The sequence below is a fragment of the Oligosphaera ethanolica genome, from assembly GCF_030814695.1.
In the GTDB taxonomy this organism is placed as follows: domain Bacteria; phylum Verrucomicrobiota; class Lentisphaeria; order Oligosphaerales; family Oligosphaeraceae; genus Oligosphaera; species Oligosphaera ethanolica.
The window spans coordinates 1,440,891-1,556,233 of the sequence record NZ_JAUSVL010000001.1; the positions used below are offsets into that span (position 1 = coordinate 1,440,891).

Sequence of the window (115,343 nt, forward strand, 5' to 3'; positions counted from 1 at the left end):
TCGTCCGCAGCGGCGAAACTCATGACAGTCAGCCGCGGCGTGCGGATGCGCTCGCCGGGCCGCAGAACGCAGGCCAGCTCGCCCTGCCCGGCGCGCCACTGCACGCCGTCAGCGCCGATGTCGTAGTGGCATTGCCACTGGCCGGGCCAGCCGATGGCCAGCGCATAGCCGCCGTCATCGCCCAACAGCCGGAAGTAGGGAAAGGCGCCATCGCTGGGTCGGCCGCCGCGATTGGCGAAATGAAGGTCGTCGCCTTGAGCCAGGGCGGTCGTGCTGAAGGAGTAATTCTTGTCGTCGTGGGATTCGGCAACGCCGCTCCACAGCCGCCAGGGCGCACCGCCGGCGGCCATGGGCAGGGTCAGGTCCGCGCCCATGAGTTCGCTGATGGGCGCGGTGTCGTCGCTGCCGGCATTTTCCAGCCACAGAACCCACTCACAGACGGGGTGGTCACGATAAATCGTAAGCTCGAAGCACAGGCGCAGGCCGCTGGCGGGATCGCCGCCGCTCAAGGTGACGCGTTGCCGGCAGCTGTCGATGGTCTCAAGCCGCCGTTGCGGCCGCCAGCTCGCGGGAATACCGTGAAGCAGCTGGCCGCCATAGCGAAACGACAGGGGCAATGCGCCTGGATCGGCTGTCAATTGCTGTGCGAAGTGCCCATTGCGAAGCAACGCATCCTGCATAATCCGTCCTTTGTTTGCGAAGCGTTGGGTGCCACGCAGGGCACGCCGCGCCCGACGCGCCTCATGGTCCTTATTTGAGATAAAGCACGAAATCGTGGGTCGATGGTGGCAAGGCCAAGCCAGCGGCCGTCCTGGTCAGGGTCACGATTTTGTCCTCATTGAGATCGTATGCCTGCCAGCTCGTGTAAGGGAACGCGTCAAAGGCCAGCGCCGGCCGCGCTTCGCGGACTTCGCGCACATACACCGTCGGGAGCTTGGGATCCGGATTGACGATGGCGGCGGCATTGCGCAGGTAGATCAACGCCTGACCGTCCTTAGCGACCAGCGCCGTCGCCTGATAGCCGTCAGCGGGCCGGGCGAAAGACGGCACTGCCGGCAGCTGATCGAGGTCGAGCGTGGCGAGGTCCAGCACCGCCGGGTAACCGGCGGCCTCGTCGGCGGGCACGGTATCGAAATCCGCACCGAGAGCCATGAGTTTCCCCACCAGTGCGAAGCAGTCGTTGTTTTTAGAAGCGTCAGCGGGCATGGCCAGCGCCAGGGGCGGGCGGCGACGCTGGAAACTGCGCAGGTCAGCGCCGAGAGCGGCGAGCACGCGGGTGGGCTTGCCGAGTTCGTCGGCCTTGCTGTCCAGATCAACGGTCCAATACATGACGCCGACATAGCCGGCGGTGAGGGATAGCCACACCTGATCGCGGGCAAAACGGGTGCCATGGGGAACGATGACACTGTCGTAGTCCACGCCCGCCCGTGACCAGTAGGTCGCCGGGAAGACGCCGCCTTCGCCGGTGAGCGACGGCTTGCCCGACGCCATGCACCACTTGGCCCGCGTGAACATCAGCGCGCCGCGATCAGCATCGGGCCGACCGGTGTTATAGGGATGATCGCAGAACAAGTCGATGTTCGATTCGCGCCATTGCACCGGCGCCGGCCACAGGATGGGATGGGGATTGGCCAAGATCAGCGTGTGGGGATCAATGGAGCGGATGAAGTCCGAGATGTCATTGCACCACGACATGGGCGGCCGAATCATCTCGTTCTCGAATTCATAGCAGAAGATCTCCTCGCGATCCGCGAGGATGGGAATCAGCTCGCGCAGGTAGTCCTTCTGGCAGGCGATCACGTCTTCGTCGAGGTAGCGGTCGTAGGGATTGACCAGGAGGCGTTTTTCCACCAGGAAGCGCCGACGGTGTGGCGGCAATGCCGCCAATTCGTCTTCGCTGTAATGCTGCATGACGACCTTCTCCAGCACTTGGCTGTTGCCGTAGGGCGGTTTGACGTAGTCTTCGCAAAGCGCGACATTGAATTTGATGCCCAGCGGCCGCGCCAGGTCGAACATGCGCAGCACGGCCTGCAGCTGGGTGTGGTCCACTTTGCCGACCAGGTCCATATTGCGCAGCATCAGCCGCAGCGCCGTCAGGCCGCGCGACGCGCAATGCTCCAGGTAGTCCTTGACCTTCTGCTCCACGTCCGGCGCCCACGGATAGCCGTACTGGTAGTTGCTAGGCCCGCAGGGAAAGAGGTCCAGCGAGCGCTGCAGGCGGCCATTTTCCTGCGGCTTGCCATGCGGCCAGTTGGCGTACAGGCCGCCAAAGGGCGTGAAAAGTGCGCCATCCGGATGTTGCAGATAGCCACTGGGGCCAATGCTGATGGTGTCCTGCCGTTGCTTGGGCATGGGCGCGATCACGCTGCACCAGGTCTGGCCACGGCGACCCTCGGCGTCCTCAAGCGAAATCACGTAGTTGCGTTGCGGCGTCGCCGGCACCGCGATGCCCACCGTCGCCGGATTGCCCCGCAACGGTCCCTGAGCGATTTCGGCGCCCTGCCAGCGCGGCGCGGCGATGTCCACCGCCTGGCGGTTGCCGAATTCGTCCAGCCCCCACACCGACAGCGTCTGCGTCGTCGCCGTGCTGAGGACAAAGGAGCGCTCCAACTGCAGATCGTAGGACACGATCGCCGCCGGTGTCACCGCGATGTCAGCCTTGGCCGCCTTGCTTTGTCGGCCATAGTCGTCCGCGAGGCCAACACTGAGGGCGATGGTCCCGGTGCGCTTAGGCGCGGTCAACGGCAGCGTGAAGGCACCAGCAGCGTCCGTGCGGGCTTGGCCGTGGCGCGTTTCAGCATCGCCCTTGGCCGTTTGGCAGTGCATGACCCAACACAATGGCCGGTCGGCCAGCACGCCGCCGGCAGCGGCGCGGACGACAACCCGCTGCGCGTGCTCAGCTCCCGCCGTGAGGGCCGTCGGCAGAGCCGTGAATTCGCAGCCGGCGGCGGCCGCTGTCGTGGCCAGGTCGTCCTGGCGGAGCACTGGCAGTTGCAGTACCTGCGGCTGCCGGGGCAGCACGCGCACATAGTCCACCCAGACGGTGACGCCGGCCTGCTTGGGCAAGTCTATGCGCAGCGCCCGGAACAAGCGGCCATCCCAGAAATCCGGCAGGCTGCGCGGCAGATAGATGCGGGCAGTATGGGGCCCCACACCCGGCACCCGGAACTGCCCCTTGCGGTAGGTGCCCGTCGCGTCAGTGACGAAATAGCCCCACTGCAGGTCGGGCTGGCTCTGCCGCACCCGCAATTCGAGAATGGTGAAGAGCGACGAGTCGAGCTTGAAGGGGTCGTCCGCCGGCGGCGTGCCAAACATCGTCCCCCAGATGAAATAAGGGTCGCTGCCCGTCACCGGCACTTTCATCCAGCCGTCCTCAATCGTCACCGGGCCAATGTGTTCCGGGCGGTCGCCCCAGGCCTGAATGCCGCACTGGTCCTCGGCAAAATCCCATTCGTGGCCGAGGACGATGCGCGCGAAGTCGTCCTGGGGCTCCGGCACTTCCGCCAGCCGCGGCGACGGCTGCCAAGCCGCCGCGTCGGACCAGTACACCAACACGCACGCCGGCCGCTCCGGCCCAATTTCGCCCGGTAGTACAAAGCTCACCACGTCGCCATCCACATGACAGGCCAAAGGCGCGCCGGCCTTTTCCGACAATACCAGCCGGCAGCGCTCCGCGTCAGCCAGCTTGACCGTCACTGGCGGCTCCACGCGGCGAACGCTGCTGCTTATCTCCAGGCACTGCCGCCGGGACGCCTCAGGAAAATGCCACGGGAGTTCTTGCGCCACACAGGCCAGCGCCAGCGAACTAAGTACGACCATCGGTAGTTTCATGGGTGCCCTCATGTTGATGATGATGCAAAATGACGGGGTAAGGCCGCGGGACACAGCCGCGCGACATCAATTCGCCGCTACGCTCCAGCCGTATAAACAAACGGACGCAAATCCGTTCGATTTGCGCCCGCGCTGTTCTCATGTTCACTATATTCGCCAGTCAACGCCAGCTGGGCGACGGCACCGCCGCCGGCGGCCGTTAGTTGTTTCTGAACATCTTGACTACACTTGCGGCCATATTCTGGTGGCTCAAGCCATCCACGTGACCATCACAGAAAAGGTAGTGCGCGCCGCCATTATGCCGGGGACGATAGGTCGCATTGCCCACGGGACCGGCAGTCGACGTCGTCAGGGGATTGGCTTGGAAACCACCCGTATCATGCACGTTGGTGTACCACGACCCCGAATCCACACCAGGCTCCTTCGAATCCATGATCACGGCAAGCTCCGATGGCCGCTTGATATCTGCCAGGCACACGGCTGCCTCCGTACCGCCATTGTCAAAATTTCTGATGATATTCCGGTTGCAGCCATAATCCGCAATGTTGTGATGTTTTGCCTCCGACGGACAGTAGAAACAGGGGTTGCGCCCAAGATTGCCGGTCGTGCCCGGCAGCACCTCGTTAAGTTTGTCCTGCCAGAAGGGCGTCTTCCAGTTGCCCATGGGCGGATAATACTCTTTGTAGCTATCCGTATAGAGCATCACCGCCGTGCCAATCTGCTTCAAGTTATTGCGGCAGGCAATGCTTCGGGCTTTGTCCCGCGCTTTGCTCAAGGCCGGCAACAGCATCGCCGCTAGAATAGCAATAATCGCAATCACCACCAATAACTCAATCAAGGTGAAAAAACGCCGCATGCACTGTCTCCTGTTTCTGTTCTTTTTAGGGGCTTCTTGGGGGCTTGTTTGGGGGCATTTTAGACAAAAAGACTCCGGTGTTGACGACCTACTCTCTCGCCGTCAACACCGGAGCGTTTCGGCCAAAACATTGTAAAACTTACAGCGCGTCGATCCCGAACAGTTTACGGCAGTTCGCGGCCATGACATTCTGGTTGATGCCCTCGACATGGCCGTCACAGAATAGATAGTTCATTTCGTTGCCATGGCGCGGCAGGTTGCCGCAGCCCGGGCCGGCCGTGGTCGCAGTCAGTGGCGCGTTATAAAACGTGGATGAGTGCACATTGGTGTACCAAGATGCGACGTAGCTACTCGACGACGTAATGTACTCTTTCGACTCCATAATCACGGAAATCTCCGACGGCCGCGTGATCTGGCTCTGCGCTACCGACGCCGCTGGGTTCGTCCTGCAATTCGAGATGATCCGCTGATTGTTGCCGTAGTCCGAAATGTTGTGGTGCTTGTCCTCGGAGGGGCAGTAAAAACACTTGTTGCGCCCAAGATTGCCCGTGGTACCGGGCAGGACCGAATTAAACATGTCCTGCCAAAATGGCGGCGCCCAGTTACCTACCATCATGGGCACGTAAGTGCCGTTGTTTTCATCCACATAGAGAATCAAGGCCAAGCCGATCTGCTTGAGGTTGTTGCGACAGCTGATCGCACGGGACTTCTCTCGCGCCTTGCTCAGCGCCGGCAGCAACATCGCCGCCAAAATCGCAATGATTGCAATCACAACCAGCAACTCAATCAGCGTAAACCTCGCCAGAGCCCTCATGTGTGTTTCTCCTTGCTGCTATGCGCCATTAACAAGCAAACCCAATTCATGCTTTACACAAAAACTTTACGCAGTTGTTCTCTTATATGCCCGTTTTCTTCCACCAGCGGTAGTTACCGGGCGAAACCAGCGTCGCCCATTTGTTCCAGGAAGCATGGCCGTCAATGTGGCCGACATTGCAGCCGTCATTGTGGTGTTTGGGGACAAAACTCGTAGTGACTACGGGGCCGATATACGGGCCGGGACTGCTCTGCCGGCAATCGCCCATCATGATCATCTCGCTGGGATGGGGAATACTCAGACGTTTCACCGGACCGCCGCGGGGATCAGCAGGATGCTTAAAGCCCAAGGCGCCATTGGCGGCATAATCGGCTGACCCATTGTAGGAATGGTAATTCCAGCCGTACTCGTTGGCCATGGTCGATACGTAGGACGGGCAATTGAAGATCTTGATGTCACCCACGTAGGCATTGAGCAGCGTCGACCACTCAATCGTGTCGTTCATCCAGGCGCAGGGCAGAAAGTCCTTGTAGTCGTCCGAATACATATTCGCACCCAACGTAATCTGCTTCACATTCGACGTGCAGGAAATGCTCCTGGCTTTCTCCCGCGCTTTGCTCAACGCCGGCAGCAGCATTGCGGCCAAAATGGCAATGATCGCAATAACCACCAACAACTCAATAAGAGTGAATAATTTGCGCATAGCTGGCGTCCCTTCTGTAGTCTGGATGGAAGAAAAATCCCTCCAAGTCGTAAATGCCTCTTGCCATTGTCTGCTAGTGATTATAACAATAATGCATTAACAACGCAAGAGAAGTGCAGACGATTTATAGCTACAGCGCAAAGTTTTTCACACTATTCTCTTTATCAGCAACTTGCAACTTTCCTTGCAGTTATTTCCGGGCAGTTATTGCCCCCACAACGGCAAAAAAATACCGCCGCCAACAGCATGATGCGGTTGGCGGCGGTGTGTAATGTCTACGCTTACTGGCGGAGGCTATGCCTGTCACCAGAACGGCGAGTTATTTGCCAGTCTTTTTCCACCAGCGGGCGTTGCCGGGAGAGATCAGCGCGGCGTGCTTGTACCAGGCCACATGGCCGTCCACCAGGCCGATATTGCAGCCGTCATTGTGGTGATTGGATACAAAGGTCGATGTCGAAGCCGGCCCGATTACTGGTGCAGGGCTGCTTTGCCGACTATCGCCCATCATGATCATCTCGCTGGGATGGGGGATGCTACCCCGCGTCACCGGACCGCCGCGAGTGTCACTGCCAGGATACACATAGCCCAACGCGCCATAGGTGGCATAATCGGAAGAGTAGTTATAGGAGTGGTAATTCCAGCCGTATTCGTTATACCAGTCCTTGTCCGTATCGGGAATCAACAAGGCCGCAAGAGCAGTCGCTGACGGCACATACGACGGGCAGTTGAAGACTTTGATGTCGCCCACATAGGCAAGAAGCAGCTTGCCCCAGAAGACGTCACTCATCTTGTAGCAGGGCAGGAAGTCCGCATAGTCGTCCGAATACATGTTGGCGCCCAGCGCAATCTGTTTGATGTTCGACGTGCAGGAAATGCTTCGCGCTTTCTCCCGCGCCTTGCTCAACGCCGGCAACAGCATCGCTGCCAAAATCGCAATGATCGCAATCACCACCAGCAGTTCGATCAGGGTAAAGACTTTTCGCATCGCCATCCATCCCTTCTTTTGCTTCTACATAACAACCATCGCCTCGGCAAAAAAATCTGCGCCTGGGCGACCGTAAAGACACGTACCTAGGCATTCTAGCAAAATTATCATGTCGGCGCAAGGCTTTTATTGCCACTTCGGCAAAATCAAGACATAGTGGCCAGTCATAGATCCCGGATCTGCAAGCTGGGCGGCCAGCCGGCGCGAGTAGCGACGGCTAAGGCGGCCTCATCCTGAACCTAACAACACCGCTGCGAACAGCGCTTTGTCTCCTGTGCGTGTAGTGGGCAGACTTACTTGCCGGTCTTTTTCCACATACGCTGATTGCCAGGAGAAGTCAGGGTGAGGCGCTTGTACCAGGTCGCACGGCCGTCGACATGACCAATAGTGCAGCCGTCATTGTGGTGGTTGGGAACCCACCCCAAGTTGCTGGGCGGGCCGAGGTAGGGCCCTGCATTGGTCTGACGGCTATCGCCCATCATGATCATCTCGCTGGGATGGGGTATGCTCGCACGGGTCACCGGGCCGCCACGGGGATCGCTGGGATGCTTGAAACCCAAACCGCCCTTATTGTCGTAATCCGTGGTTGAAGCGTCATAGCTGTGATAATTCCAGCCGTATTCATTCAGCCAGTCGCCATCAACTTTCAAGTCGGCATGCGTGCCCACATAGGACGGGCAGTCAAAAACCTTCTTGTCACCAACGTAGGCGTAAAGAACCTTCGCCCAAATCTCGGTGTTGTTCATCCAAGCACAGGGCAGGAAGTCCGCATAGTCATCCGAATACATGTTGGCGCCCAGCGCAATCTGCTTCACGTTCGACGTGCAGGAAATGCTCCGCGCTTTCTCACGCGCCTTGCTCAACGCCGGCAGCAGCATCGCCGCCAAAATGGCGATGATCGCAATGACAACCAAAAGCTCGATCAGTGTAAAACGCCTTTGCATTATGAACCTTTCTAATGTACCCGTGCGACTATATAAGAATTACTACTAGTAAGCACAGCCATTCTAAAATACCATTTTTCATGCAGGAAACAAGCACCACGCGCGCTTTTTGGCAAAAAAAGTACAGCGTTGTCGGGTTTGGAAAGAAAACAATGATGGGACGTAGAGGACGTATGCGACGTATGGGCAGATAGTCATCTTGTTCTGTCCCCCACGTCCCCTACGTCCCATATGTCCCATACGTCTCCTCCGTGCCACCCCTATCCGTCTGCAACCGCGTCCTAGCAGCGCCCCAAAAAAGCGGCCCGGCCGCGGCGCTGTCTTAGCGTCTCGGCTGGGCCGTGTACCTGAATGTCGTTTTTCTTATATTCTTACGGGCAGAGCACGTCGCGCACGCGCTGCAGTTCCAGCTCGGTGCCGTTGACCAGGTCCATGATGATATCGTGTACGCTTTCGCTCTTATCGACCAGGCCGACGGACTGCCCGGCCATAAGCGAACCGCGTTGGACATCGCCGTCAATGACGGCCTTGCGCAGTGCGCCCATCCAGAAAGTCTCCACCTGCAGTTGTGCGGCTTCGCGGGTGACTTCGCCGCGTTCGAGCTTGCCGAGGAGGTCCAGCTGCAGATGTCCGAACTCGTCGGTGCCCTTGTTTTTGAGAGCGCGGACTGAGACGACGGGCAGCCGGCTGTCGAACTGCGGGGTGGCGGCAGCATCGCGGGCATTGGCGCGGATGATGGCGTCCTTGAAATTATCGTGGGCAATGCTTTCGTGGGCCACGGCGAAGCGCGTTGCCAGCTGCACACCAGCGGCGCCCATCATGAAGAGGTGCGCGCACATGCGGCCCTGGGTAATACCGCCGGCGACGAATACCGGCACGTCGTCCGTGGTGAAAAGCACCTGCTGCAACAGCACAGTGAGGGTAATCTGGCCGATGTGGCCGCCGGCCTCCGTGCCTTCGAGGATGATGGCGTCGGCGCCCCAGCGAATCATACGGGCAGCAATGGAGTGCGTGGAAGCGAAGCACATGACTTTCGCACCCGTGTCTTTCATCATCGTGATATCATGATCTTTGGGAAAGCCGCCGGCGAAAATCACGTAGGGGACCGGCTTGCGCTTCAGGAGTTCGAGGTGCTCGCGGTAGGCCGGCGCCAGCGTGACCAGGTTCACCGCGAAGGGCTTGTCTGTCAACGTGCGCATCTGGTCAATCTGCTGTTCGAGGATGGCTACCGGCGAATTGCCGCCGGCCAGACAGCCAAAACCGCCCTCGTTGCACACGGCCGACACCAGGCGGGGCTCGCTCACCCAGGTCATCGCGCCACACATGAAGGGATACTTGCAGCCGAGGAAATCCCGGCCGCGGGCAAAATAACGGTCACTCAAGGTCGTTGTCATACGCATAGTCTTTCATTCGTCACGTGGTTGCTTGCACGCGGAGGATGCTGAGCGACGGCATTGCATGGTGCCCCTGCTTCTTCCGCAACGGAAACGGGCTTCGTTTCTCAATAATACATCCGGACTTAGCTCATCACTCCTTTTTCGTACTCAATGACATCACGCAGAATGGCATCCAGCGACCGGGCCGGCCGGTAGCCGATCAATGCCCCCGCGCGCTCCAACGAAGGCACTCGACGCTGCATGTCGTCAAAACCTTCACCATAGGCCTCGGCATACGGAATGTATCGAATCTCCGATGCACTGGCCGTCAGCTCTTTGACGCGCTTCGCCAATCCCTCGATGCTGATCTCTTCGTTGTTGCCGATATTAACGACGTGCCCCCGCGCCGCCGGGCTGTCCTGCAAACGGACCAGCGCCCCGACGACGTCCTCAACATGGGCGAAGCAACGGCTCTGCTGGCCGTCGCCAAAAACGGTAATCGGCTCGCCACGGAGGGCTTGCCGCACAAATGCGGGCACGACCATGCCGTACTGGCCGGTCTGACGAGGCCCGACGGTATTGAATAGGCGCGCGATCACCACCGGCAGCCGCGCTTCGACCCAGTAGGCCAGGGCCAGAAATTCGTCCAGCCCCTTGGCGCAGGCGTAGCTCCAGCGGCGTTTACTGGTCGGCCCCATCACGGTGTCGTCGTCTTCGCAAAAAGGCACCTTGCTGCCTTTGCCGTAGACTTCGGACGTCGAGGTCAGCAAGAAGGGGCGCCGATAACGCGAACAGGACTTCAGGACGTTCTCGGTGCCGCCGACGATGCTCTCGATGGTCCGCACCGGTTGGTCAATGATCAGCCGCACGCCCACTGCCGATGCGAGATGGTACACACAATCCACCTCGCGCACGCACTGGTCAACCAGCGCGGCGTTATTGACGCTGTCCACGATCAATCGCAGGCGCCGGCCGTCTTCCAGCCCTTCGAGGTTCTCGTAGCGCCCCGTGGAGAGATCGTCCAGCACCAGCACGTCATGGCCCTGAGATAGCAAAAGGCGGCATAAATGGGAGCCGATAAAGCCGGAACCGCCGGTAACCAAGATGTTCATGCGCGTTCTCCTGATGGGCCCCGCAAAAAGGCCGTTGTCGTTGTCAGCGCCGGTAATATACTTCCTCAAATCAGCTTTTTTCCTGCCCTTTCCGTGGTATGTTATGGGTTTCCCGTATTAACCACCGTTGAAAGACCTTTCACCCCAGGACGCCTTTTGAGGAAATCATGAGCAACATTGCTGACAACGACACCATGACCAAACTCGTCGCCCTCTGCAAACGGCGCGGCATCATCTTTCAGAGCTCCGAAATGTACGGCGGCATCAACGGCTTCTGGGACTACGGCCCCAGCGGCGTGCCGCTGCGACGCGCCGTCGAGCAGCTGTGGTGGCGCTATATGGTCGAAGAACGCGACAATGTCGAAGGCCTCGACTCCACCATCATCTGCCATCCCGAAGTGTGGCGCGCATCCGGCCACCTGGCGCAGTTCTCCGACTCCATGACCGACTGCCTCGAATGCAAAAAACGCTACCGCGTCGACCAGCTGGAAAATCCCGGCGTCTGCCCAAACTGCGGGTCGACCAAGATGACCGAACCGCGTGAATTCAACCTGATGATGAAGACCTTCGTCGGCCCCGTCTTTGATGAAGAACATGCCGCTTGGCTGCGCGCCGAGACCTGCCAGCCCATCTTCGTCGATTTCAATACCGTGCGCATCGCCACCCGCCAAAAGCTGCCCTTCGGCATCGCCCAGACCGGCAAGGCCTTCCGCAACGAGATCAACCCGCGCTTCTTCACCTTCCGCAGCCGCGAGTTCATGCAGATGGAAATGGAATTCTTCTGCCGCGACGAAGACTCCATGCAGTGGTTCGACTACTGGCACAAAGAACGCTGGAACTTCTACACGAAGGTCCTCGGCATTCCCGAAAACAAGTTGCGCATCCACTGGCATGACAAGCTGGCGCATTACGCCAAGGCCGCCCTCGACATCGAATTCGAATTCCCCTTCGGCTGGGGCGAGATCGAAGGCGTGCATCACCGCGGCACCTGGGACATGTCCCGCCACTGCGAATTCTCCAAGCAGGAAAAAGACTGCAAGTACTACGACCAGGATACGAAGGACAGCTTCTTCCCCACCGTCGTCGAGACGTCCTGCGGCCTCGACCGCATCTGCCTGATGCTGCTCTGCAATGGCTATGACGAAGACAAGGCTGACACCCAGAAGGAAGGCATGGACGAGGACGTCCGCGTCGTCCTCCGGCTCCCGGCCAAAGTCGCGCCCGTGCAGATCGCCGTGCTGCCCCTGAGCAAGAAGCTCGACGAAAGCGCCTCGGCGCTCTTCCGCAACCTGCGCAAGCAATACCGCGCCAATTACGACGACAGCGGCAGCATCGGCAAACGCTACCGCCGTCAGGATGAAATCGGCACGCCCTTCTGCGTCACGGTCGATTTCGACACCGCCAATGACCAAGCCGTCACGGTCCGCGACCGCGATACCATGACCCAGGAGCGCATCGCCATCGCCGCCCTGCCCGCATACCTGCAAAGCAAAATCTACCCCGACGCCTGAGCGCGCCAGCCTCCCGGCCGCGCCGCCCCACGGCGTGGCCGGCCCTCCAACCACGGGTGCCCATCATGCAACGAAGCAAAGCCTGCCTGACCATCCTCTCGCTCGTTCTGGCCATCAACGCCTGCATCGGTTACCGGGTCTTCAGCAACGAGGCGGAAAAAACCGGCGCGGACGAGGTCTTCCAGCATATCGACACCCTTATGGAGGTCATGCAGATCATCCGTAAAAACTATGTCGATATCGACAAAGTGGACTACCAGGAGCTCATCCGCGGCGCCATGGAAGGCATGACCAGCAAGCTCGATCCCTACAGCGCTTTCCTGCCACCGACCGACTTTCAGTCGCTCATGGAGGACACCGAGGGCGAATTCGGCGGCATCGGCGTGACCATCAGCGTCAAAGACAGCGTGCTCACCGTAGTCTCGCCCATCGCCGGCACGCCTGGCGCCAAGGCCGGCATCATCAACGGCGACCAGATCATCAAGATCGACCAGGAGCCCCTGGAAGACGTCGCCGTTGACAAAGCCGTGGCCCGCCTGCGCGGCAAGCCCGGCACCACCGTGGCCATCACCATCTACCGCCCAGCCACCGACGAAACCATCGACCTGACCCTCGAACGGGCGCTCATTCCCCTTGTCAGCGTCGCCGACGCCACCGTCCTCAACGGCACCCGCATCGGCCATGTCCGCATCACGCAATTCATGGAACCCACCGCCGGACAGCTCCAGGCGGTCCTCGAAGATTTCGTCAAGAAGGACGTCGCCGGGCTTATCATCGACCTGCGCAACAACCCCGGTGGCCTGCTGGACTCCGCTGTGGACATCTGCAGCTTCTTCCTGCCGCCGGGGCAGCTCGTGGTCTCTGTCGAAGGCCGCGAAAACAAGAAGATTGAGCGCAGCCACGAAGACGGTTTCAAGTTCCCCGCCGACAAGCCCGTGCTGCTGCTTATCAACGGCGGCAGCGCCAGCGCGGCGGAAATCACCGCCGGCTGCCTGAGCGACACCGGCCGGGCCATCCTGCTCGGCGAAAAGACCTTCGGCAAGGGCTCCGTCCAAAATGTCGTTCAGCTCCAGGACGGCAGCGCCCTCAAACTCACCATCGCCAAATACTACACGCCCAGCCGCCGCGTCATCCATGAACACGGCATCGAACCTGATATCGAAGACAAGCTCAGCCCACAGGACATCATTGCCATCATCAAAAATGAAGGCGACATGGACAAGCTGCTGGCGATCGACAAGCAGCTGAAACGCGCAGTCGAGGTTCTCAACAGCTACCTGGCCTTCGATAGCGGCAAGGGCACCAACTTCAAGAACCTGCGCAGCCAAGCCGTGCCAGCAAAAGCAGCCACGCCTTGACCCGCTGCGCCGACCGCAGAGAGAACCCACCGCCATGACCGAGATTCATTCGTTCACCGTCGGACTCTTGTCCGTCAACTGCTATCTGCTCTATCATCCGGAAAGCCGCGAGTGCTTGATCGTTGATCCCGGCGATCACGGGGACAGCATCCAGGCCGAGGTCCGCAATCTGTCATTGCAGCCCCGCGGCATCCTGCTCACCCACGGCCACGTGGACCACATTTCGGCGGTGCCCGCCATCGCCAAGGCCTACGGCATCCCGGTGTGGATTCATGAGGCCGACCGCGGGCTCTACAGCAGCCCCGCCAATGCCATTCTGCCATGGATTCCCGCCGCCAAAGACCTGCCCGAGCCCTGCGACACAGCGCCGCAGATCGCCGGCAGCAGCTACGAGATCATCCACACGCCCGGCCATACCCCCGGTTGCGTCTGCTTTTACTTCCCCGCCGAGCAGTTCCTGCTCAGCGGCGACACGCTCTTCCGCGGTACCGTCGGCCGTACGGATTTCCCCGGTGGCAACGCCGCGCACCTCATGGCGTCCATCAAGAATAAGTTGCTCGCCCTGCCGGACCGGACCACCGTCTACCCCGGCCACGAAGCGCCAACGACCATCGCCCGCGAACGACCCAATTTCATCAACTGACGACGCGCCACGGCGCCCCGACCAATACCCAATAACATTTTCTTTACAGCTGCCGGCCGGCGCCTCCCCGCGCTACGCCCGGCGGCATATTCGACCTGAGCAGCAGAAGGACCTAACATGGCTGGCAAACGCATTCTCTCCGGCGTACAATCATCCGGCACGCTCCACATCGGCAACTACTTCGGCATGATGCGCCCGTCGCTGTCCCTCCAGGAGGGCAATGACTGTTACTACTTCATCGCCAATTACCACGCGCTGACTCAGCTGCCCGATCCGGCACTGCTCCGCCAACGCACTTTCGATGTCGCCGTGGACTTTCTGGCCTGCGGGCTCAACCCCGATACCACCGTGTTCTTCCGCCAGTCGGACGTGACCGAAGTGCAGGAGCTCACCTGGATTCTGTCCTGCCTGACCCCCGTCGGCCTCCTCGAACGTTGCCACAGCTACAAGGACAAACTCGCCCGCGGCATGGAAGCCAACCACGGCCTCTTCGCTTACCCCGTGCTCATGGCGGCGGACATCCTCCTCTATAACTCACAGCTCGTCCCCGTCGGCAAAGACCAAAAACAGCACCTCGAAGTCACCCGCGATATCGCCATCCGCTTCAATAACCGCTACGGCGATATCCTCACCGTCCCCGAAGCCATGATCCAGGAAGACGTCGCCGTTATCCCCGGCCTCGACGGCCAGAAAATGTCCAAGAGCTACGACAATACCATCGAGATCTTCGGCGAGGGCAAGCCCATCCGTCAGAAATTCATGAAGATCATCACTGACTCCACCCCCATGGAAGAGCCTAAAAATCCCGATACCTGCAATGTCTTCGCCCTCTACAAACTCATGGCGACGCCCGAAGAACAGGCCGAACTCCGCCAACGCTACCTCGCCGGCAATATGGGCTACGGTCACGCCAAACAGGCACTCTTCGATAAATACAGCGAGTTCTTCGCACCCATGCGCGAACGCCGGAAACAACTCCTCGAAAAACCACAGCTCGTCGAGGACGTCCTCCAGGACGGCGCCGCCCGCGCCCGTAAGGTCGCGCAACAGACCCTCCAACGCGTCCGCCAAGCCGTCGGCCTGGCCTGAAGGAAGACACCCGCCACTCGTGTGCGCTGAATGCCCACGGCAAGCCGTGGGCCACGGAACGCCCGAGCCTTCGCGCCCTCACGTAAGGGGCCCCTGCCTTCTTCGCGCCTTCCCGTCTTCGCGTGAGGCAAAAAAAGCCCCACAGCAAGCCGTGGGGCCACGGTACCTTCGCGCCTTCCCACCGGCGGCGTGACTTGCCGCGCCAGCGGCAAGACACGCCGCCAAAATCTGCGTTAATCTGCGGAATCTGCGGATAACAAAGTCTTCTTCGCGCCTTCGCGTCTTCGCGTGAGGCAAAAAAAGCCCCACAGCAAGCCGTGGGGCCACGGTACCTTCGCGCCTTCCCACCGGCGGCGTGACTTGCCGCGCCAGCGGCAAGACACGCCGCCAAAATCTGCGTTAATCTGCGGAATCTGCGGATAACAAAGTCTTCTCCGCGCCTTCGCGCCTTCGCGTGAGGCCCCCTGCGCCTTCGCGCCTTCGCACCGGCGGCGTGACTTGCCGCGCCAGCGGCAAGACGCGCCGCCATCTTCCCTGTCTTCTTCGCGCCTTCGCGCCTTCGCGTGAGGCAAAAAAAGCCCCGCAGCAAGCCGTGGGGCCACGGTACCTTCGCGCCTTCCCACCGGCGGCGTGACTTGCCGCGCCAGCGGCAAGACACGCCGCCAAAATCTGCGTTAATCTGCGGAATCTGCGGATAACAAAGTCTTCTTCGCGCCTTCGCGTCTTCGCGTGAGGCAAAAAAAGCCCCACAGCAAGCCGTGGGGCCACGGTACCTTCGCGCCTTCCCACCGGCGGCGTGACTTGCCGCGCCAGCGGCAAGACACGCCGCCAAAATCTGCGTTAATCTGCGGAATCTGCGGATAAAAAGACGCCTGGAAAGTTATCCGACTTTGGCGCCGGGAGCGATATCGCCATCGACGCCGAGCAGTCGCAGCTCCTTGCCTCTCTTAGCGGCCAGGAGCATCCCCTGTGATTCCACGCCGCAGAGCGTCGCCGGTTGCAGGTTCGCCACCATGACGATGGTCTTACCCACGACATCCGCCGGCTGATAGAATTTGGCGATGCCGGCGACAATCTGGCGCTTCTCGCCACAGTCCACCTGCAGCTTCAGCAGCTTATCGGTGTTTGGCACCGGCTCGGCGGCCAGCACTAGCGCCGTGCGCAACTGCAGCCGGGCAAAGTCCTCAATACCGATCAGGGCGACATTTTCCGGCGCCTTCTCCGGCGCGGCCCCGGCCTTCTCTCCGCCCTTCACGGGCGCGGCTGGCGCCGGTGCGGCCGGCGCGTTGTTTTTCTGGTCCTGCTTTTCGATTTTGGCCCAGCTGTCCTTCAGTCCGACCGTCCGGTTAAACACGGGCTTCTCGGGCTTGTAGTCATAGCGGTCGGCGCAGAAATAGCCCACGCGTTCAAACTGCACGCGGTCCTCGGGCTTAAGCGTCGCCAAGGCCGGCTCGATCTTGCAGCCGGGCAGAACCTGCAGCGCGTCGGGATTGAGATTTTCCACGAAGTCGTGGCCGTCCTCGACGTCCTCCGGGGCTTCTTTGGCGAAGAGCCGGTCGTAGAGGCGCAGTTCGGCATCGATGGCGTGGCTGGCCTCGACCCAGTGGATCGTACCCTTGATCTTGCGGCCGTCGACCGGGTTGCCGCCCTTGCTGTCGGGATCGTAGGTACAATGCACTTCGGCGATGCTGCCGTCGGCATTCTTCACCACCTTTTCGCAGGCGATGATGTAGCCCCAGCGCAAGCGCACTTCCTGTCCGGGCGTCAGCCGGAAATACTTGGGCGGGGCAACCTCGCGGAAGTCGTCCTGATCAATGTACAGCTCGCGACCGAAGGGGATTTTGCGCGTGCCGGCCGCGGCATCTTCGGGGTTATTCACGGCTTCCAGCCATTCGACCTGACCGGCCGGGTAGTTACTGATCACCAGCTTCAGCGGCTTCAGCACCGCCATGTAGCGCGATGAACTCTGGTTGAGCTCGTCACGCAAACAGCTCTCCAGCAGCGCCACGTCCGTAATGCCATTGAACTTGGTGATGCCAGCGCGCTGCAAAAACGCATGAATGGCGCTCGGCGTATAGCCACGGCGGCGCAGGCCGCAGAGCGTCGGCATGCGCGGATCGTCCCACCCGTGAACGTATTTCTCCTGCACCAGCCGCAGAAGTTTGCGCTTGCTCATCACGGTGTAATTGAGATTCAAACGCGAAAACTCGATCTGCCGTGGCTTGTGCACGGGCAGCGGCTGCAGAAACCAGTCGTAAAGCGGCCGGTGGATCTCGAACTCCAGCGAGCACAGCGAGTGCGTGATGCCCTCAATGGAGTCCTCCAGGCCGTGCGCCCAGTCGTACATCGGATAGATGCACCACGTGTCGCCGCTGCGGTGGTGCGACGTGTGCTGGATGCGGTACATCACCGGGTCACGCAAATTGATGTTCGGCGCCGCCATGTCGATCTTCGCCCGCAGCACCTTCGCGCCATTGGGAAACTCGCCGGCGCGCATCCGCCGAAAGAGATCGAGGTTCTCGGCCACCGGGCGGTTCCGCCAGGGGCTTTCCTTGCCGGCCTCAGTCAGCGTGCCGCGCGTCTCGCGGATCTCCTCCGCGCTCTGCTCGTCCACGTAGGCCAGGCCCTTCTCGATCATCATCTCAGCGTATTCGTACATCTTCGCGAAATAATCCGACGCGTAGCGGACCTCGCCTTCCCACTGGTAGCCCAACCAGCGCACGTCCTCCTTGATGGCATCGACGTATTCGACATCTTCCTTGCTCGGGTTGGTGTCATCCATGCGCAGCATGCACTTGCCCTGGTAGTCACGGGCAATGCCGAAATCGATGCACAGCGCCTTCGCATGACCTATGTGCAAATAGCCGTTAGGCTCCGGTGGAAAACGCGTGCGGATGTCGCCAAGCTGGTACTTGCCGGAACGAATGTCCTCGTTGATGATTTCCCGGATAAAATCGGTCGCGGCCGGCAATGCCGGCTCGGCGGGCTTGGCGTGGTCACTCATCGGTCACTTCCTCGCGTTCGTCGTTCACTCGTTCGTGCTTGCACATCCGCCTGCGGCGGAGCAAGTGGCTAATATAATGGCCACAGACACCCTGACAATGCGACAGCGGCACATGCGCGGGTATATTAAGCGACACTGTGGCAGGCGCCACGGCACTATCGTCCATAACTTTAGCGAAAGAACTTCCCCAGCCAAAAACAAACGCATGAAATTACTCCAAAACAGCAACAAACCGGCATTGATCTTCAAGAATGACCAGGTCTCCTTCGACCAGCTCATCGGCGTCACCGCCGTCTATGCCCGCCTCGTTGCCGCCGCGTCGGGGGATCGCGTGGCAATCTTTTCGGAAAACCGTCCCGAGTGGGTCTACGCGTTCTACGCCGCCTGGCGCAAGCACGCCATACCCGTGCCGATTGACGCCATGGCCAGTGTCGATGAAATCGCCTACATCCTCAAAGATAGCACGCCCGTCGCCGTCTTCGTGTCGCCAAAAAATGTCGAGACCATGGAGAAGGCCATTGCCATGGCCGAATGCCAGACGAAACTCATCGTCTTCACCGACATCGCCATACCCGCCACCATTCCCGACGAGGACAAAGTCTTCCCCGAAGCCGCAGACGACGACACCGCCGTAATCATCTACACGTCCGGCACCACCGGCAGCCCCAAGGGCGTCATGCTCAGTTACGAGAATCTCCGCGCCAATCTCATCGCGGTATCCGAGCAGGTGCCCATCTACAAAGCCACCGACCGGGTGATGATCCTCCTGCCGCTGCATCACGTCCTGCCCCTCCAAGGCACCCTGATCATGCCGCTATCTATCAACGCCACCTGCGTCATGTCACCCTCCATGGTCGCCGCCGATATCCTCCAAACCCTCGCCGACCATCACGTGACCCTCTTCGTTGGCGTGCCCAGACTCTATATCCTCCTCCGTGACAGCATGAAGAGCCGCATCCGCCAGAGCAAGGTCGCCTCGGCACTCTTCGCCCTCGCCGCCGCCGTCAACTCCCTGGCATTCTCCCGCGTGATCTTCAAATCCGTGCAGAAGAAATTTGGCGGCGCCATGCGCCACATGCCCTGCGGTGGCGCCTCGCTGGACCCGCAGGTGGTCAAGGACTTCCGTACCCTCGGCTTCGAGATCCTCATGGGCTACGGCATGACCGAAACCGCGCCAATGATCTCTTTCACCAAGCCCAACGCCCCACGCGCCGGCTCGTCTGGACAAGTCATACCCTGCAATGAAGTCCGCGTCGTCGATGGCGAAATCACCGTCCGCGGCAAAAATGTCATGAAGGGCTACTACAAACGCCCCGAGGAAACCGCCGCGATCATCAAGGACGGCTGGCTCCATACCGGCGACCTCGGCTACGTCGACGACGATGGCTTCATCTTCATCACCGGCCGCAAGAAGGAAATCATCGTCCTCCCCAACGGCAAGAATATCAATCCCGACGAGGTCGAGCAGAAGATCATCAAGATGTCCGACTGGATCGCGGAAATCGCCGTGCTGGGCTCGGGCGACTCGCTCCAGGCGCTGATCCTGCCGCACTTCCAGAATCTCCAGGCGCAAGGCGTGCTCAATATCGAAGAGTCCATCCGCCAGCAAGTCATCGCCCACTACAACCAGCAGGCATCAAGCTACAAACGCGTCTTCAAATGCACCTTCGTCACTGACGCCCTGCCCCGCACCCGCCTCGGCAAGCTCAAACGCCATGAGCTCGAAACAATCGCCAAAGCCGGCAACGCCCGCCAAAAAGAGGCCGTCGCCGAACCCGACAGCGAGGCATACCGCGTCATCAAGGAGTACCTCGTCGGCCAGCTCGGACAAGATATCCATCCCAACGACCATTTTGAAATGGACCTCAGCCTGGACTCCCTCGGCAAAGTCAGTTTCCAAGTCTTCCTCAGCGGCACCTTCAGCGTGGAAATTCCCGAGCAGATGCTGCTCGAACACCCCACGCCCGCCAAGCTCGCCGCCAAAATTCACGATCTCGGCCACGACACCATCGCCGCCAGCAGCGGCTTCAAATGGGGCAAGATCCTCCGTGAAAAAATCGCCGTGAAACTACCCCGGAGCTGGTTCACCCACCAGTGGCTCAATCTCTTCTCCAAGAGCATCCTCCACAGTGTCTTCAAACTGCGTGGCGAGGGCGTGGAGAATATCCCCGACGGCCCCTGCGTCTTCGCCCCCAACCACCAGAGCTACCTCGACGCCTTCTTCATCTCGGCGTTCATGAAAAAAGGCGTTCTCAAACAGACCTTCTTCTACGCCAAGGCCGAACACCTCCGCCGCGGCTGGCAGCGCTTCATGGCTAACCGCCATAATGTCATCATCATGGACGTCAACAGCGACCTCAAGCTGTCCCTACAAAAGCTGGCCAGCGCACTAGCGCAAGGCAAGAAGGTCATTATCTTCCCCGAAGGCACCCGCACCGTCGACGGCCAGCTGGGCACCTTCAAACAAACCTTCGCCATCCTCGGCCGCGAACTCAATGTGCCCATCGTACCCATCGCCATCGCCGGCGCCTACCAGGCGCTGCCACGAAATCGCTTCTTCCCCAAACTCTTCAAGCCGGTCGCCGTGTCCTTCCTCCCACCCATCGTCCCACAGGCAGGCGACGACTATGGCTCGCTGGTGGACAAGGCCGTCAGCCAGATCCGCGCCAAACTGGCCAGCAAGCAGCCACCGGAGCAGCCCTCTGTATGAGTGAACAGACCGGAACAGGTCTTGCGCAACCCCGCCACTACGCCGTCCTCGGCGGCGGTGGCTTCCTCGGCCGAGCCATCGTCCGCATGCTCCGGGCTCGCGGTGACGCCGTCCGGGTCTTCGGCCGCCACCGCTACCCCGAGGTCGAAGCCCTGGGCGCCGAATGCGTGGTCGGTGATGTCCGCGATCCCGCCGCCGTCATGCGCGCCTGCCAGGGCTGCCACACCGTGTTCCACACCATCGCCATCTGCGACATCATCCGCGACAAACGCCTGTACTACGAGGTCAATGTCCGCGGCAGCGCCAATGTCCTACGGGCCTGCCTCGAAAACAAGGTCCGCTGCCTGGTCTACACCAGCACCCCCAGCGTCGTCATCGCACCGCACCATATCATTCTCGGCGATGAATCCCTGCCCTACCTCGACCACTACCTGGCGCCCTACCCGAAAACCAAGGCCATCGCTGAAAAAATGATCCTTGACGCCGACAACTGGGAGATGGTCCCGAACTCGCCCGCGGACGACCGCCGCGAGCTCGGCGAACACAATGTCACTCGCCTCCGCACTTGCGCCATCCGCCCCCATCTCATCTGGGGGCCGGATGACCCGCATATCCTCCCGCAACTCTTCGCCTTCACTCTGGAAAAACGCCTGCGCATCATCGGCGACGGCCTGAACCAAGTCAGCATCACCTACGTGGACAACGCCGCCCACGCCCACATCCTGGCCGCCGACGAACTCGCCGGCCAGGCGCGCTGCGCCGGCAAGGCCTACTTCGTCCACGACACCGAGCCCGTCGTGCTCTGGGATTGGATCAACAGTCTCCTGGCCAGCCTGCACTTGCCCACCGTGACCCGCCGTGTCGACTACCGCAGCGCCTACATCGTCGCCGCACTTTGCGAATGGCTCACGGCCGGGCTGCCCTTCCTCGGCCCCGCCAAAATGACCCGCTTCGTCACCAACGAACTGGCATTCTCCCACTCCTTCAGCCACGAACGCGCCAGCAGAGACTTCGGCTACCAGCCCATCGTCTCACCACAACAGGCCCTTGACAACGTCATCGCCTGGGCTAACCAACAAAAACTCTACCAGTCGTAAAAAACAGCCAGTTTTCCTCAAAAACCGAAGGTCAGCTGCCGGCCGCCGCTCGCAGCCGGCGCAGCCGGTGCAGCGGCCTTGGCCGGCGCGGCTTTCTCACCGTCGTCATCGCTGTCACCCAATAGCGCGGCCAGCGCGGCCTCGTCCAGTTCCTCAACCACGCCGTCACGCGTGATGGCCCGCAGCATCCGCACAAAAATGCGCCCGCGGGATTTCTTGGCCAAAAACTCGGCATCGCCGACCACGATCATCTCGCGGCGGCTGCGGGTATGCGTCACGTTCACGCGGTTCGGATCGTCCACAAAACCCACGCTGCGCCCACCAGAGCGCACGTAGGAGATAATCACCACGTCGCTCTCGCCGCCCTGAAAACTGTCCACCGTCGAAATACGCTGGTGCACAAACTGCTCCCACTCCGCCGCAGCAATGCCCGCCGGTGGCGCCGACAGCATTTTGCGCAGCAAGCGCAGCTGCCGACGATAGGGCGTAATCACCGTGATTTCATTGAGCGGATAGCACCCGCTGTACTCGCGCACCAGCGCCGCGCAAATCTCGGCCTCCAAGCGGTTCTCAATGCCCGGTTGGCCTGCGGTCACGACCTGTTCGCGCCGGCGTGCGACAGGCAGCTGCGACGTGCTGACAAAGCGCAGCGTCGATGCCGGATAGCGCAGCAGCCGTTCTTTGTAGCCCAGCTGGTAGTACTCCGCCGTCGGTGCCGCCTGCACCTGCGCGTTGTAAAACAAATGCGATGCAAAGCGCATCAGCCGGGGATTTTGGCAGCGGTAACTGTTGCGCAACAACAGCGTCGGAAAATGGCGGAACTCCTGCAGCCAGCCCAAAAAACTCCCGCCGATGAAAGCGCGCTCGTCACGCGTCAGCGCCCGGCCGGCCGTGGCAAACTCCGACCATATCTCCCGCGGCAACGGAAAGGGCGGCAGCTGTTGCGGATCACCAAAGAACAGCGCCCGCCGCGCCATACACAGGCACAGCAGTGTTTCGGCGGCGCCGCCCATGCCCGCTTCGTCAAAGACAATCACGTCAAACAGCCCGTTGCGGCTGATTTCCTCCGCGAGCGACGGCGAGCGCAACAAGCCGATCGGCGTCCCGGCGTGCAGCGCGCAGCCCGTCGCGGCGTTGCGGGCCGCAAACGCCGCCTGGACCGCCTCGTCGCCATGCCAACACTGATCGGCGACGTCGTCCTGCACGGCCTCCCGGGAACTGCCATGGCGCAGCAACGGCATGTCCAGGAGCCGCCGACAAAGGTTGTCCAGCGCCGCGTTCGACGGCGCGGTAATCAGTACCCGCTGTGGCTGCCGACAAAGCTCCCGCAGCATCTTCTCGACCACGCAGGTCTTGCCGGTACCCGGCGGACCCTGAATCAGCACCACGCTGTGCAACGGATCAAGACAAGCTCCCACCGCGCGACTCTGCCAGCTGTCCAGGGTACCCAGCTGCGGCCCCGGCCGAAACAAATACGGCACGCTGCTTAATCCCAACACGCCACGCAGCACCGCCTGCTCCGGTATTTCACTGGCCGCCAGCAAACGCTGTAGCTCCTGCAACGAACGAGTCACAAAGGCCTGCGGCGATTTCCGCAGGCCAGCACAGAGCTGCCCATCCAAAGGGCGCGTCTGTGAGGGATCGGTCCAGCTCAGGGTGCCAATCAACTCGTCGCTGTCGAGAATGTCAACCACGAAGTCCGCCACGGGCGCCTTCGGCTGCCCGAAAGGAAAGACCACCAGGCGACTGCCCTCGCGCAAAGGCAAGGTCGCGTCGCTCCGCACAGGCAGTTTCAACACGCAGACGCCCGCAGCCGGCGCCGGCGACAGGTTCTCCGCACCGGCAAAATCCATCACAAAACGCTCCTCAGCCGCCAAGAGTTTCTTCGCCGTCTCAACTAGCAGGACCAAGCGCCGCCCCACAGCCCAAGTCGTCCCGGCTGGTATTTCCGCCGGCGGAATGGATACGTCGGCTGCCCCAGGGCCGGCATGGGTGGCCATAGCCGCTTCAGCTGTCGCCGGCACGCCTAGATTGAAGGTAAGCTGCGGGCTGGATTCGTCTGCGGCCATATCTGCCAGGACCTTGCCCACCAGCGCTAACCGCGTCCGCGCGCTACTCTTCTCCAAGCTGCGAATAATGTCCTCGGGATAGCGCCCCCGCAGGGACTGCAACGCGTCAAGAATCATCGCGTTCTGCACGTGCTTAAGGTCCACGCCGGGATATTGCTCGCGCACCTGCGCCACCACATCGGACATGACCTCGACCCGCTCGCCGTAACTGCGATCGTCATCACCGTGCCGTTCCGGCTTCTGTGCCGTCACCTGCAGGGCGCCGTCAACAAACCGCAGCAGAACCAGCTGCGTCTCGTCATCGTCCTCCACCACCAGCGCCGCGCAATGCTCGTCATCATGCCAAGTAAAATGCGCCACCCGCTCACCAGTCGCTGCCCCCGGCGCCAGCACCTGCCGCCGCCCCAGCCGCAAGCCAGCCGCTGGCACCACAAAGGGCTCCGGACGACAAGCGTCCTCCCACAGGCAATAGAACTGCCGACTCTGCACCAGCTCCTGATTCGTCGCCCACAGTTTCTCAGCTTCCGCTATGTAGCCACTGACTTTTGCAAATTCGGTCATGGTAGCCTATATCGCCGGCCAACCGGCTTCCTTACCGTAGATAACGAAAAGCCTCTGCCCGGCCATGGCACTGCGCTTGTTGCCGGACAGAGGCCCGAAGTCGTCATGAATGTCATCTCGCATGTATGGCGCATGCACAATAAACACAGGCGATGACCCTCAGCATGGTCGCGCCTGAATCCACCGTGCGCTCAGTCTTCCAACGGCCGCATCACTACCGGACCAAACTCCGGCTTGCCCGCATTGTCCACAATCGTGACAATGTATTTCTGAGGACGCTTGTCGGTCCCCAGGAAGGTCACGCCACCGTGCAGCTTGGAGGCCCAGTCCGCAGACTTGCGCACTGTCTCCAGGGTGGTCTCCAAACCAACCACGCGTTTATGCAAACCCGATACTTTTGCCAAAGCTCCAGCACATAGCACCAGCGTGATCAGATTCGTCACCAACAACAACACCAGCAGCAGCGTCGCATTGCCATTGCGTGACGACGACGCAACAGCAGCAGCAGCTGGTCGCGAAACTGCCGCAACAACGGGCTGTGCCGCCGGCGTAATCACCGCCGAACGCGTCGCCGTCGCCGATGGTGGCGCTACAGCCGCAGCCGGCTTGGCGCCGCCCAGCGACGCCTGCGTCGCCGAGGGCATCGCGCCCACCGCCGGCTTCACTTTTGCACCAAGACCCTTACCCATCAATGGCTTGCCACCAGCTGCACCCAAACGCGCGCCCGCCGCTGGACGACTCTGCGTCGCACCCGGGGTACCCGCCGCCGCCTGCTCGGGCTGCGCCTGTTGCTCGTCTGGAGCGGGCTTAGCAGAAGTATCGGCCTGTCCGCTATTCTCGCCCTGGGCCGCATTCTCACCCTGCGCGTCGTTCTTCTTGTCATCGCCGAATGCCGCCAAAATCGCATCTTCCAACTTGTCGCTCATGTCGTAGCTCCATATCGGCCCACTGGCCGTTTCGCAGACTTAGTCTCGCCATTTCTGACAAGGGCTCACTCAGCAAGTCAACGGCCTAGTGTATTCACCGCGATCACGTTGTCAAGCATACCACCGCATTTTCCGACACGGACACCGGAATCGGTCAGCGCCGAAGGCGCGCACTGTCTTGAGCGCCGAAGGCGCGCCTTCGGCGCTCAATGCAGGTCGCCCTTACAGGGCTCTATTTTGATGTGCCCTCTACCCATGGCTACGCGCCTTCGGCGCCACGGAATGGACAGCAGTCGCAGTTATTATCCAGGGCCAGACAGAAATTTTTGTATATGTCGATCAGTCCTTGTTGGTGGCAGACGCTGCGGATGAGTTCGCGCGAACGGCTCGGTGGCGCCAAAAAACGCTGGATGGCCTCCTTCAGCAGCCGGTTTTCCTGGCTGGGCGGCAAGAGAACATAGGCGTCGCGAACGCGTTGCGCGGCGGCGCTGTCCGCCCCGGCCGTCAGCGCGAGCTGCGCATTCAGGTAGGGCAGGAAGACATTGGCAGCGATATCCAGCAATCGTGGCGGCCCGAGCAGGTCTGCCGCCGGCTTGATGGCATGGCCAAAATCGCGGTATCCCCGCCAGCTCTGCGCCGCCGTCAGCGGCGCCTGCATGGCCTTGCGCAATAGTCGTGCATTACTACTGCTTAGCGCCAGCTGCTGCAGCCATTGCGCCGGCCGATAGTCCACCCGCCGCAGCCACGACAGCCCCGCCGCGAGACGCCGTTGCGGGCTGTTGTAGGGGCGAGCACTACCGCTATGCCAGTCCAGTTCCAGCCGGGTATGACCGCAACGCCACCAGCGTTGCCACAGATCGGCCACGGCGTCGCGCCATTCGGGCAGCACCTCGTCTTGCGTCGGATCTGGCAGCAACCCCGCCATGCCGAAAAGCAGCGCCTCGCGGTCTTCGTCGCTTGGCAGGGCCTGCAGTCGTTCCAGTGGCGCTGCCTCGGCCAAGGCGCGGAATGCCTCGCGGTGATTCTTGTAGCCCAGGCAATCGAAGAAACCCACGTAGAGCGCCTGATCCGACCCCAGTTCAGCCGCGCTTCGCAGCAGGTGCAGGCCCTTGTTCTCCAAACGCGCCAGCCCCGCCGCATTCAGAATCGTGCGCAGCTGCTCGTCGTCCGTCAACGCCCAACGCAGAGCGCACGCGCCGGCGCGCACCTGGCGGGCGTAGGGATAGCACGCGTCTTCCATCTGCCAGAGCAATTTCTCCCAGGCCGCGCTGAGAAACTCGCTCAGCACCAGCGTTTCGAGCTCCGGTCGCGGCGGCGGCGCATCGTCCTGCCACACCGCGTGGAGAATCACGCCGTTGTATGCCGGGTCCTGCTGATGGCCATGCCGGTGCCAATCCGAGCTGCGGCGATGTATCTCCACATCGCCATGCAACAAACGCCCGGCAATCACCAGGCTCGCGCCGCGAAAATCCGGCCCACCGGACACATTCCACACCCCCGGCGATATCACCTGCAGGGCCTGGCCGCTCACCGTCGTCAAAGCCGGCGCCAAATGCCGTTCATTCCAGATAATCTGCAAAAAACGCTCGTTGAACTGACAGCCCGGCCAGCCATCAACAGCGCCGCCCTCCGCTATCACCCCACCACCGCTCGGGACCTCCCCCCCGCCAGGGAACACACCGCCGCTCCCCAGCGCCCGGCATGCCCGCAACCGTGGCAGGTATTCCGCGCGCAACCACCGCCCCGCCGCAACCGCAACCCCGTCGTCTTTCCGATCGCCATTCATGCCAACCGCCTCCATAGCCAATCACGCACCTACACAACCCGCAAGGTGGGGAAAATTGTATTGTCGGCGCCGACGGCGCCACAGAGGCAAGATGGCATCGCGGCGCGACAGATCAATGGCGGTAATGGCATAATGTGATTTTGTAGTCGCGGCTATAACCTTATGCTGTTTTGGGGGATATATTAGCCTTTCCATTTCGGCTATCTGACAAAGGACTCGCTACATGGAACACGCTATCATCACTGGTATCGACCACCCGGCCGTGGCCGCCGTTGAGCCCGCGCGACTAGCGCAATGGTACATCGCGGTGCTAGGCTACACGGAATATCACCGCACTGACCGCAATGTGTGGATACTCGCGGCACCAGACGGGTCGCTGCTGGAAGTCATGCCCAAAGACGACACGGCCCGGCCCGCCCGCACGACCTGGACGCCCGGCTGGTCGCACCTGGCGCTGCGCGTCAACGACCTCAACCAAGCCGCCGCCATACTCCGCGACCACGGCGTGGTCTTCCCCGATGCGCCGGTGCCCGCCATTGGCGGCGGTCAGCTGCTCAATTTCGTTGATCCCGAAGGCAATATGCTGCAAATCGTTTCTCGTTCATAAATAGCCAGCAAGAGCAAACAGAACCACAGCACGCGAAAGGCCTCGTACGATGATCACCGCTCAAGAAGTCAAAGCTCACGCCAAGCGTCTTGGCGCCGACCTGGTCGGCATCTCCCCCATGAGCCGTTTTGAGGGCGCGCCCAAGCAGATGGACGCCCGCTACATCTTTCCGAACGCCAAGTCAATGATCGTCCTCGGCTTCCGTATTGCCCGCGGCACCCTGCGCGGCATCGAAGAAGGCACGCTGTTCAGCAACTACCCGTCCATGGGCTATGCGGCCATCAACCAGATTTACGGCCCGATGGTCCTCTGGAACCTCACCCGCATCCTGGAAGACGAGGGCCACGAAACCATCCCCATGCTCAACGCCAACGGCGGTGAAGCCCTCAACCCCGTCACCGGCAAATTCCGCAAAGGCTGGAGCCGACCCGTCGCCGATGGCAAGCCCTACCCCGACGTGCTCGTGCACTTCCGCCTCGCCGCCTACATGGCCGGCCTCGGTGAAATCGGCTGGAGCAAGGTCTTCCTCACCCCCGAATTCGGCCCGCGCCAGCGCTTCGCCATTCTCCTCACCGACGCCGAGCTCGAACCCGATCCAATCTATGAAGGCAAAATCTGCGACCGCTGCAAACTCTGCGTCAAGCACTGCCACGGCAACGCCATCAGCATGGACGAATCCGTGAAGGTCACCGTCGCCGGCCACGAACTCGAATGGAACAAACTCGACCCCCTCGCCTGCGAAAAAGGCATCCAAGGCGGTCTCGGCAAAGAGCTTAGTCCATTCGATGGCGAATATCCCCGCATGTACGGCTACGGCCGCGCCATCGAAGGCGCCTGCGGCTGCATCCGCGCCTGCATGATGCACCTCGAAGAACGCAAGAAAATCAAAAACCTCTTCCACAACAAATTCCGGTCGACGCCGCAATGGGAAATCGACCGCAGCAAGCCCTACGAACTCACCCAGGACGTGCTGGATTACTACGGCAAAAAGGACATGATCGAAGACGTCGACGAGTACATCAAGTACAACGCCCGCGACAACTACGGCACCGCCAACAAGAAAACGGACAAGCCCAACCCGCTGATCGACTGACCCGTCCCCAAAGCCACAGTCCATTCGGCCCATACGCGGGTAGCGACGCCACTTGGCGCCGCGACCCGCTGTTTCGTATCCCCAGCAACGCATGCCACAGCAGGACCCGCCATGCCCCACGCTAATCCGCCCTTCACTTTCGCCGTCGGCTATCAGCAACCTGAAAATGGCGAACGCTTCAGCGACATCGTGGCAGACTACCAACCACAGGTCGGCGAAGTCTATTTCGCTTGGGTCGGCACGCCCTCCGGCCGACCGATCCTCGGCGCCCATGACGATGACAGCGATGCCATCCAAGACGTGCTCGAAGAAGACCTCAAAGCCCTGCGCCAGCTCGGCGTGAAGCTCGACATTCTCTTCAACGCCAACTGCTACGGCGCGCACGCCTTCAGCCGCGAGCTGGATAACAACGTCCGCGGCGTCATGGACTACCTCGGCGAACTGGGCTGCCAGCCAGACATCATCACCACGACCTCGCCGGCCATCGCCCATATCAGCAAAACACACTTCCCGGCCGTCGAAGTTCGCGCCTCCGTCAATATGCGCATTGGCAGCACCCAGGCCATGAGCTACGTCGATGATCTCTTCGATAGCTTCTATCTGCAACGCGACCGCCAGCGCGATCTCCGCCACGTCGCCAGCGTGCACCAGTGGTGCGAGCGGCATCATAAAAAACTCTGCCTGCTCGCCAACAGCGGCTGCCTCAAATACTGCCCGGGACAGACGTTCCACGACAATTTCCTGGCCCACATCGCCAAAGTCGAAACGATGGACAACCTCCCCGGCTGGAATCCGCACGTGTGCTGGAATCTCTACCGCAAGCCCGAGCACTTCGTGGAATTCCTCAAGGCGACCTGGATCCGTCCAGAAGACCTCCATCACTACGCCGGCATGGTCCACACCGTCAAACTAGCTACCCGCCAGCACTCCCATCCCCGCGTGGTCATCGGCGCCTATGCCAACCAGTCCTTCGCCGGCGATCTGCTCAGCCTGACCGAACCCGGCTTCTCCACCGCCTTCGCACCATTCTACATCGATAACCAGGCATTCCCACCCGACTGGGCCGAACACATGGCCCAATGCCCCGAAAACTGCGACAGCTGCCACTACTGCCAAGACGTCCTCAATCTCGTCCTCAAAAACAGCAACGGGGGCAGATGGGACGTAGGGGACGTAGGGGACGAATAGGACGTAGGGGGATGGGACGAATGGGACGGATCACCCCCACACCCCTCGCTCGCCAATTCCGCTGACGCGTGTCGCGCCCCAATATCTGCCTTCTGCCGCCGCCCATTCTTTGCCGCGAAGCGGCAGAAGCGCTGAAGGCGCGAAACATACCAGCCCAGGGCAAGCAGCGCTGAAAGCGCGCGCCGCCCTGGGTATAACGGCGACAATGTTCGTGTTCCTCGGCCTCTTTGGCCCCAGTCGGCGCAGCTGACTGGGGCCAAAGAGGCAATGGAACTCATTGACTGCGCATCTTCGGCTGCGGCCGCCGGCCCTTCCCCTCCCCCGCAAACTCATCATTCCTCCCCCCCCTCCTCAGAATTGCCCGTAGCGTTCGATGGCGGCCATGATGAGCCGCATGCCGGTGAGTCGGCTGCCGTTGTTGATGGACCCGGCGGTGGCGAAGACCAGCCCGCGTTGTTCGCGCGCCTCGGCGAAGTCGCGTAGGAATTCGCGCACCATCCCTTCTTCGTCATTGCGACTGTAGGTAAATGGCGCCAGTTGGCCGTGAATGACCGCCCGCGGGCAATGCTGGCGGATATCGCGCACGCGCAGCGTCGGTCCGAAATTCACCCCGCGCAGGTCCAACTCGCCCAGCAGCGGCAACAGATGCCCCATGGCCGAGTCGCTATGCTGAAAGCGGTGATTGCCGGGCTCCGGCGCATAGTGCCCGAACACCGCCCGGTGAATCGGCATGGCAAAAAAGTCATACATCTCGGGCGAAAACAGACAGCAGTTGTCATCCGCCCACGACCAATGCCGCGCGCGCGCGACGTCCTCCGCCTGCGCCTCGGCATCCAGCACCCCGGCCCGTGCAAGTATTGCCCGCGCCAGCACGTCGCTGAAACGACGTAGCAAATCCGGATTGTCATAGTAAAGCATGAGGAGATTTTCCGCGCCAAATATCGAGCACGCGAAGGTACAGGGCCCGCGCTGGCCCCGGTACAGCGGCACTTTCAGACCCAGGGCCGTCAGCCGCGCCTTTTCGCTCGCCCAGTTTTCCGGCAGCAGGAAGTCCCGCAGATTCTCCAGCCGGCGTTCAACGCGATCCAGCAAAGCGGCCAGCGACGCCTCGTCGTGCGCAGACTGCTTCAGCCACCACGACCCCGATGCGCCCCCTTCCCAGACATTCTCGGCCTCAAAAATGTCATACAGCTCCTTGACCCTTGGCCACTGCCGCGCCAAGTCGGGCAATTTTTCCGGCAAAATGCGCCGGCCGACGATCTTTTCGGCCTTGTCGTTGTAACGCCGGCACAGCTCCACGCCCCAGGCCGGTTCGCTGTATTGAAAACGCCACCAGTCCTGTTCGACGCCGAGCTCGTCAAACACGCACTCCCAGGTCAGCGTCGCTCCGAATGGACATTGTTCAATCTTGTCTCCGAAGGGCGCTGCCATCGCCTCGCGTTGCTTGCGCCAAAAGGCCTCGATGTCCAGCGGTGCCAAGCCGCCGTTCTTGCGCATGTCGTCAAGCAGCACCGATACGTTCAGGTCCATTTCGCACTTAGTCATGGTCACCAGCCCTTTGGCTACGGATTTGTAACGCCTCTATTCTTATTCATTTCAGCCCGCCGCACCGTTGTTTTGCCCAACACCTGGCTGTATTGTTGTGTTCATCTCAGCGGAAGCAGCAATATAAACGCCTACCGCGTGCCATTCCTAGTTTCCACAGAAAAACACTTCGCCACCAACCCACGCAAGCCCCGCTTCACCATGATCACGCGCTGCTTCACCACCCACGCCCATGCTCGCACCACACGGCGACGCGCCAAAGCGCTGCCTTACGTTGTCGCCATGGTCATCGCCATGGGCTGCGCCCGCGGCAATGCCGCGGACGCGCCAGTTCCCCCGCCGGCCCCAGCCCTTTCTGCTTCCCTGCCACCCCCAACCACCGGTCAAGTCATGCTCACTCTCAACGACATCCGCATCCGCGATCCCTTCGTGCTTCCCGTCGCCGCCGAACAGTGCTACTACATGTACGCATCCACCGGTTCGTCCTGCCCAGCCGGCACGCCCCTGGGCTTCGTCGCCTTCCGTAGCAACGACCTCCAGCATTGGTCCGAACCAATCCGCGTCTTCACCCCGCCGGCGGACTTCTGGGCCACCCGCGACTACTGGGCACCCGAAGTCCATGCCTACAAAGACAAGTACTACCTCTTCGCCACCCTCAAAGCCCCGAACCACTACCGCGGAACGCAAATCTTCGTCGCCGACTCTCCTGCCGGGCCCTTCACTGCCATCAGTGACCGCCCGGCGACGCCAGAGCACTGGGAGTGCCTCGACGGCACGCTCTTCGTCGCCGACGACGGCACGCCCTTCATCGTCTTCTGCCACGAATGGCTGCAAGTCCACAACGGCACGATCTGCGCCATGCCACTCAGCGCCGACCTCAGCCGCCCCGCCGGCCGACCCATCTATCTCTTCTCCGCCACCGATGCGCCATGGGGCAAAAAGCACCCATTCCCCGCACCAGGCAGCAAGCGCGACTACCCCACCTACGTCACCGACGGCCCCTTCCTTCATCGCAGCGCCAACGGCCGCCTCTTCATGCTCTGGTCCAGCTTCGGTACCGATGGCTACGCCGTCGGCATCGCCGAAAGCAGCAACGGCCACATTGACGGCGACTGGCGACAGCACCCCGAGCCACTCTTCACCAAAAACGGCGGCCACGCCATGATCTTCCGCTCCTTCCAAAACCAGCTGTACATAGCCCTCCATGCACCCAACACCGGCCCCTACGAACGCGCGCTGTTCCTACCCATCAGCGAAGACCCCGACGGCTCACTGCGCATGGTTCAATAAACTCCAGTCATCACCCTCTTGTTTTTTACAACAGCATAGTATAAACTAGTCAATGACATGATGTTTTAGTTTTCTTTACCAACAAGGAATTGGAGGCTGGTCATGAATCGAATTGCGCGTTTTACCCTGATCGAATTGCTGGTCGTCATTGCCATCATCGCCATTCTTGCTGCCATGCTGCTGCCAGCGTTAAGCAAGGCACGGGAAAAGGCCCGCCAAGCCAGTTGTGCGTCAAACCTTAAGCAGTGCGCACTGGGTGCAAGCATGTACATCGACGACAATGCCGACTACTTCCCCGTCGGCTGCGCCACCTGGAAACTCGCCAACGGCTCGACCTCCGAATGGCACAACGCCATCAAAGACTACGTCGGCGACGCCAAGACCTACATCTGCCCGTCAAAATCCAATTTTTCCCGCGGTTACGGCGCCGTCATCAACTACAGCGACTGGAATTCCAGCATATCGTCACTGCTGTTGGCGTCTCCCGCAACCTCCGCCTACTTTTGTGATGCCGCACAGTGCGACTCCGCAAAGGTAACGCCAGACCCCAAATACGAAAACTGGGACTCCTACGCCACCGGCTCGACTCACTACCAGTGGACACCGCCAACCAGCCGCTGGAATTCCTGTTATTACTCAGAAGCTGCCGAAGGTAACCGCGCGCGCAGACCTACCTCACGCCACAACCAAACCGGCATCAATGTCTCCTACGTCGACGGCCACGTCGAAAGCAAAAATGTCTATAACTTCCTCGGGCCATTCCCCCAAGGCCATGCCCTGAAATCCGCCGACAACGCCTGGGATCTCTACTAAACCGACAACCCGCGCCAGGGCGCCTGAACACCGTCCGCATCAACATCGGGCCATAGCGCGGCCCCCGCCCAGGCAACGCTCAGCAAGCAAGACCGATTACCCCGTTTTCCCCTTTTCCACTCTCCGCCAGTTGTCTTTACGACCAAGACCGATATATTAACGGCGCTTTTTGCGGGGCGTAGCGCAGTCTGGTTAGCGCGAGTGGTTTGGGACCACTAGGTCGGGGGTTCGAATCCCTCCGCCCCGACCATCTTCACTCCTCATCCGTCAACGGCTCGCCGTTGACGGATTTTTTGTCTGTGGCACAAGCAGCCAGTCCGCCGCACGCATGGTCCGGTTTGTATGCGGCCAGCCCGAGGTTATTGTTTGTCAACACCACGCGCGACGGAGGATATATGGATAGACAGCACACTCTTGAACTGCTACGTCGTTGCAAGCCGGAATTGCGCGCACGCTTTGGCGTGACCAGACTAGCCCTGTTCGGGTCCACTGCGCGGGACACCGCGAACAGTGGTAGCGATGTTGATATCCTCGTGGCCTTCGACGGCCCCGCCACCTCAAAACGCTACTTTGGCGTACAATTTTATCTGGAGGACCTGCTTGGGCGACCGGTTGACCTGGTTACTGAAAAAGCCCGGCGCCCAGAACTGCGACCCTTTATCGACCAGGAGATGATCAATGTCTGACGACAGACCGCGCGAGTGGCGCATCTACCTTGACGACATGATCACCTTTGCATCCAAGGTGATCAGCTACACCAATGGGCTGGACCAGGCTGGTTTCCTGGCCAACGAGCTTGTAGTCGATGCCACCTTGCGTAACGTGGCACTAATCGGCGAAGCAGCCCGGCAGATTCCCGATGACATCCGCTCGCAGCATCCTGAGATTCCTTGGCGTTTGATCACTGCTACGCGTAATCGTCTTATCCATGGCTACCTTGGTATAGATAACGATACCATCTGGAGTATCATCCATGACGATATTCCAGAGCTACTGCCACTACTTCACACTGTCAAGGCAAAAAAACAGAGCTAGCCAGCAAGCAATTTGGGCGCGTTAAAAACTCCCGCTACTGCCCGTTCCCTCCCACGAACCCTCTCCCATGCCAAACAACGACCTCGCCCAGACCATTGCGTCCGCAGTGATTGCCGCCGGCGATCCCGCCAAGGCCTTGACCATGCAACGCTTCTTCAAGACCGGCCCCGGCCAATATGGCGAAGGCGACCAGTTCCTGGGCCTGACGGCCCCAATCATGCGCCAGCTGGCAAAAATCTACCGCGATTGCCCGCCGGAGGACGCCTGTCGACTCCTCGCCAGCCCCTGGCACGAAGTCCGCTCCTGCGCACTACTCCTGTTGGTCAACAGCTATGCCGCCGCCGGCGACGACGCCCGCCGCGAGCGCATCTACCGCCTCTATCTCCAGCACACAGCGCGCATCAACAACTGGGACCTGGTGGACATCTCGGCACCCGGCATTGTCGGCGAGCACCTGCTTACCCGCGACCGCACGCCACTGACCGCTCTCGCCGCCAGCGCTTGGCTCTGGGATCAGCGTATCGCCATGGTCGCGACCCTGACCTTTATCCGCGCCGGCGAATTCGCCGACACCCTCCGCCTGGTGGAGCAACTCCTGTCCCACCAGCACGACCTGATGCACAAAGCGATGGGCTGGATGCTCCGCGAAGTCGGCAAACGAGACCGCGACACCCTCAGCGCCTTCCTCCGCAAGCACCAACACGCCCTGCCCCGGACTACCCTGCGCTACGCCATCGAACACTACCCGGCAGCAGAACGGCAGCGCTTCCTGCAAGGCCGCCACTGACCACACGCCCCAGGTCTGCCACCGGGGTCCTCAGCCGCGCGGCAGTAGCCACTTGGCCAGCATCTCCGCTAGTTGCCGCGGCCGAATGGGCTTGGTCAGGTAGTCATTCATCCCGGCTTCCAGACAGAGCTTCTCGTCGCCCTTCATGGCATGCGCCGTCGTCGCCACAATGATCGCCCCGTGGTCCAACACGGCCGACGTTTCGTCGCGGATCACCCGGGTAGCCGCGATGCCGTCCATCACGGGCATCTGCACGTCCATCAGCACCATATCATAGCTGCTCTTCTCCAGCAGCCGCACGGCCTCGAGACCATTGTCGGCCACGTCCACCACCACGCCGAATTTACGCAACATGGCCTTGATTACGGACTGGTTGACGGCCACATCCTCGACCACCAGCACCCGTGCCTGTCGCTTCTGCAGACAAGCGACAATCACGTTCAGCTCGCTCTCCGATTTCACGTGCTCTACCGTCTGCAGCAACGCATCGGCCGGCGCCGACGGCAGGGTGCCTGCAAGTACCTCTATGAGCGCCCGTTGCGGTAGCGGCTTGTGCAGCACGGCCCGGCAGCAGCAGTCAACGGCCTTGTCAGACGGCAGGGTGTCGTTGGAGCTCAGCAGTAGGATCATCCCCGATGCCGGCGCCATGCCCTCGTCGTTAATGCGCCGCGCCAACGTCACACCATCCATGTCGGGCAGAAAATGATCCATAACGACAGCCGCAATAGGCTCGCCATCAGCATGTTTGCGCAATGCCGCCAGGGCCGCCTCGCCGCTACCAACGATATGCGGCTCGTAGCCGAAGGCCGCCAGTTCATAGGCCTGTAGACGACTGTGGCTGCCATGGCTGTCCACCAACAGCACTTTGGTGCCGGGCCGGATCATCCAGGGCTTGACCCGGCTGCCCTCGTGAGCACCATGCGACGGTTCCAGCCGTACCGTGAACCACGCCTCGGAGCCCTTGCCGGCCTGACTGCGCAAGCCGATCTCGCCGCCCATCAACTCCACCAGCTGCCGGCAAATCGCCAGCCCCAGACCGGTGCCGCCATATTTGCGCGTGGACGTCGAATCACCCTGCACAAAGGGCTTGAAAAGCCCGCCGAGCTTCGCGGGATCAACGCCAACGCCAGTATCGCAGACCGAAAAATACAGCGCGACGGTGTTGCCTCTTGCCCCATCCGTCCTCACGCCGCTTTCCGGCGGCAGCAGTTCAATACGCACAGTCACATCGCCAGCGTCAGTGAATTTGATGGCGTTGGCGATCAGATTCACCAACACCTGACGCAGGCGCCCCGGATCGCCATGCAACCACTGCGGCACACTGGCGGACACATAGCAGTTGACCTCCATCTCTTTGCCAACCGCGCTGTAGGCCATGGTCACCACCGCATCATCCACCAGCTTCATTAGGTCGAAATCCACCGGTTCGAGCTCGATCTGCCCGGCCTCAATCTTGGCGAAATCAAGGATATCGCCAAGCAACGCCAGCAGCGCTTCGCCGTTCTTACTGATCATCTCGACGTACTGCCGCCCAACCAGCGGCAACTCCAGCTCAAGCAACATGTCGGCCATGCCGATCACCGCATTGAGAGGCGTGCGAATCTCGTGGCTCATATTGGCAAGAAATTCACTCTTGGCGCGACTGGCACTTTCGGCCTGCTGCGCCATCTTCCGCGCCAGCTCTTCGGATTCCCGTAGCAAGCGATTGTTTTCCGCCTGCCGAGACTCCTGCTCGCGACGCCCGCTGATGTCCCGCGCCGACGCGTAGATCAGCCCATCGCCAATGGTCGCCCGCCATTCAATCCAGCGATAGCCGCCATCCGCATGACGATAACGGTTGACAAAGCCATCAATGCCCTTGCCTTCCTGCAGGCGAGCAAAAACCGTGCGCGAGGCCGGCACATCGTCCGGATGCAAGCAAGACTGATAGGTCTTCCCGATCATGTCTGCCGCAGCAAAGCCCGTCGTCTCCCGCCACTGCGGATTGACCCGCAAAAAGGTGCCTTTGAGGTCGAGAATGCAGAACAGATCGACGCTGGTATTGAAATACAGTGTCAGCTGTTCTTCGAGTTTCACCTGATCGGTGACGTCCACAAAGAAAGTCGCAAAATAGGGCGGCTCCGTCCGATACGCCCAGACGCGATAATGGCGCCCCAACTCCACCGAATAACGCTGCAGATAACGGCCCTGGCCGCTGCGCACGACCTCTGCGTAGGTGTCAAGCCACTCCTGCTCAGTGGCCGGCAAGACCTCCCGCACCGTCCGCCCAAGGATCGCCGACGCCTCCAAGCCAGTGATATTTTCAAAACCCGGATTCACTTCAACAAAGCGGTAGTCCACCGCCTTGCCACTGTCGTCGTAAAGCATTTCATGCAACGCAAAAGCACCAATCATGTTCTCAAAAAGCATGCGGAATTTCTTTTCACTCGCACTCAGCTGTGCCGTGCGCGCAGCGACTTGCTCCTGCAGCTGCTGGCGGTTCCGCAGCAGCAGAAATAAAATGGTCGTCATCGTCGCACTCAACAGCGCCCCGGCCAGAAAGGCCAGGCGCTCTTTCCAATGCCTGGTGGAGCGCAGAAACTCCACGCTTGGTCGCGCCGTCAGCATATAGACCTGCCCAAACTCGCAAATAGGCCGCCGTAACTGCATAGCCGCTGGCGCTTCGCCCGCCTCGCCCGCCGAAAACATCGCCTGCACACCGCCACCGGGCGGCAAATACGAAAACTCCAGGGCAATCAGCGGATGGCGCCCGCGATCGACGTTGAATATCTTGTCCATGCGCATCACCAGCGACGCCGCCCCACGCAGACGCCCCGTGCCATCGCTAGCAAAAACAGGCGCATAGACAATGATGTTCTTGCCCACCCGCAGGCGGTCATGCACCACCCCAATGGACTCCGTGGCAGTCGGCATGCGCACGCGTATGGCCTTTTCCAACGCCAAACGCCGCTCATCTTTGCTGCCATGATCAAAACCCACTACGCTTTCATGGCCGACCACGGGATATAAATTGACAATGGGGTAATACAAATCGCGACCACTCGCCGCCTCGCGGCGACCGTCTTCACCATGCTGCCAGACCATAAAATCGCCCCCCCACATCTGCCGCATTGTGGCCTCAAACTCGGCCTTGTCCTCGGCCTTAACCACCGGCATCCACGCCAGCGCCTGCACGAGCGACGTCTTGGTTAAGTGCCGCGAGTAAAGCACAAAATCATCCTGAGTGATTTCCGGAATCGTCGCCAAATGCCCCGCTATACCCGCCAATTCCGACACCCTGACTTCGGCAAAAATGCCGGCGATGATCTCGCTACGACTGTCAGCCAGCTGCTGAAAAAAAGTCTTCTGACCGAGCTGGTCATTTCGCCGTATCTGCCATGATACCGCCGCTGACAACAGCAGTCCAAACAGCAGCAGACAGCCGGGCTCCCATAGCAACGCCAAGCGCCGTTCCGGGTGCAACTGCCGGCGGCAAAAGGCACTGATGCCCACGGCTACGCACGCTAGCATCAACACAGTCACCAGCGCCACGCCAGCGAGCGGCCAGACAAGACGCGTGCGCCACGATTCATACTCCGCATCCATCCCCAGCAACGCCACGGTCTTGCCACTCACCCGATGGCGGATCGGCGCCAACGCCGACAACCACAGCGACTGGCCATAAGCATAAGGCCCGCTGACGACCTTTTCGCCTCGACCCACCGCCGCCACCAAATCTGGCATGGACTGGCTGTGCCGCGTACAATGCATGGCATGGCCAGAGGCATCCGTGTACTCGTGGCCACAAAAGAAAAATGCGTCGCCGCCATCCCGCAAGCCCACCAGATAGATGGAATGCGCATCAGAAAAATTCTGGTCAAGTATCTGCAAGTAGTCCCTGATGCGCTCAATGTGCTCATCGTGCTTGCCGCTTTCGGCCTCTGCAAACGTGGCCGTCACGTCATATTCAAGCGAGCGGGCAATCTGCGATGCCTGCCGCAGCAGGTCCCGCCGCAATGCCTCTTCATGGCTCCGCACCAGCCAGTGGCCGTAACCGACACCAGCCGCCAGCACGGCCGCCACGACCAGTATTGCCGCCATCCCCCACAGCACTAGTCGAAAACGCGTCAGAGCCAGCGGCATTTGTGACGACATATGAGCACTCATAAGCTGCCTATCCGGTATGCAAACACCAAGGGTTGTTTCATTGCCAGCGCCTGCCGCCTCTCATAACTTACCGCAGCCCGCGCAAGCCGTTCGCCACGCGTCTTCTCTGCGCGACCAACGCATTTGCCTGCGAACCCCACACTCGACGCGCCGGCAGGACCGTTCTCTATATAATACGCCCAAAGCACCGCAAATATCAACCACCGCAATGAGTTTCTTTCCCACCGCCCAGCAAAAAGGACGCCCCAGGGTTTCTATGGACAGTATGGACAGTATGGACTCAATGGACATAATCCCGCGCCCTTCGTTCGCCGGTCTCCCACCAACCGTACCTGGCCCCTCTCGCGGCCGTGGAGTGGGCGTCTCGCCCACTCCGACGCGACGGCTCATTTCCCGCACCAGCCATCCCCCACCAACCGTACCTGGCCCCTCTCCCGGCGTGGAGTGGGCGTCTCGCCCACTCCGACGCGACGGCTCATTCCCCGCACCCGCCATCCCCGCCAACCGTAGCCCGCCCCTCTCCCGGCCGTCGGTAATGGCTGCTCGCAACAAGGCTGTACAAATAACCGGTAATCGGTTAGCCATTGATATTTGTTGTCCCTGCGGCCTTTTTGATCGCCCTGTCGCAAACCATCATCCTGTTGGCATTTGAGCGCTGAAAGCGCGATCTATGATAGCCCACGGCAAGCACGCTGAAAGCGTGCGTCGCCCTGGGTAGAGCGCCTTTTTTGTCCGTGTTCCTCAGCCTCTTTGGCCCCAGTCGGCGCAGTTGACTGGGGCCAAAGAGGCAATGGAACTCATTGATTGCTGCGGCAATTTTGCGCTGTGACCCTTCGTCGCAGGTCTTTTAGGCCGCCCCTTCAGGGCTCTTTTGGGATGGGGCACCTTACCCAGGGCGACGCGCCCTGCGGGCGCTTGCCCTGGGCTATCTTAGGGCGCACCTTCGGTGCTCAAAACCTCGGCGAATGATCTTGTGCATGGTTACCAATCAACTCATTGCCGGCGATTACGGCATGCTATGTGAAGAGCATTGCTCCTATGAAATCCGCTGTCTGGTTAGTCACCCATGGGTAATGGCTGGGCGGCGGTTGGCCGTGGGTTTCCTGCAAATTGTCCCCGGTGTTTTCCCCACCGAGGTGATTACTGACCGATAACAAAAAACGGCCTACGAAATGCCGCCAGCCGCGTTGCCAATCCGCAAAGGCATGCTACTCTTTCCCGTTCTCCTGGCGCGGACGTCATTGCCGGCGCACTCATCATCCATTTTTATCCCCATTTTTGAGGAGGCATTGTCGTATCATGGCAGACCGCATCAGCATTGATTTCAGCAAGACGACCGGCAGAACAATCAAGCCCCTGCACGGCGTCAACCGCCCCGATCCGCAATACTGGGGCAAACATGAGCGTCTGGCAGAGATCGGCGTGCCTTTTGCGCGCCTGCATGACGTCGGCGGCGCCTTCGGCCGCAATCTCCTCGTCGACATCCCCAATCTCTTCCGCGATTTCACTGCCGATGTCAACGCGCCCGAGTCCTACGACTTCACCTTCACCGACGCCTATCTCAAGGTTCTTGTCGACTCGGGCATCGAGCCCTTCTTCCGCCTCGGCGTCACCATCGAAAACTTCCAGGTGCTCAAAGCCTACACGATCTTCCCGCCAAAAGACCTGCAGAAATGGGCCGAAATCTGCGAACACGTCGTCCGCCATTACACCGAAGGCTGGGCTAATGGCTTCCACTACACCATCCGCTACTGGGAAATCTGGAATGAACCGGACAACCCGGACTGCTGGCAAGGCACCACCGACGAATTCTGCGAGCTCTACGTTGTGGCCGCGCGACACCTGAAAAAATGCTTCCCGCAGCTCAAAATCGGCGGCTTCGCCAGCAGCGGCTTCTACGAAATCACCCGACCGACCATGAACAAGTACATGGTCCGGATGATGCCCTTCTTCAACCGCTTCATGGACTTCATCACCACGCCTGCAAACGCCTGCCCGCTGGACTTCTTCTCCTTCCACCTGTATTCCACCGACCCCAAGGAAATCGGCGTCCACGCCAACTACGCCCGCAAGCGCCTGGATGACGCGGGCTTCCAGCACACTGAACTATCCGTCAATGAGTGGAACTACGTCCGCCGCGACGAAACAAGCGCCAAGTGGGGCGGCGAACACGTCCTCAAAAAAGAAATGCCCGGCGCAGCCTTCACCGCCGCCGAACTCTGCGTGATGCAGGACAGCCCCGTCGATACCGCCATGTACTACTGCGCATACTCCCAAAGCGGCTATTGCGGCCTCTTCTACTTCCCCAGCCTCCTCCCCACCCCGGCCTTCTTCGCCCTCAAGGCCTTCAACGAAGTCTATAAACTCAAAAACGAGGTCCTCGCCAGCACCGACGGCGACGAATTATACGTCTGCGCCAGCAGCACCGGCAACACCAGCAACACCAGCAGCGCCAGCAGCTCCTGCAGCGACGTCCAGGATGCCACCGCCGCGGCCAAGGTCGCGCTGATCGTCAGCAACAGCACCGAAGACCGCGCACTGACCATCGACCTCGCCGGCGTCTCACGCGCCGACTGCCACGCGTATATCCTCGACGCCGACCACTGCGTCCTGACGGAAATACCCCTGCCCAAGGACGGCCCGCTGCCTCTCAAAGGCCTGTCGGTGCTGCTTATCCTCGCCGGCAAAGAACTCGCCCCCTCGCCCAATCTCCCCGACCCGTCCATCTGCTTCTCTAGGCTCATCCCCCGTAAGGCCTGACCAGCCAACACGGCAACACGGCAACACGGCAACACGGCAACACGGCAACACGGCAACACGGCAACACGGCAACACGGCAACACGGCAACACAATTGCCGTCGATTGCCGTCGATTGCCGCCGCGTGCCGGCGAATTCCGTAGGGGCGGACCGATGTGTCCGCCCCATCCATCGTCCCGTCGATTGCCGTCGATTGCCGCCGCGTGCCGGCGAATTCCGTAGGGGCGGACCTATGTGTCCGCCCCATCCATCGTCCCGTCGATTGCCGTCGATTGCCGCCGTTTACGTTACGCCGGGGACGCTGTTTTTAGGTCGCCCCTTCGGGGCTCTCGTTTCTGGTGGGACCTTTATTACCCAGGGCGACGCGCCCTGCGGGCACTTGCCCTGGGCTGTCTTAGGCCGCGCCTTTGGCGCTGAAAACAAATGGCTGCGTGAACGGCTGGTATCAACGGGTGGCCAATTTTCCGGCGGCAACTATTCTCGTTTCTCCGCATTGAAAAGCAGGAAAGCCGGGATAATCTTTTTCTTCGCTATTCGGTTGCCGAGGACTTTCCCCCAAGAAGAGAGGGCAGCGATGACCCAACGCAGTGCCAACGATGAGATTGCTCATCTCGACTATGCTATCGCCTGCCAAGAACAGCAGCTGGCATGCCTCCGGGGCAAACACGCCGAGTTACTGGCCGTTCGCGACGGCGCTGTCGCCGACATACGTGCACAAGACAAGTACCTGGCCCAGCGTCAAACCAAAAAACTGGCCGAGTTCTTCTACGCACACAGTATGCGCCTGGTCACTCTGCAAACCAGCAATGTCTCCCAGGAGCTGTATCCCATCGCCAAACAGATATGGAACTGCCGGAAGATATCACTGCCCTTTATCAAGCATCTCCATCGTAATGCCAAACAGGCATTCACGTACGACGTCAAAAACCTGTCACCGTCCGACCTGACCGACCTCCTGAATCTCTGCAAAGAATTGGCGAAAAAGTCATGGCTAGAGTACCAGTTTAATCGAAAAGAAGACATCATTGAGGTCAAGCCGTCCATCTCGGGCCCGCCCAAAAATTTCCTCAACGGCGGCTGGGCTGAAGAAACCAACCGCTGCCTCATAGTCAAGGCCTTGGATGCATTTAGCAAGACTCACACCATTAAGTACAAGCTTTTCCGGGACGTCAAACTGAAGTCATTCGATTCCCCTGCGGAAAAATCACATGACATGCAGCTTGACCTGGTCGTCGAAATCAATAATCGATTCTACATTTTCGAGACCAAATCAGGCTGTACCTTGAACATTAGCAAGTGGGTCGACCGTGCACGCCTCTTCAACCATGACCAGCACCGCTTCATTACCTGCTGCGCTGACGAAAACCTGAACTACAAGATATTCACTCCCTTCTACTTGTTTGCGTTACCCACCCTCGAAAAACAGTTCGCGGATATGCTCAATGAGGACTTCCCAGACGACGACGCCACACCAGCGGCTGATGCCACCTAAAGCAGCCCCCCCCGCATTGACCACAAATCAGACGCGCCCCACCAGTCAGCCGTGAAAGCACCCTCGAGAAATCCCCGTAAAAACCATAAGAACGAATTGCTACACCAGAAGAACCGTTCCCTCTGCCCCCCACAGTGCCCCCGGCAGAGCAACCATAGGATTGCTAATCCCATTGTTTTCCATAGTCCACGTCGACAAAAAGAGGAGCGTTGTTCCATGAAACGGCAGCAAACCAGCGGCATTTGGCGGGTAATGTGGGTCGTTCTGATTTTGGCTATCGCGCCTGGAAGCCTCCATGCCTGGCAGGTCGATGTCTTTGTCAACGGCTGCACCGAGGGGCCGACCATGTCCTTCGGCGAAGGCACAGCCGCCATGGAACCCATGCCGCCCTTCAGCGGCATGTTCGGCGTGGTGGATGTCTACCTGGCCAATCCCGCTGGCAATCCAGCAGTACCTGCGGATATCCAGGCCTACTACAATCGCCTACAGGTCGATATCAAGGCCAGCGCCACTCGTGTTGACAACCGCTGGGTGCTGGTAGCCGGTAGCAACGCCCGCCTTACCTGGACCGCCGTGGACGGTGCAATTCCTGCCAATTTCATCATCGCCTGGACCGAAAAGGGCGAAAACAAAGTCGAGGCAGTTGTCGCTGGCGCCACCTTCAGCGTCAAAGCCGGCATTACCTACACGCTGGGCGTAGGCGTCGGTACTGCTGATTTTCAGACCGACCCCAACAACCCGACCCAGATGGTAGGCAAAGACGATGATGGCAATCTGGAACCGGCCGTCATCACCTTGAATATGCCATCTCTTGCCGCCGTGACGTCCTACACCATCAGCATCAATCTTAATGCCGGCACAACTCTCTTGGCTTTTCCCGTATATGATGGTGCTGGTCTGCTGACCGGCTACCGGCCAAATAATAGCGGAGCTGATATCCTTCCCGCAGATATCTCCGCAGCTGCTGCCTGGATCGTCGAAGTCGTCGCTCCCGGTTACGATGTGGCCCTCGCTTGGGATGGCACTGACCCCAACGTGCTCATCGCCACCCTGACCAAAAATAATACCCGGGCCGACGGTGACTGGCTGCTATCCGCGCAGCCCACCAAGACTGGCCTCGCGCCGCTGTCCGCCAACACCACGCTGACAGAGATAGACGGCACGCCTACCGCCGAAGAACTCCTCGGCAATCTCATCGCTATCATCCAGCAATTCGGCACCCTCGACTTCGATGGGGATGGGAAAATCACCGCCAATGATGTGATGTTCTTGTACAACTTCGTCGTGGACGGTTGCCAGCCGGCGACCGCAACGTGGTATACCTATGAGAACTTACTCCCCTTCACAAGTTTTGCCGATGCGACCGCAGCCGTAACCGCCGCGACAGCAGCCCTGACATTCATCCAGGAGAATATTGAGGTGCTGGACTACGATGGCGCTGGCGCAGACGGATACCCCGACTCCAACGATGCCATGTTCCTCTACAACTTTTATATGGATGGCTGCCAGCCAGGCAGTGCGGCATGGTATACGAGTGAAAATCTTCTTCCTTTCACCGAGCAGGCCCAACAAGTGGATGCTGACACAGCACTTCAGACGTTGCGAGAGCTTGTTGATGGTTTAATCGTAGAGTAAACACGGTATGCTAGTACTAGATGTAATTAACAAGATCACCTCGATCAGGTGAAAGGAATAGCGCATGAAAGGTTTCAACATCAGCAGGCTCATCACCTTGATGGCAGTTATTGCCATGGGATGTTCTCTAAACGCATCTGCCCAAACACAAATAGCATTCAGAATAACTGCGGATAATTTTGTCCATGGCGTCAATCAGAATGCAACCTTCAATGTCTTTATGAATGCGAACGCAAAGGTTAAGTCTTTCGTTATGACCTTTGATTTGGCCAGTAGCGGTGGCATGGATTTTACAGGCGTGGCAGCCGATGCGATTAATGAGGTCGCCGCAGCTTACACAGCCGATGCCAATATCACTAAGACCGGTGTTAGTGGCCAGAGCTTGACCCTTAACGTGAAGTCAGCTGTTGGCAAATATGCCATGGAAGCTACTGATGGCGAGATTCTTATTGCAAAAATCTTTGTGTCAATTCCTCCTGCCATGGTCGGAGCGAATAACCTGCCGTATATGTTAGCTAATTCAACTGCGTTTAACGAGACGACCTTGGGACAATCCGCATGGGCTTCAGTCACCCCCGCATACAATGTTGTTCAACAGATACCCATTGCTGTCTTCACGAAACGCGCGGTGGCTGCTGGCAGTCTGTTCATCCAGAAGGGCGCGGAGACCAGCAAGGTGTACACCCTGACCTGCACGGGCGGCGATGCTAGCAAGCCAGTGACTTACGCGATCACGACTCAACCGACCAAAGGCACAGTGACTGTGGCTGGCGACAAAGCCACCTACACCGTCACTGACACCGAAACTGAATTCTATGATGCCAATGCCGACACCTTCCAGTTCACGGCCAGTGATGCGACCACGGGCACCAGCGCGCCGGCGACAGTGACCGTCAGCTATCGCGCCAACCCGCCGGCGGTGATCACCGCGCTTGATGGTATGCCGGCCATTGGCAGCACCTTTACTGTTCCCGAAGTGGATGGCAATGGCGATCCCAGCTTTTTCACCCTGGGTATCAACGCCACCGATGATCCGATCGTCACCCCCAACGGCGTGGCCAAGATTGAATGGTCCGTTGCTCTTGGCGACGAAACCAACGCCTGGACCATCGATGTCCCGGTTACCAATTATGATCCCGCGCATCCTTCGCAGGACAGCACCATAACCCTCACCCTCCCTGGTTACGGTACCATCACTAGTTCGCCTCTGCTTCGGACAAAAGACTTCATCGTGACGGCAACCGTCACCGATACCATTGGCGTAACCTCCACCGCCACTTGGACGGTCAAGGTCACCGACATGCCCCAGCTGGATTTCAATGTTGAAGCAGACAATTTCGTACATGGGGTAGATCAACATGCAACTATCAACATCTACATGAATGCAAATGCGAAGGTCAAATCTTTTGTCATGACCTTTGATTTGGCAAACAGCGGTGGCATGGATTTCGTCGGTACGCCAGCCGATGCGATTAAGGAGGTCACAGCAGCCTTTTCTGCCGATGCCAATTTCACCAAAACTGGTGTTAGTGGACAAAGCCTGACCTTCAATGTGAAGTCAGCCGTTGGTAAGTATGCCATGGAAGCTACCGGGGGCGAGATACTCATCGCACAAATTTTAGTCGCAATTCCACAAGCTATGATTGGTGTGAACAACATGCCGTATAAGTTGGCTGCTTCGTTTGCTTTTAACGAGCAGACTCTTGGCCAATCCGCCTGGGGTAAAGTCACTCCCCCGTACAATGTGGTTCAGCAAATCCCTGTCCCCGTCTTCACGAAGCGCGCGGTGGCTGCTGGCAGTCTGTTCATTCAGAAGGGCGCTGAGACCAGCAAGGTGTATACCCTGACTTCCACGGGCGGCGATGCTAGCAAGCCGGTGACTTACGCGATCACGACTCAGCCGACCAAAGGCACAGTGACTATTGCTGGCGACAAAGCCACCTACACCGTCACCGACACTAATACTGAATTCTATGATAACGCCGCCGACACCTTCCAGTTCACGGCCAGTGATGCGACCACGGGCACCAGCGCGCCGGCGACAGTGACCGTCAGCTACCGCGCCAACCCGCCAGCGGTGATAACCGCGCTTGGTGGCCAGCCGGCGCTTGGCAGCACGTTGACTGTTCCCGAAGTGGATGGCAATGGCGCTCCCAGCTTTTTCACCCTGGGTATCAACGCCACCGATGATCCGATCGTCACCCCCAACGGCGTGGCCAAGATTGAATGGGCAGTTGCTCTTGGCGACGAAACCAACGCCTGGACCATCGATGCCCAGGTTTCCAATTACGATCCCGCCCAGCCTTCACAGGACAGCACCATCACCATCACTCTCCCGGGCTACGACACCATCACCGGCTCGCCCCGGCCCGCAAACAAAGACTTCACCGTGACAGCGTCCGTAACTGATGTCACGGGCACCACCTCCACGGCCACGTGGACGGTCAAGGTCACCGACGTCGACCGCCCGCAAGGCGCCCCGCAGGCCATCACCGGCTTTACTCCCGCAGCGCCCAAGACCGGCGACAACGTCACCATCAATTTCATCGGCACGCCCGCAGCAGACCCCGACGGCGATGCCATCAGCTATGTGGTTGAATGGATATCCGGAACAAAGTTCCTTTCTGGCCCCTCACTGCCCAGCACCATTACCCAAAAGGGCGAGACCTGGACGGCATCGGTAGTGTCAGTGACATCACCCTACGGCGCCGAGTTTCACTCCTTTTCTGTGACCGCCGATGTCACCATTGGCAACACCGCACCCGTGGTTGCAAATGGCTCTATGTATCTCATAAAAAGCGTCGAGGCCGAACAGACCTTCACGCTGACCGCCACCGATGCCGATCCGGCTGATGTCTTTTCCTACGCTGTTGTCGCGGCGCCTACCAAGGGCACCGTGGTCATCAATGGCAATGTTGCGACCTACACCGTCACCGATCCCAGCCAGGAATTCTTCGGAGCCGCTGTCGACACCTTTACCTTTGTGGCCAACGACGGCACGGACGACAGTAACATTGCCACCGTAACAGTCGCTTTCCGCGAAAACGCCTTTCCAAACATCGTCGCGCTTCCCGGCCAGCCCGCACTCGGTACTGTGGTTGACGTCCCGGAAGTCGACGCCACTGGTACTCCCAGCGTTTTCACCCTGGGCATCAATGCCAGCGACAGCAACATCGGCTCACCCTTCGGCGTCAAGAAGATCGCCTGGGCGGTCAACGGCAATCCGGCTGGCTGGGTTGTCAGCACACCGAGCACCGTCTATGCCAACATCCCCTCGCAGGACAACAGCGTGAGCATCACTCTGCCGGGCTACGAGACCATCGCCGGTGCCGGCCGTCCTGCCAGCCAAGACTTTACCGTGACCATCACGGTGTGGGATGCCATGGATGTCGAGTCAACCGCCACGTGGACCATCCGCGTCGGTGACGTCGACCGCCCCGCCAGTGCCCCGACCACGCTTGAGATTCTCGTAGATGGCGCGGCAATCGCCGATGGCGGCGAAGCCAGAGTCGCCCAAGCAATCACCTTGAATGCCGACGGCTCCGTTGATCCCGATGGCGATGTGGTCACGGGCTATGACTACACCTGGGCCAATGACAAGACTGTCAGCACGGACATCGCAACCCGCGCCAAAGGCGAGACCTGGACCGTCACTGCCAAGGCCAAGACTACGGCCTACGGCGCTGAAGCCATCTCCACCGAAAGCAGCACGAAGAGCGTCGTCATCGTCAATACCCCGCCAGCGCTGGCTCTGGTTGATCCACTGCCTTGGACTGGTGCCACCGCGTTGCTTGAAGACTGCGCCACGACCACGCTGCCACTTACTGATTTCGTGACGCCCACCGATGACGACGTTGCTGACCTCGAAGCCGGTCGCAGCTACACCATCGCCTTCACCCAAACGGACGCGGGTTCGTTCACCTACGATCCGACGCAAAAGACGGTGGCCTTCACCCCGGCCATAGACTTCAATGGCGATGTCACCTTCACGGTCACCGCCAATGACGGCACGGCCGACTCAGAGCCCATAGATGTCGTCTTCACCGTCCTGCCGGTCAACGACGCGCCCAGTATCGCCATCGCCGACTTCTATGCCACCCCGAACGATTGCAATGAAGAACTTATCGAATGGGGCCCCTTTGACGTCAATATGGGCGGCGGTACTGATGAAAATCCCCAAGGCTTGCAGGAATTCACCCTGGTAGAACTGGTCGATCCTGACGGCATCCTGGGTGGCTTCGGCTGGATTTACAATAACGGTAGCCAGGGGTCACGGGTGACGATAAACTTTGGCCTGCTCGAATCCGCTAAGGACAAAGTGGGCGCGGAAGCCATCGTCCGCTTCACTATTCAAGACGGCGGTGACGTCGCCAATGGCGGTGTCGATACGAGCGCCGTCACTGAATTCAAGATCGTCCTTGGCGCCATGCCATGGTATCCGCTCTACCAATTGACCGATGCCAAGCTAGCCGAGAATCCCGCCTTCGCTGACTACACCAGCTACGTGGTCCGGATCAAGGACGGTGACGCGGTACTAGCCCAAAACACCTTGATGAAGACCGACAGCCCCCAAGATATGCTCTTCACACCCGCAAAGTACCTAAGCTCCGACGTGCCATGCTCTGGCCTGCTGCCCTCGGCAACAGCTGGTGAAAACAAACCGTACACGGTGGAAATCCTGCCCCGGGACGAGAGTGGCGTCGTCAACGACCCGGCCAAAGTTCTTCTCGACACAGTCCTGGTGCCTTTCTACGCCGCACCGACGGCGGCGTCCTTCGCCAATGCCGACGACGCTGTGATTACTCCCGACGGCAACACCGTGACCTTCAATATCAAGGCACCGCTGGCATCGACCTACACGCTGAAAGTGTACTCGATTCTCCTCGGTGCGGCTCCCAAGCTGGTGTTCGAGCGTAACAACGTCAAATTCCAGCCCCGGGCTGATGGCATGATCATCCCGGTCACGACGTTGCTTGCCGAATTCCTGACGCCCGGCGAATACATCGCCGACCTGAGCAGCACCAACCCCGCCGGCGCAAGTGCTGCTGTGCTTGACACCGCGATGTTTACCATCGCCGCCGCCGGTCAGTCGACTCTCAGTGGCATGGTGAACGTGCCGGAGGTCGATGCCAATGGCAATCCCAGTATCGCCACCCTCGGCGTCACCGCAGCGGCCGCCAACGCCGTTGCGCCTCATGGCGTCAAACGCATCACTTGGGAAATCGTTGGCAATCACGCCGGCTGGGCCATCGACGCTCCCAGCACCGAATACCCCAATGCTCCTATTGAGGAAGACAGCACCGTTAACATCACCCTCCCTGGCTACGAGGCTATCGCCGGCGCTGGCCGCCCCGCCAACCAGGACTTCTTTGTCACGGTGACAGTCACCGACGCGATGAACGTCGATACCTCCGCCACGTGGACCATCCGCGTCAGCGACGTCGACCGCGCCGCCAGTGACCCGACCACACTCAATATTCTCGTGGCTGGCGCGGCAATCGCCGATGGCGGCGAGGCCAAAGTCGCCCAGGCAATCACCCTGACTGCCGATGGCTCTGTTGACCCCGATGGCGATGCCGTCACGGGCTATGACTTCACCTGGGCCAATGACAAGAATGCCAGCACCGACATCGCGACCCGCGCCAAGGGCGAGACCTGGACGGTCACCGCCAAGGCCAAAACCACTGCGTACGGCGCTGAAGTAGTTTCCACCGAAGGCAGCACGACGAGCGTGGTCATTGCCAACACCCCGCCGGTGCTGGCTCTGGTTGATCCACTGCCTTGGACTGGCGCCACCGCGCTGCTTGAGGACTGCGCTACGACCACCCTGCCGCTTACTGATTTCGTGACGCCCACCGATGACGACGTTGCTGACCTCGATGCCGGCCGCAGCTACACCATCGCCTTCCCCCAAACCGACGCTGGCTCGCTGACCTACGATCCGACGCAGAAGACTGTGGCCTTCACGCCGGCCGTGGACTTCAATGGCTATGTCTCCTTCACGGTCACCGCCAATGACGGCGCAGCCGACTCGGCACCGATTGACGTAACTTTCACGGTCCTCCCAGTCAACGACGCGCCAGTTGTGGCGGTCACCAACTTCTACGCCCTCCCAGATGATTGCACCAGCGAACTTATCACCTGGGGCCCCTTTGACGTCAATATGGGCGGCGGCGTGGATGAAAATGTCCAAGTCTTGCGGGGCTTCACCCAGGTTGAGCAAGTCGATCCTGACGGCATTCTGGGTAGCTTCAGCCAAGTTTCCTATAACGGTAGCCAAGGCTCGCAGGTGACGCTTAACTTTAGCCTGCTCGAAACTGCCAAGGACAAGGTGGGCTCAGAAGCCATCGTCCGCTTCACTATTCAGGACGATGGTGGCGTCGCCAATGGCGGCAGCGATACCAGCACCGTCGCCGAATTCAAGATCGTCCTCCACGCCGCCCCGCTGGCTGTAACCGTGACCAATCTGCCCCGTAATCCCGGTGACAGCGCGCCAATCACCTTGGCCTTCAATGCCAATCTTGACCTGGATGTTGATGTCCTCCGCTCTGCCATTGCCCTCCGTTTCGCCGGCGAAGAGTGGGCTTTCACCCTCAGCCGAACCGACGCACGCAACTATACCCTCGACGGCCTGCTGGACAACGCCTGGACCAGCGGCGAATTCGAACTGACCATCGACCTGGTGAGCCTCTCCGGCCGAGCAAACAACGCCACCTATACCGTGAAATGGTCCTACGCCTGCGACCTGATCGACTACGCATGGCAGCCTGGCTGGAATGCCATCTGCCTGCCTTTCACCATCGCCCACCCGCAGACCATCGCGATGCTGCTTGATGCACCCTGCTACCGGATGGCAGACGACAAGTACGTCATCAGTAACGATGTCCCCCTGCAAACCCCATTGTGGGTCTTCCGGGAAAACCATCAAAATTCATTGGGGGTCTGCGGCGGCGGCGAGCCCGCTCCTTACTACCCTCCCGTGGCAGTCGCCGGCCTGCTCCCCGCCAATCCGCCCCTGGGTCTCCCCGACCTGCCGGCAGACCAATGGTCCTTTGTCGGAATCGGGCAGGAGGTAGCTACTCTGCCAAATGGCCACACGGCCTGGGAGTGGCGCGGCGCTAAATATGTTCAAGCCACGGCGCTCTATCCCAGCCAAGTCTATTGGATCTACAAGCAGGCAGCCCAATAAGCACTGGCGCGCACACCGAGCGCCTCAAGTGCAGTCAACCATGCGCGCGGACAACATACCGCGCGCATCATCCTGACCCTCAGCGCACGTCGAAGAGCCGTACGCAATGCGGCAAGACGTTTATCGCACCGGCCAGCGGCACCTCCCGGCCATTCTTGCGCTCCCTGAGCGTCGTCTTGCCGGGAATTGCCGGCAGGTCAACGCGTTCGACGCCATCGCTCAGGTTGAAGACCCCGAGCAGCAACGCGCCAGTGCCCCGGTGCCGCCCAAGCCACAGCGCCGGAAAGGGCCGCGCCAAGGCGTCAACGGGCCTCGACTCGTATTGGTCCTGATCGGCGATCAGCGATTTGGAGAAGGCTGCCCGCTCGGGCACCAGCGTTGCGAAGCGGTCGCTGAACAGCAGCATGCCGCCGCCGAGCCGCACGGCGTCCGTCCACAACTCCACCTCGTCGCTGCTCAGCTTGTTGTTGTCCGTGCGGGCAATGTGGGTATCCGGGTCGTTGATCCACAACCGGTGATTCATGTAGGCGTGGTGGATGATGTTCCGGCAGACATTGGGCACCGTCGGCGCCTCGTCGAAGCACTCGCGGTCGGGCGCCCAGTACGGCGTGATGTCGGTAGACACGCGTTCGCCATCGACCAGGCCGACCATCTGCCCGAAGGGCGCGGTGCAGCCAAGGATGAAGCCGTCCTCGCCAAAGCCCTCCCGTATCGCTTCCAGGCCCTTACGAAATGCCGCCGCGCGAGTCGCTCGGGGATCCCAGAAATGCCCCTCGCCACAGACCGTGCCCTGCACCATGAAGTCGAGCTTGACGTAGTCAAAACCCCACTCGCGCAAGGTCTTGAAGAGCGACCGGAAACAATCCTGCACAGCCGGGTTGGAGCCGTCCAGGATGGCAACTTTGTGCCCTTCGCGCCACGACGCGGGAAAACACGGCGCGTTCTGCGCATTCTGAATCATCCAGTCCGGATGCTCCCGCAGCAGCTCGGAATTGTCCTCGACCTGGAATGGCGCCAGCCACAACGCGGGCTTGAAGCCGGCCCGCTTGATCGCCGCCGCGAGCCAACGCAGCCCATGCGGAAATTTCTCGTTGCAGACCAGCCAGTCGCCAAGAGCGCGCTGATAACCGTCGTCGAGCTGGATGTACTCAATGGGAAATTCCTCCCGATGGTCGGCAAACCAGCGGACATTTTCGAGTATGTCCTCCTCGCGCACTTTGGCAAAATAGTAGTACCAGCTGCACCAGCCGAGTGGCGGCGCAAACCGCTTGCGGGCGTGCATCCGCGCGCCCCAGCACTCGGCAAAACGACACTGCGCTGCGTAAAGGGACGGCGCTGCGAAAAAAGCCAGCTCCTCGGATACGACGGTTTCGCCAGCGCCCAGCAGCGCGCCGCTGCAATCGCTCACCGCGCAGAATTCAGCCACGCCCTGCGCGTCCAGCACGCAGGAAAAACGCCCGAACTGGCGAGCGGAACTGATGAAGCCGGCAAGCAGTGTCTCGCCGCTCACGCAGTCACTGAAGGCCATGGCGTGCTCAGCGTGAAAATGATTGGACGCGCCGCTGTACTCCTCGGGAGCGCACATGGCGAATTTGAGATACTCCGGGTTGTAGCGAAAATCGCTGTCGCCATATTTGCGCACGCCGCAGGGGCTGGCCATGGTCCAGCCCTCGATATACACGCGCAGACGCTCGGCCGGCACCGGCAAAACGCCGCCGCCAGGCCCAGACGCACGCCAGCGGAACCCGCCCAAACGCACGTCCCGACCAGACTGGTTGATGACCGTCAGCACCCGCGCGTCACCCGCCAACGCAGCAGTCAACGCGAAGCCCCGCGCCCGTGCGTCGTCCACGCCATACCAGCTGTCGTCAATATTGATTTCGCACACCAAGCCATCAACAAGCCGCCGCCATTCACTCTCAATACGCTGTGTCATACCAAATCCACTGTTTTTGAGTTTGTATGGAAAACCACGGTCAAAGGCAATGAGCCCCATACTATACCCCGCGCCGCAAGCGGCGCGGCGCAGGACGACACCGGACGGACGGTGGGACGGGCTGGCGCGGTCCTATTTGTCCGTTGCCATATCTCCTGTTGGCGGGGTCAGCTTGCCCTTTTTCCAGTGAAGGAATGCGGCGCTGGAAGAGAAGCCCAGCTCCCAGGCGATGCTTTTCACCGTGGCGACGTTCTTAAGCTGGTCGTACTTCTCCCGGCGGACCAGATCGACATATTCCTTCACCCGCATGCCCGTGTAGGTCTGGAAAAGGCGCAGAAAGTGCTGCCGGCTGCACCCGGCCAGGCGAGCGAGGGTGTCGATCCCCGAATTCCGACCGCAATTATCCCGTAAATACCTCTTGATCATCTGCATGATTTCCTGCATATGCGGCATTTGGTACTCGTTTTCTTCGCTCTGTTCCGGATCGCTGAAAGCGCGGTAACATTCCGCGAAGACGACACTGAATAGCGCGTTCAGTTCCGACAGCGACAGCGCCCAGCGATCCTGGCGCGAGCAATCATCCCAGGCGTTTTCCAGGCGCCGGATGAGGTCCAAGTTCTTGCAGAAATAGCGGTGAGTGAAGCGGTAGCTGCCTTGGCGGCAGGAGGTCAGATTGCAGACCAGCACATCCGGGGCCAGAAAAATCCACAGGTGCCGTCCCTGAGCCGACGAATAGTAGCCCCTGTCGTGCTTTTCGTGGTGATCAAACAAAAACAACGTATTCGGAACAGCCTGGTAATAGCCGCCATTCAAGGACTGGACCATTTTACCAGACAAAATCAGCAGTGCCTCACGACGCATGTGCGAGTCCTGATGACGGCGGTGCCATGCCAGTTCCGTTTTGCCAATCGTCACCGCCCTGATATCAGAATGGCAGGACGCGATGATTTTTCGCTCCCGCCGTGAAATCAGATTCGTCAAGTCAGCATTCGCTGCCAGATCGGTCAATACGGCCATCGCGGACCTCCCAGAGTTGGATCACGTGCGCCAGATTTATCAATTGAATGAGACTTTTTATCAACTAAATGCCAGCATCAGTTTATTGCGCTAAAGACGAGATACAAGTAGTATAACCTGTGGAAAATCCGCTGGCTTTCTCGGCGGAATGGCATCAATGTGATCGCTCCTGGGAGCCCACGACGGACAGTGGGTAAGTCGTCTCGCCAGATTTTCTATCAACTTCACTCAGCTGAGGCTTTTTTCGCCGCCCGGCTGCCCGCCCAGGCGGCACCGGCGGCTCCCGTATTCACGTTGCAACGAAACGATACTGAAACAGTCATCACCGAGGTCAGCGTACAGCCCATGGAAGGACTAACGACAATGAAGCACCTGGCAATTCATGGCGGCACGCCCGTCGCTGTGGGACAATTCATCGAAACCGCGTGGCCTCCAGTGTGCGAGGCGACAGCCGAGAAACTCAAGCAGCTCTACCTGTCCCGGGCATGGTCCTTCAACAGCCCCAAGGAGCAGGAATTTGAACAGGCTTTCGCAGCGTACCACGGCGCCAAGCACGGGATTTTCATGGCCAATGGCACCGTGACGCTGGAATGCGCCCTCACGGCTCTCGGCATTGGCCCGGGCGACGAAGTGATCGTGCCGGCACTGACCTGGATCGCCACCGCTGCCGCCGTGAAATACGTCGGCGCGAAAGTGGTTTTTGCCGATATTGATCCGCTGACGGCCGCCCTCGCTCCCGCCGCCTTTGAGGCGCAGATCACCACGCGAACCAAAGCGGTGATACCCGTTCACCTGTATGGCGGCATGGCCGACCTCGATCACATCATCGCTATTGCGCAAAAGCATCACCTAGCCGTCGTTGAAGATTGCGCTCACATGCAGGGTGGCAAGTGGCGTGGCCGCGGCGTCGGTGCCTGGGGCGATGTCGGCTCCTTCAGTTTTCAGCAAAGCAAGACCCTCAGCGGCGGTGAAAGCGGCATCTGCCTGACCAACGATGACAAGCTCGCCGAACTGCTTTATCGGACGAAGCACATCGGCTACTCCCGTTATGATCAGCAGGGCCAGGCCGGCACTCCGCCACCGTCCGGGCTGCTCTGCCACAACTATCGCGGGCTCGCCTTCCCGGCGCAGATACTGCTTGATCAACTCGACGAGCTGCCGGCACTTCTTGATCGCTACAACGCCTTTACCGACCGCTTGCGTGAGCTCACGGGCGACATCGCCGGCTTCCGCGTCCAGGCCCCTGGACGCATGGCTTCGCCACAGGGCTATTATGCGTGCGGACTGATCTTTGACGGCTCTGAATGGCACGGCATCCCCAAAGCCCGATTCCTCCAGGCGTTGCGGGCGGAAGGCATCATGGGCATCAACGGTACCTACGGGCCGGCATACAAACACCTCCTGTTCAATCTACACGAGAAGGACTATCGTAACAGCGGCTGCCCGACTGCAGAACGTCTCTCTGAACGGATGCTTGTCCTGATGCACTGGCATATGAGCCATCGCGCCAACGCCGATGCACTCGCGAGCGCTATCCACAAAATCGCTGATAACCGAAAGGAGCTGCACGAATGTTGAAAGCCGGTTTTGCACAATACGACATCACTCCCCGGGCTGGCGTCGGCCTCTATGGCTTTGGCCCTTACCTGAATCGACACGCCGTCGCCGTGCGCGATTATCTTGACGCCCGCGCCGCCGTCTTCGCGCTGGACGGTAAAATGGCCGTCATCATCGGCTGCGATTTGTGTACGTTGCAGGCGGAAACCTGCGCGCTGATTCGCGACATCATCATCGCGCGAATCCCCGGCCTGGCGAAACAGGACATCCTGATTGCCACGAGCCACACTCATTCCGGCCCGGCGACCGTATTTAGCGATCGCGGCTGGGGCACGCCCGACCCGCCCTATATGGAAATCCTCCCCTACAAGATTGCCCAGGCGGGTATTCTTGCCGTTCAGAATCTGGAGGACATGACCGCCTCGGCGGCGCTGGTGCCCTGTCGGCATATCGGCTTGAATCGCGTTTATGATCGTGATGCCCCGCCATTGGCCGATGTGCTCAAGGAGGACTGGGAACCCGCCAAGCCGGAATTGACCGATACCGAATGCCGCGTCATCCGTTTCGACAACAAGCAGGGCGAGCTAAAGGGCTTTATGGCCTATTTCGGCTGTCACCCCGTCGTCTGCTGCCAGCAAAATCACTTCATCCACGGCGATTACCCTGCCATCGCCATCCATAACCTGATGCGCGAATGCCCCGGCTCCACCGGCATCTTTCTGCAGGGCGCCCAAGGCGATGTCAATAGCGGCTGCGTCCATAAGGCGGAAAATGAATCACTGCTGGCCCTGGACGTGTTCGCCGCCCGCTTTGCCAACGCAATCCGCAAAGGACTGGCCGCCGCCACACCGCTGCAGATCAATGACCTCGCAACCATATCGCAAAGCGTTGAATTCTCTACCCGGTCGGACTTCACGATGGAACACCTGAAAGAATTGCAGGAAGAATTCGAAAAAGTGCTGCACACGCCCCTGGCCAACGACGACGCGCACGAGGTGCGGATGGGGACCGTGAATTACCTGGGCGTCAAAAAGATGATGGCGCTGCTGGAGTCAGGCGAGAAGACAAGCGTCACGGCGGAAGTCCAGGGCATCCGTCTGGGCCCCCTCGCGTTTTTGGGCGCGCCATTCGAAATCATGCAGGCCATCAAAAATGAGACGGTATCCAAGTTGCGTGCGCCAATGCCCATGGTGATGAGTCTATGCAACGGCGCCTGCGGCTATGCGCCGGATCGACAGTCACTAGAGGAGGCGAAAACGTCTACCCGCAGCGGTGGCTACGCAGCAACCAGGGTACCATTCATGCAGGGACGCCTGCCTTACGCCAATATCCACGACGAACTGGTGAATGCATTCACCAACATCGCGGCAACACTCTTCCCCGTGACATCAGTATAAATTTGAGCCGCCCAATGCCGCATGGGCGCCACATTGGTCAGGCGCGGTGCGTACCGCCGCAACAGTCTGACGCTTGTCGTACATCCAACATCAATGACTAACCGAGTACTTGGCGAGAGTATCGAACCAGGCGGCCCAGGCTGGGTCGATCTGCTGGTAGGCGGGGTTGTCGCGATAGAAACGGATGGACTCGGCCATGCCGTCCTCGAAGCTCGTCGTGCACGAAAAAGCCGGCACGGCGGCGCGGATTTTGGAATTGTCATAGATGTCGTGGCTACAACAGTGGACGACCTTCTGAGCCGGGCCGTAGCCAACAACCGCACAGATTTTTTCGGCAGGCAGGCAATGAAAGACCGGCTTGACGCCGAGCAGCTCGGCCTGAATTTCGGCGACGCGCTTCCAGGTCAGGTAGGTCGTGGACGTAATGTGGAAATCCTCGTTGACGGCGGCCGGGTTGTTGAAGAGCCCGACGAAGGCCTTGGCGAAATCCCTGGTGTGAGTGATGGTGCACAGCTGCATGCCGTCGTCATGCAAGATGTAGGGCTTGCCGCTGAGCAAGCGCTCCGCGAGGGTCCAGCTGCGCCAGTGGGAGATGCTCCAGGGATTGAAAAAACGGACGCGGTTGTAGGTGTAGCCGGGGCGGACAATGGTGAAGGCCATGCCAGTGTCGGCGCACTCCTGGCGCAGACGCATTTCGCAGCAGCTTTTCTCCCAGCCGTAGGTCCAGCGGGCATTGCCGATGGGGGTGTTCGCCTCGGTCTTGAGCAGGTGTTCCGAGGCGCGATAGGCCATGATGGAGGATATGAAGATGTAGTGGCGACAATGGCCGCGCAGCGCCCGGAGTTTGCTTTCGAGGGCGGCCTGGTCGTAGGAGAAGAAGTCGCAGCAGACATCGAAATCATGGCCGGCGAGGGCCTGACGCAGGTCGTCTTCGCGGTTGACGTCGGCGTGAATGGCCTTGGTATCCGGCGGCAAGAAGTTCGGGGTCTTGCCACGGTTGAGCAGATAGAGGTCGATATCGGGCTGCTGGAGGGCCAGCAGGGAGCAGTCCGTGCTGATGATGCCGGTGCCGCCGATCATGAGGACTTTGGTTTTAGCCATAATCAGAGCAGTCCTTCCGTGAGTACTGGTTCTTCCTTGCCGGAGTCCATGGCACGGAAGACGGCGTCGGTGATGAGTTCGGTGATGTAGGCGCTGCGGATCGTGCAGACAGGCGCGCGTTTTTGGCGTACCGCCTGGCAGAAGTCTTCGACCATGGGCAGGTGCCAGTTGGTGTTGGTCACCGGGGTGACGCTGCGCTGCCCACCGGTCTGGGTGTTAATGATGACGGGGCCGTTGCCTGACGGCGGCCATTTGTCCATGATGACCGAGCCGTTGGTGCCGTGAAATTCGATGCGGTCGTTCCTGGCCCACGGGGTGATCACGACATTGAGCGAGAAAAGCGCCCCATTGGGGAAGCGCATGATGATGGCGGAGACGTCTTCACTGTCGTTGCCCGGATTGAAATGGCGCGCGGCTGCCGCCTGCACGCTGACAGGTATACCGAAGAGGTTGTGGACGATGTCGAAGATGTAAAAGGCCAGGGTCTTCAGCGGGCTGCCGCCGGCGGCGCGGGACAAAGGCGTGTTGCCGCAGGCACGGGCGCTGGCAATCCAGTTCATCCAGCCGAAGGTCAGCTCGCCCAGCTCGCCACTGCGAACGAGGTTTTCGAGCAGTTTGATATGCTCGGACAGGCGCCGGTAGTCGGAGCAGGAACAGACCAGCGGCGAGTCCTTGGCCGCCTGGTAAAGCACGGCGGCGTCTTGGCCATCCAGGCCCAGGGGTTTTTCGCAGAGGAAGTGCTTGCCGGCGGCCATGGCCTTGAGCGAGCACGGGACATGCGCGGGCGCCTGAGTGGCCACATAGACCGCCTCGGCGCCGCTTTCGGCCAGGGCCTGGTCGTAATCAGTATAAATGGTCACCGGCAGTTGTAGCTGCGCGGCGAGAGCCTCAGCGCGGTCGCTATCGCGGTCGCAGATCGCTACCAGCGCGGACCCCGCGGCATCCCGCAAAGCCGCGCCAGCGCGGATTTTGGCGATATTGCCGGCACCCAACAGGAGCCAAGAGACGTTTTTCATGTGAGTCGTTTCCTCCGTGGTCATTATTCGCTGGGGGCAGACACTAAGAAGCTGTTCATTAATTACGTTTACACATTGCAGTGCAAACGCTCTTTCATGTCATACCTTGTCGCCGGCCAACATTTCCCTGGCCGCGAAGCGGCAAGCGCCCCAGAGGGGCGCGTGAGCCGCAGTGTCCGAAACTAAGTCTAGCATTTTGAAAACGGTAAGGCCAAAAGGAAGGAGGTCAGCAATAACAGCCAAAACCTACCTGTGCGATTCCGCGATCGTACAGAAACCGTTGCTCGAACTCACAAACGAGGTGATGAGGTACGCAGCTAGGGCGACACCCACGGGGACGTCCCGAAGAAGGGGTCGTAACGAAGGAGCCAGGCAACGGTACTCTTGAGGATGGCATTTAGGTCTGGTTGCGTGTGCGAGCTACCGCCCTTAAGCGAAGCACTGGGACTCCCCCGAGTCTCTCTCCCGTAGACACAGCGGTTATCACGGAAGAACCTGCCGGATGCAACGGGCTATCATCAAGGGAAAATGGTTTCGAGACATGACCGGTGAAAGTCTCACAGTGTCCGCAGAGGAGCGGTAAACCCAGCACTATAAGCGCTACGCGAAAGGTCGGGTTGAAGCATTGGTCAGGGGAACGTGCCTAACGGCCCCCGGTTTGGAGACGGCAGCAGAGTCGGAGTAGTCGGGGACACGCAACACCCGATGAAAGACAAAACCGAAAAGCGACGTGGAAACCGAAGGCAGACCACGAGACAAGCTAGCACAGGCGCAATGGGCCACAAAAGGCCCAGTCAGGTTCTTGCTGACGAAACGCAACCGCTAGGAGACGGTCCCAAAACATGCCGGAGGCGACTGCGTGACAACATCGACGTGAAAGGCTAACCATGCCAAAAATCATCAAAGCACACTCATTGACCGGCCGCATAACCCCCGAGTTGATGAGGCAGGCTTTCAAGGCCGTCAAAAGCAATCGTGGAGCAGCAGGGGTGGACAAGGTCAGCGTGGAGATGTTTGAAGCAAACCTCAGCCCCAATCTGGACGCGCTCATGCGCGACCTCAAGGGCGGGACGTTTCAGACCAAGCCGCTGCGCCGCGTCAACATCCCAAAACCGGGAAGCACAAAAACCCGCCCCCTGGGCATCCCAATCGTGCGTGACCGGGTGGCACAGGAAGTCCTGCGAAGGCTTCTTGAACCCATCTTCGAACCGCTTTTTCACGACGCGTCCCACGGCTTCCGAAAAGGGCGCGGCTGTCACAGTGCCATCGAGCGGATTTTGGAGCTGCACAAACAAGGCTACCGGCACGTGCTGGACGCCGACATCAAGGGCTTCTTCGACAATCTGCCGCACAAGGTGATCATGGCCGCCGTGTGCCAGCGCGTAGCTGATGGAAACGTTCTTGGCATTGTGGAGAAGTTCCTCAAGGCCGGAGTCATGGAGGACGGCGTGTTCAAGCCGACAACCATCGGCACGCCACAAGGCGGGGTCATCTCCCCGCTACTGGCAAACGTCGTCCTCGATTACATGGACTGGGCACTAGCCGAAGCCGGATACCTGCATGTCAGGTACGCCGATGACTTCGTCGTGCTCGGGAAAACTAAGGCCGAGACGCAAGGAGCCCTTGAGGTCGTCAGGCAATGCCTGATCCAGCTCGGACTAGAGCTGAGCGAGGAGAAGACGAGGCTGACGACATACGGCAAAGGATACGAATTCCTCGGTTTCCGTCTGTCCGTACGATCGCGCCTGATGCGCGACAAGTCAAGGAACAAATTTCAAGACAAGGTCAGGGAAATAACCACACGCTCGCGAAACTTTGACGAGACCGTGATCAATGCGCTCAACCAAGTCATACGGGGCACGGCAAACTACTTCGCGCAACCCTTCGCAACCTGCCGGTGGCTCTTCCAAAAACTCGACTCGTGGATCCGCATGCGACTACGGGCCATGAAGAAGAAGAGAAAGAACTACGACGACAACCGCCGGATCAGCGTGAGGTACTTCAGCCAGAAACTTGGGCTCTTGACACTGGAACAGTTCTGCACGTACAAAGATGAGTATGGTAAAACACGACGAGTTGCCCCACGAAACGTGGCAACCTGAGTAGGGGTAGCCCAGTGCCAGACCGGCACGCTGGTAAATATGGGGAAATGACCCCATCGCTACAACGGGGAGGTAGAGGCTCATAACCTCTACCTTACCCACTGCTGTTATCGTAGCCCAGGGCAAGCGCCGCCGCAGGCGGAGCGCCGCCCTGGGTACAGCGCCTATTGCGCTCGTGTTCCTCGGCCTCTTCGGCCCCAGTCGGCGCAGCTGACTGGGGCCGAAGAGGCAATGGAACCTCACCTTTTTTGTTTGCAATGTCGCACGCTTTCAGCGTGCCTGGGTATAGTTGAAAACGTAATTATCGAACAACCCCATAGAGTATCAACGCCAAGTTGAAAGTGTACCACTATCGACATGTATTCTGGCCCCACCTTGGCCCCTCTTCTTCTCGGCTTGCTGAGGGGAAAAAGCCGTTTCTTCCTCTTCTTCCAATGCTTTCGCGGCCGGGGCCAGGCAAATGCCACTTTTGGGCACTTTTCACAATGTCGTTCACATAGAGCTTCTGGCTGAGTCAAACGCGCCCGTTTCCCTGGCCGAGAAGCGGCAGTAAAATGCCAGATCGGCCAAGTTCGGCCCGCAGGGCCGGACCATGCATAGCCCCGGATGAGGCGCCCGGAGGGCGCCGCAACCCGGGGTGTGACAGCAACTTGAAATTGCGCCTGGAGGGCGCCACATTGGCTTCCTAAACTTTTCATAATTTTTGAAAAAATAAAGTAACTACAAGCTTTTTGAGCTTGTTTTTTTGTTTTCTGTAGTTACTTTGTCTTGTTAACAGGAGTAACTACACCAGCTCCTGTCAAGGAGGCGCGCATGTCATATATTGTCCAGCAACGTTTCGGCAAAGACCGCGTTCATGTCTATTTGGTTGACAGCCATCGGGTGGAGGGCCGGACCTATCCCGTGCAAAAACGGGTTTATCTTGGCGTCCTCGACCAGGATGCATCGGACCTGCTACTGGGCAGGAGCTGCCCCGAGCCCACGGCGGAGCTTGTCGCCCTGCTGCAGGCCAAGGGGATCAGCTACAGCGGGCGCAAGGTCGTCCATGCCGGGCGCAAGCGCCTGCTTCGCGAAAGGGAGATTGTGCTCAAGACCCTGACATCCTGTCACGACGTTGAACTGGGCCGCGTCTCTCTGCTTGCGCGACTTGCCGGCGACAGCGGCCTGCATGGCTCCCTGATACGCGCCTTTGGCGAACAGGACGCTCAACGCATTTTGGCCGCGGCCATTTTTGAGTGCTGCGAAGGGGGCGCGCTTTGCCGTCTTGAAGACTGGGCTGACGACACGTCTTTGCGCGACGCAGACCTGTCGTTGTCGCCGTCGTCGATGACTCGGCTGCTTCAGCACCTCGGCGAGCATTCGGACCTGCGTAACGACTTTTTCCGTGCCTGGTTCAAGGCCAGCGGCAACCCGAAAGCTCTGATCAGTGACACCACGTCCATCTCCAGTTACGCGGAAAAGCTCTGCCTGGCCGAATGGGGACACAATCGTGATGGCGAACACTTGCCGCAGGTCAACCTGAATATGGTCTATTCGCGAGAGACGCATCTGCCGTTGTTCTACAGGCTTATACATGGAAGCATCGCTGATGTCACTACCTTGATAAACACCTCGCAAGCCATCTCCAAGCTCGGACTGTCGGCCTATACCTTCTCCTTGGACAGAGGTTTTTTTAGCGCCGAAAACCTGCATTACCTTCACAACGAAAAGCTGGGCTTCACCATCGGGGTGCCTGTGAGCAACAACCGCGAGGCGCAGCGGCTGCTGGATAAAAACCGGCTGAAGTTCCGTTCCTTCAAAAGCATAGTCACCTTTGATGACACGACGCTGCACCACGCGGCGGATACCTACGTTGTGACCAAACGCGGGCGAAAAGGCGAAAAAGACAGCTGGTTCGCCGCCACGGCCCATCTCTTTCTGAACAAATGCGAACGAGCCAGGCAGGAACGCGAACTGGCAGAACTGCTTCACGGTATCATGACGGACTTTTCGCGCACATCCTTCTCCACGCTTGAGGACGCCCAGGCGTGGCTGACAGCGACAGCGGGCAAGAGCAAGGCAGACCTCTTCTCGGTCAGGAAGGCCACCCGCGGCCCGCGCGAGGAAGGCGATTGCGCGGCCATCTCGAAAGATGGCGATTTCCAGGTCTGCGTTGCTGAAAAGACCTACGCGGCAACGATGAAAAACCTCGGTATGTTCATGGTGCTCAACAGCGATCGCGAAGCCAACGCCGAAGAGACGCTACGGGACAACCGCAGCCGGGACTGCCAGGAAAAGGTTTTCGACATCCTGAAAAACTCAACGGGCAATGATCGCCTGCGTTCCGCCGGCGATGACAGCGTGGAGGGACGGCTCTTCCTCGCCTTCATCGCCGTGACCTTGTTCAAGTTGCTTGAGAACGCGCTCCGCAAGGCTGATCTGCTAGGGCACGTTTCGGTCAACAAGGCCCTTGACCAGGCACGGAAGCTCAGGGCCGTAGCCTACCCCGATGGTTCCAGAATCGTGGCCGAAGTGCCGCTCAAGGCGAGGGAAATCTTCGAGGTCGTGGCCCCGGGGATGCTCACGGCACTCGCCGTCGACCCGGGAAGCGCTACTGCCACCGCCAGACGATGGCAAAATAATGTAGTTACTTCCAAGAGATGAAAAGTTGAGGTTGGCTTGGCACGTCTCGTCCCACCGCGCCAGAGAGACAAGGTGTGCATCCATTATCAATGGCTGATCGATTGCGCAAACGCCTGGGTGAGGCCGCAGCCGTCGGCAATCCCGCAGGCGATGGCGGAGCAAGCCAAGGACGACTGCCCCAGGAGGTGAACGGCCTCGTGACGGGCGCCGATCGTGAGGTCAGCGACGGCGGGTATGCCATGGCGTTCCTTCAGGGTACCCTACGGGATTTATGTTATAATCCAGCATCTGGTTCCGGACTGCCGGGCGGGGGGCCTGTCCATATGGCGAGATCGTCGAAGAGGAGTTCGAGTTCCCTGCCTTGGGACTGCATCCAGGCGGCGAGGGTCGCCGAGGTGTACATCTTGATCGGTGCCCAGTAGGTGACGCCTTTGGGATCGGGATTCTGGGGGCTGTGCATGATCGAGTGCAGCGTGCAGATTTCCTGGCGCTCCCCTCCTGCGGGGGTGGCGGCCAGGCGGAACAACCCTTCGTTCTGGTCCCCGTCCCGGAAGTGGTACTCCAGCGTGAGCCATGTGTCGAACGGAATCGGGAAGTGCGCGGCCCGCTCCACTTCGAGATGAATCTGCTTGTATTTGCGGTTCGCTCCGGTTCCCGTGTGGCTGAAGTCGTCGGTGGAAATGCGGAAATACAGCTCCTCCCCGGCCCCGGCGTCCTTGCCGATGCCGACGGTCACCCGGAAGGCGTATTCGGTGTCTTCGCGGGAGGTCCAGGCGGAATCGTTCCAGAACTCCGCGACCGTCAGCCAAGTAATCGCCTTCGGGTAGTCCCGCAGGGCGGCCATGGTCTCGGGAACAGTGAGCCTGACCGAGCAGGAAAACTCCTTGAAACCCTGCTGGACCGGGGATGTAAAATCGGCCTGGATGCGGAATTTGGGTGACTCGGGGGAGGGCACCCCCCGGAGGCGGAGGACGCGGTTGTCCGGGTCGGTCGGGTCCGGCGCGATGATTGCCTGGCGGCAGGTCCAGTCCCCAGGGTTGTAGTTCAGTTTGCCGCCGTGGATTCTGCCGTTCGTGTCCGGCGCGATGGTGGTCCAATTGTTGTTGCCGGCGACGGAACGGTCGGCTCCGACGAGCTTGTCGCTCGTGGCCGACACCTGCTCGATTGCGGTGTCCGCCTCGAAGCCGCTGCGGAAGAGGAGAACCGGCCCGCTGTGGTCCTGGGGGGCAGCGCCATTCGGCACCACCGCGCACCCCGTCCCGGTGGCGCAGAGCAGGAGAACGGCAGGTATGGAATGAGTCAGCAGTCTTGTCATTGTGGTCCAATCCGATAATCAACCGTAGGTGCGAACATCGAGCAAAGCAAAAGTAGGTGGCGATGTAATATTGTCAAATGTTGTGAAGGGGTTTCCTGAGCCTTCCACGTAATCGCTCAGTGATTGATAACAGATGCACGGCATGCCTCTCGCTGACGCGTGAAACGCGGCGTGCCTCGTCAATGTGGCGCCCGCCGGGCGCAATTCTAAGTTGCCTTCACGCCACGGGCTGCAGCGCCCTCCGGGCGCCTCACCCTGAGCTATGCATGGTGCGGCCCTATGGGCCGAACTTGACCAACCTGACGACGAAATTTGTCAGGTGCAGGCCGAAAACCACCACCATTCAATATCCATGTTTTTGCGCCTACAACGCGGACAAAGGATTCAGAACTACCGTGTCAAGCCCCTCGTTTTATCACAAAATTCCGCACAATTCCAGAAATTATGATATACTCTAGGATTTTGATGAAATGTGCTCAGTAGACATTTAAAAGTCGCTCATACATATTCTTAGAGGCAGCGCTGGTGTAAAAAGTCGATGCACTGCGCACCAAGCGTGAAAGAATGGCTGTATATTCCGCTTCACTGATTTCCATGACACCGGTCAAAAAGGCTAAGCATTGCCAGATAACGGAATAGATGGCATCGGTGTTATGTGAGGAACCATCCGGCCTGCGACGCAGCTGCGAGTAGATTTCTTTCATTGTCATGTCTCTGGGAACATCAAGAAATTCTCCATTGACAAGGGCAATCCACTGTGTTTCCACATAGGTGATGATATACATATATTTCACATCGGTGGTATTCCCCAAGCTGCCAGGATTACGGTTGCCACGGAATAGCTCGCGTATGGACGGAACTTCTAATATGAAGAACTCTTCATCGTTCCCACTGGATACATATAGATTGTGCATTTCATCTTGCAGCTTGTCATCGACAAACGCAAACTGCAAATCAAGTCCTGGAGCTTCTGACGGTTGTGTCCAATCAGGCCATTTTTTCTCAATGACGGATTTCCATTTCGGGTGAATAGAAAACAAAACGTTCATATTTTCTTCTGAGTTTTTCATAGTTTTTTCTGCCAATTATTTGAGAATGTATAAGGAAAAAACAGGCAAGTATATTCGCTGAGAAAACCCCTTCCTGATTGCACAAATCGTTCCGCCGACTACGCCGCATACAGTGGCCCAAAAAGTCAAAAACTAAAAATTACGAATTATTAGTGGATTTTTGGATTCATGCAGTGCACCGGACACGTCGAGGTGGACAATTGGTTCATTGTATTTATACGTATAGCTTTATCCAATTATTTGGGGAGCCCACTATAGAATGTCCTTGTGATTGACCGTTCCGCCTGTTTGCCCGATGCAGGCCAAAACGCCTTGACGAGTCCTCAGGCAAAGACCAGCAAATGATAAACGGGTATCTGGAATTTCCCATTTTAGGTGTCCTAAATGCCCGCCCATTATCAAAAATTGTTAATGTGCGACATCTTGTGATGAACACTTGTATTTGCGCCAATGTGACCGAAACTCTTCTTTTGCGAAAGGCTTTTTGACAATAGACTCCTTATCAGGTGGTTATGCATGAATTTGCCCCGTAGGGGCACGACCATGCTTAACCCCAGGCTTCAGCCTATAAGCGTTAAGTTGTTTCTAGCAATCTCAACTTCGCCACCCAAAACTCAGAATTAATGGAGGGAAAAAAGTCATCGGTCAGTCATTGATATCTGTTGTCCCTGCGGCCTTTTGGGTGCAATTCCCAAAAGTGGGTAGCGCCTATGCAGCCAGGCCATTGAGTAAATCGGCGTAGAACATGCTCCAGTTGTTGGTTTTAAGCTGACACCTCAGGTGGAGCGCCGCCTCCGCGTTCTCCTGCTTCCAGAACATGCCCGCACCTTTGATTCTCAGGTTCACGATTCTGCGCACGGCGCTTTCAATCGCTCCAGAGCCAATCGGCTGTTTCTCTCTGCTGAGCCTGGCATAGTCGATTGCCGACATGTTGGTCTTGAAATACGCATATTCTCGCCTGATGACCGCGTTGCCACGCCGTCTTGATTTGGCCAGTTCAGCCAGGAACACTGCGGGAGGAGCCTTCTTGAGCAGTTTTTTCATGTTGTCGAGCCACGCGCGCTTCTCGATCAGGCTTGCAAACGTCTTAGCCTCCGCGACGCGTGCAAGATGCTCGACCGCGTGGTAGTAGTCAAGGCAGGTTGACACGCGCGCTCTGTCGATGCCGACTTCTTCGATAATCTGGTCAATCCTGTTCCATATCCATTTTGCGCCGTCGCCCAGGAACGTGATTGATTTCGCGTTCTGCGCGCCCATCGCCCTGAGCTCCGCTACCAACAGCCGAGTGATGTCCTCCGGGCCGCCGATGGTGCCGTCGCAGCGTTCAAGTCCCTTGCGCATTTTCCGGCCCTCGGCGTCCAGTTCGTAGATGATGAACAGCTTCGGTTCACGCCAGTCGGCGACATAGGTATGATAGCCCTTGGCGGTCTTGCGCCCGCGCTTGTTCGTGCGTATGAGGACGCGCCCCCCGTCCATGGCGACCGCGAGTCTTTTTCCATCGGCCTCGTTGCTCACACGAAGACAAGCGAGCCGTCGTTCCCTCGCTTTCAGGGAAGCATGACCGACAGCCCGGCTGATCGTGCCGACGCGCTTGGCCGAAATGTCCCGGCCCCGTAAGCGCAACGCATTGGACGCCTCTTCGTAGGAGTCTCGCAGCCCTTCCAGCGTGACATCCTCGCACAAAGCAGGCGAAGCGCCGGCAAGGACGCCTAACAAAAGCAAAGCGGGAAACCTGCCTGTGCCCGCCACGCCGCGTCTACCCGTGCCGCGCTTGCGCCCGCGACGCTTCTCTTTTACGGGCAGATAGTAGGCCCCGGTAATCGAGGTATACTTCCCATGCTTGAGCTGAATGCTGGTCAGCCTTTGCCCGTGGTACCGGAGTTTTTTTTAGCGGGCCTTTCTATTCGGACGTCTCCCACCGTCTTTTGCAGCACCTCCGCCACGATGTCGTCCATCGCCTGTCCCAACAGGCGATCCGGTGTGTTTTCCGCTTCCTTGAAGGTCTTCGCCGACGGGCTCCGGTTGAATGTTTTCAGCGCCTGGACGATCTCGGCTTTGCGTTCGAGAAGCTTTTTTCCACCAGGGCGTTCAGTTCTTCGTCCGTCATTCCCATTTTTCTTGATCTCCTTGATGTTGAGTTCAGACAGTTCCTCGATGATTGACCATGCGCGCTCATACATGGCCACGGCACGCTCAAACGCTTTTTCCTCGGACGGCTTCACATACTGGATCTTGTTTTTCGAACCAGCTGAAGACCGCGACAGGTAGCAGAACGGATGCTGCTTGCCTTTCGCGCATTCGCATTGTGCGCGCCCGCACTTGCGCGTCGTATGGACAATCGATCCGCGCACCAGACCACACAGCTTCACCAGTTCCTTTGCCAAATCGCGTTGCTTTTCCATCGCCATCGTCGCAACTCCTTGAATATATGCGATTTAGCATACCATACAACGACAACAAAAAAAAGCAAGTCGAGTACTTGCAAAAAAAATGGGGGGGGGGTAATGTTTTCCCCATCGCGCAATGACCCACTTTTGGGAATTGCACCCGGCCTTTTTGACCGTCCTACCGCATACCGTCATCCCGGTGGCATTTGAGCGCTGAAAGCGCGATCTATGATAGCCCAGGGCAAGCGACGCCGAAGGCGGAGCGTCGCCCTGGGTAGAGCGCCAGTATTGATCATGTTCCTCGGCCCCTTTGGTCCCAGTCGGCGAAGCTGACTGGGGCAAAAGGGGCAATGGAACGATGTCTTTTTCCTTTCCAGTACCTTTGCGCAGCACAGTGTTTTTTTAGGTCGCCCCGCGCCCTTCAAGGTCTTGCCGCCCATGGCCACGATCAGTTGCTCTAAGTGTGCCAGCCAATCTTTCATATAGGTCGGTTCATGGTTCATGGCACGAAATTCGGCGGCATCGAAATAGGCAGAAACAAGGGCATTGAGCCGCTTGAGTTCGTCCGCATCAAGGTAGTTCTTGGCCACAGCCACGTCGGCCTTGGTGGGCTGGCTGCCACTGAATGACAGCAGGCCCATGAACGGCTTGTCTGCATCCGCCCGTGCGGCGACGACTTCTGCCGCAGTTTGGCCGTGGGCAGCGTAGTGCAGCTTGTTTTGCACGGTTTTAAAGAAGGTGACGCTTGCTTCCGCTTTGGGGTCGTAGTCCACGCTGGTGGCATACAGATCCAGCACCTGCCGGTAGAGCACCCTTTCACTGGAGCGAATGTCGCGGATGCGCTCCAGCAGTTCTTTCCAATAGCCACCGCCGCCCAGGTTCTTGAGGCGGGCGTCGTCCATGGTGAAGCCCTTGATCAGGTATTCCCGCAGCCGTTCCGTGGCCCAGATGCGAAAACTGGTAGCGATGCGCGAGCGCACCCGGTAGCCCAGCGAAATGATGAGGTCGAGGTTGTAAAAAGGTAGGGTACGCGCAACCTCACGGGTACCTTCGGTGCGAACCTGTCGGAATTCCCGACAGGTTGCTTCTTGGCTCAACTCGCCTTCCGCGTAGATATTGGCAATGTGCTCTACCACGTTGGTGCGCGAGGTCTGAAACAGGTCAGCAAGCTGCTGCTGACTCAACCAAACCGTATCGCCATCAAGACGCACATCAATGGCCGGCGCATGATCGCGCTGATAGAGAATGATTTCGCCGCCGGGTTGTTCACTCATGAAGCTTCCCCCCGCCACAACGCCCCCCTAACCGCAAGCGGGGTCGTGCACTTTGTTGATTTTTTTATCGTTATTGCGCGAGACAGCCCAGTGCGTTCCTGTTCCTTGGTCATGATCGTTCAGAGTCCTTGGTGAATAAATGGTCGAAAGCTACCTAGAGGTCATCCGAAAACTATATTTGCCTGCCGGAAGCGTGTTTGCGGCCTTTCTTTAGCCACAATATGGCCATGTCTTCTGCGAAACAACGGTGAAAAGCCCGGTCCGAACCCTCAGCTGCTGACGCTCAGCGCATTGCGGCAAACGCGAAGCGATAGCCGCAATGCGCTGAGCCGAAAAGGGATAGGTGGGGGAGCGCGAGGGGGAGGAAAGGGCCAATGGCCCTTTCCTCCCCCTCGCAAAACCAAACTATGCTTTTCGGACGGGCTCTACCTATCCTCCACTATAATTCACCAGATCACCTTGTGCCTTTTCGCCAGATTGAATTACCACGCTCAAGACGTGTGGAGGTCACGGGTTCGAATCCTGGAGGAAGCGGCTCCTCAGAGCGCACCCTCTGCGGTCTAACCTCACCGAAACTAGCCTGGTCGCAAGGCAATTCTCCGTTTTCTCGCCCAAAACAGAGATTTCTCCCACCCTTCCACCGTAAAGTATGGCTTCGGAACCTCAGGACCTGGGTTTTTATCGCTATCCGAGCAATAAATCATACAGCGAACTCGGGCGGCGTCTCCTTCGCGGCAGGCTTGGCAAGGACCTGGGTACTCCCGCAACCGTCTGCCCTCCCCGCTGGCGCCGCCAGAGCGATCCAAGAGCGTCAACATCGGCAGGTGGCCAGCTTCGTGGCGGCAAGAGACGTGAGGTCGGTGGTGGCGGGTATGCCGTGGCATTCCTTCATGGTAACTCACAGGATTTATGTTATAGTCCAAGATTCGAGTTATAGTCCAGTGTATTGATTACTCAATCACAAATCCATGAGAAAAATCCAATACCTAGGGCATCGTAAAACGAATATTACTTAAGGAGAAAGTATGGAAAAATCACAAATTGCTGACATTTTAGTTAATTCCAATTCAACTGGAGAAATTCCAATATTTCTTGATATTGACAATGAAATAATCAGTTTGGATTTTCAAAAAATAAGTGGCGTGTTATTTTATGGCAAAAAAGCAACTAATAATATGATGAAAGTTGCAAGGAAAATAAATAACAAGCAGTATGTAATAACACCAATCAAATCTGTGAATGATTTACAAAATTTATACAATTCTTTTTTGCAAGTCTATAAGCAAGAAACTTATTTCATTCCGTCCAATATTATACTAATAGATAATATAGAAACTTTATATAATTATTCCCAGGAAATTAAAGATAAACTCATTGAAATTTTACGCAAAGGACATGGTGTCAATTTGTATTTTTTATGTGGTTCAAATGACAGTAAATTGTCACAAGATATTTCAGTAAATTTCTCCGTCAAAGTCGAAGATTTTTATTCAACGACACAACTAAATTACAATGCAATTTTTGATTACATTGGAAAAAGACAAAAAATAAACATCAAATAATCATTTTGACCTTGAAATGAATTTATCTGAACACAAGTAAGTTCACTAATAAATTCATGGGGGTATAAACTTTACGTAACCGATTTCACATATAGGATATGAGTCCATGCACATACCCTAAAAACACGAAGCATCCAACCTCTATATAATAGATTATAACACAAGTCCTGACCACTATACTCAGGGTGGACATCGGTCAAGGCCTGCTACGCGTCTAGCCCTTCCCAATTCTTGGTGGCACTATAAAGCCCCCTCTTTTTACATTTCGCAAAGGGGGAGTACAGTAGCCTTGGAGACGGCATTGTTCCAAGCCATTTTGAGTTGGCCCGGCGGCAACACGAGTAGCGCAACGCCTTTCGGGACACTTTTAGCAAAGCCAGGCAAGCCATTCACCTTGTCCTGGCAAGGAGGGGCACGTGAATATCTTTCTGTGTATTGTGCACTGGCTTATCGCTCTTGTCATAGCCGGTCAATTCACCCGGTTTTGGTATGTAACAACGCAACGCCGAGTCGGCCTGGAGGAAATCGCCTGGGATGCCGGGACAGTCTTCGGCTGGGCCGTTGGGATCAATATCCTCCGTTTTTTCCTGGCGCTTGGCTTCTCGTCGCAGACCAGCGGCTTCTGGGACTGGTTGTTGTACAAGGAAATCAGTCCCTGGACGGCAGCCGCCGTGGTTGGCTTTATAGCCGTCGCTAGCGGGTCAGCCACCGATGATCGCCACCAAAAGGGCATACCCGGACGAAACTGGTATGAAAAAATTGACGATCTGTTTAGGTAAAGGCTTCGCACCCTCACGTGAGAGGGCCGCGCCAGTGACAGCGCATTTCCACTCATAGCCTTGCCCAAACGTTGGGGGCCGCTATAAAGATGCCTGGGACTGCCAAGTAGCCAACCGCAAAAAAATCTGCGGCAATCTGCGGATAGAAAAAAGACCAATGCCGCCGGGACGGCGGCGCTCCCAGGCGCAATGCCGCCGAGGACGGCGGCGCTCCCAGGAGCCGCCTGGCGGCACTGGAAGTCCAGTGGGTCCACGATACAAAAAAGCCTGCGCGGCTGGTGTACCGGGCAGGCTGATTTTGTTGGATGGTGGAGGCGCCGGGAGTCGAACCCGGGTCCTGAGAAGATTTCCCGAAGGCGTCTACATGCTTAGGACGCGATTTAATCTTAGTTCTCCGTTTTGGTGGCGTCCACACACGGCGGAGAAAGCGGCCATCTGTTGAGTCTTGTTCTCAGGCCCGCTGGCGCGGCTTGTGAACCAGCCCGATGTTTGCGTCTCTATCCCTTATCAGGCATCCGGGTAGAGACGTCGCTGTACTTAAGCAGCGAGTGCGAGTTCGTTTTTCGCAGTTACTTTTTCGACCGATGATTAAGGAGGCCAACGATCATCCTCCGCATGCGACCTGCGTTCTACCTTAGCAGTCGAGACCATTTCGCCCCCACGTGTATCGTGGGTGTGCCGGCGCGGTACTAGCCACCGACGCAGTGCTTACTATAGCACGACTTGCGCGAAAAGCATTGGTAGCGAGGCAATTTGGTGGTGGTTGCCGTAATCGACCAGCCATTGACACTGCGCTGCACAGGGGTTCCTACCCACCCCGGCTTTACAACCGTAATCAGCACGTGGTGACTCCTGCTAGCCTCTTGCGACGGCGCGGGCTGAAAGCCCGCACCACGGCCGGAAAACGGGCGCGCTTGGCTCAGCATACTGCGGGAACGGCTGGTATCGATGGCTGACCGATTACTGGTTGCCCAGCTATTTATGGCGGCGCTGGTGGAAGTCGGCGTTAACGGCGGTGCGGAATGACTGGTCTTGGGAATAGTGGATGAGGATGCGAGCCATGGCGGCGCCGGCCTTGATGGCGTTGGCGAAGCCGGCGGAACCAGCGGCGGCCTCGCGGAAGGCGATGGAATGGCCGGGGCAGGGTTCGCCGTCGCTGATGGCGAAGCGCACATGGGCGCCGGGCATGATCTGGGTGACATTGCCCATGTCGGTGGAGCCGCAGCGTTCGTCGCCGTTGCAGAGGGGAATGTCCTCGCCCATATCCCGCCAGGCGGCCTGGTACTCGAGATTGATGGGGCGGTTGACGAGGATGGGGGCGGTGCCTTCGTCCCACTCGATATCGTAGCGGCAGCCGGCTTTTTCGGCGCCGCGGCGAACGGACTCGTCCAGGGCCTTTTTGAGCTTGTCGATGGCCGGCGTCGTGGCAGCGCGGACGTAGAAGAACGCCTGGGTGAGATCGGGTATGATATTGGGCGCGTCGCCGCCATTGGTGATAATGCCATGGACGCGTTCGCGGGTGCCGATGGCCTTTTTCCATTCGAGCATATCGGCGTAGAAGAAGACCATGGCGTCGAGGGCGTTGATGCCGCGCTCCGGCGCGGAGCCGGCGTGCGAGGCCTTGCCGTGGAAGCTGATGCGGGCGCGGGCGACGCCGAGGCCGCCGCTGTCGGTTTCGGTGCGTTCCGATGGATGGGCCATGACGGCCATGGCCACGTCGGCAAAGGCGCCGCCTTTGATCATTTTGACCTTGCCGCCCTTGCCCTCCTCGGCGGGGGTGCCCATAAAGCAGAGATTGAGATCAAGGTGATGTTTTTCGGCGTACTTGGCGGCTATCCACGCCGCGCTGAGGCCAGCGGCGGCAATGAGATTGTGACCGCAGCCATGACCGAGGCCCGGCAGGGCGTCGTACTCGCCACAGACGCAGACGCGGGGCGCATTGTCGGCGTCGTTGAGCTTCATGTCAGCACGAAAAGCCGTGGCAATGCCGGCAGCCTGGCGGGTGACCGCAAAGCCGTGGCGTTCGAGGAAGGCGGCAATTTTGTCCGCGGCCTGAAATTCCTCAAAGCCGAGTTCAGGATGGGCGTGAATGAAGTCGGCAATGACGCGGATTTCGTCAGAAATCGCTTCGGCGAACTGGAGGTACTCTTGCATAGGCGGGACTCCTGCGGGGCTGGAATTGGACACTGGGGACGGATTGGACTTCATGGACTGGTTGGTGCGGTTGGCGCGGCGCTGGGGCGAGGACTCACGACTCATAAGGCATGGTCTCATGGCTTGGACCGTGGGGACTTTCGGGACCATAGGGAATGACGCTCGCCCCCGGGGACTGATTGGGGACGGACTGGACGCCGGGGACTGATTGGGGACGGACTGGACGCCGGGGGCTGATTGGGGACTGATTGGACGCCATGGACCAATTTCGCCTGGTCGCGGTTATTTGCAACGGCCTCCTCGCCACGCGGGCGGACACACAGGTCCGCCCCGACAAAATTCGACTGCTCTCGACTGCATAGTTGAACGGGAGGAGCCAGCACCCGGCCAGCGGGGAAGCATGCGATTGCGCTTTGCGCCTGTGCGGTGGCCGGCGCTGGCGGGGGCTGGTCATTTTCCGCGTGGGAACTTAACCGTAATTGTCGGCCTCTAATAGATTCTGACTAGCGCGCGGATTCGCAGAGCGCTGCGACTGTTGGCGGGATTCTCCCGTCGACGGGGCAAGGAGGTCCGCGCACTCACGCAGCAGCATAACCAGGAAAGGCAATACCCATGATCAGCAAAAAAATGGCCGACGCCCTGAACCAGCAGATGAACGAGGAGTTCTACAACGCGCGGCTCTACCTCTCCATGGCGACGTATTTTTACAGCATCAATCTTGAAGGCGCGGCGCATTGGATGGAAAAACAGGCCGAAGAGGAAACTGGGCACGCCATGCGGCTGTACAAGCATCTCAACGAGCGCGGCGCCCGCATTACCGTCGGCGCGGTGACGGCACCGCCGGCGCAGTGGGCGAGCCCCCTGGCCGCCTATGAGGACGCCTACAAGCACGAATGCTCGGTGACCAAGGCCTTTGACGCCCTCGTTGACCAGGCGCAGAAAGCCAAGGACAACGCCACGCAGATTTTCCTGCAGTGGTTTGTGACGGAGCAGGTCGAAGAGGAAGCGTCAGTGGACGCCATCGTGCAGAAGCTCAAGATGGCCGGCAACTCCACTGGGGCGCTGATGATGATTGATCGCATGCTCGCCGCGCGCTAAAAGACGGGCACCGAGCGTCAGACGCACCAGCCGTCTGCATGATACGACATAACACACAAGACCGGGCGGGATACGAAAGTGTCCCGCCCGGTCTTCTTTTGGGTGCCAGTCAGTTTGGGCCGAGGTATTGCCAAGGGAGGAATGGCCCGTGCTTGCGATGCGCCGCCGCGTGTATCAGCCCGGGATGCCGCCGCCGTTGAGGCCCTGGAGGCGGGCGATGCGTTCCTGGGTCGGCGGGTGGGTGCTGAAGAGACTGCTGCCGCCACCGCGCAGGCCGAGCTTGGGGTTGACGATATAGAGCGGTGCCGTGACTTTGCTAGTCTCCATCGGCGTGCTGTCGCCGGAAATCTTGGCCAGGGCGGACATCAGCCCGCCGGGATTGCGGGTGAATTCCACCGCGGAGGCGTCAGCGAGGTATTCGCGCTGGCGGCTGAGAGCGAGGCGGATGAGCGTGGTGAGTAGCGGCGCGAGGATGGCCAAGAGGATGCCGATGAGCATGAATACGACCTGGGCATTGCCGCCGCCCTCGCGGTTGCTGCGACGGCGACTGCGGCCGCCGCCGCTGAACCACATCATGCGCAGAAACACCTCACTAAGCATGACGATGGCGCCGGCGAGCATGGCCATGAGCATGGTGTAGCGGATGTCGAAATTGCGGATGTGGCCGATTTCATGCGCCATGACGCCCTGCACTTCATCGCGATTGAGCTTGTTGAGCAGGCCGGTAGTAATGGCGACAGCAGCGTGTTGCGGATCAGAGCCCGTCGCGAAAGCGTTGGGCGCGTCGGTTTCAATGACGAAAACCCGTGGCATGGGCAGACCCGCGGCGATGGACAGTTCTTCGACCACATTGAACAGCTGCGGGTAGTCCTTTTTTTCAATTTCCTTGGCGCCACTGAAAGCCATAAGCGCGCCGGCGCCGGCATTCCAGGCAATCAGCAGCCAGATGGCACCCACGATCAGCGCCAGCGCCACGCCGAATTCGAGCGCATCAAAAGCGCCACCGAAGACGACGCCGAGCAAGAGCAGCAACGCCACCATCAGCGTCATCAAAATGACGCTGTTGCGCTTGTTGCGCGCGATCATGTCATGGAAAGTCAGCGGCGCGCTCATCGTCAGAATTTCACCTTGGGTGCTTCGCGTTCAGCGGCTTCGGTGATCTGCCAGAGTGCGGCGTCCTGGAACTTGAACATGCCAGCGACGACATTGGCGGGAAACACCGCGATGGCGGTATTGTAGTTGGTGGCGCTGTCGTTGTAGTGCTGGCGGGAGAAGGCGATTTTGTTCTCCGTGGACGTCAGTTCTTCCTGCAACTGGAGGAAGTTCTCGTTGGCTTTGAGCTGGGGGTAGGCCTCGACCTGCACCATCAGACCGCGCAAAGCGCCGCCAAGCTCGGTCTCGGCGGCAATTTTGGCGCCGGTGTCACCGCTGGGCACGCCCATGGCCCGCGTCCGCGCCAGGGTGACTTTTTCGAGCAAGCCGGCTTCGTGGGCGGCATAGCCCTTGACGGACTCGACCAGGTTGGGGATAAGATCGTAACGGCGTTTGAGCTGCACGTCAATCTGCGACCAGGCGTTGTCGACCAACTTTTTCTTGCGAACCAGGCCGTTGTACATGGCGACGAGCATGATGACCGCAATGACCAGAATGATGAAGATAATTCCGCCCATGATAAATCCTCCTTGTGAACTGGGGTGGTAGAAACGCTGGCGAGGGGATCCGATGCACGATATACACTAATGGCGCAACGACCGTTTCCAATACGACGCAGCAACGAAAGGCTGTCGTTTTAGTAATCGGTCAGTGTACACCCCGGCGCTTCGCTGGGACAATTTGCAGGAAACCCACAGCCCGCCGCCGCCCAGCCATTCGACCTTGATTTCCGCCGACCTTTGCGGCAGCGTGTTTCATAGGAGTAACCACCCCGGTGTTTTCCCCACCGGGGTGGTTACTGACCGATTACGTCGTTTTGCATGCCGCGGCTAGCGGGCCGTGCCCAAGCAGTAGAGCCAGTAGCCCGCGCCGATGGCAAGCTCCTCGGTCACCCTGATATAGCGGCCGTTGCGCCACTGCCAGGCAGCAACGATGTCCGGCGGCAGCACGGGGTAATTTGCGCCTACAGCCACGAAATGCCAGCCGCGGGTGCTGGGCAATGGCGGCGCTGCAACGATATCGCCACTGAGAGTGATGGTGCCGGGCTCGTGTCGGAAGAGCCAGTAGGCGTGGCCAGGGACGAAGCCGGCCGGCCGGGCGAAGACTTTCTTAGCGTGATCGTAACGCGTGAGGTCTTCGGCGGCAAGCGCGGCGCCGCAGTTTTCATCGGGGACGAAGTCGAGGCCGATGACCTGCCAGCCGGCGACCAGGGCGACATCGCGGCGATAGGAGTAGCGGGCATGGATGGTCATATCGCCGACGACCGCGCTGAAGTCGGCGTCCCAGCCGGCGAAGGCCCAGGGGCTGTCGGTCACGACATTTGGGGCAGTGGCGGCCGTGTCACGCTGGACCTGCTGAGAGAGCAGCGGCTCGTCATCGGTCCGGCCTTTGTCCCCGAGCACGAAATTCACCGTGTAGAAGACGGGTATCATCTCGACAGGGCGGTCGCCGAAAGTCGCCAGGCCGTCCCAGCCGGGCGCTGTCTGGTAGTAGCGGATGGTGGCCCCAGCTGGGAATGGCGCGTAACCCAACGCCGGCGGCTGGCCTACGAAGACGTACTCCGTGATTGTGCTGTCGGCAAAAGCGCCGTCGCCGATGCGGTTCAAGCCAACAGGCAAAGTCAGCGTGGTCAGTGAGGCGCAACCGCGGAATGCCACCGCACTTATTTCCACAAGACTCTCAGGCAAGGTGAGTTGTTGGAGATCCGAGCAGCTGTCAAATGCGTATGGCTGGATGATGCTCACGCCGGCGAGGACGTCGTAGTCACCGGCGCGGGCGGCCGGATAGCGGTAGAGCGCGCTGAAGTCATAGCTGTACAAGACGCCGGCCGCGTCCGTTGCAAAGGCGCCATTCGCTGGTGCAACGACGATGGTCGTCAACGCTGGGCAGTTTCGCAGAGCGCCATTGCCAATGCTGGCCAAATCGCGACCGAGGGTGACGCTCTGCAGATTGATGCAGCCGGCAAAGGCATCCTCACCGACGTACACCACGGAGTCAGGCAGCACGACGCTGGCCAAAGTGACAAAATCCTGAAAGGCCCCGGCCGCAATGGCGACGACGGGCAGGTCTTCAATAACATCGGGCACTACCAACGCGGTCGGTTCACCGTCATAACCCGTGATGGTGACAGCGCCATTCTCGACGCTGTAGTTGAACGGCAGGGGATCTAGTTCAAAGTCCACGCCCCAGCGGCTGCCGATCTTCACCCGGATGTCATTGTCCGCCGTGTCAATAATATTGTAGTCGTTGCTCGTAACAACATTATCGACGATTTCCGATGCCTCGGCGCCACGGAAGACCGCGCGGATGCGATAGCGCTTATGAGCGGGCGCGGGAGCGGGTATTTTCAGCGCGTAAATGCCGCGATCATTAGTGGAGATTTCGGCGACGATGGCCTGCGTGGCGACATTTTGTGCCGTAACGGCGACGCCGGCCAGGGGCTGCCCCGCCAAGTCGGTAACCCGACCGCAAATCAGCTCGCCGCTGAAATCCGGGAAGGCGTTGAAAAGCAGCTCATCGAAGACGCTGAAGGTGAATTGTTCGGTAACGACAGTTGGGAGATTGTACCAGCTGTCTTCGGAGCCATCCCAGCCCATGTTTAGGTGCACATAGAGGCGCCCGTTGTGGAAGCCATAGCCGTCGCCAACCACCGCGTGGCCGCCCTGGTTGCCACTAATTCCTAGGACGGTCGGATAGCCGGCATCGAGATTGCTCAGCAACATATCCTCATAATGAGTCGTGCTGGAAACGTACAAACCATCGTCCCAGCAAAGGAAGTACTTGGCGTTGGCGAAATAAAAAGTGTCGCGCAGGCGCTCACTTAAATCAAACACTGACGCTGACGACGACCAGGCGGTGAAGCTCATGCCCACGCTGACCGCGACGTCATAGAGCAGCTTGCCGATGGCCTGCCGCTGGGCGAGGGTGATAGACGCATCGGGCTTGAGGGGCATGTTCTGCCAAGCGTAGGTGCCGCCTTTCATGGTCAGAGCCATCGGGGCGCCATCGACTTCGCATTGCTTGGTCAGCGCAGCCACCGGTGCTGTCGGGTATTCATGGTAGCGCAGCAGCTGGGCGCCGACCGTGGCGACGCAGCCTGTCACGTAGTTCTTTGGCGTGTAGTAGTTGTAGATGTTTATTCGTTCCCAGCTATCCGAGTAGATAACATCCTGCCCCCAGGCTGACTGCACGATTGGCGCCACGCGCAGATCGTCGGGCAGCTCAATTCCACTGCGGGTCGTCTGATACGGCGCCAGGAGCATCTGCCACTGCGCGACGTAGTCCGGCATGTCGGCGCCCTGGCGGGTCGCCGGATTCGCGCGGCGCTGATCGGCCCATGCCAGGCGCTGCGGGAGGTCCCGGTGCAGAATGGCGCGCAGGGGATGATTGCGGTCCGACGGAAAGGCGCCCTTGGCGGCAAAGGCGACAATCGGCACAACCCCGTCGTCGCCGCCGGTAACGACAAAGCCACCGTCCTGCAGGGCGACCACGTGGCAGAGCGCCCTGCCCTGCTCGTCGCGGAGGCTCTGGACGACGTCGCCACTGCGGGTGAGTGGCGTCGCCAACGGGCGCTGCTGGGTGTAGCGCAGCCAATTGCCAACGGCGGCCAGTGCCTGCTCGGTGCTTATTTCCGCCGCCGAGGCCATGCCGGCAAACAGCATCACTACAGCCATGCAGGCGGTCAGGATAGCACGGCTGGTGGGGGAAAAGCTATTGCCCCGTACGACTAACAAGGATTGCCGATCACAGTGGCGGTGAGATGATAAGGTCATGGCATCGTCCTTTTCGGGTGGTAATATCTACCCCAGCGGCTCTATTGTAATCAACACAACAATCAATACTCTCCCTATCAATCGGTTGCACGCGAGCACCCGTATTCGCGGTAGCTTGCGAATAAATACTATATCAGACTGATCGTGACTAGCATGAAGGCAACACCAAAAAACCGTCGAAAGGAGCCATGAAGAAAGGAAAGCCGTTAACTGGGGTCAAAGAGGCAATGGAAATTCATGTTGCGCCTTGCCATAGGTCTTTTAGGCCGCCCTTACAGGGCTCCGTTTCGGGTGGGGCCCCTACCCAGGGCGACGCGCCCTGCGGGCGCTTGCCCTGGGCTATCTTAGGTCGCGCCTTCGGCGCTAAAAACCTCGGCAAATGATCTTGTGCATGGTTACCAATCAACTCATGGCGGGCGATTGCCAGCACACCAAGTGAAGAGCATTGGTCGGATCAGTCGGATCAACTGTCTTTTATCGCGGACGGATCGGACCGATCGGACCGATCAATCAGTCGGATCAGTCGGATCAACTGTCTTTTATCGCGGACGGATCGGACCGATCGGACCGATCAATCAGTCGGATCAACTGTCTTTTATCGCGGACGGATCGGACAGATCGGACCGATCAATCAGTCGGATCAGTCGGATCAACTGTCTTTTATCGCGGACGGATCGGACCGATCGGACCGATCAATCAGTCGGATCGGTCGGATCAGTCGGATCGGTCGGATCAGTCGGATCAGTCGGATCAGTCGGACTGGCTTCTTCCAATCCGCGTCCAAGCGGGTATTGTAAAGGGCTTTTTTACCATTATCCATTACCCATCCAGGGGTGCCTGCTGCCGGTCATGGCATGCGCGCGATACAGATAAAGGAACATTCGATGCAGATTACGCTTCAACCCATTCCGGCGCTGGGCATTGTCTCGGCACCGGGTAAGATCACCTGGTGCGGGACGATGGTTCGTAGCGCCGACGGTCGTTGTCATCTGATGTTGTCGGTATGGCCGGAAGCGCGTGGTTTTGACGGCTGGCTCTACCATTCGGAGATCGGCTACGCCGTGGCGGAGCACCCCGATGCCGAGTACCGCTTTCAGGGCGTGGTTTTCAGCGGCGACCCGTCGCCGGAGGCGTGGGACCACGCGATGGTGCACAACCCGTGGATCATCCAGCACGACGGTCGCTTCTATATGTACTACACGGGCAACACGGGCGACGGCACCTTTCCGAGCCACCGCTACAATCAGCGGGTGGGCCTGGCGGTGGCGGAGCGCCCGGGTGGCCCCTGGCGCCGGCTGGGTCAGCCCTTGGCGCCGGCGACGCCGGGCTCCTGGGACGAACTGGTATCCTGCAATCCCAGCGTCTGCCGCATGGCCGACGGCCGTTTCATCATGCTCTACCGCGCTTGTTCGCGGCCGGACAATCCCGTACATCATGGCGACATCGTGCTGGGAGTGGCCTTTGCCGAGCGCCCGGAGGGCCCTTTTGTCCGCCACCCCGAGCCGATCTTCCGCCGGGAAGGCCAGCCTTTCGCAGCAGAAGACCCCGGCGTCTTCAGCTGGGGCGGGCGGCTTTACGCGGCTTTCAAGGACATGGGCCGGAACTATCACGACCGCGAACGCTCACTGATGCTGGCGGAAAGCGCCGACGGCAAGGACTGGCGCATCATCCAGCCGCTTTGCACGCGCGACCTCCCCTTTGCCGACACGGCGCCCCGCGAGCAATTCCGCGTCGAACGGCCCTTTGTCTACATGGAGAATGACCAGCCACGCCAGCTCTTCGTCGCCGTACGGCCGGAGCGGGAGGCACAGCGCGCGTTCAGCGTCCACACCGGCATCGACATCCAGCCCTGAAGAGCGGCCCGCATAGGGCGTATTGCCCCAGAGCAACGCGCGCCTGCAGCGCATAAAACCAGAACGACTGCCATCGACTGGGGCGACCGGCTTTTTTCACCGACAAGGGCGACCGACCGGTCGTCCTCGTGCCAAACACGGTGCCCCACGCCGGTCAGGTGCGTGGTTTGAGTTCGTTGAGGGCGCTGACGGCGGCGGCGATCCATGCCGGGCCGGTTCCGGGCGGTGCGCAGACATGGCGGCAGAGACGGGTTTCGTAGCTGCCTTCGCTGAGGGCCTGGTCGGTAGCAATGTAGCCGGACGAGCCATTGGCCATGCCGACAACCAAATTGCGCTTGTATGGCGACTGCTCCTTGATTGCCAGGCCGATTTCGACGAAGACCTCGCCGTGCAGCCCGACGATGCCGAGATCGCCGACGCGCAGGGCGTGCAGGGGCACGTCCCAGGACGGCGGCACGTCCTTTTCGAGCTTGACGAGCTCATTGGCGTAGATCCACTCCATGGCGTTGCTATGGTCATTGGCGGCGACGATCTTTTCGGCCTTGGCCAGATCCTCGGCGCTAGCCCGGCGGCGCTGGAAGGGCAACATCTTGAGCGTAGCGGCGACGGTCAGCTGGTCCACGAAGTCGTCTTCGCGCAGCAGCGACCACTGTTTCCAGGTTTCGGCGGCGATGACGTTGGCGACGCGGCGCTGGTTGTGATAGGGATCGGTCTGTTTGCGTGGCGGGCGGGTGAAATCGCAATTGTTGATATTGCCCTGGCAACCGTTGGCCATAATGACCATGAAGGACTCGCCGGCAATGCGCTGCAGAGCCGTGGCGTACTCGCCGAAGTAGTCCGCCGATATCCAGCAATGCTTGTTGTTGCCCACGTAATGCAGCGGGTAATTCGCATAGACGGCGATGGGCTTGCGGCTGTCTTTTTCCCGGAAGATCATCACGCCGAGTTCGGGGTCGGTCGGCCCGGCGGGCTTGATGGCATCGGGATTGCAGTAACCGGGATTCATGCGCACAGTACCGTCTTTCATGTGCCAGCGGCGGTTGTGTACCTCCTCAGGGCAGGAGCCGGACGCGTGGGCAAGTTCGGCGGGACAACGCTGATTGTAGGCCATCACGAAGGCATCGGCAATCTTTTGGGGCAGGGTCTCGCCATATCCCGGCTCGGCGGGCGTGCCGAGTACCGCCCGGACGGCCGGGCCGGTGTGGGTATGCGTGGATGAAATCATGACGCAGTGGGCGGGCACGCCGGTCCGAGCCGCAATCATCGCCTTGGCTTCCTCGACCAGCTCCGACGTGATGTACACCAGATCAATCGTCATCAGCCCGATGGTCGTCTCACCATCGCTGATGGCCAAAGCCTTCACGTAAAGCGGGTCGTGGATGTGCTCCGCGATACGGTCTTCAAAATAGCCGGCGATGTGACATCCCAGTCCCGGTGTAATGTCCACCCTGCCCGTTCCTGCCTGCAACTGCCCCATGACCACACCCTCTTTCTCTTTGAAAACGACAAGTCGCCACATGAACTAAAAACAGCCTGCGGCTGTACACATCGCTGCTCAAAATAGGCCCTGCACGACGTATTGCCAGCGCCAGGCCGGGCAGACGCAATCTTTTTTCCGGCGGCGGCCTTTCGGCGGTTGTCGGGGCGGCTTTCGGCAGTTATACTGAGGGCTTGCAGCCGGCGGGGAGCCGGCTCGGGGGAAATGACGACGCCGGCCCATGCGCAGACAATCTGCGCCCTGCCCCGGACGCATGGCCATGAGCGCGGCACGGCAAGACAGAGGAGAGACCATGACTGACAAGCCCTTGACGATTCTACACAGTTCCGACTGGCATCTGGGACACACCCTGATGGGCCGCCGCCGCCATGACGAATTCGCCCATTTTCTCGACTGGCTGAACGGCGCCATCACAGAGCATGGTGTCGATGTGCTGCTGGTATCCGGCGACATCTTTGACAGCAGCATACCGAGCAACGCCGCGCAGAGTCTTTACTTCGATTTCCTGACGAAAGTCTGGCGGGCCGGCGTTTGCCGCCACATCGTGGTCATAGCCGGCAATCACGACTCGCCGTCGCTGCTAAATGCGCCGGCGTCCCTGCTGAAAGCCCTGAACATCCACGTCGTCGGCTGTATGACTGAGAGCATTAAAGACGAAGTGGTCGTGCTGTACGATCGCAATGACGCGCCGGAGCTCGTGGTCGGGGCCATTCCCTACCTGCGCGAACGGGACATTCGCGTCATCGGCGAAAATGAAAGCGCCGAGGACAAAGATAAGCAGCTGATCGCCAGAACTCGCGAGCACATCCGCGCGGTCTGCGACGAGGCCCTCGCCCAGCGCGAAAAGTTCGCAACGAAACCACCCATAGTCGTCATGGGCCATCTCTACAGCAGCGGCAGCAGCGTAGCCGAAGGCGATGGCACCCGGAAGCTCTACGTCGTCGGCTCGCTGGTCGAGATTGGTGCCGATGCCTACTCGGCCGGCTGCGACTACGTCGCCCTCGGCCACATCCACGTCCCGCAAGCCGTCGGCGGCAAAGACTTCATTCGCTACAGCGGTTCGCCGCTCCCCATGGGCTTTCATGAGGACGCGCAACAAAAGGGTGTCAACCTGATCCGCTTTGCGCCGGAGCGCAGCATCGAACAGCTGCCAGTACCACTTTACCAGCGGATATTGTCCATCACCGGCGACCGGGAGGCCCTCCTGGCGCGGGTCGCCGAACTGGCCAACTCCAGCGACCGAGTCTGGCTGGAAACAATTTACGACAGCACGGAGCCCATGGGCGATCTGCGTGACCAGCTGAACAAGGCCGTTGCGGGTAGCCACACGGAGATTCTCTGCACAAAAACAGCCCGGGGCCAGTTCCATGCCCTACACGCCGACGTCCCCGGGGAGAGCCTGGAGGACCTCACGCCGGAGGAAGTCTTCAACCGCTGCCTGGACAGCCATGACGTCCCTGCCGCCACACGGCCCGCGCTGATCGACGCCTACAACGAGATACTGCAGTCGCGTCAGGAAGCCGACACGCAAGCCGTCGAGGGGGTGGAAGCATGAAAATTCTCAAGGTCCGTCTGCAGAATCTCAATTCGCTGGTCGGCGAATGGCGCATTGATTTCACCCATCCGGCCTACAGCGGCAATGGCATATTTGCGATCACGGGCCCCACTGGCGCCGGCAAGTCGACCATCCTCGACGCCATCTGCCTGGCCCTCTTCGGGCGGACGCCGCGACTCGAGCGCGTCAACCAGAGTGCCAACGACATCATGTCGCGGCACTGCGGCGAATGCCTAGCCGAGGTGGAATTCAGCACCTTGCGAGGGCACTACCGCTGTACCTGGAGCCAACGCCGCGCCCGTGGCAAGGCCGATGGCAAGCTGCAGCAGCAGAAGCACGAAATTGCCGACCTCGCTAGCGACAAGCTGCTTGAGACAAAACTCTTGGCGGTCATCCCGAAAGTCGAGGAGGTGACCGGCATGAACTTCGAGCGTTTCACCCGCTCCATGCTGCTGGCACAAGGCAGTTTTGCGGCATTTCTGCAGGCCGACCCCGACAAGCGCTCGCCCATTCTGGAGGGCATTACCGGCACCAGTATCTACACGGAGATATCCGAGCTGGTTCACCAGCGCAATTCAGACGAAAAACAAACACTGGAGCGGCTTAAAGCTGAACTCAACGGCGTGATGCTTTTCAGCGACGATGAAGAACAGCAGAAGCGCGATGAACTCGCAGCCACTGACTCGGCCATGCTGGAACTCGATAAGCAGATTGTCGCCCTGCAGGCCGCCATCGACTGGCATCAGCGACTGGCAGAACTCAACCAGGGCCTGGCCACCATACAGCCGCAAAAAGAACAACTCGCGGCGGACACTGCGGCCTTCGCGGCAGACCGCGAACGGCTGGCCGCCGCGCTACGGGCCTTGGAATGCGACGCGGAATACGGCAAATATGCCCAGCTCCGCGCCGACTGCAAGAATAAAATTGAAGAGCTGGCGGCCACCAACGAGCGTTTGCCCGAACTGCAAGAACAGAGCAAACTGGCCACTAAGGCGGCTGAGGAAGCAGCAGAGCAATACCAGGCCGTCAAAGCCGCGCAGCTTGCCCTGGCGCCGCTGCTCCGCGAAGCCCGCGATCTGGACAGCAAAATCAAGACTGGCAAGATTCTGTTGGCAGGCACCGCGACGACTCTTGCTGAAATCTTGAAACGCACGAAGGAACTGCAGGCTGCGGTGGCTAAGGACGACACCGCGCTGGCCGACAAGAATGAGCTGCGCGACCAATTGCGCAGTAAAGCCGCTGGCCGCAGCGCCGACGGCAAACTAGTGGAGCAACTGGCCGCCATCCGCGACAAATTCACCCAACTGCGGCAGGCCCGTAAGGACTTGGACAAGGCATCGGCTGAGCTGGACAGGGCCAAGAAAATGCAGGAGGAGGCGGACAAAGCCGTCGCCCGTGACCAAAGCGATCTTGACCGTCTGCAATCTGCAGCCGAAGCAGCCGGAGCAAACCTGATCGCGGCCGAATCCGAACTGAAGGACGTCTTGCGCGGGAAAATGCATGACGACTGGCAAGACCAGCTGCGGTCATTGCAAGGCATACTAGGACACGTGCAACGGGCACAGGAACGCCATGGCGCATACGGTATTCTACTCAAAAAGCAGGCCGATTGCACGCAGATATGCGACTCACTCCAAAACAGCATTGCCTCACTGACAACGATCCTGGGGGGCAAGGAAGAAGGCCGCCAGACTCAGGTCAAACTGGTCAGCAGCTTGGAAGAGACCTTCCGCGCCGCCAACCTCATTGCCGACTACGAGCAGGCGCGCCAGGCTCTGGCGGACGGCAAGCCCTGCCCGCTCTGCGGCGCTACGGACCATCCTTTCGCAAAAGGCAACATCCCAGTGCCGAGCACCGCCCAACAACAATGCGACGCTGCCAAGAATAAACTCGGTGAGCTAGACAAAGAGATACAGCGACTCGAAATTGAGCTTAATGGCAAGCGGAGAGACAAGGCCCAGGCTGAAGCCGATCTCAATCAACTTGCGCAGGATATCCCCTCGGCGGCCAGGCTGCTCAACGAACTCTGCGCCAAGATCGCGCCGGACGGCAGTCTTAAAGCCGACATGCCGGCACTGAGCGAAAAGCTTGCGGCACTCACACAAGAGCTGGATGCCCAAACGGCAGAAGCGGCGAGGGTCGTTGAGCAGGCAAGAAAAAACGCCGGGACCGTCGAGATGCTTAAGAAAGAAGCAGAGAAGGCCGTTGCCGCCGCCCACAAGGCTGAAATGGCTCTCATGAGTGCGAAGGCCAACATCGACACTGCCAAGCAGCACCTGCAGACAAAAGCAGAAGCCAGCACCACCGCGCAGAATCGCCTGACAGAGCAGCTCCAGCAGACACTTAGCCTTATCCAGCCTTTCGGCTACGACGACATCAGCGAAGATCGCCTGGATGGCATCTACAGCGAGCTTCAACAGCGCCACAATGATTGGCAACACCTGCAACAGGACTTGCTTAAGCTTGACCAGGACATCCCGGCCCTAACGGCCACAATCGCCGAACGCACGAAGCAACTCCGTGAATTGGCGGATGAGCAGACTAAGCAAAACGGTGAGCTGGCCACTCAGCAGCGCGAGCTCGCCGAGCTGCAGGCCAGCCGCGCGGATGTCCTTGGTGGCAAGGCCGCTAATGACGAAGAAACGCGCGTGATCAATGAGCTGGAACGCGCCGAGACCAAACGCGACATAGCGAACAAGCTGTTGCAGGACTGCCAGCAAAAACAACAAAACCTGAAAAGCGCCATCAGTAATCTGAAGGATGAAACAGGTAAACTCGAAGCCGACACGACGCGCGCCGAGGAGGCGTTCCACCAGGCCATCGCCGCCAGGAGTTTCAGCGACGAAGCGGCATTCCTCGCCGCACGGCAGCCCGAAGCCGACCGCAAGGCACTGCAAGAAAAGGACGACGACCTCAAGCAAAACGCCACCGAACTCGTCACCAAAGACAAGACTCTCCGCGAACAACTCGCCGACGAAGAGAAAAAGTCCCTGAGCAACGAGCCACGCGCAGACCTGGAATCGCGACAAAAAAAGCAGCAGGAAGACTTGGCCGCAAAACGCGAAAAACGCGGTGCCCTGCGCAAGGAGCTCGACACCAACGACCAGGCAAAGGAAAAACACCGGGACAAAACCGCCTCCTTGGACACGCAGCGGCAGTCATGCGAAAAATGGCAAATGCTCCACGACCTTATCGGCTCCAGCGACGGCAAGAAATTCCGCGATTTTGCCCAGGGCCTGACCTTCGAGATCGTCATCAGGCACGCCAATGTGCAGCTGCGGAAGATGAGCGACCGCTATCTGCTCACCCGCGACCGCGACAATCCCTTGGAGCTCAATGTCTTCGACAACTACCAAGCCGACGCCATCCGCTCAACCAAGAATCTCTCCGGTGGCGAAAGCTTTATTGTCAGCCTGGCCTTAGCCCTAGGCCTGTCCAACATGGCCAGCAAGAATGTCCGCATCGACTCGCTGTTCCTCGACGAGGGCTTCGGAGCGCTGGATGAAAACGCGCTGGACTGCGCCCTCAATGCCTTGGCTGGCCTGCAGCACGAAGGCAAGGTCATCGGCGTCATTTCACACGTCGGCACGCTCAAAGATCGCATCACGACCCAAATCCAGGTCAGTCCAATCGTGGAAGGCCGTAGTCGCCTTGATGGCCCCGGCTGCACACAGGGCAGCAGTAAAAAGGCGCGGCCATCTGGGCCGAATGTGGGTGAATCCGACGGATCGGACGGATCGGACGGATCGGACGGATCGGACGGATCGTCGACTTGATCGGACGGATCGTCGACTTGATCGGACGGATCGGACGGATCGTCGACATGATCGGTCCGATCGGTCGGATCAGTCGGATCGGTCCGCGAAGAAGCACTCGCGAAAAACGGCAAAGGCCTGGACTGCCAAGCAGCCACTCTCAAAAAATAATCTGCGTTAATCTGCGTAATCTGTGGATAAAAAAAGCGCCATTGCCGCCGGGACGGCGGCGCTCCCAGGATGGGGCCTTGGACTGCCAAGCAGCCACGCGCAAAAATAATCTGCGTTAATCTGCGGAATCTGTGGATAAAAAAAGCGCCATTGCCGCCGGGACGGCGGCGCTCCCAGGATGGGGCCTTGGACTGCCAAGCAGCCACTCTCAAAAAATAATCTGCGTTAATCTGCGTAATCTGTGGATAAAAAAAGCGCCATTGCCGCCGGGACGGCGGCGCTCCCAGGTTGCGGTCCTTCTGCCGCGCTTTATTTGACCTGCATTTCCTGGTAGCCGGATGGTTCCATGGAGAAGGACGCCCTGCCCCCGCTGAGTCGCGGCAGGGCCTTGCCGAAGCCGAACATCTCGGCCAGTGGCACTTCGCAAATGATCTTTTTCATCTGGTCGATGCTGTAAATATCGCGAATGACCGCGCGTCGCGGCTGGAGGAACATGGAGATTTCGCCGACGGTGTCATCCGGCGTGAGTATCTCCAGGTGCATAATGGGTTCAAGGACCGTGGTGCCGACCTTGGCCAGCGCCTGGTCAATCGCCTGCAGGGCCGCGCCGGCGACGGCGCCCTCAGTGGTCGATTCCTGCGAAAACTTGATTTCGGTGATGGTCGCGGCCACATAGATCAGCGGATAGCCGTGGAGGCCGCCCGTGCGCAGGCCGTCATTCAAGGCCCGTTCGGCACTGTGGATATATGCCCGCGGAATGTTGCCATCACGCAGGGCCGATTTGATGTCGAACATCGTTTCACCGCGTGGCAAGGGCTTGAAGGCAATGGTGATTTCGGCATAAATAGGCGTGTCGCCGAGGACTTTTTCGAAGACGACCTTTTCGACGACCGCTGCTTTCAGGGTTTCGCGGTAAGCAACGCGCGGCTCGCCGCAGCGGATGTCGACATTGAAATCCGTGCTGACGCGCTTGAGGCTGACTTCCAGGTGCAGTTCGCCCATGCCGGAAAGCAGCCGCTGGCCAGTATCTTCGGCGCTGGCGCGGCGCAGGGTTTGGTCTTCACGGCAGAGCATATCGAGCACATCGTCGAGCTTGTCTTTGTCCTTGCTGAATTTGGGTTCGACGACCATGGAGATCACGGGTTCGGGGAAGCTGATTTTTTCAAAGGTGACCAGGCGGCGGTTTTCGCAGAGGGTGTCGCCGATACTGCAGTCTTTTAGGCCGGTCATACCGACGATATCGCCGGGGCCGGCCTCACTGATCTGCTCGGTGTTCTTGGCGAAGATTTTGAAGAGCTGACGTGGGCGCACTTTTTCGCCGGTGCGGGTATTGACCAGCGTGGCATTGACCTTGAGAATGCCGGCGTAGATGCGCATGTAGAAGAGATCGGCCGTCACCGACGCGTTGACCTTGAAGATCAGGCCGGCGAAGGGTGCGGCGGCGGCGGTCTTGACCTCGACAGGATCGCCGCTTTTGAGGTCGAAGGCCTGATACGTCGGCACGTCCAGCGGCGACGGCAGGTAGTCGACGACAGCGTCGATCAAAGGTTGTATGCCCAGGTTGCGCTTGGCGCTGCCGACGAAGACCGGGACGATCTTGCGCGCCCAAGTCTGCAGGCGAATCTCCTGTCGCAACACCGCAAGCGGTATGTCCTCCTCGGCGAGGAAAAGCTCGGCAATCACCTCAGACACGTCCGCCAACCGTTCCACCACGGCGTTGTAGGCGCGCTGGCACAACTCGTCTTGATCGGGGCTGAGCGGTTCGCGAATAATCTCGGCGTTGCGCTCGCCGCGGAAGCGAATCTGCTCGCGGGTCAGCACGTCAAGCATTCCCGTAAAGCTGTTTTCCACGCCCAGCGGCAGCTGTAGGGGCAAGGCGCAGCGATTGAAGACGCTGTTGATCTGCTCCACCGTGCGTTCAAAGGACGCGCCAACGCGGTCCATCTTGTTGATGAAAGCGATTTTCGGCACGCCATACGCATCGGCCTGCCGCCACACTTTTTCACTCTGGGCTTCAACGCCTTCAACCGCACTGAAGATGACAACCGCGCCATCGATGACGCGCAGCGAGCGCTCGACCTCGGCGGTGAAATCAATGTGCCCGGGAGTGTCGATCAGGTGGATCAAGGCGTCTTTCCAGGGAATAGTCGCGGCTGAGGCGGCGATGGTAATGCCCCGTTCGCGTTCCTCGGGCAGGAAGTCCATGACGGTGGTGCCATCGTCAATACTGCCGTAGCGGTGTGATAGTCCCGAGTAATACAAAAAGCCTTCAGTCGTGCTGGTTTTACCGGCGTCAATGTGCGCAATAATGCTGATGTTGCGAATGTGTTGAATGGAGTCCATGTGCTTTTCAGATTGTGATGAGAGGGAACAAAAAGTCCGGGAGAGCGGGTAAATTGCTCCCCCGGGCACTAGCGGCTGGACCGGCCGCCATTGCTTAGCGGCGACCGGCCCAGAGGGTGGCCTTTAGGGCACGAAAGGCAGGTCGATGTCAGCCTCGGCCTTGATCCAGTAGGCCTCGCCGACTTTCAGCGGGTACTTGCCGCCGATCGCAATCGATTCGTAGCCCGGGTTGCCATAGGCATCCACCGTGAAGCGGTAGATATTGCCTGGCAACACCACGCTGACGAAGTCGGCGTAACTGGTGGCGAAATCGGCGATGTCCGCGACCGGCCCGACGATATTCCAGCCCTTCTTGAGGCTCATGCCGCTGACGTCCATATCGCCGTAGATCTTGAAGCTGACGGTCTTCGGCGCATAGAGCCAGTAGCCGCGGCCAGCCACGACGGTAGTCGCCGGCACGTACTGGCCGTCTTCGTAGACCCAGACCGTGCCGCGGTAGAATTTCTCATCGCCGCTGGCGAAGACCTGGTCAATACTGTTGTACAGCGGCGTGACGCTGACGGAGATCATGTTCCAGCCGGCGTTGAGGTCCACCGTGTGCTCGGCATCGGGCGCGCCCAGGCTGACGCTGAACACGGCATACTTTTGGCCGTATTCGTCGATCTGCATGGTCGCTATATCCGCAGCCGTGAAGACCAAGCTGCTACGTTCCATCATATTGACTGACGCGCCAGGCTGCCGTACAAAGGTGCCATTGGTAGTCTGGCGCATCCGGGTCAGGGTCAAGGCGCCGACGCTGACGTTGGGCATGCTCGGTGCATCCCAGCTCAGGGTGCATTGGTCGATGCTGTCGTCGCCCATCTCGATCTTGAGGAACCACGAACCGCCGCGACCGAAGGGCCTGATATCCCGATCCAGCATGATGTTGCTGTCGTGCATGCCGACCGAGTAGAAGCGGCCCATGCTGACCGGCTCGTTGATCGGCGTGTCGGTGCCCGGCACCATCATGCTCGGGATGGCGCTGTCATAGGCGGCGTCGAAGCCGAAGGTGGCGTTGTCGGCCCAGCCGAGGGTGACCAGCTGGGTGACCGGCGTCCCCACGTTCCGCAGATAGCTGCGGTCGACGCGGAAGGCCTGCTGCCATTCGGAAGACGCGACGACGGCCTCGTTACTGCGAACCGGGTCGCTGATGCCGTACTCGTCCATGGCATAGACATCGCAATACCAGGTCTGGCCGGCGCCGGTGAACTCCGCCGGCACAATATGCGGTGCGGCGCTCAGGTTCGCATCGGCGCTGTAGTTCTTGGCATTGTAGACCAGATAACGCTGCGTGTTCCAGGTTTCCAGGGTGGCATTGGTCTTGCCGAAGGGCACGACGAAGCCATCACGGTACCACACGTAGAGGTAGGTCACGCCAGTGGTAGACGTGCTCTGCGAGCCGGCGACCGTGCAGACCAGGTTGTCCGTACCGGCGGCGCTGGCCGGGCTGAGGGTCACCGTGGTTGCCGGCGTCGGCCCGAGCGAGGTGGACCCTTCTTCCATGAACAGGTGCACGTAGTACGGCGTTGCCGCCGTCACACTGCTGCCGTATTCCTTGGTGTTGGCCAGGCTGATCTGCACGAAGTAGATACCCGGGTCCAACAGCTGGTCGAAGCGGGCGTAGCGAGTGCCGCCGATGCCAATCGGGTTGCCGAAGTCATCGTTGCGGTGCAGCTGCACGCCCTGCTGGTTGTAGAGCACCAGCTGGGTATCCACGCCGAAGTCCTGCTCGGCCTGGTGGTAGCGGTTGTACATCTCGCTGTTGGTGTTGGTTTCGAAGAGCACGCGCTTCTTGTTGTTGCTCATGGTCTCGGGCACCAGGAACCACATCCAATCGACATCACCGGCTTCGTGGAAGTAGTGCCGCTGGATGTTACCATCGCTCAAGCTGGACTCCACGGCCTTGGGCAGGATGCGATTGGCCTGAGCCCTGGTGCTGTTGTTTTCGTAGGCCATGGTGGCACCCGCTGTGGCGCCGCCGCCAGCGATGCTCGCCTGGAGCGCCAAGGCGTTACTCATCACGGTCGTACTAGTGGCGCCGTAGATATCCATGCTGAAGACGGCGACCGAGATGCGGTTGTCCGCTGCCATAGCCGTGCCCGCAGCCGGGAAGTACGGCAGGGTCTCGCCAGCGGCGGCCACGCCGTTGACGTACCACTGGTACTGGAAGCTGAAGATATGGCCGTCGTCATCGCGGCTGTCTTCGTAGCCTGGTGCGCTCACATTCGCGATCAGGATGGAATTGACGTCCGCCTGACTGGGCGTGATGTTGACGTTGACCGGGTGCGGCGGCCTGGCGCCAGCAGCGGTGCCGCTGCCAGTCGAGGCGTCGTCATCGTAGGTCCCGCCAACCACGCGGAACAGCATATTGCGGCTGTACTCGGCCGTCGGCGGTATAGCGCGGCTGGTCATGCCGTTTTCGGTGTAGTAGGCCTTGAAGGACCAGACATCGCCCTTGACGGTGACATCCCTGAAGGTGCCGTCGTCGTTTGTCACCCGGCCGGGCATGGTGAAGGACCACGCCGTGCCACCGGACTGCTGATCCGTGCTGTAAAGCGTCAAGTTGCGGTACCACTCGATGTGGATGCTGCCCGCGCGCGCCGTCGACGACGACAGTCTGACGACCAGGTCGTTGCCGGGCACCGGGCTCAGCGGCGTGAAGGAGACGAAGTTGAGTGGCGCCAGCAGCGTACTGGCCGGGCCCGCATTGGACTCCCTGACCACCAGCAGCTTTGTTTCCACCGCGCTGGCCTTACCGCTGTCATTGAGGGCCAAGACCGCCAGGACCATGGCGTTGCCCACCTTGACGCGGTTGCGAACCTGATAGAGGTCCAGTTCCGCACCCGTGGCGACCAGGCGATCGGCGACGCTGTCGCCGGCCGTCGTCACCAGTGACCCTTCGCTGTAACGATAACCCGTCTGCATGGCCGCCATGGCCTGGGCCGTGTCAGCAAACACCAGCCAGTAGTACTGGTAGCTGAAGGCGTTGTCGTCAGGATCGACCGAGCCGGAGGCCGTAACGTTGACAATGTCGAAGAGACTCTTGTCAGCGCTATCGCTCATGGGCCGGTAGCACTCGCGGGCTTCCTTGACCTTAATGACCGCAGTGTTGAGGCTGACGGCCACATCACTAGCGTTGGTGGAAACCACGGCCAGGACCAGGGCGTTGCCCACGGCGACCCGTGCACGCTGCGCGTAGAGGTCGAGCGGCGCCGTGGTGACCACGAGCTGAGTGGCGACGCTGGCGCCGGCGGCGGTCTTCAGCGTACCTGCGCCGTAGGCGTAACCAGCCTGTTGCGCGACCTTGGCGGCTGCCTCGTCGGCGTAGACCAGCCAGTAGTACTTGTAGGCGAAGATGTTCGCTGCGGTACTTTCGAGGCCGTAGCTCGTACCGTCAACCAACTCGAACAGGCTCTGGTCAGCCGTGTTGCTAAGCGGGCGATAACAGGTCATGGCATCGCCGGTGAGATTGCTGATGTCGATATCAACCGGCGCACTAGGCACGCCAGCGGCATCAATCAGCCAGGCAAAGCCGTAGTTGGCATTGACCGCCGTCAGCCACTGATACCAAGTCGCGACGCCTGCCGGGGCCAGTTCGGCGCCGACAGCCATTGGGTTGCTCGGCGGGAAGACGCCGTCCAGGTTGGCCGGCCGCAGGGCGTGTTTCCACGCGGGACGGCTGCGCCAATCAGCGTGCCAGGTAAGGTCTTCGATGCTGGCGCCGCCATCATCGAATTTCAGGTAGAGCGCCATACCCATGGCCTCGGCCCAGCGAGCGCTTGGCCTGGTACCAGTTGTCATCGCTGTCGTCATATTCGACCCAGATGTCATCGACGGCATCAAGCTGGCCATTGCCATTGATGTCGTTGTAATAGACGCCGAGCTCGACGCCCAGCGCACCGGCGGCGGCATTCCAGCCGTTGTAACCGCCAGCCAGCGGCACATCCAGACCTTCGTCATAGACGTTGGTCAGAGCGCCGGCGACGGCAGCATCGCGCCAGACGTCTTCGCCGGCATCCCAGCTGCCGTTGCCGTTGGCGTCGGCGAAGCTGACGACGACGAAGTTGCCGCTGAAGCCCGTGGACGTCTGCCAGCTGTTGTCGCTGACATGGCGATCAACACTGTAGTCATGGGCGTTGCCGACAAGCGGCTGGGCGCTGGCGTCAGTCGTGCGGAAGCGATCCGCAATGCTGGCATTGTAGACCCCGGCGACCGGTTCGACGCCCTGTTTGACCCCAGCGGTGATTTCGTTACCACTGCGGGTGAAGGCATTGAGATAGCCCGTGCTGCTGCCGGAAACGGCGACAGTGTTCGGGCGGACGCCCCAGACGCGCACTTCATCCAGCAACAGGGTGTCGGTAGCAGCACCGAGGTTTTCGCCCAGTTTGACGTAGGCGCGATAGTCCGGGCCGATCCTGCTGGCGTCGGTCGGGCACTGCTCGGCGGTGCTGACATTGCTCAGGCTGAGGTAGTTGTCCGTGTCGCCATCGACATACAGAGTGATTCTACGGGCGCTGGCGTCGTAGGTGGCACTCAGGAAGGTCCAGTTGGTCTTGTACAGATTGCCGCCATTCTGGGCAGCCAGCTCCGTGGCATAGACCGCGTTAACCCGACGTTCCGGCTGGCCAAAGGCCTTCCAGGACGCGAAGGGCCGGATGACGGTCTTGCCAGCCTCGGCCTTGACATTGAAGCCCAAGGCGTAGTTCCAGGCCACGACGCCGCTGGCGGCGTCATCGGTAAATGCGGCGCTCGCCGTGAAGCTGCGACGGACAAGGTACACGTCGTAGCCCATGGCACTGGCGGTCATGGCGAAATCGCGCAGGCGGAAACGCGCCTCAACGGTCCAGCTGCCGAAGCCGAGACGGTTGGCATCGCCGGCATCGGGAACAGTCAGGACGAAGGGCGCCTTGATTTGCGCGGCCAGATTGCCTTCATAGATGAAGTTTATCGTGGCCCGACGCGATATCTTGGAGAGGCTGTCGTAGCCCAGCGTGCCCTGGACGAGCTCCTGGAAGTCGTCGACGCCGTCGTCATCCGTATCGGTAAGGGACAGATCGGTGTTCATGCCCGGCAGGCGTTCCTCGCGATCGCTGAGGCCCTCGCCATCGGTATCGGCGTCCGGCGAGTTATAGACGATCGGGTTGGTGCCGTAGGTGTACTCTTCCATGTTCGTCAGGCCGTCGTTGTCCGGGTCGCCATCGGCGCCATAGGCACCGTCGGCGTTGTTAGGATCAAGGCTCGGCGGCGTGAGGGACATATAGCGCACTTCCCAGCCATCCGGCAGGCCGTCACCGTCGCTGTCGGCGTTGTTCGGGTCGGTCCCGTAGGCGAATTCCTGCCAGTTGGCCAGCTCGTCGAAGTCGCCGTCGAGATCGCCGTCAGCGGGATTCAGCGGGTTGAGGCCGTGCAGCTGTTCCCAGCCGTCGGGCATGTCGTCGCCATCCGTGTCGGCCTGGCTCGGGTCGAGCCAGTACAACGGCGAGTTGACATCGCTGGTCTGGCGGTGGGTCGCACTGAGGGTGTATTCTTCAATGTTGCTCAGGCCGTCGCCGTCGGGATCGTCCGCGGCGCCGTAACCGAGGTGGCCGAAGAACTGCAGTTCCCAGCTGTCGGGCAGGCCGTCGTGATCATTGTCGGCATCGACATCGATGAGGGTCGCATCCGGAATCATGCCGATGGTCGGGACAACGCCGGCGACGGGCGCGGGCGTAAGCTTGCCGGCGCGTTTCCAATCGTTCCACCAATCCTGCGGTGCCATGTAGTCCTCAGCGGTCATGCCGCCGTCGTCGAAGAGGAACTGCGACACGAGCTGGTTGAGGTAGCTGCTGTTGTCCGTGCCGGTGCTGGCCAGGACCGTACGCAGTTCAGCGACGTCGAGAACGCGGCTCCAGACGCAGAGATTTTCCACATCCAGGGTCAGACCGGCAGTCCACGTGGTATCGCCGTCCTTGCGGCCGACGATCAGCTGACCTTCGGCGCCGTTGACGACGGCGGCCGTGCTGAAGACTTTGGAGACCGTGCGAGCACTGTAGGTCTTGCTGTCGCCCAGGTCATTGCGCAAGACCGTCAGGCGGATCGTCGTGGTCGTGGTCGTACCGGCGGTGACCGTATTGATCGTAGCCGCGACCATGTACCAGGTGTCAGGCTTGAAGGCAGTCGGATCATCGCTGACCACCTCTGCCGACACGACGCCGTAGGGTTTCTGGAAGACCTTGAGGCTGAGTTTGCCGTTGATCCAGCTGAAGCGGTAGTTGTCCGCACCGCGGGCCGTGCCGACCGTGCGGCGGAGGAAGCTGGCATTACCAGTGATGGCATTGGTACGTAACCAGAAGGCCACGGTCATGACATTGCCGCTGTGAGCGGGGTTGTTGTCAACCACCATGTTGTTCGTGCCGTCCATGCGGAAGACCTTGGCAATATCCGCAGCGCTGGCCATGCCGTCGCCCGTCGCATTGGGCTGCTGCATGGATTCCACCGGCGAGCTCGTGTAGATGGTACCCGCGCTATAGCCGGTCTCGACGCCGTCACTGAAGCCGTCGTCGTCCGTGTCCGGATCGTCCGGGCGGGTTCCGAGGACCTGCTCGTCGAGGTTCGGGACGTCGTCGCCGTCGAAGTCGCGATCGCCATCGAAGTCCGTGCCGTTGGTCTTCTGGACCAGCGGGTTGGTGCCCACGAGGAACTCGTAGAGTTCGTTCAGGCCGTCTTCATCCACGTCGCCGAGTTCTTCGCCTGCAGCCAGGAGGTCACCGAAGTACTGGTACTCCCACCAATCCGGGATGAGGTTGGCGTTGGTGTCCACCAGCTGAACCGGGCGTTCGCACTCGACGAAGACCGCCCCGCCGGCGAGGACGCCAGCGCGTTCCAGGTTCGGCAGCGCGAAGCCGTCGATGTAGCTGATGGTCTCAACGAAGTTCTCGGCAGTCTGGAGCCCAGGCGTAGCAGCGTCCGCGCCAACGAGGGCGACGTAGCCGTCGTCGAAGGTGGAGTACAACGCGAGGTTACGCACATAGCTGGTCTGGGTCACCCACACCGGCGCTTGCGCCGTGCCGGTATTGACCTGAACAGTGACCGTATTGGCCGCTTGGACATCAAGTACGGCGTCGCGGTAGGCGATGATTTCGGCGGGCGTGCGGACGCGCGTCCAGATGCGCAGTTCGTCCAATTCACCGATGAAGCCGTTGCCCAGCACCAGGTTCTTGCCGGCGCTGACCTGCGAGGACCCAGCGACCGCCTTGGTGACCTGTTTCTCTGCCAGGGCGCCACCGTCCATGGGCATGCCCAGACGCAACGTGAGCGTGCTTGCCGGCGCATCATAGCTGGCAGCGACGTGCACCCACACCGTACCGGTGAGATCGAGAACTTCCGCACTGCGGACAAAGTCGCCGCCGACCCGGAAGATCAGCTTGCTGGCAGCGTCAATTTCCACGCGGTATTCCGGCATACTGAAGCGGCCGGCTTTCTCCAAGATCGTGCCAATAGCGGCGGGCTTCACCCAGAATTCCACGGTGAAGGAACCCGTCATGGCCAGTGCGTCGTTGAGCTCGGATTCAGGACTGTAGGACACGGTGGCCGTCGCGCTCGGGAAGCTCATGGTCTGGCCCAGCGGGAATGCGTCCTTCTTGTCCGGACTGCGGCTGCTGCGCGGGTCGCTTTCGAGGGTATAGACCTCGTAGTAGTCGCCATAGCCGTCGTCGTCGCTGTCAGGATTGCGCGGATCGAGGCCGCGGAGCTGCTCTTCGAAGTTATCCAGGCCGTCCTGGTCAGCATCGGCCATGCAGTCATAGGTCACATCGTCGGTCATCTGAACCAATGGATCAGTACCACAGAGATACTCGTAGAGCTCGCAGAGACCGTCGTCATCCGTGTCGCCGAATTCGGCACCATCGGCAAGCTGGGCACCAAAGTACTGGTATTCCCAGCTGTCCGGGATGAGGTTGTTGTTCAGATCGGCCTCAATGCGGACGCGATCAACCACGATCCAGTCGGCACCACTGCTGAGCACACCGGCGCGCTCCAAGCTCGGGAGCGTGAAGCCGGGCATCAAGCTGATGGTCTCGGCATGGTTCTCAGCCGTGCCGGTACCGAGCACCGCAGCGCCATTGACGCTACGGGCCACGCCCTTGTCGTCAAAGCTGGAGTACAATACCGGCAGCGGCATGCCGTTGGCATTGAAGTCCGTGAGCGGCAGGATTGAGTCGCGCCAGGCGATGATCTCAGCATCAGGACGAGCGACGGGCCAGAGGCGCAGGTCGTCCACGACGCCGGTGAAGCTGCTGACACCACCAAGGACCACGCTGGTGCCGGCGCTGTCAGGCAGCAAGGCCGAGATGGCATAGGTTGAGGTCGTTAGGAACTCCTCAAAGCGCGTTTCCGTAGCGTCAATCACGGCGCAGCGCAGGCTCATGGCCACCGAGTTATTCGCGTCGACGTCATAGACCGCTGCGACATGAACCCAAGTGCCCAGGGTGATCGCTTCAAGGCTCTTGATGCTGGCGGTACCGGCCACGAAGGTCAGCGTGCCATCGGCATTCAAGACCACCTTGTACTGGCTGAGGTTACCCAGAGCACTCTTCTTCTCCAGGATGGTGCCGGCCGCAGCGGCATTCATCCAGAATTCCAGGGTGAAGGAGCCGGTCATGTTGAGAGCGTCGTCGTCCGAGGACACCGGCGTGTAGGTCACGCTGCGGCCAGGAGCCAAGTCGATACCCCAGTTGTCCTTGCGTGCGGGGCTGCGGCTGTCCGCGGGATTGCCGACGAGCACATCGAAGTCCGCGACTTGATCGGCTGCCAGGGCCGGGTCATTGCCCAACTCGGCGCCATCGCTGAGGCCGTCGTCGTCGCTGTCCGGATTGCCGGGATGCAGACCACGGAGCTGCTCCTCGTAGTTCGTCAGGCCATCCTCGTCGAAGTCAGCTTCGCTATCGAAATTGACGTCGTCGGTGTCAACCAGACGCGGGTTGGTAGACGCGAGGTACTCGTAGAGCTCGTTGAGGCCGTCCTCGTCCGTGTCGCCGTACTGGGCGCCGTCAGGCAGGAGATCGCCGAAGTACTTGCGTTCCCAACGGTCGGAGATGAGGTTGTTGTTGGTGTCGGCATCTTCGCCGAAGGGATTGTCGTTCTCAGCAACGGCCTCGGCGACAATACTGGCGCCCACCAGCACGGCGGCGTTGGTCCAGCCATTCAGCCAATCGCCGCCATGGGCAAGCTGGCTGTCAGCAGCGTGCTTGATGAAGCGTCTGTCGCCAGTGAAGGCGGCGATGGCCGCGCGGCCAACGCTGTCCACATCGTCGAAGCGGTAGTAGCCTACCAGACCATCCTCATCGCCGAAGAGCATGGTCTTCATGCTGTCGAAGATGTCGTCACGCGAGCGAACAACATCCCAGATGCGGATGTCGTCAATCAAGCCCTTGAAACCTTCGCCGACCTTGGTACTGACGATGCCAGGGCCATCGGTCACGGGTTGGACCATGGCAAACTTGGTGGCGACATTTTCGCCGTTGATGTAGAGGCTGAGTGTGGCATCGGCCGCATTAAGGCTCATGGCGACATGGGCCCACTTGCCCTCTTCCAAGATGAATGCGGCGGGTGCGGTGAGCATCTCGGCCTGGGCGGTCCCGCCGAGGCTGGTGAAGGTCGCGTAGAGCGAGCCACCCTTGACACCCAGCTTGTAGTTCACCAGATGCTTGTCGGCGCTTACCGTACCCACGCAACGCTCGATGATGGTCCAGTCGTCCGTCGCCGCAATGGCCTCGGGCTGAATCCATGCTTCGAGTGTCCAGGTGTTCAGCTTGAAGCGCTTCTGCAGCGGCAGTTGCACGAAATTGCCAGTCGTGCCGTCGAAGCGCACTGCGCGGTTGACGAACGGATCGTTGACATCCAACGGATCGCTGCCCTGGCCCAACTCGGCATTGTCGGCAACGCCGTCATTGTCGGTGTCCATCAGCAGCGGATGGATGCCGCGGTTGATTTCGGTGATGTTGTTAAGGCCATCGCCGTCGAAGTCCTCCAGGTCGTCCGGCACGCCATTGTTGTCGCTGTCCTTGGCGTTCGGGTTGGTGCCCAGCAAGTACTCCCAAGCGACGCCGATGCCGTCGCTATCGCCGTCCAGCAGCATACCGTAGTCGGCATTGCGCATGAGGAAGCCATTGGTGTCCACACCGTAGGCAGTGTAGGTTCCGACCGTGGATTCCCATTCCGTGAAGGCAGTGTAATGCCAGGCGGCGCGGGGATCGCAGGGATTGTCATGACCGTAGACGATGACCGGCTGGTCATCGACGAGCAATTGCACGTCGAGCGTACCCATGTACATATCGCGTTCCAGCGTCACTTCGGTGGTGCCGATGGTGATCTTGGTCTCCTGCGTCTGGAACAGCGAACGGGTGTAAGCCACCACGATCTTGTTGCGACCGATCTTGAGCGCGGAGGCGATGTCGACGTCTCCACCCGTACTGGCGAAGACCACGCCGTTGACGGTGAGGAATTCGTGATCCCTGGCATGATCCGTCGCGCCAGGCGTAACGGCATGCATATTGAAGCTCAGGATCGCTTCCTCGGGCTTGGTGGCCAACTCGAAATGCTTGTGCAGAATTACGAACATGTGTTCGGGTTCAAGCGCCTCGTTGTCCGGCCAATAGCGGCCGATGCCTTCTTCGCCAACCCAGCCGCGATAGCCCTCGCCAAGCGTGAGATAGCCCACACCCTGCGTGTAGCCGCGGAGGCCCTGGAAGGTCGTGCCGTTGATCACCGCCGCGTCACGCCAATCGTAGTAGCGGCGGTCAACGCGCGGGAAGCTGTCCAGCTTGTGGTAATTGACCCACCATTCGGGTATGCCGTCGCCGTCGACGTCGTCATCGCCGGCGAGAACTTTGGCGTCGGCCCCAGCCACGTCGGCCGTGAGGTTCAGCATGTAGGCATCGTTGCGGAACTGCGCGAAGTCCTCGACCTTCGTGCCGGCGTCGTCAAAGCGGTAGTAGGCCGCCAGCGGATAAGGCTCGACCAGGTAGTTGATTTCCAGGGTCGGGGTCAGCGGCGCCGGGACGATGCGGTCGGCCCAGTAGTCGATTTGATCAGCCGTGCGGGCGATCGTCCACAGGCGGATTTCGTCCACATGCGTATTGACGACCTTGCCGAGCTCGGCGCGGGTAGCGGAGTTGCCGAAGTCGACGATGGCCGTGACCAGGCGCGAGCCAATGATGGCCAGGCGGTCGCGGAAGAGCTGCAGGCTCTTCTCTTCCGGCTTCCATACCAAGGCCAGGTGCGTCCATTCGCCAGTGACCAGCGCCGGGGTGGACAGTTCGCCACCCACGAATGCGAGCACTTCCATGGTGTCGGCCTTGAAGATTTGGCCGATGGGCGCGCCACTGGCGTCAATACCCAGGCGGTAACCGTGGCCCGTCTCACCGACGAAGGTGAAGAGCCAGCCACTGGCGGCGGCAGTGGGCTTCACCCACATTTCCACCGTGAATTCGCCCTTGCCAACGGCAAAGCGGTCCGGATACGGCAGCGAGTAGACCGCGGCGGTGCCGATGCTGGCCAGATCCAGCGACAGCGGCGGCGCCATGACTGAACGGTAGGTATAGGGGCCGACTGGCACTTCCTGCGCCAGAGCGGTGGCGTAGTCCACCGTCACGCGATTGCCATTCTGGTCGACGATGATGCTCATGGGATGGTTCGGCGAGCTGCCGAAGACCACTTCGACCTTGTCCTGCACGCCGTCGTCATCACTATCGGCATTGTTAGGCAGGCTGCCCCAGCCTTGTTCTTCGGCGTTGGTGAGGCCGTCGTCGTCCATATCCTCGTCGGCATCGCTGACGCCATTGCCGTCGGTGTCCTGATTGGTCGGATCGGTGCCGGCCAAGTATTCGTAGTAGTTGCTCAGGCCGTCGCCGTCGAGATCGCCATCGGCGTCACCACTGTAGTTCGGGTCGAGGCCGTAGAGCGTTTCCCACCAGTCGGGCATGCCGTCGTTGTCGCTGTCGACTTCCTCAGGCGTGACCGGGCTGGAGCCATCGGCCATCTTCGCATCGGAAACCAGCGTGGCGGCATTGAGCCAGCCGGTCTTCCAATCGTCCAGTGGCGAGGCGAAGTCCTGGGCGGTATCACCGCCGTCGTCGAAGAGATAGTAGGCCACCAGGCCCTGACTCAATACCGGCGTGGCCGGTAGCGTGGTCGGGGTGGACGCCAGGAAGTCGGAGAAGTCCGCCTTGGCGACATTCCAGATGCGCACGGCATCCATCTGCCCGTCAACGCCTTCGCCAACCCGCAGGTCAGCAAGGCCCACAGCGACGCCACTAGGCGTCACACCGGCAAATATCTTGCTGCCAGCGGCCTTGTTGTTAACCATGATCTTCAGGGTGTTGGTCGCGGCATCGAAGATCGCGCCAACATGCGTCCAGCTGCCAGTAGGCAAGGCAGTATTGGCCACACACTCGTGGAGAGCGGGCGTCGTTGCGCCAAAGACCTCGCTGGTGAAGCGCGCGACGGGCTTGCCGGCAGCATTCACGGCCAGTTCGTAGTTGATGGTCTCGAAGTCGCCATCAAGATCGCCGTCGATCCGGCGGCTGATGAGGGTCATGGCCCTGCCGATACTTTCCAGTTTAACCCAGGCATCGACGCTCCAGCTCTCGTCCATGGCCAGACGCGGCTGGTTCGGCAGCGCCAAGTAGCCGGCGTTGGGCGCCAAGACGCGTGAGGTGAAAGGCTTGAGCGAATTGCTGGCGTTAGTCTCCTGCTCGTCAGCATCTTTCACGTCGTCGTCGTCTTGGTCGGTCTGGGAATTTGTCAACGGGTGGTAGCCCAGGCGCTGCAGTTCGGCGTAGGTCCGGTCCAGATTTACCAACTGCTGATCCGGGGTCGTGCCGTCAGACAGGGCATTCCATGGCGAGGTGCCGGCGAGATACTCGTAGTAGTTGCTCAGCGTATCGCCATCGGCGTCGACCGTGCCATCCTGATTACCAGGATCGTGGCCGGCAGCGACTTCGTACCAGTCGGGCATGCCATCGCTATCGCTGTCGCCAGCGAAGGCCGCCAGATCGGCGTCCGCGGTAGCAGCCGCACCAACGCCGTTGATCATCGCCACGGCGTAACGACCGACCTGCGGCGCGCCGCCATTGAGGCCGGCCGCTGCCGCGCCCAGTTCGCTCTTGCTGAGATCGAAGAGCCAAGCGCCAGCCTTGTCCGTGCCATTGCCGCGGAAGCAAGCGATCATCGCCCGGGACGCCAGCACTTCCAGCGCCGTATTGACATTGACACGACCGCCGGTGACAGAGGTGCCGCTGAGCGCACCAACCGTATCAACACCGGCCATGATCGCTTCCTTAAGATCCATCGCCGTCGCCGTCGGATACTGCGACTTCAGCAGCGCGGCAATACCAGCCACATGCGGCGTCGCCATGGACGTGCCATTGATGAAATCGTAGTCACCCGGGACGGTGCTGAGGATGCTCACGCCCGGCGCCGCGACATCGACCGTGGTCGCGCCGTAGTTGGAGAAATCCGCCAGCTGGTCATTCTGGTCCGTCGCCGCGACCGAAATGATATTGGGCAGGTCGTAGCTGGCCGGATAGGAGCTCCACTGACCGTCGTTATCATTGCTTTCATTGCCGGCCGCGCAAAGCAGCAGGTGACCGGCGGACAGAGCCCGGCGGATGGCGTCATACAGCGCGTCGGAGTAGCCATAGTCGCCCCAGCTGTGACTGCTGATGGCCGCGCCATTGGCAATTGCGTACTCAATGGCGTTGATCGCGTCCATGCTGGCATTGTAGGAACTGCCACTGGCGTCGAAAATCTTCAGGCCCATCACGCGGACCTGCCAGTTGACGCCGGCGACGCCGACGCCGTTGTTGCCCACGCCGCCAATGGTGCCGGAGCAGTGCGTGCCGTGGCTGTGGTCATCCATGGGATCGCCATGGCCGCCGACAAAGCTGTAGCCGTGGACGTCGTCCACGTAGCCGTTGCCATCGTCGTCAATGCCGTTGCCAGGTATTTCGCCGGCGTTGGTCCAGACGTTGTCCACCAGGTCGGGATGCGTGTAGTCGATGCCAGTATCGATGACCGCGACGACGACGTTGCGTGAGCCGGTGCCCTTGTCCCAGGCGGCCGGGGCGTCGATGGCTTCCATGCCCCAGAGATTGCCGTACATCGGGTCGTTAGGCATGGCCAGCAGTTCGATCTTGTAGTTGGGCTCGCAGTATTCCACGAGGCCACTGGCGCGGAAGGCCTGGATGGCCGCCGCCAGGTCAGTGCCCGCTGGCAACTGCAACAGGCGGGCGCCCGTGAGCCTGGACTCGCGAATGGTCGCCGCGGCAGCCTGACGCTGAACAGCGACGGTCTGGCTTTCCATGGCGAAGGGCTTGAACTTGACAATCAGCTGATCAGCCACGTGCTCTTCAGCCAGCAATTCGGCCGTGGTCATGGTGCCACTGCGGAACATGCCGTAATCCGCACCGTATGGCGCCGCGACGCCCATGGTGGAACTGGTCGCCAGATTGTGCAGCCGCCACACCTGGCTGGCCGGGAGGGCCGAGCCGTAGATGGCGATCTGGTCCATGAGGCCGTCATAGCCGGCACCAACACTCAGCAGCGCGCCCGTCAGGACGCCGCCAATGACGCCGTCACCCGTGGCTGGGCATTCGTGGCGTTCGTCTAGTTCCGTGCTCTCAGCCACCGGCATGCCGTTGACATAGAGGGTGAGGACCTTGGTCTCAGCGTCATAGCTGGCCGCCACGTGCGCCCAGCTGTCCGCCGCAAGAACCAGACCGGCGGCGCCGCCAACTTTGACCTGCGTGCCATCAATGGCCGTAAAGGCCGCGTAGGGCTTGAGGCCAGCATCGAGTCCCAACTCGTAGTTCACGCCGGTGGCAGCGACCTGGCGCTTGATGAGCGTGGACGCCGTGGTGCTGCTGGTGTTGACCATAGCCATGACGGTCCAGCTCGCCAGTGCATGGCGCGCCTGAGCAGGCACGACCAGGCCGGCGGCATCGCCCGTGAAGACCAAGTGCTTGTGCGTCTTGGGTGCGACGTTGCTCAGCGGGTTGAGCGGATCAGCCGCGTAGCTGTCCTCATCTGGCCGCCGGAACATGCCGGCGATGCCGGTGACCTCTTCGAAGTCGCTATAGCCGTCGCCGTCGCTGTCAGCCAGGCGCGGGTCGAGGCCATAGGCCTGTTTTTCGCCGTTGGTCAGGCCATCGCCGGCCGAAGCCGTGGCGAAGAAGTCCGCCGTGCCGTTGGTGCTGTCATTCGGGTCGGTACCGGCCAGGTACTCGTAGAGGTTGGTCAGGCCGTCGCCGTCTTGGTCGCCGCCAGCAGCGCTGACGCGATAGACGGTCTCGAACCAATCGGGCATGCCATTGCCATTGCTGTCGTCGACGCCGTAGAAGGCCAGGGCGCTGTCGGCACCATACCAATCGCCCGTCGGGTTGTAGCTGGCCACATCAACGGCGTAGGTATCGGCATTGCGCCAACCCGGGTGCGCGAAGTCTTCAATGCTCGTGCCGCCATCGTCAAAGCGGTAGCAGCGGAAGAGTCCGGCAGTGCCTTCGGCCACCAGTTCCAGACGCGTGGCGTCAATGTCCTGCATGCTGCGGGCGGTAGTCCACACGCGGACTTCGTCCAGGCAGACAGCGCCAGCCCAGCCGGTAACCACGTTGCTCGGGACCGCCATGGCGAAGCTGTTGTTGCCGTCAACCGGCAGGTAGTCGAGGTCGCTGGCGCTGAATTCCTGCTCAAGGACAGAATTGCCATTGATGACCAGCGAAAGCGTCCGGATGTTGGGATCCCACGTCGCCGCCAGGTGCGTCCAGACGTTGGCCGTGATTGCCGTGGAGCTCACGAGCTCGACCACGGTATCGCGGACGGTCTGGTAACGCACGTAGGGCCTGCCGGCCGACAGGCCGAGAGCGAAGCCGACGCGAGTACCGACCATGCGCTGCAACAGCACACCGTCAGCGCTCGCCGGGGTGGCGGCGCGAACGGTCGCTTCGACCGTCCAGGACGGCATGCGCACCGCGCGCTCAGCGGCTGCCAACGGGATATCCAGGCCGCCGTCCTTGCCATCGCCGATGTTGGCGAGGTCGAGGTAACGGTTGCTGAAATTGTTGGCGCCGTCGAGCTTGTTCATGGAATGCAGCGGGCTGGTGAGGTCCGTGACCTCCTGGCCATCGTCGATACCGTCGTCATCCGAATCCGCCAGGCGCGGATGGGTACCGTACTGCTGCTCGGCGAAGTTGGTCAAGCCGTCCAGATCAGCGTCCCAGTCGGCGTCAAGCGTGGTGTCGGGCTTAAGCGCACCGGTGATATCTACCACGTCAGCGCTGTACTGATCAATGGGGCTGGTTTCCGCCAAGTACTCGTAGGTGTCGATTAGGCCGTCGCCATCGCTATCGATGCTGCCATCGGTCGTGGTCAAGTCACCGAAGTACTTGATCTCCCACCAATCCGGCAGGCCATCGCCATCGCTGTCCACGTCTTCAGCACTGATCGGGCTGCTGTCGCCCAGGTCAATGAAGGATGCGTTCTGCAGCCGCGCGGCATTACGCCAGCTGTTGTTCCAGTCGCCGAAGCTGGCGCTGTGGCTGTCCTGAGCCGTCACTCCGCCATCGTCAAAGCGGTAGTAGGCCACCAGGCCGTCCTCATTGCCGGCGATGTTGGTGGTCATCGTCGCAGTGATCTCATCAGCCGTGCGGACACTGTTCCAGAAGCGCAGTTCGTCAATGACACCAGCGTAATCGCGGCCAGCCACGAGCGTACAGAGGCCTGGGCCCGTCATGATCGGGGCCAGGCTGCTGCTCAGCTTGCGCGCTTCCACACCATCCAACCACAGGGTCAGCGTGCGACTCGTGTTGTCAAAGCTAAACGCAACGTGCGTCCAGGTCTTACCGTCGCGTTTGATACTGGTGATGGATGTCGCGGTCACTTCCGTGCCCGTGGCATCGGTGTAGTAGCCCGTGATGGTGTTGTCGGCCGTATTCAGACGCAAGCCGTAGTTGACCAGCGGCTTGATGCTGCCATCGGTGGCCTTGAAGATACCGACGCGCTGTTCCAACAGCGTCGCGGTGGCAGCGGTCTGCGTACGATCAGGCCGCACCCACAGTTCGACCAACCAGTTGACCATGGCAAAGCGGTTCTGGCAGGGCAGCAGCAGGTAACCACCCGCGGCGTCCGCGAAGGCAACGCCACGCTGTTCGGCCGGGCTGTTGCCGTCCGTCGGGCTGTAGCCCTTGCCGACTTCAACACTGTCGCTCAGGCCGTCGTCGTCGGTGTCAACCAGCCGCGGATCGGTACCGTACTTGTCCTCATCGGTGTTGGTGAGGCCGTCGCCGTCGAGGTCCTCATCGCCATCGGTGATACCGTTGTTGTTGCTGTCCTCGTCATAGGGATTGGTGTTGATGAGGTACTCGACCAGGTTGGTCAGGCCGTCGTCGTCAGGATCATTGTCAATACCGTAATCCTGATGACCCACGAACTTGCCGCTGTTGTCCGTATCAAACCCGCCGCGCAGGAAGCGCGCTTCCGTCGCGGTACGACCATGCCAGACACTGCGTGGATCGAACTTGAAGCGGTCGCCGCGGACGATGACTTCCTGGCCATCAACACTCAAAGCCATGTCGGCCTTCATGGTGGCGCGCGGGAAGGTATAGGAAATCGTTGGCCATGGTTCGCGCGTCAGCACCGGGGTCTGGCCGCCGGAGTTGTAGGTCCAGTAGCCAGGCGGAACCACATTACGCACAATCCACGTGTTGCCGCCGGCGTCGGCCAGGTAGATGTATATCTGGTTGCGGCCCTGTTGCATGTACTGGGCGATGTCAATGGTGCCAGCACCGGCCAGGGGCACATTCTGACCATTGACGGTCATCTGCTGCACCGAGCCATTAAACAGGTTCAAGGTGAAGGGCGCTTCCTCGGGCTGGCGATCCAACACGATGTACTTCCACAATTCCACAAACATACCGGACGGATAGGTCACGCTGGACTTGGTCGTCACGGCCTCGAAATTCTCGGCCCAAGCCGTAATGCCACCCAGCGAACCATAGATGGTGAAGTCGCGGACGATGTGACCAGCCTCGGCTACAACTGTTGGACCGTTGTTGGGCGCGGTCACGGCGCCAGCACCATTGATGATGCCGGCGTTGACGTCCCAGCCGGAGGTATTGCGGCCATTGATGCCAGCAGTATTGTGGGCGACGATCTGCATCCAGTCGCCGGCCAGCTCATCGTCCCTGGTAAACAGCATCTTCCGCCACATATCCAGGCCATGGAGAGCCACCCACCACTCGGGCAGGCCATCGCCATCCTCGTCGTCAACGCCGTCCACCGGCGCATATTCATCGGCAGCAAAGGCGTTCTTAATGTCGAGGTAGTAGTCGCGGTTGCCCACATAGCCGTAGTCCTCGGCGAATTGGCCGCCGTCATCGAAGCGATAGTAGGCCAAGAGCAAGTCGGTGTACTCGTAGATGTCCGTGAGGCCGAAGGACGGCGTCTGTAGGGCATCGGTCACGCCGACGAGCTGGTTGTTCAGTTCCTGGTAGTTGAAGAGCAGATCAATGGTGGCGTGAGTCGGGATGATCTCGTTGAGCCAGCGTTCGATCTCCAGCGCACTGCGCGCTTCGGCCCAGACGCGGACTTCGTCCAGCTGGCCATTGAGCAAGTCCTTGCCCAAGAAGGCTTCGCCGGCGCCGACGTTAGGCTCGGCCAGGGTCAGCTGCGCGATCAGCGACACGCCATTGATGTGCAGGCGCATGCTGTGATCGGCAGGCGACCACACCAAGGCCAAATGCGTCCATTCACCCACTGTGAGCTGCGGAATCTGGGCGCCGGTGCTGTGCTTGCCACCAACGGTTACGACCGGCTTGGGAGCGCCATTACTGTCCATGTTGAAGATCATACCGACGGGATAGCCGTCCTCGACGCTCAGGCGGATGCTATCGCCATTGAAGCTGTCAAAGCGGAAGAGATCGCCAGTCATGTCGGCACCGCCGCGATACCACAACTCCACCGTCCAAGGAGTGCCGGCAAAGATGAAACGATTGGCCATCGGCAGCTGCACGCCAGCGCCGGGAACGGCCAGAGCGCCCATATCCAGGCTGGAACGGGCGAAGCCGACGCGGCTGCTCGGATGGACCGGGCTGGTACCCGCATTGACTTCCTCGCGGTCATTCTTGCCATCGTCGTCCGTATCCTGCAGACGCGGATCGGCACCATGGCGCTGTTCCTCGGCGTTGGTAAGGCCGTCGCCATCGTAGTCTTCGGCACCATCAATCACGCCATTGCCATCCGTATCCCGTGCATTCGGATTGGTCCGGCAGTAGAACTCATAGAGGTTGCTGAGGCCGTCATCGTCATAGTCGCTGCCGGGAAGCAGCGCATAACGCTGGCTGATGTCACCGCCATGGAGGGCTTCCCACCAATCGGCCAGACCATCGCCATCGCCGTCGTCCATGCCGCGGACGATCTTGGCGTCGGCAGTGCTCATCCAGGTAGCGCAGTTGTCGGCGTCAACAGCAGCGACGCTGTAATCAGCCGCCTTGAGCTCGTACTCGTCGGCCTCGGCATCGTCCGGATAGGGATGGCAGAAGTCTTCGATGTTCATGCCGCCGTCGTCATAGCGGTAGTAGGCCAGCAAAGCGTATTCGTTGGCGGCGTTGACCAGACGGTCACGGTGCAACAGGGTCTGGTCAATACTGCGGGCGCCGTACCATACGCGGGTCTCGTCCAACAGACCGCTATTCATGGTGCGTGCGGCCGTGCCGTCGCCACCCATGTAGACCTCGATGTCAGCATCAGCCGCGTAGGCCGGGATGCGGTTGCTGGACAGGCTGAATTCCATCACGCCATTGATATAGAGGCTGAGGACTTTGTCCGTGGGATTCCACGCTGCCGTCGCATGCACCCAAGTGCCGCTCACGATGGCGGTCGTCGCCACGGCTGCGCCGCCAACCTTGACCTGCGTGCCATCCACGGCATTGAAGGCACCATAGAGATAGGCATCGCCATTGCTGACCTCGTAACCCAATTCGAGCATGGACTTGCCGGCATTGCGGATGGCCATCACAACCGTCTCACCATCGGCACCGACCGCGGCAAGCCGCAGCCAAGTTTCGATCGTCGCGCCATTGCGCAGGTTGGCAAAGGCGTCGCGCTCCGGCAGGCGGATGCCCGTCCAAGCCGCGCCCATGGCCGCAGCAGGAACGCTAAGGTCGAGGCTGCGAGCAGGCGTCAGCTGCAGGTGGTTGCCGTCCTGTTCAGTGTCAATGATGGCGCTGGAGTAATGCGACATGCTGAACAGCGGGTGGCTGATCAGTTCCGGTTTGCCACCCAGGCCAAAGACTTCGTCGCCGTCGTTGACGCCGTCGTCGTCCGTGTCGGAAAGCAGCGGATGCGTGCCCCACAGCTGCTCGTCGGCGTTGCTGAGGGCATCGCCATCCATATCGATTTCAGCATCAGTGACCAGACCAGCCGGATCCAGCGATATCCGGTTGAAGGGATCCGCACCAGCTAGGTACTCGTAGTAGTCATTGAGACCGTCTTCGTCGCTGTCGTACTGCTCTTCACCCGCGTACAGCAGGCGGCCGAAGTACTGGTATTCCCACCAGTCGGCGATGCCGTTGGCGTTGCCGTCAGGCTCGTCGTACACCGGGCTGTCGAGGTCATCAGCAACCACGGCACCAGCGACCAGGCGCGCGGCATTCTCCCAGTCGCTCAGCCAGTCACTGGCAGCAGCCTGGGCGCCGTCAGCCACGGCGTCGCGGTACAGGCCAGTCCGGCCCACAGCGACGTCGTCGAAGCGGTAGTAGGCCACCAGGCCATACTCGTTGCCGCTGAGGACCCCGTCCATGGCGGCATTGAGCTGGTATTCGCCGCGGACGTAGTTCCAAACGCGGACGTCATCGACACTACCCACGAAGCCCGCGCCGACCTTGGTGCTCAGCAAGCCAGCGGCAGTCGTCAGCGGCTGCAACTGGGCAACCGTCACGTTGGCCACACGCTGGCCATTGATGTACAACGCCAGGGCCGCGTCACTGCCATAGCTCATGGCCACATGCGACCAGACACCCGCCGCTAGGGCGTAACGCGCCGGAGCGGTAAGGACCGCACCAGTCGCGCCGTCGACGTCGAACTCAGCCTGCAGCAGGCCGTTGACCAGCGTCATGGCGAGGTTGACCTTGCCGGCACCCATGGTCGAGACTGTCCGCTCAATGAGCGTGCCATTGGCCGCGGCGGCCGTCGGCTTCACCCACATCTCCACCGTCCAGGACGTCAGAGCAAGGCGCGACTGCGCCGGCAGGAGCAGATAACCCGCGCCGTTGAGTTCAAGCACGCGACTCTTCAGCGGACTGTTGCCATCCAACGGGTCTGTGCCCTGGCTGAGCTCGACGTTGTCGGCAATGCCGTCATTGTCGGTATCCACGAAGCGCGGATCCGTACGGTACGTGTTGATCTCAGACTGATTGTCGAGACCATCGCCATCGGAGTCCAGCGCGCCATCCAACACGCCCTGATTGACGCTGTACTGGCGCAACGGGTTGGTGCCAAAGCGGTACTCCCACAGGTTATTCAGACCGTCGTTGTCGTTGTCAGAAGAAGCCCAGAGGTTGGCCTGGCCATTGCTGACAATGCTCCACACCTCGACAAACCATTCGGGCAGGTCATCGCCATCCACGTCGTCGCTGCCCTTGAGGGCCTTGGCGTTCACGGCCGTGACGGCGCCAGCGGCTGGCGTCAGCCAGTACTTCTCGTCGCCCAGCTGCGCGTAGTCTTCGATCATGCTGCCGCCATCATCGAAGCGGTAGTAGGCCTGCAGAGTCGCCGCGGCCGGCACCGGCACCAGCGTGTCGGCGAAGGCCTCGATCTGCGCGGCGCTGCGGGCC

General features: G+C 60.0%; 62 protein-coding genes, 1 tRNA gene and 1 other RNA gene (2 of these 64 cut by a window edge). 31 read left to right on the plus strand and 33 right to left on the minus strand.

The window, feature by feature from the left end; translation table 11 throughout:
- From J3R75_RS04960 to J3R75_RS05000, 9 genes are all read right to left on the minus strand, one after another.
- Positions 1-680: the beginning of an alpha-galactosidase gene (locus J3R75_RS04960; protein WP_307260257.1), read on the minus strand. Its footprint begins 1,324 nt before the window's first position; only the first 680 of its 2,004 coding nucleotides appear in the window; its start codon is at positions 678-680; its stop codon lies beyond the left edge, outside the window.
- 70 nt (positions 681-750) lie between these two features.
- Positions 751-3,831 carry a hypothetical protein gene (locus J3R75_RS04965; RefSeq protein ID WP_307260258.1) on the minus strand — a complete coding sequence of 1,027 codons (3,081 nt, stop codon included), beginning with the start codon at positions 3,829-3,831 and terminating at the stop codon, positions 751-753.
- 199 nt (positions 3,832-4,030) lie between these two features.
- The gene (locus J3R75_RS04970; protein ID WP_307260259.1) at positions 4,031-4,687 is read right to left on the minus strand and encodes a DUF1559 family PulG-like putative transporter; all 657 of its coding nucleotides are present in this window, start codon (positions 4,685-4,687) and stop codon (positions 4,031-4,033) included.
- Positions 4,688-4,826: 139 nt separating this feature from the next.
- Positions 4,827-5,501: a DUF1559 family PulG-like putative transporter gene (locus J3R75_RS04975; RefSeq protein ID WP_307260261.1), complete on the minus strand. Its 675-nt coding sequence runs from the start codon at positions 5,499-5,501 to the stop codon at positions 4,827-4,829.
- An 82-nt stretch (positions 5,502-5,583) separates the two neighbouring features.
- Positions 5,584-6,204 (minus strand): DUF1559 family PulG-like putative transporter, encoded by a 621-nt coding sequence (locus J3R75_RS04980; protein WP_307260262.1) that lies wholly within the window; start codon positions 6,202-6,204, stop codon positions 5,584-5,586.
- A gap of 319 nt (positions 6,205-6,523) precedes the next feature.
- Complete coding sequence (locus J3R75_RS04985) at positions 6,524-7,195, minus strand: DUF1559 family PulG-like putative transporter (RefSeq protein WP_307260263.1); 672 nt, start codon at positions 7,193-7,195, stop codon at positions 6,524-6,526.
- A 287-nt stretch (positions 7,196-7,482) separates the two neighbouring features.
- Positions 7,483-8,133: a DUF1559 family PulG-like putative transporter gene (locus tag J3R75_RS04990; protein ID WP_307260264.1), complete on the minus strand. Its 651-nt coding sequence runs from the start codon at positions 8,131-8,133 to the stop codon at positions 7,483-7,485.
- A 371-nt stretch (positions 8,134-8,504) separates the two neighbouring features.
- On the minus strand, positions 8,505-9,527 hold the full coding sequence (locus J3R75_RS04995; protein ID WP_307260265.1) for an NAD(P)H-dependent flavin oxidoreductase: 1,023 nt from the start codon (positions 9,525-9,527) through the stop codon (positions 8,505-8,507).
- Positions 9,528-9,652: 125 nt separating this feature from the next.
- The gene (locus tag J3R75_RS05000) at positions 9,653-10,621 is read right to left on the minus strand and encodes an NAD-dependent epimerase/dehydratase family protein (protein ID WP_307260266.1); all 969 of its coding nucleotides are present in this window, start codon (positions 10,619-10,621) and stop codon (positions 9,653-9,655) included.
- A gap of 167 nt (positions 10,622-10,788) precedes the next feature.
- On the opposite strand from J3R75_RS05000, the gene J3R75_RS05005 reads away from it, so the two are divergent.
- From J3R75_RS05005 to trpS, 4 genes are all read left to right on the plus strand, one after another.
- On the plus strand, positions 10,789-12,132 hold the full coding sequence (locus tag J3R75_RS05005; protein ID WP_307260267.1) for a glycine--tRNA ligase: 1,344 nt from the start codon (positions 10,789-10,791) through the stop codon (positions 12,130-12,132).
- 65 nt (positions 12,133-12,197) lie between these two features.
- Entirely contained in the window at positions 12,198-13,490 is a 1,293-nt protein-coding gene (locus J3R75_RS05010; RefSeq protein WP_307260268.1) for a S41 family peptidase, read from the plus strand.
- Between the two features lie 34 nt (positions 13,491-13,524).
- Positions 13,525-14,133 (plus strand): MBL fold metallo-hydrolase, encoded by a 609-nt coding sequence (locus J3R75_RS05015; protein ID WP_307260269.1) that lies wholly within the window; start codon positions 13,525-13,527, stop codon positions 14,131-14,133.
- Between the two features lie 117 nt (positions 14,134-14,250).
- Positions 14,251-15,222 (plus strand): tryptophan--tRNA ligase, encoded by a 972-nt coding sequence (gene trpS / locus J3R75_RS05020; RefSeq protein ID WP_307260270.1) that lies wholly within the window; start codon positions 14,251-14,253, stop codon positions 15,220-15,222.
- Between the two features lie 880 nt (positions 15,223-16,102).
- On the opposite strand, the gene J3R75_RS05025 is transcribed toward trpS, so the two are convergent.
- On the minus strand, positions 16,103-18,226 hold the full coding sequence (locus tag J3R75_RS05025; protein ID WP_307260271.1) for a glutamine--tRNA ligase/YqeY domain fusion protein: 2,124 nt from the start codon (positions 18,224-18,226) through the stop codon (positions 16,103-16,105).
- Positions 18,227-18,431: 205 nt separating this feature from the next.
- Here J3R75_RS05025 and J3R75_RS05030 point away from each other — a divergent pair, with 205 nt between their 5' ends.
- Complete coding sequence (locus tag J3R75_RS05030) at positions 18,432-20,936, plus strand: AMP-binding protein (protein WP_307260272.1); 2,505 nt, start codon at positions 18,432-18,434, stop codon at positions 20,934-20,936.
- Entirely contained in the window at positions 20,933-22,033 is a 1,101-nt protein-coding gene (locus J3R75_RS05035) for an NAD-dependent epimerase/dehydratase family protein (protein ID WP_307260273.1), read from the plus strand. The genes J3R75_RS05030 and J3R75_RS05035 overlap by 4 nt, the downstream gene beginning before the upstream one ends.
- A gap of 17 nt (positions 22,034-22,050) precedes the next feature.
- Here the strand turns inward: J3R75_RS05035 and J3R75_RS05040 are convergent, their stop codons facing one another.
- From J3R75_RS05040 to J3R75_RS05050, 3 genes are all read right to left on the minus strand, one after another.
- The gene (locus J3R75_RS05040; protein WP_307260275.1) at positions 22,051-24,663 is read right to left on the minus strand and encodes an AAA domain-containing protein; all 2,613 of its coding nucleotides are present in this window, start codon (positions 24,661-24,663) and stop codon (positions 22,051-22,053) included.
- A 191-nt stretch (positions 24,664-24,854) separates the two neighbouring features.
- Complete coding sequence (locus J3R75_RS05045; protein ID WP_307260276.1) at positions 24,855-25,589, minus strand: hypothetical protein; 735 nt, start codon at positions 25,587-25,589, stop codon at positions 24,855-24,857.
- A 259-nt stretch (positions 25,590-25,848) separates the two neighbouring features.
- Positions 25,849-27,375, minus strand: coding sequence for a DUF2851 family protein (locus J3R75_RS05050; RefSeq protein WP_307260277.1), 1,527 nt, complete (start codon positions 27,373-27,375; stop codon positions 25,849-25,851).
- Positions 27,376-27,598: 223 nt separating this feature from the next.
- On the opposite strand from J3R75_RS05050, the gene J3R75_RS05055 reads away from it, so the two are divergent.
- From J3R75_RS05055 to J3R75_RS05065, 3 genes are all read left to right on the plus strand, one after another.
- Positions 27,599-27,982 carry a VOC family protein gene (locus J3R75_RS05055; protein ID WP_307260278.1) on the plus strand — a complete coding sequence of 128 codons (384 nt, stop codon included), beginning with the start codon at positions 27,599-27,601 and terminating at the stop codon, positions 27,980-27,982.
- Positions 27,983-28,031: 49 nt separating this feature from the next.
- On the plus strand, positions 28,032-29,075 hold the full coding sequence (locus J3R75_RS05060) for a hypothetical protein (protein ID WP_307260279.1): 1,044 nt from the start codon (positions 28,032-28,034) through the stop codon (positions 29,073-29,075).
- A 111-nt stretch (positions 29,076-29,186) separates the two neighbouring features.
- Positions 29,187-30,263 carry a hypothetical protein gene (locus J3R75_RS05065; protein ID WP_307260280.1) on the plus strand — a complete coding sequence of 359 codons (1,077 nt, stop codon included), beginning with the start codon at positions 29,187-29,189 and terminating at the stop codon, positions 30,261-30,263.
- Between the two features lie 351 nt (positions 30,264-30,614).
- Here the strand turns inward: J3R75_RS05065 and J3R75_RS05070 are convergent, their stop codons facing one another.
- The gene (locus J3R75_RS05070; protein ID WP_307260281.1) at positions 30,615-31,808 is read right to left on the minus strand and encodes a uroporphyrinogen decarboxylase family protein; all 1,194 of its coding nucleotides are present in this window, start codon (positions 31,806-31,808) and stop codon (positions 30,615-30,617) included.
- A 138-nt stretch (positions 31,809-31,946) separates the two neighbouring features.
- On the opposite strand from J3R75_RS05070, the gene J3R75_RS05075 reads away from it, so the two are divergent.
- The 6 genes from J3R75_RS05075 (at position 31,947) to J3R75_RS05100 (ending at position 35,733) form a co-directional block, all read left to right on the plus strand.
- Positions 31,947-33,098, plus strand: coding sequence for a glycoside hydrolase family 43 protein (locus J3R75_RS05075; protein ID WP_307260282.1), 1,152 nt, complete (start codon positions 31,947-31,949; stop codon positions 33,096-33,098).
- 102 nt (positions 33,099-33,200) lie between these two features.
- Entirely contained in the window at positions 33,201-33,911 is a 711-nt protein-coding gene (locus J3R75_RS05080) for a DUF1559 family PulG-like putative transporter (RefSeq protein WP_307260283.1), read from the plus strand.
- 172 nt (positions 33,912-34,083) lie between these two features.
- Positions 34,084-34,161 (plus strand) — tRNA-Pro (locus J3R75_RS05085).
- A gap of 145 nt (positions 34,162-34,306) precedes the next feature.
- Complete coding sequence (locus tag J3R75_RS05090) at positions 34,307-34,597, plus strand: nucleotidyltransferase family protein (protein WP_307260284.1); 291 nt, start codon at positions 34,307-34,309, stop codon at positions 34,595-34,597.
- Positions 34,590-34,946, plus strand: coding sequence for a HepT-like ribonuclease domain-containing protein (locus J3R75_RS05095; RefSeq protein WP_307260285.1), 357 nt, complete (start codon positions 34,590-34,592; stop codon positions 34,944-34,946). The genes J3R75_RS05090 and J3R75_RS05095 overlap by 8 nt, the downstream gene beginning before the upstream one ends.
- 67 nt (positions 34,947-35,013) lie before the next feature.
- Positions 35,014-35,733 carry a DNA alkylation repair protein gene (locus J3R75_RS05100; protein ID WP_307260286.1) on the plus strand — a complete coding sequence of 240 codons (720 nt, stop codon included), beginning with the start codon at positions 35,014-35,016 and terminating at the stop codon, positions 35,731-35,733.
- Positions 35,734-35,763: 30 nt separating this feature from the next.
- Here the strand turns inward: J3R75_RS05100 and J3R75_RS05105 are convergent, their stop codons facing one another.
- Positions 35,764-39,867 carry a PAS domain-containing hybrid sensor histidine kinase/response regulator gene (locus J3R75_RS05105; RefSeq protein WP_307260287.1) on the minus strand — a complete coding sequence of 1,368 codons (4,104 nt, stop codon included), beginning with the start codon at positions 39,865-39,867 and terminating at the stop codon, positions 35,764-35,766.
- 989 nt (positions 39,868-40,856) lie between these two features.
- Between J3R75_RS05105 and J3R75_RS05110 the strand changes: the two genes are divergently transcribed.
- From J3R75_RS05110 to J3R75_RS05130, 5 genes are all read left to right on the plus strand, one after another.
- Complete coding sequence (locus J3R75_RS05110) at positions 40,857-41,033, plus strand: hypothetical protein (RefSeq protein WP_307260288.1); 177 nt, start codon at positions 40,857-40,859, stop codon at positions 41,031-41,033.
- Positions 41,034-41,178: 145 nt separating this feature from the next.
- On the plus strand, positions 41,179-42,639 hold the full coding sequence (locus J3R75_RS05115; RefSeq protein WP_307260289.1) for a GH39 family glycosyl hydrolase: 1,461 nt from the start codon (positions 41,179-41,181) through the stop codon (positions 42,637-42,639).
- 231 nt (positions 42,640-42,870) lie between these two features.
- Positions 42,871-44,130 (plus strand): hypothetical protein, encoded by a 1,260-nt coding sequence (locus J3R75_RS05120; protein WP_307260290.1) that lies wholly within the window; start codon positions 42,871-42,873, stop codon positions 44,128-44,130.
- A gap of 216 nt (positions 44,131-44,346) precedes the next feature.
- Positions 44,347-45,765, plus strand: a complete 1,419-nt coding sequence (locus J3R75_RS05125) for a hypothetical protein (RefSeq protein ID WP_307260291.1) — start codon at positions 44,347-44,349, stop codon at positions 45,763-45,765.
- 253 nt (positions 45,766-46,018) lie between these two features.
- Complete coding sequence (locus tag J3R75_RS05130; protein WP_307260292.1) at positions 46,019-52,954, plus strand: Ig-like domain-containing protein; 6,936 nt, start codon at positions 46,019-46,021, stop codon at positions 52,952-52,954.
- Between the two features lie 79 nt (positions 52,955-53,033).
- On the opposite strand, the gene J3R75_RS05135 is transcribed toward J3R75_RS05130, so the two are convergent.
- Positions 53,034-54,890, minus strand: coding sequence for a glycoside hydrolase family 36 protein (locus J3R75_RS05135; RefSeq protein WP_307260293.1), 1,857 nt, complete (start codon positions 54,888-54,890; stop codon positions 53,034-53,036).
- Between the two features lie 132 nt (positions 54,891-55,022).
- Positions 55,023-55,751: a helix-turn-helix domain-containing protein gene (locus tag J3R75_RS05140; RefSeq protein ID WP_307260295.1), complete on the minus strand. Its 729-nt coding sequence runs from the start codon at positions 55,749-55,751 to the stop codon at positions 55,023-55,025.
- A 519-nt stretch (positions 55,752-56,270) separates the two neighbouring features.
- On the opposite strand from J3R75_RS05140, the gene J3R75_RS05145 reads away from it, so the two are divergent.
- Together J3R75_RS05145 and J3R75_RS05150 are read left to right on the plus strand one after the other, a co-directional pair.
- The gene (locus tag J3R75_RS05145; protein ID WP_307260296.1) at positions 56,271-57,485 is read left to right on the plus strand and encodes a DegT/DnrJ/EryC1/StrS family aminotransferase; all 1,215 of its coding nucleotides are present in this window, start codon (positions 56,271-56,273) and stop codon (positions 57,483-57,485) included.
- The gene (locus J3R75_RS05150; protein ID WP_307260297.1) at positions 57,479-58,861 is read left to right on the plus strand and encodes a neutral/alkaline non-lysosomal ceramidase N-terminal domain-containing protein; all 1,383 of its coding nucleotides are present in this window, start codon (positions 57,479-57,481) and stop codon (positions 58,859-58,861) included. Before J3R75_RS05145 ends, J3R75_RS05150 begins: the two co-directional genes overlap by 7 nt.
- Before the next feature lie 90 nt (positions 58,862-58,951).
- Here the strand turns inward: J3R75_RS05150 and J3R75_RS05155 are convergent, their stop codons facing one another.
- Positions 58,952-59,962 (minus strand): NAD-dependent epimerase/dehydratase family protein, encoded by a 1,011-nt coding sequence (locus J3R75_RS05155; RefSeq protein WP_307260299.1) that lies wholly within the window; start codon positions 59,960-59,962, stop codon positions 58,952-58,954.
- Between the two features lie 2 nt (positions 59,963-59,964).
- Complete coding sequence (locus tag J3R75_RS05160; RefSeq protein WP_307260300.1) at positions 59,965-60,978, minus strand: Gfo/Idh/MocA family protein; 1,014 nt, start codon at positions 60,976-60,978, stop codon at positions 59,965-59,967.
- An 887-nt stretch (positions 60,979-61,865) separates the two neighbouring features.
- Here J3R75_RS05160 and ltrA point away from each other — a divergent pair.
- Together ltrA and J3R75_RS05170 are read left to right on the plus strand one after the other, a co-directional pair.
- A complete protein-coding gene (ltrA, locus tag J3R75_RS05165) occupies positions 61,866-63,080 on the plus strand; it encodes a group II intron reverse transcriptase/maturase (RefSeq protein WP_307260302.1) in 1,215 nt (404 codons plus the stop codon).
- 813 nt (positions 63,081-63,893) lie between these two features.
- Complete coding sequence (locus J3R75_RS05170; RefSeq protein WP_307259221.1) at positions 63,894-65,723, plus strand: IS1634 family transposase; 1,830 nt, start codon at positions 63,894-63,896, stop codon at positions 65,721-65,723.
- 253 nt (positions 65,724-65,976) lie between these two features.
- Here the strand turns inward: J3R75_RS05170 and J3R75_RS05175 are convergent, their stop codons facing one another.
- The 5 genes from J3R75_RS05175 to J3R75_RS05195 all read right to left on the minus strand — a co-directional run bounded on the left by J3R75_RS05175 (position 65,977) and on the right by J3R75_RS05195 (position 71,748).
- Positions 65,977-67,017 carry a hypothetical protein gene (locus J3R75_RS05175; protein ID WP_307260303.1) on the minus strand — a complete coding sequence of 347 codons (1,041 nt, stop codon included), beginning with the start codon at positions 67,015-67,017 and terminating at the stop codon, positions 65,977-65,979.
- A 476-nt stretch (positions 67,018-67,493) separates the two neighbouring features.
- Positions 67,494-68,087 (minus strand): hypothetical protein, encoded by a 594-nt coding sequence (locus tag J3R75_RS05180; RefSeq protein WP_307260304.1) that lies wholly within the window; start codon positions 68,085-68,087, stop codon positions 67,494-67,496.
- A 708-nt stretch (positions 68,088-68,795) separates the two neighbouring features.
- The gene (locus J3R75_RS05185; protein WP_307260305.1) at positions 68,796-69,602 is read right to left on the minus strand and encodes a hypothetical protein; all 807 of its coding nucleotides are present in this window, start codon (positions 69,600-69,602) and stop codon (positions 68,796-68,798) included.
- A 341-nt stretch (positions 69,603-69,943) separates the two neighbouring features.
- On the minus strand, positions 69,944-70,495 hold the full coding sequence (locus J3R75_RS05190) for a DUF6788 family protein (RefSeq protein WP_307260306.1): 552 nt from the start codon (positions 70,493-70,495) through the stop codon (positions 69,944-69,946).
- A 170-nt stretch (positions 70,496-70,665) separates the two neighbouring features.
- Positions 70,666-71,748 carry a virulence RhuM family protein gene (locus tag J3R75_RS05195; protein ID WP_307260307.1) on the minus strand — a complete coding sequence of 361 codons (1,083 nt, stop codon included), beginning with the start codon at positions 71,746-71,748 and terminating at the stop codon, positions 70,666-70,668.
- A 1,025-nt stretch (positions 71,749-72,773) separates the two neighbouring features.
- On the opposite strand from J3R75_RS05195, the gene J3R75_RS05200 reads away from it, so the two are divergent.
- Both J3R75_RS05200 and J3R75_RS05205 read left to right on the plus strand, forming a co-directional pair.
- The gene (locus J3R75_RS05200) at positions 72,774-73,310 is read left to right on the plus strand and encodes a hypothetical protein (protein ID WP_307260308.1); all 537 of its coding nucleotides are present in this window, start codon (positions 72,774-72,776) and stop codon (positions 73,308-73,310) included.
- Between the two features lie 416 nt (positions 73,311-73,726).
- Complete coding sequence (locus J3R75_RS05205) at positions 73,727-74,089, plus strand: hypothetical protein (protein WP_307260309.1); 363 nt, start codon at positions 73,727-73,729, stop codon at positions 74,087-74,089.
- Positions 74,090-74,395: 306 nt separating this feature from the next.
- On the opposite strand, the gene ssrA is transcribed toward J3R75_RS05205, so the two are convergent.
- Positions 74,396-74,749: a transfer-messenger RNA gene (ssrA, locus tag J3R75_RS05210) on the minus strand.
- A 315-nt stretch (positions 74,750-75,064) separates the two neighbouring features.
- A complete protein-coding gene (locus tag J3R75_RS05215) occupies positions 75,065-76,243 on the minus strand; it encodes a M20 family metallopeptidase (RefSeq protein WP_307260311.1) in 1,179 nt (392 codons plus the stop codon).
- A gap of 612 nt (positions 76,244-76,855) precedes the next feature.
- On the opposite strand from J3R75_RS05215, the gene J3R75_RS05220 reads away from it, so the two are divergent.
- A complete protein-coding gene (locus J3R75_RS05220; RefSeq protein WP_307260312.1) occupies positions 76,856-77,341 on the plus strand; it encodes a ferritin in 486 nt (161 codons plus the stop codon).
- A gap of 174 nt (positions 77,342-77,515) precedes the next feature.
- Here the strand turns inward: J3R75_RS05220 and htpX are convergent, their stop codons facing one another.
- A complete protein-coding gene (gene htpX, locus J3R75_RS05225) occupies positions 77,516-78,454 on the minus strand; it encodes a zinc metalloprotease HtpX (RefSeq protein WP_307260313.1) in 939 nt (312 codons plus the stop codon).
- 2 nt (positions 78,455-78,456) lie between these two features.
- Positions 78,457-79,011, minus strand: coding sequence for a LemA family protein (locus J3R75_RS05230; RefSeq protein WP_307260314.1), 555 nt, complete (start codon positions 79,009-79,011; stop codon positions 78,457-78,459).
- A 133-nt stretch (positions 79,012-79,144) separates the two neighbouring features.
- On the opposite strand from J3R75_RS05230, the gene J3R75_RS05235 reads away from it, so the two are divergent.
- Positions 79,145-79,327 carry a hypothetical protein gene (locus J3R75_RS05235; RefSeq protein ID WP_307260315.1) on the plus strand — a complete coding sequence of 61 codons (183 nt, stop codon included), beginning with the start codon at positions 79,145-79,147 and terminating at the stop codon, positions 79,325-79,327.
- On the opposite strand, the gene J3R75_RS05240 is transcribed toward J3R75_RS05235, so the two are convergent.
- Positions 79,324-82,266: a C10 family peptidase gene (locus tag J3R75_RS05240; protein ID WP_307260317.1), complete on the minus strand. Its 2,943-nt coding sequence runs from the start codon at positions 82,264-82,266 to the stop codon at positions 79,324-79,326. The two genes, J3R75_RS05235 and J3R75_RS05240, sit on opposite strands and share 4 nt — an antisense overlap.
- An 884-nt stretch (positions 82,267-83,150) precedes the next feature.
- Here J3R75_RS05240 and J3R75_RS05245 point away from each other — a divergent pair.
- Positions 83,151-84,119, plus strand: coding sequence for a glycoside hydrolase family protein (locus J3R75_RS05245; RefSeq protein WP_307260318.1), 969 nt, complete (start codon positions 83,151-83,153; stop codon positions 84,117-84,119).
- A 154-nt stretch (positions 84,120-84,273) separates the two neighbouring features.
- Here J3R75_RS05245 and J3R75_RS05250 read toward each other — a convergent pair whose 3' ends face one another.
- Positions 84,274-85,566 carry a hypothetical protein gene (locus J3R75_RS05250; protein ID WP_307260319.1) on the minus strand — a complete coding sequence of 431 codons (1,293 nt, stop codon included), beginning with the start codon at positions 85,564-85,566 and terminating at the stop codon, positions 84,274-84,276.
- Between the two features lie 343 nt (positions 85,567-85,909).
- Between J3R75_RS05250 and J3R75_RS05255 the strand changes: the two genes are divergently transcribed.
- Positions 85,910-87,172, plus strand: a complete 1,263-nt coding sequence (locus J3R75_RS05255; RefSeq protein ID WP_307260320.1) for an exonuclease SbcCD subunit D C-terminal domain-containing protein — start codon at positions 85,910-85,912, stop codon at positions 87,170-87,172.
- Positions 87,169-90,948: an AAA family ATPase gene (locus tag J3R75_RS05260; protein WP_307260321.1), complete on the plus strand. Its 3,780-nt coding sequence runs from the start codon at positions 87,169-87,171 to the stop codon at positions 90,946-90,948. The genes J3R75_RS05255 and J3R75_RS05260 overlap by 4 nt, the downstream gene beginning before the upstream one ends.
- A gap of 459 nt (positions 90,949-91,407) precedes the next feature.
- On the opposite strand, the gene fusA is transcribed toward J3R75_RS05260, so the two are convergent.
- The 3 genes from fusA to J3R75_RS05275 form a co-directional block, all read right to left on the minus strand.
- Entirely contained in the window at positions 91,408-93,441 is a 2,034-nt protein-coding gene (fusA, locus tag J3R75_RS05265; protein ID WP_307260322.1) for an elongation factor G, read from the minus strand.
- Positions 93,442-93,564: 123 nt separating this feature from the next.
- A complete protein-coding gene (locus J3R75_RS05270; protein WP_307260323.1) occupies positions 93,565-97,233 on the minus strand; it encodes a hypothetical protein in 3,669 nt (1,222 codons plus the stop codon).
- Positions 97,208-115,343, minus strand: partial view of a LamG-like jellyroll fold domain-containing protein gene (locus J3R75_RS05275; protein ID WP_307260324.1) — the 3' end only. It continues 32,831 nt past the right edge of the window; the window shows 18,136 of its 50,967 coding nt (coding positions 32,832-50,967); its start codon lies off the right edge, out of view; its stop codon occupies positions 97,208-97,210. The genes J3R75_RS05270 and J3R75_RS05275 overlap by 26 nt, the downstream gene beginning before the upstream one ends.

Coding starts and splice junctions, on each gene's coding strand:
- htpX (WP_307260313.1), bottom strand. CDS start 78,454: ATGAGCGCGCCGCTGACTTTCCATGACATGATCGCGCGCAACAAGCGC.
- J3R75_RS05060 (WP_307260279.1), top strand. CDS start 28,032: ATGATCACCGCTCAAGAAGTCAAAGCTCACGCCAAGCGTCTTGGCGCC.
- J3R75_RS05100 (WP_307260286.1), top strand. CDS start 35,014: ATGCCAAACAACGACCTCGCCCAGACCATTGCGTCCGCAGTGATTGCC.
- J3R75_RS05220 (WP_307260312.1), top strand. CDS start 76,856: ATGATCAGCAAAAAAATGGCCGACGCCCTGAACCAGCAGATGAACGAG.
- J3R75_RS05045 (WP_307260276.1), bottom strand. CDS start 25,589: ATGAGCGACAAGTTGGAAGATGCGATTTTGGCGGCATTCGGCGATGAC.
- J3R75_RS05130 (WP_307260292.1), top strand. CDS start 46,019: ATGACCTTTGATTTGGCCAGTAGCGGTGGCATGGATTTTACAGGCGTG.
- J3R75_RS05260 (WP_307260321.1), top strand. CDS start 87,169: ATGAAAATTCTCAAGGTCCGTCTGCAGAATCTCAATTCGCTGGTCGGC.
- J3R75_RS05105 (WP_307260287.1), bottom strand. CDS start 39,867: ATGTCGTCACAAATGCCGCTGGCTCTGACGCGTTTTCGACTAGTGCTG.
- J3R75_RS04975 (WP_307260261.1), bottom strand. CDS start 5,501: ATGAGGGCTCTGGCGAGGTTTACGCTGATTGAGTTGCTGGTTGTGATT.
- J3R75_RS05125 (WP_307260291.1), top strand. CDS start 44,347: ATGAAACGGCAGCAAACCAGCGGCATTTGGCGGGTAATGTGGGTCGTT.
- ltrA (WP_307260302.1), top strand. CDS start 61,866: ATGCCAAAAATCATCAAAGCACACTCATTGACCGGCCGCATAACCCCC.
- J3R75_RS05095 (WP_307260285.1), top strand. CDS start 34,590: ATGTCTGACGACAGACCGCGCGAGTGGCGCATCTACCTTGACGACATG.
- J3R75_RS05115 (WP_307260289.1), top strand. CDS start 41,179: ATGGCAGACCGCATCAGCATTGATTTCAGCAAGACGACCGGCAGAACA.
- J3R75_RS04965 (WP_307260258.1), bottom strand. CDS start 3,831: ATGAAACTACCGATGGTCGTACTTAGTTCGCTGGCGCTGGCCTGTGTG.
- J3R75_RS05135 (WP_307260293.1), bottom strand. CDS start 54,890: ATGACACAGCGTATTGAGAGTGAATGGCGGCGGCTTGTTGATGGCTTG.
- J3R75_RS05170 (WP_307259221.1), top strand. CDS start 63,894: ATGTCATATATTGTCCAGCAACGTTTCGGCAAAGACCGCGTTCATGTC.
- J3R75_RS05030 (WP_307260272.1), top strand. CDS start 18,432: ATGAAATTACTCCAAAACAGCAACAAACCGGCATTGATCTTCAAGAAT.
- J3R75_RS05015 (WP_307260269.1), top strand. CDS start 13,525: ATGACCGAGATTCATTCGTTCACCGTCGGACTCTTGTCCGTCAACTGC.
- J3R75_RS05150 (WP_307260297.1), top strand. CDS start 57,479: ATGTTGAAAGCCGGTTTTGCACAATACGACATCACTCCCCGGGCTGGC.
- J3R75_RS05195 (WP_307260307.1), bottom strand. CDS start 71,748: ATGAGTGAACAACCCGGCGGCGAAATCATTCTCTATCAGCGCGATCAT.
- J3R75_RS05090 (WP_307260284.1), top strand. CDS start 34,307: ATGGATAGACAGCACACTCTTGAACTGCTACGTCGTTGCAAGCCGGAA.
- J3R75_RS05190 (WP_307260306.1), bottom strand. CDS start 70,495: ATGGCGATGGAAAAGCAACGCGATTTGGCAAAGGAACTGGTGAAGCTG.
- J3R75_RS05035 (WP_307260273.1), top strand. CDS start 20,933: ATGAGTGAACAGACCGGAACAGGTCTTGCGCAACCCCGCCACTACGCC.
- J3R75_RS05245 (WP_307260318.1), top strand. CDS start 83,151: ATGCAGATTACGCTTCAACCCATTCCGGCGCTGGGCATTGTCTCGGCA.
- J3R75_RS04995 (WP_307260265.1), bottom strand. CDS start 9,527: ATGACAACGACCTTGAGTGACCGTTATTTTGCCCGCGGCCGGGATTTC.
- J3R75_RS05080 (WP_307260283.1), top strand. CDS start 33,201: ATGAATCGAATTGCGCGTTTTACCCTGATCGAATTGCTGGTCGTCATT.
- J3R75_RS05005 (WP_307260267.1), top strand. CDS start 10,789: ATGAGCAACATTGCTGACAACGACACCATGACCAAACTCGTCGCCCTC.
- J3R75_RS05160 (WP_307260300.1), bottom strand. CDS start 60,978: ATGAAAAACGTCTCTTGGCTCCTGTTGGGTGCCGGCAATATCGCCAAA.
- J3R75_RS05120 (WP_307260290.1), top strand. CDS start 42,871: ATGTGTCCGCCCCATCCATCGTCCCGTCGATTGCCGTCGATTGCCGCC.
- trpS (WP_307260270.1), top strand. CDS start 14,251: ATGGCTGGCAAACGCATTCTCTCCGGCGTACAATCATCCGGCACGCTC.
- J3R75_RS05050 (WP_307260277.1), bottom strand. CDS start 27,375: ATGAATGGCGATCGGAAAGACGACGGGGTTGCGGTTGCGGCGGGGCGG.
- J3R75_RS04985 (WP_307260263.1), bottom strand. CDS start 7,195: ATGGCGATGCGAAAAGTCTTTACCCTGATCGAACTGCTGGTGGTGATT.
- J3R75_RS04990 (WP_307260264.1), bottom strand. CDS start 8,133: ATGCAAAGGCGTTTTACACTGATCGAGCTTTTGGTTGTCATTGCGATC.
- J3R75_RS05040 (WP_307260275.1), bottom strand. CDS start 24,663: ATGACCGAATTTGCAAAAGTCAGTGGCTACATAGCGGAAGCTGAGAAA.
- J3R75_RS05055 (WP_307260278.1), top strand. CDS start 27,599: ATGGAACACGCTATCATCACTGGTATCGACCACCCGGCCGTGGCCGCC.
- fusA (WP_307260322.1), bottom strand. CDS start 93,441: ATGGACTCCATTCAACACATTCGCAACATCAGCATTATTGCGCACATT.
- J3R75_RS05025 (WP_307260271.1), bottom strand. CDS start 18,226: ATGAGTGACCACGCCAAGCCCGCCGAGCCGGCATTGCCGGCCGCGACC.
- J3R75_RS05200 (WP_307260308.1), top strand. CDS start 72,774: ATGGAAAAATCACAAATTGCTGACATTTTAGTTAATTCCAATTCAACT.
- J3R75_RS05010 (WP_307260268.1), top strand. CDS start 12,198: ATGCAACGAAGCAAAGCCTGCCTGACCATCCTCTCGCTCGTTCTGGCC.
- J3R75_RS05070 (WP_307260281.1), bottom strand. CDS start 31,808: ATGACTAAGTGCGAAATGGACCTGAACGTATCGGTGCTGCTTGACGAC.
- J3R75_RS05110 (WP_307260288.1), top strand. CDS start 40,857: ATGGTTACCAATCAACTCATTGCCGGCGATTACGGCATGCTATGTGAA.
- J3R75_RS05175 (WP_307260303.1), bottom strand. CDS start 67,017: ATGACAAGACTGCTGACTCATTCCATACCTGCCGTTCTCCTGCTCTGC.
- J3R75_RS05145 (WP_307260296.1), top strand. CDS start 56,271: ATGAAGCACCTGGCAATTCATGGCGGCACGCCCGTCGCTGTGGGACAA.
- J3R75_RS05155 (WP_307260299.1), bottom strand. CDS start 59,962: ATGGCTAAAACCAAAGTCCTCATGATCGGCGGCACCGGCATCATCAGC.
- J3R75_RS05215 (WP_307260311.1), bottom strand. CDS start 76,243: ATGCAAGAGTACCTCCAGTTCGCCGAAGCGATTTCTGACGAAATCCGC.
- J3R75_RS05240 (WP_307260317.1), bottom strand. CDS start 82,266: ATGACCTTATCATCTCACCGCCACTGTGATCGGCAATCCTTGTTAGTC.
- J3R75_RS05000 (WP_307260266.1), bottom strand. CDS start 10,621: ATGAACATCTTGGTTACCGGCGGTTCCGGCTTTATCGGCTCCCATTTA.
- J3R75_RS04970 (WP_307260259.1), bottom strand. CDS start 4,687: ATGCGGCGTTTTTTCACCTTGATTGAGTTATTGGTGGTGATTGCGATT.
- J3R75_RS05065 (WP_307260280.1), top strand. CDS start 29,187: ATGCCCCACGCTAATCCGCCCTTCACTTTCGCCGTCGGCTATCAGCAA.
- J3R75_RS05270 (WP_307260323.1), bottom strand. CDS start 97,233: ATGGCGCTCTACCTGAAATTCGATGATGGCGGCGCCAGCATCGAAGAC.
- J3R75_RS04980 (WP_307260262.1), bottom strand. CDS start 6,204: ATGCGCAAATTATTCACTCTTATTGAGTTGTTGGTGGTTATTGCGATC.
- J3R75_RS05140 (WP_307260295.1), bottom strand. CDS start 55,751: ATGCGTCGTGAGGCACTGCTGATTTTGTCTGGTAAAATGGTCCAGTCC.
- J3R75_RS05255 (WP_307260320.1), top strand. CDS start 85,910: ATGACTGACAAGCCCTTGACGATTCTACACAGTTCCGACTGGCATCTG.
- J3R75_RS05230 (WP_307260314.1), bottom strand. CDS start 79,011: ATGGGCGGAATTATCTTCATCATTCTGGTCATTGCGGTCATCATGCTC.
- J3R75_RS05180 (WP_307260304.1), bottom strand. CDS start 68,087: ATGAAAAACTCAGAAGAAAATATGAACGTTTTGTTTTCTATTCACCCG.